The organism is Blastococcus sp. VKM Ac-2987 (genome assembly GCF_026967805.1).
In the GTDB taxonomy this organism is placed as follows: Bacteria; Actinomycetota; Actinomycetes; order Mycobacteriales; family Geodermatophilaceae; genus Blastococcus.
Genome location: NZ_JAPVBG010000001.1, coordinates 1,520,254 through 1,635,596, shown reverse-complemented (window position 1 = coordinate 1,635,596; position 115,343 = coordinate 1,520,254). Strand labels below are relative to the sequence as shown.

Sequence of the window (115,343 nt, the reverse complement as noted above, 5' to 3'; positions counted from 1 at the left end):
GTCCCGCCGCGCGGCGGAGGCGAGCGCCCGCAGGGCGGAGGCACCCAGCCGCCCGCCGCCCTCTCCGGAGCGCATCGAGGTCTCCCACGCCCACCGCGCCGGGCTGTGGACGTAGGCGACCGTGGGCGCCGAGGTCGCGAAGGCCGCCTGCGTGGCGAAGGCGTGGTGGCTGATGACGACGACATCGGCCCCGTCCAACCTCATCCCGCGGAACGCGCTCGGCATGAGCGGGGTCAGCGGTGCGTACGTCCTGCGCCCGAGGAGCCGGTAGAGGTGGTCCAACCAGGTGGTCTCCGGTGGGTTCAGCCCGGCGGGGACACCGGACGGGCGTGCCAGCGCCACGTGGACCGGCGCGGCCGGCCACTGGACGGAGAGCTGCTCGACGACGTGCTCGGAACCGGCGACCTCGGTGAACCGCTCGTGCACCAGGGTGATGTTCGGCGTCACGCCGCTCCTCCCTCCAGCAACGTGGCCGCCTGGTCGAACGCCGCGCGGCTGAGCCCGACCTGGTGCGACGCGCTCTCCAGGAGAGCGGCCCGCTGATCCGGTGCCGCACGCCACCGTCCGGACACTGCCCCGAGGAGCCGTTCCGCCACGCTGTCGTCGTCGGCCGCGAGGCGGACGAGGTCGAGACCGCAGCCGAACATGTCGGCCAGGCCCTCGAACTTGTCGTCGTAGTACTGCGAGCTCGAGAGGGCGACGACCGGGATCCCCTGCGACATCGCGAAGACCGCGGCGTGGTAGGCGCCGGTGACCATCACCCGGCACTCCCCGACCCGCCGGATCAGCTCGCGTGCGGGAGCGAAGCGGCCGGGGGGCGGTAGGACGTCGAGCGCCTCCTCGACCAGGGGCAGCGTCGCCCTCCGGTCCTCGGCGCCGTGCTCGGAGACGATGACGGGAGCGAGCGCGGCCCGGTGCTCGCGCGCGGCCGCCCGCAGCCCCCGACCGACCGCGGCGCGCGTCGCAGACCCGACGGGTGAGTAGTCCGCTATGCGGAGACAGACGCCGATCGCTGCGCCGAGCCGGTCCGGGCGCAGCCCGTACCCCAGCTCCACGGCGTCGTCACCGGTGACCACGATGCGGTCGTCCCGGACCCCGAGCCCGCGGAGCACGGCGGGACCTCGCAGCCCCTCGCGGAGGGCGATCAGCCCGACGGCCGGCAGGACCCGGGCTGCCCGCTCCCGGAGATCGCCGTCCTCCAACGGGCCGATCCCCTGCCCCAGCATCGCGGTGGGGATGCGCCGCGCGGTCGCGTACTCGAGGAGGTCGAGCGTGCGGGCGGTCTGCGAGCGGTCGACGTCCGTGAGGTATCCGCCGCCGATGGCGATGACACCGGACGCCTCGGCCAGCGCGTCGGGCAAGGTGCCACCGTCGCGGTGCAGGACGCGCTCCGCCCGAGGCGGCGGGGGCGACGAACCGCGGTGGATGCGGGCGGTGCGGGCGACGACGGCGTCCCAGCCGTTCAGCACCGGGCCGGTGCGTGACGGGCCCAGCCGGTCCAGCAGGTCGGCCACCCCGGGGAGCCCGACCGGGCCACGGCCGTTCCAGGCGCCGCCGCGCTCGTACCAGATCGGTTCCGCCGCCGGTTCGTAGGCCTGGAGCAGCCGGGGCGCCGACGTGAGGACGCCGATGCGCGCCCCGGGCCAGCGTTCGGTGCACCGCCCGACCGACACGTCCAGCATGGCCTGGTCGCCCTTGTTGTTGAGCCAGTACTCGCCGTTCTCCACGAGAACTCGCATCGGTGGGTCCTCCCCTCCCGCGGGTGGCGGCGGACACGGCACACCGCCCGCGAGTCGTGACCAGCCCGGGGTCACGGCGGCGCGGCCCGATCGAGGCCGAAGAGCCCATCGGCGACCGTGCGTCCCCCCGCGTCGGCTGTCGGAAGGTACCGCGGCACGCACCGGGCCCGGCGGGTATCGCCCCCCGCGAGGCGTCCGCGGGGGCCTGCGTCACCGAGCCCGCACGCCTCGTGGGGGCGCGCTGGGGCGGCTGATCGGCGGGAGGCAGAACTCCCTCCGCTCCTGCCTCGTCCCTAACGTGCGCGGATGTACGGGCGGCGGCTGCCGGCCGAGGGTTCGCCGCACCGCTGGGCGGAAGGGGAGGGCGCCATCATGAAGCTCTGCTGGAGGTCGCACTCTCCCGGCGTGCGGGCCCGAACGGGCCCACAGCGACGAGCTTCCCGTCCCTGGCTCCGGATCACCCCGCCGGCGGCCCGTCCGTCCGCACTCCGGCCCTGATGGTGCTCAGCGACGCCGACAACTGCGCCAGTGGGGGCGCCGTGGCGTCGGACCGTGACATCGCGACGGCGGGGAGCGGCCATGGGACAGCGAGCTGGGGGTCGTCGTGGGCGATGGTGAGGTCTTCGTGGGGATCGTGACGCCGGTCGATCCGGTAAGCCGTGTCCGCAGGTTCGGTGAGGGCCTGGAACCCGTGGGCGCAGCCGGCCGGGATGTAGATCGAGTTCTGCTGCTCCCCGTCGAGGACGACCGAGATCCATTCCAGGTGGGTGGGGGACCCCGGGCGGAGGTCGACGACGACGTCGAAGACCCGTCCCGACGAGCAGCGGACCAGCTTGCTCTCGCCGTCCCCGACGCGGACGTGCAGCCCGCGGATCACGCCCTGCCGGGACCGCGACATGCTGTCCTGGACGAAGCCGTGCGGGTCCACCCCCGCCTCACGAGCGACGTCCGCATCGAACGTCCGGCTGAAGAACCCCCGGTCGTCCACGTGCGGCGAGGGCGTGAACTCGATGACGCCCGGGATGCGTGTGGAGCTCCAGCGCATGGTCCCCGCTCCTCCGCCCGTGCTGCCGTCGACGGCAGCCGAGCATGTCACCCGTTCCGGACGACGTCGAGGTGGCGTACATGAGCGCACCGCACTGCCGACTCTGCTCCGCACCCCTGGTCGACACCTTCGTGGACCTGGGGATGTCCCCACCCTGCGAGAGCTACCTGACGGCCGACCAGCTCGACACCGCCGAGACGTTCTACCCGCTGCACGTGCGCATCTGCGCCCGGTGCCTCCTGGTGCAGCTGCCGGCCTACATCGACGCGGGCGACATCTTCAGCCACTACGCGTACTTCTCCTCCTACAGCGACTCCTGGGTGGCGCACGCCAAGGGTTTCGTCGAGGAGGCCGTCGGAAGGCTGGGTCTCGGACCGGACTCCTTCATCGTCGAGGTGGCGAGCAACGACGGCTACCTCCTCGAGCACGTCGTCCACCGGGGCATCCGGGCGCTCGGCATCGAGCCTGCGGCCAACGTGGCGGAGGCAGCCGTCGCCCGCGGTGTCCCGACCGAGGTCGTCTTCCTCGGGGAGGCGACCGGCGCCGACGTCGCGGCCCGGCACGGGGCGGCCGACCTGGTCGTGGCCAACAACGTGTTCGCCCACGTCCCCGACATCGTCGACTTCGCCAGGGGCCTGCGCCGGCTGGTGGCCGACGGCGGGACGGTCACCATCGAGATCCCGCACCTGCTGCGGCTCATCGAGGGCAACGAGTACGACACCATCTACCACGAGCACTACTCGTACCTGTCGCTCCTGACGACGCAGCGGGTCCTGGCCGAGGCGGGCCTCGTGGTCGTGGACGTCGAGGAGCTGCCGACGCACGGCGGGTCGCTGCGCACCTGGTCGATGCCGGCCGAGTCGGCCACGCCACCGAGCGCCGCCGTGGCCGCCGTGCTCGCTGACGAGCGGGCAGCGGGCCTGAGCACCCTCGAGGGCCACGCCGGGTTCGCCCTGGCCGTCGCCCGGGTGCGCAACGACCTGGTGGAGTTCCTCGTGGAACGCTCCCGCCGGGGCGAGACGGTCGTGGCCTACGGCGCGCCCGGCAAGGGCAACACGCTGCTCAACCACTGCGGTGTCCGGTCGGACCTGGTCGCCTTCTCCGTCGACCGGAACCCGTTCAAGCAGGGCAGGTTCCTGCCGGGGACGCACATCCCGATCCATGCGCCCGAGGCGCTCGCGGAGGCCCGGCCGGACTACGTCCTGATCATGCCCTGGAATCTCAGGGAGGAGATATCCGACCAGCTCAGCTACGTCCGGGACTGGGGCGGCAGGCTCGTCGTGGCGCTGCCCCGGCTCGAGATTCTCTGAAGGCCCGAGGGAGGACATCCATGAAGGTCGTCATATTCTGCGGCGGGTTGGGCATGCGGATCCGGACGGGTCCGGAGTCGCTGCCCAAGCCGATGATGCCCATCGGCAGCCGGCCGGTGCTGTGGCACGTGATGCGGTACTACGCGCACTTCGGCCACAAGGAGTTCATCCTCTGCCTCGGTTACGGGGCCGATGCGGTGAAGAACTACTTTCTCGACTACCGGGAGACGAATTCCAACGACTTCGTGCTCACCAAGGGCGGCCGGCACGTGGAGATGCTCGCCACCGACATCAGCGAGTGGACGATCACCTTCATCGACACGGGAATCTCCACGGCCATCGGCGAGCGGCTGCGCCGGGTGCGTCCCTACCTCGAGGGCGACGAGATCTTCCTGGCCAACTACGGCGACGTGCTGACCGACGCGCCCATGAACGACCTCATCGACGAGTTCGAGTCCAAGGACGCGGTGGCGAGCCTGCTCGCGGTCAAGCCCCAGGACTCGTTCCACGTCGTGGAGACGGCGGGAGGGGATCGGGTCACCGGCCTCACCCCGGTCGCGGACATGTCCATGCGCATCAACGGGGGCTACTTCATCCTGCGGCAGACGATCTACGACTACCTGGAAGAGGGCGACGACCTCGTCATGGACGGGTTCGCGCGGGCCGCGGCGCACGGCAAGCTCTGTGCCACCTCCTACGACGGCTTCTGGGCCCCGATGGACACCCTCAAGGAGCGGAGCGCCCTCGAGGACCAGTACCGGAGCGGGATCAGCCCGTGGGCCGTGTGGCGGGAGAGGCCTGTCGACCCGGGACCCCGGGTCGTCCCGGTCGTCCTGCCGGAGCCCAGTGCGGTCGATGCCGGGTAGCCGGCGAGGATCCTCCGGGACCCGGGGAAGAGACGTGGCGTCGTGATCGGCGTGACGCCGCCCGGCGGCCGGCTCGACATCCTGTGCGTGGGCGCCCACCCCGACGACATCGAGATCGGCTGCGGTGGCACCCTCCTGACCCTGGCCGGCCGCCCGTCCACGACGGTGCACGGGCTGGTCCTGACCGGCACCCCCGAGCGGCAGGAGGAGGCCGCCGCCGCCCTGCCGCAGTTCTTCCCGGGCGCCACCGTGCGGGTCCTGGACCTGCCGGACGGGCGACTGCCGGCGCACTGGGACGCCGTCAAGGAGACCCTCGAGGACTCGGCCCGGGACCTGCGGCCGACCGTCGTCCTGGCGCCCCGGGTCGACGACGCCCACCAGGACCACCGTCTCCTGGGCCGCCTGGTGACGACGGTGTGGCGGGACGCGCTGGTGCTGCACTACGAGATCCCCAAGTGGGACGGGGACCTGCGTCCCCCCAACGCCTACGTCCGCCTGACGGAGACCGAGGCGCACCGGAAGGTCGAGCTGCTGCACCGCTGCTTCCCCTCGCAGGGAGGCCGGGACTGGTGGGACGACGAGGTCTTCCGCGGTCTCATGCGTCTGCGCGGGATGGAGAGCAGGTCCCGCTACGCCGAGGGCTTCGTGTGCCAGAAGCTGCTCGTCGACATCGCTGCGGGGAGGGCCGGATGAGCTCCTGGGCGGAGGACCGGACCTTCGCGACCTCGACCGCCCTGCAGCAGCGCCTGCACGAGCTGGTGCCCGGGGGAGCGCACACCTACGCGCGCGGGTCCGACCAGTACCCCGAGGGCATGGCACCCGTGATCGCCCGCGGGCAGGGTGCCCACGTGCAGGACGTCGACGGCAACTGGTTCGTCGAGTACGGCATGGGCCTGCGGTCGGTGACGCTCGGGCACGCGTACGCACCGGTGGTCGAGGCCGTGGTCGCAGCGGCGCGGTCCGGCGTCAGTTTCAGCAGGCCGTCCGTGTGGGAGCTGCAGGCGGCGGAGCAGTTCCTCGCGCAGGTCCCCGGGGCGGACATGGTGAAGTTCGCGAAGAACGGTTCCGACGCCACGACCGCGGCGGTCAAGCTGGCCCGGGCCGTGACGGGGCGAGACCTGGTGGCCCTGTGCCGGTCCCAGCCGTTCTTCTCCACCGACGACTGGTTCATCGGCACCACGGACATGGACGCCGGGATCCCGGCCCCGCACCGCGACCTCTCGGTGGTCTTCGACTACAACGACCTCGGCTCCGTCGAGGACCTGCTGGAGCGGTACCCCGGACGGATCGCCTGCGTGCTGCTGGAGGCGGGGACGGCGATGGCCGATCCGCAGCCGGGTTTCCTCGCGGGGCTGCGGGCACTGGCCGACCGCGACGGGTTCGTCCTGGTGTTCGACGAGATCATCACGGGGATGCGCTGGGCGACGGGCGGTGCGCAGCAGGTCTACGGCACCACCCCGGACCTCTCGACCTGGGGAAAGGCGCTCGGCAACGGTTTCGCGGTGGCGGCCCTGGCGGGCCGGCGCGAGCTCATGGAGCTCGGGGGCCTGCGCACGGACCTGCCGAGGGCCTTCCTGCTGTCCACGACGAACGGTGCGGAGACCACGGGTCTGGCCGCCTACCTGGCCGTCGCGGAGGCCTACCGGCAACGGGACGTGGTCGCCGCGATGGAGGCGCAGGGGCGCAGGCTGGCCGACGGGGCGAACGCGGCGGCGGCGTCGCTGGGCATCGCGGACCACTTCACCGTGGTGGGCCGGTCCTCCTGCCTGGTCTTCGTGACGCGCGACCACCTCGGGAGGCCCTCCCAGGAGTTCCGCACGCTGTTCCTCCAGGAGATGCTCCGTCGCGGCGTCCTCGGCCAGTCGTTCGTGATCTCGGCCGCGCACACCGACGAGGACGTCGACCGCACCGTCGAAGCGGTGGGCGAGGCCCTGACGGTGTACTCCGCGGCGCTGTCGGCCGGCTCGTGCGACGGGCTGCTCCACGGCCGCCCCGTCGCGCCGGCTCTGCGGAGGTTCGCCTCCCCCTGCCGGCTCCCCAGACCGGCCTGAGCACGGCCGGCCCCCGTCCCGATCGACGACCCTAGGAGTGAGTGCCCGATGCGTGTTCTCGTGGACGGCGACCGCGGCTACATCGGGGCGGTCCTCGTACCGCTGTTGATGGCGGCCGGGCACGAGGTGGAGGGCCTCGACGCCGGGTGGTACGACGGCTGCGACTTCGGGAAGCAGCCGCACGGCTACTCCTCCCGGACGGGCGACATCCGCGACGTCACCGCCGACGACCTGTCCGGGTTCGACGCGGTCGTCCACCTCGCTGCCATCTCCAACGACCCCGTCGGGCACCTCAACCCGGAGGCCACCTACTCGGTCAACGCCGAGGGCGCGGCCCACGTGGCCCGCATGGCCAAGGCCGCCGGGGTGGAGCGGTTCCTGTTCTCCTCCTCGTGCTCGCTCTACGGCGCGGCCGGCGACGCCCCGGTCTCCGAGGCCAGCCCGTTCCACCCGGTCACCCCGTACGGGGAGAGCAAGGTGCGCGCCGAGCGGGACATCAGCCTCCTCGCCGACGAGCGCTTCAGCCCGACGTACCTGCGGAACGCGACCGCCTACGGATCCTCGCCGCGCCTGCGGGCCGACATCGTCGTCAACAACCTGACCGGGACGGCGTTCACCCGGGGCGAGGTCCGGCTGCAGAGCGACGGCACCCCGTGGCGACCGCTCGTGCACGTGAAGGACATCTCGCAGGCATTCCTGGCGGTCCTGGAAGCCCCCCGTGAGCAGGTGCACGACCAGGCGTTCAACGTCGGCCGTGACGAGGACGTGGTGCAGATCCGGCAGATCGCCACCGCGGTCGCCGACGTGTTCGACGCCCCGGTGACCTTCACCGAGGGCGCGGGTGCGGACAAGCGTGACTACCGCGTCGACTTCACCAAGATCAAGCAGGAGCTGCCCTCGTTCCGCCCGGAGTGGACGGTGCTGGACGGCATCCACGAGCTCGCCGCGGACATGGACCGGATCGGGCTGACCGCCGACGAGTTCGACGGCGAGCGCTATGTCCGCCTCCATCGCGTAAACCGGCTCAGGGCCGCGGGTCTGCTGGACGACCTGCTCCGCTCGAGGGCGTGACCGGGTGAGCCTCGCGGGTCACGTGGACCGGCTGCGATCCGGTGACCAGGACCTCGACGGGCTCGGTGAGAGCATGCACGCGGCCATGGCCCGGCTCTACCCGATCTGCCGCAGCATCACGGGCGACGGTGTGCGGGCGACGCTCGACATCCTCGGCGAGTCCCTCGCCATCCAGCGCCACGCCGTTCCCTCGGGCGCGCAGGCATTCGACTGGACGGTCCCGGACGAGTGGAACGTGCGGGACGCCTACATCGCCGACCGCCGGGGCCTCCGGGTCGTCGACTTCCGGCGGCACAACCTGCACCTGGTCGGCTACAGCGTCCCCGTGCGCGCCACGATGACCCTCGACGAGCTCCGTCCCCACCTGCACACGCGGCCCGACCAGCCCGAGTGGATCCCCTACCGGACGACGTACTACCACCGGGACTGGGGCTTCTGCCTGCCCGACAGCCAGCTGCGCTCGATGGACGAGGGGCCCTACGACGTGGTGATCGACACCACCATCGTGCCGGGCGAGCTGACCTATGGCGAGCTGGTCGTGCCAGGCGACAGCACCGACGAGGTCGTGGTCAGCGCCCACCTGTGCCATCCGTCCCTCGCCAACGACAACCTCGCCGGGATCGCCGTCGCGACGGAGCTGGCACGCACCCTGACGTCCCTGGCGAAGCGGCGGCACACGTACCGGTTCCTCTTCGCGCCGGGCACCATCGGGTCCATCACGTGGCTCAGCCGCAACGCCGACGTGCTGCCCCGGATCCGGCACGGGCTGGTCCTCACCGGCCTGGGCGGGCCCGGCGGCCTCGTGTACAAGCGCTCGCGGCGCGGCACCCGGGGCATCGACCGCGCGGCCGCCCACGTCGTCGCCGGTCGGGGTGGCGAGGTGCGCGACTACTCGCCGTACGGCTACGACGAGCGGCAGTTCAACTCCATCGGCTTCGACCTGCCCTTCGGGCGGCTGTCCCGCACGCCGCACGGGGAGTACCCCGAGTACCACACCTCCGCGGACGACCTGTCGTTCGTGAAGCCCTCGCAGCTGGCGGAGTCCTATCTCGCCGTGCTGGAGATCGTCGACGTCCTCGAGAACGACGAGCGGTACGAGAACCTGTCCCCGCACGGGGAGCCGCAGCTGGGCAAGCGGGGTCTCTACCCGACGACAGGAGGGCGGGCGGCCGACGAGGCCGTCATGGCGATGCTCTGGGCGCTGGCGTACTCCGACGGCTCGACGTCGCTGCTGGACATCGCCTCGGTGGCCGGCGTGGACTTCGCGGGCCTGCGGCGTGCCGCCGGGCACCTCGAGGCCGCCGGGTTGATGGCCCCGGCCCGGTAGCCGCCGTCCCGGTCTCAGTAGGCCCCGCAGCTCCGGGTGACGGCGCGGAGGGTGCGCCACAGGATGGTGAGGTCGAGACCCAACGACCAGTTCTCGACGTAGCGGACGTCGAGTTCCACGGCTTGCTCCCAGCTCAGGTCGGACCGGCCGCTGACCTGCCACAAGCCCGTGATCCCCGGCTTCACGAGCAGCCGGCGGTGCATGTCGGGCCCGTAGTGCTCGACCTCCCGGTCGACGTGCGGCCGGGGACCGACGAAGGACATCTCGCCCTTCAGCACGTTGATCAGCTGGGGGAGCTCGTCCAGGGAGGATCGGCGGAGGACGTGCCCCACCCGGGTGACCCGCGGATCCCGGCGCAGCTTGAACTGCACCTCGTTGCCTTCGTTCAACAGCCAGAGTGCGTCGACCTGCTGGTCGGCGCCGACGGCCATGCTGCGGAACTTCAGCAGGTCGAAGTGCCGGCCCCGCTTGCCGACCCGTCGGTGCCGGTAGATCGCGGGACCAGGGCTGGTGGCGCGGATGGCGATCGTGATGCCCAGCATCAGCGGGGTGGCCACGATCAGCAGGACGGCGGCTGCGGTCCGGTCGAGCACTGCTTTCACCAGCCGCCGGCTGCCGCGGAAATCAGGTTCCCGCACCTGGATCAGCGGCAGGCTGGTCATGGGACGTACCTGCAGCCTGTTCGGCGCCACCTCGATGAGGCCGGGACACACCAGCACTTCGATGTTCGTTCCCTCCAGCCGCCAGGACAGCTCGCGCAGGTAGGCGCCGGCGGTCTCACTGGCCGAGGTGACGACGACGGCATCGGCTCGGACGTCGTCCAGCACCTTTGTCACCTCGTCCAGTCGGCCGAGGACGGACAGTCCGTGCTGCCGGAGCTCCTCAGCGGCGTCGGGCTGCGGGACGCAGACCCCCACGACGTCCAGTCCGGCACAGGGATCCCGGCGGATCCGCCTGGCGAGGTCGAGGACGGCGACGTCTCGACCGACGAGGACGACCTGCTTCGTCTTGAGGTTTCCCCGCCGCGCGACGTGCAGGCGCCACCGGGCGACCCCGTGGCCGACGAGGGAGAGAACGCCGGCAACCGGAGCGCCGACCAGGATGAGGCGGTCGGACCCGGACTCCCACGGGAGGGTCCCGATCAGGCCGCACAGCGACATGGCGAGCACCCCCACGAGGACCACTCGCCGGAACTCGTCGGGGCCGCTCCCGAACCGGCGTTCGGTGTACGAGCCGAGGAGCAGGTGCAGGAGCGGCCAGGCGAGCACGAAGGCGAGTGCGGCGGCCCCCTGCGGCGCGGCGCCTGGACCGGGGACCGCGGCGGCGAGCCAGACCGCCACCCCGGTGGCCAGCGTGTCACCGATGACCAGCGTCGCCACGTACGTGACCAACCACTCGGGGGGGCGCCGGCGGCGGGCGGTGAACGGGTCGTACACCGGCCTCGTCCGAGGCGGGGAGGCGGCGGGGGGCCGGGTGACCGGGGGGACGGGGCGCAACTGCTCGAGTCGGCGGACCTCGCAGGGGTCGGCGTCCTCGGACGGACCGTGCGGCGCGTGGACATCCTGCGGCAGGACGTCCACGCTGCGCAGCGGCGTCTTCTCGCGACGAACCGCTCGGGCGTCCTCGGGCCTGCTGCCGCTGCCGTGAGCGGACTTCCCGTCGTCGGCGGTGAACTGTTCAGAGCTGTCGATCATCGTCGTCGACCCGATCTGCTGCGGGGAGGGGTAGAGCTGCGGGGTGGGTGATCCGGGCTGTCGCGGTGCCGGGGCGTCGAGCCCGGGAAGGGACGAGGTGACGCGCTTCCCTGGCCTACGTGTGCACGCGCCGCGGTCGTGGTGACCTGGGCGTACGGGCGGCGCCTGTGGCGCAGGCCCGGCATGCGGCAGCGGTGTTCGGCGATCCGACGACGTCGCGGCACGTCGGACCCCGGTGCCGCGGCGGTCAGTCCGGAGGAGCCCCGGGATCGTCCGCCCTCGTGACGACACCGGAGGCCTGACCCATGGCGCTACGGCCGGAGCCGCAGGCAGGGGCGGCCGCCTGGAGGCCGGGGAGCACGGCGTGCAGCGTCCGGTCGCCGTCGTGGTTCCCGTGTCCGCACGTGGAGGCGCCGGCGGTGGATCCGGGCGCGGTCGGCGCGGTGGGCGCGGACGGGACCGGCAGACCTTGGGGGAGGGTTTGCCGAGGTGGGTCGACGGGGCCCGGGGTGGTTCCGGACCCCGTGCTCGGGGACGCGAGCACGGCACGTGCAGCGTCATCGGGGCGGGTCGTCGACGTCGAAGCTCGGGTCCTCGGCTCCAGGGCACCGGTGGACCTTGGTGCGGTCGTGCACGAGCCGGCCGAGATGCCGTCGAGCAAGGTCAGCAGCTCGGCGTCGAGCAGGCCCGCCGCCGAGGGGGAGCTGCTGACCTCAGCGGATGAGCCCTCCACGATCACACCGGCGTGATCAGCCGGGGTGGCGGCCGTCCCGATGGCCGAGGTCGTCCCTGAGGCTGTCGCGGCGGTCGCAGTTCCCTCCACAGCCGGGACAGCGGTGGCCTGCTCCTGGTCGGGCGACTCGACGGGCATGGACCCGGCTTCGGGGGCCGACGCCGTGTCGAGTGGTGCCGGAGCGGTCGGGGTGACCGCAGGCGGGGTCTGGGTCCGGACGACCGGAAGGGGCTCCGGCCGCGACGCTGGTTGCTGCGGATGCGGGACTGCGGCCGGCAGGGTCGTCGGGCCCGGGGGGAGAGCGGTGGTGGGTGGACCGGCGGGCTGCGCTGCCGGCGCGGAGACGTCGGGAGCAGCCGGCGGGAGGTCGCCTGCCGGTGGGCCGGGACGCAGCGGACGGTGGACGGGGAGCAGCTCAGGTGGGCCCGGGGGCAGGTCCGGAGCGCTGGCGCTGGACCCGGGGACGGGCGGACCGACGGGGGAAGGAAGCGGCGGCAGGGGCGGTGCGGTCGGGAGCGAGGGCTGTGGCGACGGCCCGGCGTCCACGTCGGGGAGATCGGTGCGCGAGTCAGGTGCGGTCGAGGGGCCGGCTGGTTCTGTGGCCGGCGGGCCGGGGCGCTCGTCGGGGGGACCGGGGTGCTCGGCCGGCTCGGCCGGCGGGCCGGCTGGTGGTGCGGCCGGCGGGCCGGCTGGTGGTGCGGCCGGCGGGCCGGCTGGTGGTGCGGCCGGCGGGCCGGCTGGTGGTGCGGCCGGCGGGCCGGCTGGTGGTGTGGCCGGCGGGCCGGCTGGTGGTGTGGCCGGGTCGGCAGGTGGGCCGGCTGGTGGTGCGGCAGGTGGGCCGGCTGGTGGTGCGGCAGGTGGGCCGGCTGGTGGTGCGGCAGGTGGTGTGGCCGGCGGGCCGGGGTGCTCGTCGGGGGGGCCGGGGTGCTCGGCCGGCTCGGCCGGGGGGCCGGCTGGTGGTGCAGCCGGGGGGCCAGGGTTCTCGCGGGGCTCGACCGGAGGACCCGGCTGCTCGATTGGGAGGCCAACAGGTGGTGCGGCCGGGGGACCAGCTGGTGGCTCGGCGCGCGGACCGGCTGGTGGTGCGGTCGGCGGGCCGGGGTGTTCGGCTGGGGGCCCTGCAGGTGGTGCAGCCGGGGGACCAGGCTGCTTGGCCGGGGGGCCGGCTGGTGGCTCGGTGCGCGGGCCAGCTGGTGGTGCGGCCGGTGGGCCGGGGTGTTCGGCTGGGGGCCCTGCAGGTGGTGCAGCCGGGGGACCAGGCTGCTTGGCCGGGGGGCCGGCTGGTGGTGCGGTCGGCGGGCCGGCTGGTGGTGCGGCCGGTGGGCCGGGGTGTTCGGCTGGGGGCCCTGCAGGTGGTGCAGCCGGGGGGCCAGGCTGCTTGGCCGGGGGGCCGGCTGGTGGCTCGGTGCGCGGGCCAGCTGGTGGCTCGGCGCGCGGACCGGCTGGTGGTGCAGCCGGGGGGCCAGGCTGCTTGGCCGGGGGGCCGGCTGGTGGCTCGGTGCGCGGGCCGGCTGGTGGTGCGGTCGGCGGGCCGGGGTGTTCGGCTGGGGGTCCGGCTGGTGGTGCAGCCGGGGGACCAGGCTGCTTGGCCGGGGGGCCGGCTGGTGGTGCGGCCGGTGGGCCGGGGTCCGCTTCGGGAGCGGTGGGTAGGCCGGACTCGACGGGTGCGGTCGCGTCAAGAGCAGCCGGCTTGCCGGCCCCTGCGTCCGGCGAGTTCGCACCAGCACGGCTCGGTGGTGTCCCGGCCTGGGAGCTGCTCGAGGTGGCCTCGGGGGCTGGTTCCCCTGGCGAACCCCTGGTCTTGCCGGATGACGTTCCGGGCGCGTCCGCACTGGCTCGAGGGTCCGCGATGGCAGGAGGAGCCGTCCGCGTCGGGTCCAGCGGGCCCTGCATCGAGGGATCGACCGACCGGTCGCGCTCCTCGCTCCGAGGGCTCGCGGGCGGGGAGGGCGCATCGGCGTTCGATGAGCCGGGGGGGTCCGCGGGAGTTCCGGCCTGGCCCGCCGTCGACGTGTCAGTAGACGTGGGGAGCGCCGCGGGATCCGCGGAGGCGCCAGCGGGAGCCGCCGGCGAACGGTCGGACGCCGACTCGAGGGGAGTGGCCGCGACGGCCGCTGTTCTCGCGCCTCCGTCGAGCCGGTCGCCCGGACCTTCCTCGGACGCCTGGACGACGGTGGTCCGGGGCGCGTCGCCGGCGACGATCGCGGTGTCCTGGGCCGCGTGAGCAGCACCGGCCAGGGCGGTCAGCAGTCCGCAGGCGCCGACGGTCAGGACAGGGCCGACCAGCAGCCGACGGGTCCACCGTCGTGAAGTGGGAGCCGCGTCGGAACGATCAGGTCCGTCGATCGACGCAAGGCAGGGCGACGAATCGCCGCGAGCCTCCGGCCGATCAATCAAGACGCTTTTCCCCCCGAGTCACGACGTGCCGTCAGAACCGGCTGCCCTGCAGCGTGACGGCGATCGCCTCTGCCGGGCGGACCATCCGGCCGTCGCCGCTCCTCGGTCAACCCCTGCTTGCGCCGAGACGACCGGTGTCGGCTGGGCATCACCCTCGGTCACGGCTCTGAACGGGCCAGTACTCGAATTGCGAGCACCGTGGTCGTGCTCCATCACGCTGGGTGAACAGACGGCGAGCATCGCCCGCGCGTCGACCATCGGCGCGTCGGGACAGCGGGGACGTGCGGAGATGTCGGACGCCAAGGGGGTAGCCGTCGCCCCGGGACCCGGCTGAACACGTCGTCGGCACAGGTGTCGTGCCGACCGGCTCCGCGGTCGAACGGCGGCGCACGCGGTAGCCGTAGCCGGCGCGCTCCGGGCCTACGCGCCCGGCGGGTTGGCGAGCTGCTCCGCGCGGCGGGACGTCGGCGGTCGCCACCCGGTGGTGTCGCGGCGCGGCGGAAGCGTCCGATCCGGGCGGTCGGCCGGTGCGGGCGGCCGGCCGACGGTGCCACGGGTCGCTGCCAGGTCGGCGGGGTCGAGCGTGATCGAGTGGAACCGCCCGTGGACCAGCGCCGGCGCGAGGTCGGGGCGGGCCCGGGCCATCTCCTCCTCCGCCATCTCCGCGACGAGCACGCACGGGGTGCTGGCGGGCGATCCCAGGTAGGGCCGGGACGCCGCTCCCGCCATCGGCTGCCAGGGCACGCCCATCGCGCGGAGCAACCGGCGCACCCGGTCGTCGACGATCGTGACCAGGCCCGGGACGTCGCAGTTGCGGGCGTACCGCCACAGCCCGTGGCAGAGGGCCACGCTCACCTCGGCACCCGCCGCGCCGGCGCGGTACCGGGGATCCACGGCCAGGCTCCCCACGTCCCACACATCCCGCGCGGCGAGGCCGACCGTGCCCAGGCTGTCCGCCACGGGCAGGTGCCACGGCTCGCCCGCCGCGTCGACCAGGCTCTTCACCGGGCTCTCGGCCGCGGTGATCAGCCGTGCGGTGCCGAGGGCTTCGCCGCTGCGGTCGTCGATCACCACGACGAACCGTGATCGCGCCTCGTACGGGCCGTACTCCTGCGCCAGGAGCTCCGGCGTGTTGCCGAACGCGTGCAGGAAAACCCGGGCCTCGACCTGTCGTGCGGCGTCCCGCTCGGCGGGGGACTGCGCCACCAGCAGCCGGAGGGTCATGTCAGAAGGACTTCGCGACGACGGTGCGGGCGGCGAAGAAGTCGGCGGTGAACGCCACGGCGACGTCCGGGTCGAACGCCTTGCAGGTGTAGATGTCGACCGAGAAGAACAGCCGCGGCTGCTCCCAGGCGTAGAAGTGCGCCCCGGACGTCTCCCAGTGGATCCAGCCGGCCCAGCCGTACAGATCGGAGCGGTGCGTCACCGGCTCCAGGAGCTGGACCATGTCCACCTCGCGGGACAGCGCCGAGAGGTACGCCCGGATCTGCGCGTGGTCCACGGGCCCGGCCGGGACCCCCTCGATCACCAGGCGCTGGCGGAGGATGTCCGGTGCGAGGTCCCGCCACGCGAGCGGGCGGGGGACCAGGTCAGAGGCAGGGAAGGAGGGCGTCACCTGCTCATAGTCCACATTCGGTCGCGCAGGGTGTTCACCGAGGTCGGCGTGTCGCCCGGTCGTGCGTCACCTCCAGGGCGTCGTCCTGACTCTTCGGAGTCAGCCCTGGCTCGGACCCCGGTGGAGCTGGGGGATCAGGGTCGCGTCGACGAGCCCGGAGTCCGAGGCGTCGAGCCAGCGCAGGAAGTCGTCGACCGGCATGGGGCGGGCGATGGCGTACCCCTGCGCGACGTCACAGCCGAGGTGGGCGAGCGTGGCGCTCATCGCCAGGGTCTCGACTCCCTCGGCCACCAGGCTCAGCCCGAGGGCATGGGCGAGCGCGACGGTGCTCTGCACGATGGCCGCCGCACGGGGATCGCGGTCGGCGTCCGCGGTCAGGCTGCGATCGAGCTTGAGCTCGTCGGCCGGCAGGTGCCGCAGGTAGGCCAGCGAGCTGTACCCGGTGCCGTAGTCGTCGATCGACGTCCGGACGCCGGAGCAGCGCAGTTCGGCCAGCACGCCCCGCCCGCGCTCGGGGTCGGCCATGAGGGTGTCCTCGACGAGCTCCAGCGTGAGTGCCGCCGGGGGCAGGCCGTGCCGGTGCAGCGCGGTGGCGACCTTGGCGGCCAGGTCGAGGTCGGTGACGTTCGCGGCCGACAGGTTGACCGACACCGGGATCGCGCGGTCGGGCCACCAGCGGCCGGCTGCCGCGAGCGCCAGCTCGATCACCCGGTCGGTCAGCGGCCGCATGAGGCCGGCCTGCTCGGCCGCCGGCAGGAAGTCGGCGGGCGAGAGCAGCCCCCGGGTGGGGTGCTCCCACCGGACCAGGGCCTCGGCGCCCACGATGCGGCCGTCGCGCAGGTCCATCTGGGGCTGCAGGAAGACGCGCAGCTCGTCCCCGTCCAGGGCGGTCCGCAGCTCCTCCATGGTGCGCAGCCGCCCGCTGCCGGCGGTGCCGGTGACCGGGTCGGGCACGTAGACGTGCACGCGTTCGCGGGCCCGCTTGGCGCTGTACATGGCGACGTCGGCGCAGTGCAGCAGCTCCTGGACCGTCGTCGCCGGTGCCGGCGTCGTCGCGACGCCGATGCTGACGCCGACGTGCAGCCGGACGTCGGCCACCGTGAACGGCGCGTGCAGCAGGTCGCTCAGCCGCCAGGCGAGCGCGCGCGCCTCGCCGGGCTCCGCGGCCGGCATCAGGACGGCGAACTCGTCACCGCCGAGCCGGGCCAGCACGTCGCCGGACCGCAGGGAGCCGCGCAGCCGCGGGCCGATCTGGCGCAGCAGGTCGTCACCGGCGGAGTGACCGAGGCTGTCGTTGATCTCCTTGAAGCCGTCGAGGTCGAGCAGCAGGAGCGCGGCGGGCCGGTCCCGGCGGGCCGCGGCGACGACCCGCTTGGCCCGCTCGAGCAGCGACCGGCGGTTGGCGAGCCCGGTCAGCTCGTCGGTCCGCGACTCGAGCTTGACCTGGTTGTACCCGCGGACCTCGCGGAAGGTCACGGCGATGCGGACGACACCGGCCAGCACGCAGCCGAGGGCCAGCCAGCCGGCGATGTCGGGCACGGGCTCGGACCACCCCGGGCTCAGCACGGCGAGGCTGGCCACCAGGCAGACGAGCGGCACGGCCAGCAGCCGCCAGCCGATGCGCGAGCCGGGAGCGTCGACGGGAGCCGGCCGCTCGACGGCGCCGTCCGCGGCCGCGGCGGTCAGGACGACGGAGGCCAGCCAGCCCAGCTCGAGCGGGCCGCCGTCGACGTAGGTGCCCTGCACCTTGAGGGCGAACAGGACGATGTCCGAGACGCAGATCAGGGCCAGCCCCGCGCCGAGCAGCACGAAGGTGCGGTCGAGGCGCACGCCGAGGATGCCGCTGATGGCCATGAGCATGGCGATGAGCAGGACCGTCGTGATCGGTGCGGCGAGGTCGACGGCGGCCACCGGCGTCTCGCCGGGAGCGGTGTGGAGGTAGGGCCCCAGGAGGAAGGCCACCCCGGCGGACAGGCTGCCCAGGGCGGCGACGACGCCGTCGAGCCACATGCTGGGGTGGAAGCGCGGTACCCGGGTGCGGATCAGCACGACGAGGGGCAGGTACATGACCAGGTAGGCCGCGAAGGAGACGGCGTGCGACAGCGTGGAGGACGGCTCGTTGCCCTCCAGGCCGGCGGAGAGCACACGCAGCGCGTTGCCGACGGCGCCGAGCGTCAGCGCGACCGCGAGCGCGGCCCAGAGGATCCGCTCGGTGCGCACCCGGTGCGCCGCCAGCACGCACGCCGCCGCGGCGGCGAGGTAGGGCAGGTTGTAGAGGACGACGTCGTACGTCCGGTCCCACGCTGCGCCGGCCGGGCGCGGCCCGATGCCGGTGGCGAACAGCGCGACCAGGCCGGCCGTCAGGAGCAGCGCGGGGCCGGGGCGGCGCCGCGTGGCCGCGTCCTGCTGTCGCTGGTCCATGCCGGGGACATCGGCCGTGGCACGCGCCGGGTTCAGCGCCGCCGGCCCCGGCTCACCCGGAGGGGGGAGCCAGGGCCGACGGTGCCGATCGGGGGCGCACGGTCACGGACGAGCCCGGGACTGCCGATGACGCAGGTATGGAGCGATCGCGTGGTCATGACGGGCTGCCGCCGCGGATCACCGGCCGTCGGGCCGACCCGCCGCAGGTGACCGAGCCGGTGAGCGTCACCGTCGTCCTCCGCGGTCTGGAGGTCGTGGGGTACGGCCGCCACGCTGCGCCCGCGTCGGCCTACGGGCCGGCCGACGTCCACCGCCTGCTGCCCGGGGCGCCGCTCAACTCCCCTGCGGTGCCGACGGACCCCGAGGCCGCGCCGGTGGCGGTGCCCGACCGCGGCGTCCCGGACGCGGTCGTCGCCGCAGCCGACGGCGGTACCGGCGCCCGGTCGTCGGACGAGCTGCTGACGAGGGCCACCGGTTTCCTGGCGCGCCTGCGGCTGCTGCCCAGGGCGGCGTAGCGCCGGTCGGTCGGCGGTCCGCCGGCTGCCGAACCAGTGCGGGCAGGACCGCTCCGCCGGTATGACTTCCGTCACGTCGGTGTGTCGCGACGGCGGGTCGCGCACCGTCTGCGATATCTCGACCCACCCCCGGACAGCGAGCCGGGGGGCGCCGGTCGACGACGCGGGCGGCGGGCCCGCGCACACTGCGGCCCGACCGGCGGCGCGCAACTGAATTGTCGACGCCCGCGCAAGCGGCGCCGTCCCGAATTCGTCCTGCGCCTGCAGCGGCTCGCCGTTCCGCGTGCCGGCGGGGATCGGGTGGTCCTCGGTCCCCGTGGGGGTGGACCGTTGCCGTCGCCGAGGCGCTCACCAGCGCTTTTCCGCCGAGAGGACGGCGTCACGACGCTGCGTCGAGCACCTCGGACCGGCCTCCGCCGGGGCCGGCGAATGTGCGCGCGCAGGAATGGCGACCGAATGACCCGGCCGGGTCGCGCAGATTGGCATTCCCCCTCGGTCCAGGGTCGAAACTGAGAGTCACCTCCGCGGCGTCGTGGACTCTGCGCGCCTGGCAAAAGTGCACGTCACGACGCCGTGACCGAGAGTCAACCAGTACGCAGCGTGATCAGTTGAGCGCTTAAAGATCGTATCGGGAAAGGCTTCACCGGCATCCCGTCCCGACATACGTTATCGGCGCTGCCCGTCGTCACCGCGATGCGCAGGAATGTGCTTGTACGTCAGGACCGTGGAGCCGGAGCACGATCGGTACCCCACGGTATTCGGGGGGAAAATCCGTTGGGGAATGCAGGAATCGAGAGCGCCGGCGCGCGCCCCGCGCACGGACGCGGCCGTTCCGCCGAGCCGGGTGCAACGCTCGCCCCGAAGCTCCCCCGGCAGTACCGCTTCGAGTCCAACGCCGTCGTGCTGGCGCCCTCCGTGCCGGTCCCGGGCACCGCCCCGGCGCCCGGCAGTCAGGTCGAGCGGCAGCAGCCCCGGGTCACGGCCGTCATCCCGGCGCACAACGAGGAAGTCGGCATCGCGCAGACGATCGCGAGCCTCCGCCGGCAGACGCGGCCGCCCCAGCGCATCCTCGTCGCCGCCGACAACTGCACCGACGGCACGGTGGAGATCGCCCGTGCGCTGGGCGTCGACGTGCTGGAGACGCGCGGCAACACCGCCAAGAAGGCGGGCGCGCTGAACCAGGGGCTGGCGCTGGTGCTCGCGGCGCTCGAGCCGGACGACGTCGTCCTGTCGATGGACGCCGACAGCCGGCTGAGCCCCGATTTCATCGAGCGCGGCATGCGCTACTTCGAGGCCTACGGGCAGCGTGGGGGCATCAGCGGCTCCTACCAGGCCGCCGACCACCCGTCCCGGATCGGGCTGCTGCAGAAGATCGAGTACGCCCAGGGCCTGCGGACGGTGCACCGCCGTGCGGGCCGGATCCACGTGCTCTCCGGCGCGGCGACCATGTTCACCGCCGAGGCGCTCCGGGCCGTGGGCGCCGCCCGCGGCTCCGCCGTGCTGCCCGGCGTGCCGGGGCAGGTCTACCACGAGGCGTCGCTCACCGAGGACTACGAGCTGACCGTCGCCCTGCAGCGGCTCGGGTACGACCCCAGGTGCGCGCCGGACTGCCAGGTGGTCACCGACATCATGCCCACCTGGTCGGAGTGGCGGACCCAGCGACTGCGCTGGCAGCGGGGCACGCTCGAGACGCTCATGGCGTACGGGTTCGTCGAGCACACGCGCAAGGCGTGGCTGGTGCAGGCCTGGACGTACTTCCGCAGCCTCGTGCCGCTGCTGATGATCGCGGCCTGGTCCTACGCGCTGGCCCTCGAGGAGCCCTCGCTGCACCTCGTCTGGCTGGTGATCATCCCGGTCTTCGTCCTCGACCAGGTGCTGGCGTCCTGGAAGGCGGGCCGGCGGGGCCGCCTCTACGCGGCATCGCTGCTCCCGATGATCGTCTACGACTTCGCCCAGGCGGTCGTGAACTGGCAGGCCCTGTCCCGCGCGCTGCACGGCGCCGAGCCCGAGTGGATCACCTGATGGACGCCGAGTTCCCCGCCCTGCTCGAGCAGGTCAGCCACGACGGGTTCATGGGCGCCACCGCCGTCCTGACGGCGGTCACGGTCCTGATGCTCACCCTCGCGGTGCGCCGCATCCTGCCGAAGAACGACCGGGACGACACCCTGCCGTCCCGCGAGCAGGGCCGGCGATGACCGCCACCACCGCCGCGCCGACGGGCGCCTACCGGGCGCCGCACTGGCACGACGCACTCCTGCTGAGCCTGCCCGACCGGCTGGTCTCCCCGCGTGCCCGCCGGTGGATCGCCGGGCTCCCGATGACCCTGCTGGCCGTCGTGCTCGCGGGGCTGGCGCTGCGGCTGCGCAACGGGGCCTCGGCCGACGAGGCCCTCGCCGTCAACACCGGCCGGGAGCAGATCGCCCAGTGGGTCACGCAGGCCCCGGCGGGGATCCCCGACGGCGCGCTGCCCGGCGCGCCGTTCCTGTACCCGGTGCTGGCCGCTGCGCTCGACAGCGTCGGTGGGCTCTTCCTCGTCCGCGCGTTCGGGCTGGCCTCCGTGATCACCGCGATGGTGCTGCTGTGCGGCGCGGTGGCGGCGCGCTTTCCGCACCGGACCGGTGTCCTCGCCGCGGCCGCCTTCGCGCTGAGCGCACCCGTGGTGTTCGCCGCGGGGCTCGGCACGGCGGACGCGGTGGCGCTGGCCGGCCTCGCCGCCGCGCTCTGGGCCATCGTGGCGCGCCGGGGTGCCGTGTCCGCGCTGGGAGCGGGCGCCCTGCTCGCGCTGGTGCCGGTCCTCGAGTACTCCACCGCCCTGCTGGCCCCGCTCGTCCTCGCGGCCGGGGCCGCCATGATCGGCGGCGGCACGGCCCGGCGGACCGGTGCGCACCGCCGGGCGGGCGCGCCCGGCGGGACGGGCGCGCTCCGCCGCACGGCCGTCGTCGGTGGCACGGCGGTGCTCCTGGCCGGCGCGCTGCACCTGCTGGGAGCAGGACCGGCCGCCCGGGGCTGGACCGACCTCTTCGGGAACGCGCCGCTGAGCCCGCACCCGTGGTCGGGCCTGGTCGGCTGGCTCGTGCTCGACATCGGCATCCTGGTCGCGCTCGCCGGAGCCGGTGCGGTGGGCCTGGCCCGCGCCGGCCGGCCGAACGCGCTGCTGGCCGCGGTGCTGATCGCCGGGAGCGCCCTGTTCCCGGCCGCGCAGCTGTGGACCGGCTCGGCGGTGGCCTTCGACCGGAACCTGGCCTACTCCGTGCTGTTCCTGGCGCCCCTGGCCGGCCTCGCGCTGACCCGGATGTCGCGGGGGACGTGGCGGCTGGGGCCGGTGCTGCTGCTCCTGCCGGTGCTGGTGCTCTTCGGCGTCTCCCGGTCGGGGGCGGTCTACGCGGCCTGGCCGGACGTCCGGCCGGTCGTCGCCGAGATCCTCGACGACCCGGCGCCGGGGGCGTACCTGGCCAGCGGCACCGCCGCGGAGGCGCTGGAGTTCTACACGAACGACCGGCCCGCCGTGCAGTGGGCGGACACCTACGGGCTCTACGCCCGCGGTGAGGACGCCGTCCGGGTGGCCGTGGAGGACCTGCACTACGAGGCGATCGTCCTGCACTCGGCCAGCACCGGCTCGCCGGCGGAGGACGCGATGGAGGGCGTCGTGCTGCAGGCGCTGCACGACAACTACACCGACTACGAGCTCGTGGCGACGATCCCGGCCTCGGGTGTCGCCGACGCCGACATGTGGCTGGTGTACCGGCCGGCGTCCCGGTGACGCGCCGGTCGTGGCGACGACCGCTGCTGGTCGCGCTGGCGGTCGTGCTCGGGCTGGGTGTCGCCGGCTACCGGGTGGCGTCCGACGTGGCGACGACCTCGGCGGCGTCGACGGGCCCGGCGTCGGCCGGTGCGCCGGACCTCCGTCCGCTCGACAGCGACTGCTCCGGCGGGTACGTCGTCCTCAGCTTCGACGACGGGCCCCGGCAGCACAGCGCGGAGCTGCTCGACCGGCTCGACGCCTTCGGCCTCAGCGCCGTCTTCTTCTGGAGCGGGCACAACATCGAGGGCCGCGGGGAGCTCGTCCGGCGCGCCGTCGCCGAGGGCCATGTCCTGGGCAACCACACCCAGTCGCACGTGGACCTCACCACCGGGGAGCTGCCTTCGGGTGACCAGGTGGTGCCCTGGGGGGCGGCGCAGATCCGCGAGGAGCTGCGGCGGACCAACGAGCTGCTCGTGGCCAACGGCGCCCCGGTGCCGGAGTTGTACCGGCCGCCGTACGGGGCGGTGAACCGGCAGGTGGACGACGTCGCGCAGACGCTGGGGCTGCAGCTGGTCATGTCCTTCGGCCGCGACGCCCGCGACAACCTCGTCGACTCGCACGACACCGAGGGCATCTCCGCCGAGGAGATCGCGGCCAACGTCGTCGGACCGATGCGCGACGGCTCGATCATCACCATGCACGACGGGCTGGGGCAGGCGACGCTCAACTCGATCGAGGCCCTGCAGCGGATCGTCGACGCCATGAACGAGCGCCGGCTCTGCACCACCACCGAGGTGCGGCCCGACGCGACCGGGCGGGTGCTCGACTTCCCCGCGCCGGCTCAGGTGCCGAGCTCGGCGCCGAACGCCTCGGCGAACGGGTAGCCCGCAGCGCTCTCGATCGTCATGTCCCACACGTAGGCGCCCCGCACGCGGGTGCCCGCCTCGGCGAGCGCGCGGTAGGCGGCGAGGTACTCCTCGACGGGCATCTGCCCCGGATCGCCGAGGGCGGACCCGGCGTAGGTGGTCCCGATGGCGAACCGGGACGGCGGGAGGCCGCGGTCGACCATCCGCTGCGCCGTGGCCACGATGTCCGCACGGCGCTCCGCCGCGGTCTGCGCGAAGTCGTAGAACTGCGGCCCGTAGAGGTCGCAGACCCGGCCGCGCCAGGTGCGGCCGTCCACCGTGGCCTCGCCCTCGGCCAGGGCGAAGTCCTCGTACAGGCGCAGGCCGGGCTCGGCGGAGACGGTGACGGCGAAGTCGGCCCCGCGGCCGGCCTTGAGCCGGGCGCTGGCGCTGACGAGGGACCGCAGGTCGGTGCCCGACCCACCCTGCTCCAGGTCCCAGTCGATGCCGTCGCAGCCGTAGGCGTCGCAGATCTCCTCGACATCGGCGACCACCTCGTCCACCTGCTCGTCGGTGCGCATCCGGATCCCGCCGTCGACCGCCCCGCCGATGGAGAGCAGGACGGCGGCGCCGCGGGCCTGGACGGCCGCGATGTCGGCGCGCAGCTGCTCGACGGTGACGCCGCTGCCCTGGTCCGGGTCGAACTCCAGCCGCCCGGTGCTGGGCTGCGCGCTGGTGGCGAAGGCGAGGAAGAAGACGTTCAACCGGTCGCTGGCCGTGGGCAGCGGCGGTGAGCTGTCGGCCCGCCAGTACGCGGCGACGACGGCGCGGGGGAGGGGCTCCACGGGGGTGTCGGTCGAACGCACGGCGATGACGGCGCCTGTCGCGACGACCACCGACACGACGCCGGCGAGGGCCAGCGTCGTCGTCCGGCGGACGCGAGAGGGCACCGGTCCCCTTTCGGCAGTCGTGGTCACCCGGACGCGCCCGGGCCGGGCGCGCCGGGAAGGGCTGACGGCGATCCTAGAGTCGCGTCGTCCGCGCAGGTCGCGGCGCGGGTGGCCGCTCGCCGGCCGGGACGCCTCGGCGCGGGTCGGCCGGCTCGGCGGGTCCGAACGCTTATCGTGGCCGGGCCGCGCCGGCGCGCGGATCGCTGCGCCGCCGGCCACCGGAGGGGGGTGACGACGCATGGGCGGGACCGGACCGCGGAACCCGGCCGACGACGACCCCCGGGACCTCGGCGGCGAGCAGCCGCCGGGTGCACCGGACCCGAGCCCTCCCGCTGCGCCCCCGCCGCCGCTCGGTGCCCCGCCGCCCTGGCCGGCCCCGGCGCCGCCGGTCACGCCGGTGTACAGCGTCGGCCCGCAGGCGTGGCTGGCGGAGGACGCACCGGCCCCCGCGGTTCCGCCGCCCCCGCCCCCACCGCCGACCCGGCAGCAGCTCCCGCGACCCCCGCTCCCGCGGCCGACCCGCGAGCTGCCCGCGCAGGGGCCGCAGCCGGGGGCCGGCCCGCCGCCGGGCGCGCCGCTGGTGGGGCCCCGGCGGCGCGAGTGGCCGGTCGGGCTCCTCGTCGCCACCGCCGTGGCGCTCGTCGTGGTGGTCGCTGGCGGCTTCTTCGTCGCCGGTCTGTTCCCGACCTCGTCCGACGGCTCGGGCGCCGGTGACCCCGTGGCGCAGGACGGGGGTGCCGCCACCGAGGGCGGCACCGACACCGCGGCCGGCACGGAGGCCTCCGCGCCGCTGCAGCCGGTGTCGGTGCGGGCCACGTGCCAGGCGCCGCCGAGCGTCGACGCGAGCGGCAACACGGTCACCTACGAACCCGCGCTGACCCTCGACGGCGTCGGGGCGACGGCGTGGCGGTGCGCGGGCTCGGCCGTGGGCCAGCAGCTGGTCTACGACTTCGGCGCCCCCGTGACCCTGACGTCGGTCGCGCTCGTGCCCGGCTACGCGAAGGTGGACCCGGCCGACGGGACGGACCGCTTCCTGGAGAACCGCACGGTCACCGAGGCCGTGTGGCGGTTCGACGACGGGCAGTTGGTGCGCCAGCCGATCGGCTCGCCCACCGCGACGGCTGCGGGGCTCGAGCTCCCCGGCGGTGTGACCACCCGGCAGGTGGTGCTGGAGATCGGCGGCACCGGCAACGACGCGGCGATCCGGAACTTCACCGCGATCAGCGACGTCCGGTTCGCCGGGTACTGACCGGCGGCCGGCCCGCCAGGAACGGGCGGACGGCGCCCTTCGCGACCCTGAAGGCCGGAGGCCTGACCGCCCTGCGTAGCCCGATGGTGTCGCGTGGACCAGAGGTACTCATCGGTCCCAGTACCGTCGTGCCATGACCTCGGCAGATCAGGCGGCGAGCCGGACCACGCCGCGGCCTCCCGGTCGCCCGCTGCGCTTCCGCGGCGACATCCAGGGACTGCGCGCCGTGGCGGTGGCTCTGGTCGTCGGCGATCACGTGTTCGGCTGGCCCCACGGCGGCTTCATCGGGGTCGACGTCTTCTTCGTCATCTCCGGATACCTGATCACCCTGCTGCTCCTCCGCGAGCTCGGCTCGACGGGGACCGTCTCCTTCCGCGACTTCTACGTCCGGCGCGCCAAGCGGATCCTGCCCGCAGCCATGGTGGTGCTGGTCGCGACCGTGGCCGTCGGGTATGTCCTCTTCTTCCTGCCACGGGCGAACCAGACCGCGCTCGATGCGCTGGCCGCGGCGTTGTTCGTCGAGAACTGGCACCTGGTGGCCGTCGGGACCGACTACCTGCAGGCGCAGGGGCCGGTGTCGCCGGTGCAGCACTACTGGTCGCTGTCGATCGAGGAGCAGTTCTACGCGCTCTGGCCGCTCCTCCTGCTCTTCGGCTTCCAGCTGTTCGACCTCGGCCGCCGTCCGCGGCGGCTGGTGTGGTTCATCAGCGTGGGGATCGCCGTCTCGCTGGCGTGGGCGGCGTACCGGACGAGCACCGCTCCCACGGCGGCCTACTTCGACACACTCGCGCGAGCGTCGGAGCTGCTGGCCGGAGCGCTCGTCGCCGTCGTCGCCGGTCGGGTGGCCATCGCCGACCGGTTCCGCGCTGGGCTGAGCCTCGGCGGGCTGGTGGTCATCCTCGTCTCCGCCGTCGTCATCTCGCCGTCGTCGCCGTTCCCCTTCCCGTGGGTGCTGGCGCCGGTGATCGGAGCGGCCCTGGTGCTGCTGGCCGACCCGCCCCCGTCGACGGCCACCGCCCTGCTCACCAATCCGGTGGCGCAGCGGCTCGGCCAGTGGTCGTACTCGATCTACCTGTGGCACTTCCCGGTGGTGGTGTTCGGGGTGGTCGCCCTCGGGAGCTCGTTGCCCGTGCAGCTGGCCCTCGCGGTGCTCACGGTGCTCCTGTCCGCCGCCACGTACCGGTGGATCGAGCAGCCGGTCCTGGCCATCCGCTCCGTGCCCACCTCACCGTGGGAGCGGCGCCGCCGCGGGGGCATCCTGCTCCCCGTCACCCTGGCCGGGGTGCTGCTCGTGGTGGGCATCGCCCAGTTCTGGGGGCCGGCGTGGCTGCGGGGGGTTGAGACCTCCGGTGCGGACCCGGCGATCTCCGCCACCCAGGAGCGGTTGGCTGCGGACGAGCTCGCGGAGCAGGTGGAGGACGCGCTGGCCGCCGACTCCTGGCCGGCCGACCTCACGCCCTCCTTCGACGAGCTGGGGCCCGAGCAGCAGGCGGTGGCGATGGGCATGGCTGCGCCGGGGTGCCGGAACATCGTGGGCGCCTCGGACGAGCCGCTGGTCTGCCAGGAGGGGCCGGAAGGCGCCACCAAGACGGCGCTACTGGTCGGCGACTCGGTGGCTATGAGCTGGGCACCCACGGTCAACGCGACGTTCGAGGGCGACGACTGGCAGGTGCTCGCGCTCGGCTACGCCAACTGCCCGTTCATCGACGTCGCCGTGGCGCCGGAGATCGAGGCGCCTGGCTTCCCCGAAGAGTGCGCGGCCGCCCGCGAGCGCACCCTGCAGTTCATCCAGGAGACTTCGCCCGAGGTGCTGGTCGTGTCGGCGGGGCAGGGGTATCTGGGCGACCTCGTCAGCGGGAGCGAGGGCGAGGCCGTGCTCGACGAGTGGCAGCGCGGCCTCGAGTCGACCCTCGAGGCGGTGGAGCCGTTCGTCGGCTCGGTGGTGGTGCTGAGCAACCCGCCGCTGGGCGCCGACCCCCGTGCGTGCGGCGGCCGGCTGGGCAGCCCGGAGGACTGCGTCCGGCCGATGACCCGCGGCTACGTGGACAAGTCCGAGGCCGAGCGGGCCGCGGTCGAGGAGCTGCAGGGGGCCGGTGCGGACGTCACCTATGTGGACACCCGGGACCTGTTCTGCGCGGACGACCGCTGCCCCGCGTTCGTCGGCTCGGTGCTGCTGCGCACCGACGAGACCCACCTGACGGCAGTGGCCGCGGACCTGGTGGCGGACGCCGTGCGGGAGAGGATTCCGGCCCGGGTCAGGTCGTGATCGCGATGGTTCAGACGGGTCACTGAGGGCCGGGGGTCATTCCGTCACGAACGCGACGACGGCCTCGGCGAGGGCGTCGGCCACGATCCCGCGGCCTGCCGGGGCGGTGAGCAGTGCGGCGTCTGCGGGGTTGCCGAGGTTGCCGGCCTCGAGCATCACCGCCGGCACGTCGGAGTGGTTGAGCGTGCCGAGGTCGGTGCGCTCGTCGATGCCGTCGCGCCCGAGGTAGGTGGCGGGGGAGAGCCCGGCGGCGACCAGTTCGTCCCGCACCGCGAGCGCGGCGCGGGCGCTGTCGGCCTGGATGTCGTCGGTCCACCCCGGGAGCAGCCCGGGCTGGATCACGTGGAAGCCGTGCGCGCCGGCGGCGGCGCCGTCGGCGTGCAGGGAGAGGAGCAGGTCGGCGCCCACGCCGTTGCCCGCCCGCCCGCGCTCGTCGATGCAGGGACCCCAGCCGGCGTCCGCGTCCCGGGTGAGCGGCACGGTGGCGCCGAGAGCCTCCAGCCGGTCCTGGAGTGCCAGGGCCAGCTTCCAGTTGATGGTGGCCTCCGGCAGGCCGTCCGCGGTGGCCGTGCCCGTGGTGTTGCAGGCCTTCTCGAAGCCGCCGGCGTCGACAGGGCGGCCGATCTCCGCTAGGTGCTGGGCGTTGTCCCGGTTGTGCCCGGGATCGAGGACGACGGTGCGGCCGGCCAGGGGGAGGGGAGGCGGGGAGGGGGCCTGATCGGTCTCCGTGCCCGGGGCCGACGCGCCGATCGCCCGCCCCGATGCCGGGCCGCCGTCCCCGCCCCCCACCGCACGGATGACCAGGGCGGCGCAGACCAGCACGAGGACGAGCCCGAGCGCGAAGAGCAGCAGCGGACGCCGACGGTCCGCGGATAGTTCATGCCGCCGAGGCATCAGAGCGCTGGCCCACGGGAGGGCGCGGGCGGCATGGCGCTCCTCCAGACGGGACGGCGGGATCGACGGGGATCCACAACGTGGCCCCGAGTTCAGTCTGCCTGGTCGGCCCGCGTCGGAGTGCCCAGCGAGGAAGGGCACATGGCGTTTCCGGTGGCGCGCATCGGACTCGTGCGCAGCAGTGGGCCGGAGCGCCGGAGCGCCGGAGCGCCGGAGCGCCGGAGCGCCGGAGCGCCGGTCAGCCGGCACGACCGCTGCAATCTTCACGACCGCCGTGTACACCGCTGTGCCGGCACAAGGTGCACGACTCGTAGGACGCGTGGGCGGGGCCCGGACGGTAGCGGACCAGCATTGGGCGCGGAAAGTGACCCAACTCATAGGCGATCGGGCCAAACCATCCTTTCGGGGGTCCTCCCGGCGGAACAGCACATTCTCCTGGGTTGCGGCACCTACAGTTCCGAAGGCCGTTGTGAGCATTCTTTCCGTCAGCCGGCCCAGCGCAATGGAGGACGTGTGACGAGCTCGCGTACTGAGCGGCGAAGTGGTGAAATGGATTGGTCGACGAAACTCGCGCAGAATCTTGCGAATCGTATCCACTCGCGTGACGGTGCAGCTGTCACCTGGTACAACCACTGGTCGATCGGTCGTTCTATCGACCTCGAGGTCGACGTGGAGCAGTTCACGCACGTGTGCCTCGACGGCATATTGTTGCGCTCCCTGGTTGCGCCCTCTGCGCCTCGCACCAGCGCCGACCTCGTGCTCCCCTTGCTCTTCGAGCGGGCGGGTGCGAACTGTCGTGTCGCGTTGATCGGATCGACTCGAGCAAGCCTGGCGGCCGCGGAACAAGCCATACGGGCCGCGTCACCGAACGTCGAGGTGGTGCTGAGCCGAGATGGCTACGAGGAGCTCAGTCCACCGGAGGCCATGGCCGCCGCCATCCGTGAGGCTGATGCCGACGTCGTCGTCGTGGGGCTGGGCGCCCCCTTGCAGGACGCGTACCTCCTGGCGCTGCGCGCGCACGGGCTCCGTGACCGGGTTCTGCTCACCTGCGGTGGCTGGCTCGACCAGGTGTCGAACATGCGCTACTACCCCCGGTTCGCTTACCGACTGAAGATCAACTGGTTGGTCCGCGTGGTCCGTGAGCCGCGTCGGTTGTGGCGTCGTTACACCGTCGACGCAGTGGCCGCCGTGCGTCGCCGGCAGCAGATGCGCCGGTTCCTGCTGGTTCGTGGGGCCGTCCCGTTGGGCGTGATGCTGCGCGCCTGCTCCCCGGGAGCCGTCGTCGACCGGGCCCCAGAGTCGTCGCAGGTCGAGCTCGTGAAGAAGGAACTGGTGACCGACGCCGGCCCCCGCCCTGTCGTTCCGGCCGCCAGGGACCGCCGTGCTGCGGCCCAGGAGTCCTACGCGGTTGCCCGTGAGGCTGTCGTGACGGCTCTGGGGGTGACCGCAGTTGACTGACCATCGTTCCGATGCGGCGGACGTCGTCGTCGGCATCGTCACGCATCGGAGGCCGGAGCAGCTCGGGCAGTTGCTCGAGCGACTCACCGGTCAATTGGCTACCGAGCCAGAAGGGCGGCGGCTCGCGGTCGTCGTCGTGGACAACTCCCCGGACCGCGAGGCGGAAGTTGTGGTGCGGCGGTACGCCGCGAAGGTCTCGTTCCCGGTGCAGTACGTGCCCCATGGGGCCGGCAACATCGCCAGCGGGCGCAACGCCCTGCTGGACGCCGCCGCTCACCGGGCGCCCGTGATGGCCTGCCTCGACGACGACGAGATCCCCGCCGACGACTGGCTCGCCGCTCTGGTCGGCGCGCTCGGCCGTGCCGGTGCCGACATCGTCGTCGGGCCGGTGCTGGCGCGGTACCCCTCGGACGCCCCGGCGTGGATCTCCAGGCCCGTGTTCCACTCCGTGCCCGACGGGTGGGAAGAGGGCTGGGTGACCGACGCGTGGAGCGGGAACTTCGCCCTGGCGACGGAACTCATCGGTCGGCTCGGCCTGCGGTTCGACGAGCGGCTGGGCATCTCCGGCGGCGAGGACCAGCTGTTCTTCCGCCAGGCCCGAGAGGGAGGGGCGCGGATCTACTACGCGCCGCAGGCGATCGCTCATGAATGGGTGCCCCGGGACAGGTTGTCGCTTCGGTACCTCCTGCGCCGCGAGTACCGGAAAGGCACCACGCTGGGACTGCTGGACCGAGCCTCGGGCCACCAGAGGTGGGGGAAGCCGGCGCGACGATTGCTGAAGGCCGCCTTCTGGTTGGCGAGCGGAGGGCTCGCTGCCGTTCGCAGCGCGGTGTGCGGTCAGAGGTCCGCGCTCGCCCTGGGGCTCATGCGTGCTGCCCGTGGACTCGGCATGGTCGGCGGGCTCCTGGGCAGGACGATCGACCTGTACGTGCACGGGGAGACCGACCCGGCTTCGTCGCCGGCCACCATCGCCGTCGTCGCTGCCGAAGGACCCGAGTACCAGCACGCCGGTCACGCGCGGCACCTGGCGGCGTTCGTCTCGCGCTATCGCTCGCTGGGGTTTCGAGTCGCCGTGGTCGTGACGGGCTCACGCACCGGCTTCCTGGTCCGGAAGTCCCCACCAGGGGAGGTCTACTACTCGCCGGCGCTCCGGACGATCGGCGGGGTGCAATTCGTGTCCAGCCCGGTCGCCATCGCCACCCAGCTGGCCTGGTGGCTGTTCCGGCGGTCCCCGCGCGTTCTCCAGGCGCCGGTCGATCGACTGCGTACCCGCCTGCGGGCTCGCGCGGGCGTGGCCCACGTCCTCGGTGCGTGGCCGACCGCGGCGACGTCGCGGTGGGTGGCGCAGACCCTGGAGGAGCTGCAGCCCCAGGCCGTCTTCTACAACACGATCTTCACTGTGCCGTCACCCCCCGTCCGGCCCGCGTCGGTGACGACGCAGGGGCTCATCGCGCATGACGTGGTCTCGGAGAGGGCGGAGAGTTTTCGCGCTGCCGGTCACGCGATCCGGCCCGCCGACTTCTCGGCGAGCACGGAGGCCACCTGGCTGCAGTCCTTCGACACGATCACCGCCATCCAGTGGGACGATGCCCGGACTCTCCGGAGCATGGCTCCCCGGGCGCACGTCGTCGTCACGCCCGTTGCCCTGCAGGTCGAACCCGCTCCGCGTGACGGAGTCGTCCCCGGACGGTGCCTGTTCGTGGGGAGCGGGTCCCTGCACAACGTGGAGGCCATCAACTGGTTCCTCGAAGAGTGCTGGCCCACGGTGGCCCGTCGCAACCCGGGAAGCGAGCTTCATGTCGTCGGCACGGTGTGTGCACGCCTGGGGAAGGTGCCCGACCAGGTCATCCTCCGCGGTGAGCTTCCGGATCTTGCGCCGGAGTACGCCGCCGCGAGCGTCGCCATCGCACCGCTGCGCTCGGGGAGCGGGCTGAAGGTCAAGGTCGTGGAGTCCATCTGCCACGGTCTGGCAACGGTCACCACGGCGGTGGGCGCCCAGGGGCTCGGCGCGCTGGATCCTCGGCCGTATCTCCTGGCCGACGAGGCGACCGCATTCGCCGACGGGGTCGTGCGCCTGCTGCGCGACCCGGGGGCAAGGCGCGAGCTGGAGCACGCGGCGGCGGACGCCGCCGAGCTGTTCGCTCCCGGCCGTGCGTACGCAGAGCTGGACGAGCGCCTCGCCGATGTCGGGATCATCCCGAAAGCGGGCGGGCTCCCGGGGTCCGCCGATGCGCCTCTTCCGGTGCTGCCCGTGGCTGCGCCGGCATGACCTCCCGCGCGCCCTCCCCGACGGAACGGGCGGCGCGGGCGCGCCTGCCCGCCCCGGTACCCACCACGAGCCGACCGCGGTTGGACTCCCTCACCGGCCTGCGGTTCGTCGCGGCATTCGCCGTCTTCGCGCTCCACTCGCTGAGCTTCGGCCAGCACGGCTGGGCGGCGAGCGTCTTCACCGCCGGCACGACCGGCGTCTCCTTCTTCTTCCTGGTCAGCGGTTTCGTCATGACCTGGACCGCCAGGGGTGACGACACGGCTGCCGAGTTCTACCGCCGCCGGTTCGCGCGCATCTACCCCGCCTACGCCGTCACCTGGCTGCTCTCCGTCGCGTTGATGCTGCTCGATCACCGGCGGCCGTCGCTGGTCGACCTGGTCCCGCTGACGTTGACCCAGTCCTGGGCGCCCGACGAGGCCGTCTACTGGGCGACGAACGCCGTCTTCTGGACCCTGTCCTGCGAGGCATTCTTCTACCTGATGTTCCCGCTGCTACACCGGGCGGTGCGTGCGTGGACGGTCCGATCGGCGATGGCCGGCGTGGCCGCCCTCATCGTGCTGGTGCAGGCCAATGCCGCACTCGCTGTCGCAGCGGGCGGCGGCCCGACCTCGCACTGGCTGGTCACGGTCTTCCCGGTTGCGCGCTTGCTCGAATTCTTGATCGGCATGCTCGTCGGGCGGATCGCCGTCCACGGGGTTCGTCGGTCCCCGCCGCTCTGGGCGGCCGCGACGTTCGCCCTGTCTGCGTTCCTCCTGGCGAACCACGTGCCGGCGGCTTTCCGGGACGTCGCCGTCACCATCCTCCCGTTCGCCGTCCTGGTGTGGGCCGCGGCGCAGGCGGACATCGAAGGGCGGCCATCGTTCCTCCGTCTTCCGGCCCTCGTCAGATTGGGCGTGTGGTCGTACGCCTTCTACCTCGCGCACACGCTGGTCCTGCGCGTCGTGTTCGGGGGGATCGAGCGGCTCGGCGTGGGCCAGGAGCTGGTGGGAGCGCCACTCCTCCTGGCTACGGTGACAGCGCTGGTGGGGTCGGTGGCGGCCGCGTGGCTGCTGCACGTGGCCGTCGAGGTTCCGCTGGAGAGCCGACTGCGTCCTCCCCCACGCCGGGTCGCGCGGCAGCGAGGTCCCACCCGGGACGGCCGGGGGGACGGGTAGCCGGCGACTCGCTCGCAGGGGTGGCACACGAATGCGAGATGTGCCGGTCGAGTGCGCGTCATGCCTACCATCACATTGCTCCGCACGCATTGATCGGTAACGCGAACCCTGACCGACGAGAGGCCTTTCGTGGAATTGCGACTCCTGTACCATGCAATTCGACGGTCTCTGGTCCTGGTCGCTGTGATGACATTCCTAGGAGCCGTTCTCGGCGCTGCCGGCTGGCATCTCGTCCTGCCGTCCGGCTGGCAGGCCTCGGCGGTGCTCGTGATGGACAGCACCGCCATTCTCGTGCCTGGTCAGCAGCCGTTCAGCGGTGACCCCGAGCGGTATGTGACCAGCGAGATGGAACTGCTCACGAGCTACGCGATCGCCGAAGAGGCAGCGGGCAAGCTGTCTTCCTCGGTACAGGCGTCGGACGTCCGTGATGCGCTGGACCTCTCGCACGTCACCGGAACCGACGTCGTGCAGGTCGTGGCCCGCGCCGACTCCGCCGATGAGGCGCGCGACATCGCGAACGCCGTCGCTTCGACGTACGTGGTGAGACGGGAAGAGTCGGCCCAGGCCGCGCTGGCGGAGCGACGACGACAGCTGGACGCGCAGGCTCGGGATCTGGAGGGCCGCCTTGCCGACCCGGGGCTGTCCGGAGCGCTGGCGAGCGCCCTGGGTGTCCAGCTTGCCGCGGTGACATCGGATCTCACGGAGCTCTCGGGAAGCGGCGTGCTGCGCGATGCGACGCGGGTTGTGGACGAGGCGCGGAGCGCATCTCCCGCGCGTCTCCTCTCGCGACTGCAGGCGGTCGCCGGGGGAGCGGTCGCCGGTGGGGTGCTCGGCGTGGTCGTCGGGGTGGTGCGGGGATCCCGGCGGCCGCTCGTGGTGAGCCGCACGCAAGTCGAGTCCATGACCGGCGTCCCGGTCGTGGCCGAGTTCCCCCGCGTCAGTGCGGCTGATCTCCGGACCCCGGAAGCGCTGCTCCGACGGGTCGATGAACCCGTTCGCCGGTTGGCCGCACTCGTCGAGCCGGGGGGTGGCTCCGCCACGCCGGCCGTCATCGCGGTGTGCAGCGCTGCCCCGGAGGCCGGAACCTCGACCGTCTGGTCGGCTCTGGCTTCGTGGCAGGCCGCGACGGGCCGACGGGTCCTGGCCGTGACCCTCGACGAGGCCGCCGGTGCGCGATCGGTCCTGACCGGTGGCCCCGACTCACCGGGGCGCGAGCTCGTCCCGGGACCCGCCGATGCACCTGGGTGGCGCTGGTCCGACGGAGCCACCGCGGGGCTCGTGGTGAGCCGGCACGGCGATCCGCGCGCGCTGCCGGCGGGCGACGTGCTGGGCAGCCAGCCCGACGATGTGACTGCGTTCGACGTAGTGGTCGTGGACGTCTCGTCGATCGTCGTGTCACCGACGGCGCGTTCAGTCCTTCGCGCCGCCGACCATGTCGTTCTCGCGGTGCCGCTGCCGGAGCAATCCGAGACGGACCTGCGACTCGGCCTCGGGATCCTGGAGAGGGAGACCAAGGCCGACGTCCACGTGGTCGCCACCCGTCCGTGACCGCGGGGCCGTTCCTCCGGGTCGGACCAGGGAGAAGGGTTGCCGAAACGGGGGCTGCGCCCCTCCTGACGGTGTCGTTCCTCGTCTCCCAGTGGTCCGACGTCGCCGCGATGCGGTGGACGCTCCGGCTGCTCCCGCTCGCAGCCCTGGTGACGATCCTGTGCCTGCCGGCGGAGCGGCGTGGCCGCCTGCGGTTGCCCCTGCCGATGCTCCTGTTCGGCGGCTGGTGTCTGCTGTCGGTGCTGTGGACGTCGGACCAGGCGAACTCCGTGCGCCGGTGCGTGGACGTCTTCGCGCTGCTGACGGTCGGGTGGGTGGTCGGCCAGGTTCTCGGCTTGCCGGCCGCGCGACACGTGCTCGCGCTGGCTGTCCGGGGCGTCCTCCTGGCATCCGTGGTGGTGCTGGTCGTGCTCCCGGACTGGTCGACCACGCCCGGCGCTGACGGAGCCCCCGGCTGGCACGGTCTCTTCCCGCACAAGAACGGTCTCGGGTTCTTCTGCGCGGTCGCCTTCGTGACCCTCTACTGCGACACGTCGGCCGGATGGCGGAGAAGGCTGTGGCTTGCCCTGTGCGCGATCGTCGTCGTCGGCAGTCAGTCGGCCAGTGCGCTGGGCGCCACGGCCGCGGCCGGCTGCGTTATCGGGTGGCATGCCTTGCGAGGGGAGCGTCCGGACGACCGTCGACGGCTGAGAACGGATGTCATGGCGGCGGCCGCGCTGCTCATCGCCGTCCTCTGCATCGTCGCCCGCCCGGGGCTCGGGCTCGAACTGCTCGGGCGGGACAGCTCTCTGACCGGCCGCCGGGAGATATGGACCGCGGTGATCCGGCAGATCGGCGAGCGCCCCATCGAGGGCTACGGCTTCGGCGGTGTGTGGGACCGGGCTTCCCCGGTGACCCTGGAGATCTGGCGGGAGTCCCGGTTCGAAGCCTTCTATGCGCACAACGGCTACCTCGACCTGCCGCTGCAGGTCGGGTTCGTCGGGCTCGGACTGTTCCTCGTGCTCGTCGTCTCCCTGGTCCTCCGAGCGCTCGGCCACCGCCCGTATGCGGAGGCGGCCTGGCCGCTGGGCCTGCTCGCCGTGCTGCTGATCACCGCCTTCACCGAGAGTTCCCCTTTCACCGGCGAGGGCCTGCTGCTGCTCGCGCTGCTCGGCGGATTCCTGACGCCTCCGGCTGTTCCTGACGGGCGATCGCCGCTCCGTACGGCTCGCAGGTCGCCGGCTGTCGCCGGTGCATCGTCGGCGGGGCCGGTCGCAGTCGGCTCCGGTGCCGGTCGGGCGGAGCAGCGGTGAACCCCGGGTACGGCGGCTCGCTCCGCGCGTTGTGGCGCCGCAGCGCGAAACGGTTGGCCGGGGACACCGGCTGGGCGGCTGTGGTCGAGCTCGTGACCATGGTGTCGGGACTGGTCGTCATGTTCGTCATCAGCACTCGGCTGGGGCCGGGTGCATATGGTTACTTCGTCGGTGCACAAGCGCTGATCGCCGCGCTCGGCATGGTCTCCTACGGGGCGGTGGCCCAGCTGCTGATGCAGGGGATCGTGCGTGATCGCCGCCCGCCCGGTGAGGTGTTCGGCCGCGCCCTGGGATTGGCACTTGCCACGACCTGCGCCGCCCTGCTGACGGGCTTGCTGCTCAGCGGGATCCTCTTCCCAGGCCTCGACGCGGCCGTCTTCGGTCTCCTGGCGGTGGCCGAACTGTTGGGCATGGGAGCGGTCGTCCTGTCGGCCGCATACCGCCAGGCGCTGGACGCTTACCGCGAGTCCGTGATCCCCCGGGTGCTCCTGCTCCTAGGACGGACGGGAGCCGTCGTCGGTCTGGCGGCGCTCGGCAGCATGTCGCTCGGTCAGGTCGCGGCTGCCTTCTGCGTGCTCGGTCTGCTCGTGGCCGCCGTCGTGCTCGGGCAGCTCCGCGTGCGGGATGGCGTTCCCCTGCGCCCGCGCAAGCCCACGACGCAGGAGGTGTGCGACGGGATGTCCGCTGCGACCTCGCTCCTCGCGTTCTCCGTCCATGAGGACGCTGACAAGGTGTTGATGGTCCGATTGGCCGATCCCGTCACGGCCGGGCTGTACGCGGCCGCCTACCGGGCGGTTCAGGTCGTCGCCGCACCCATCAAGGCGCTGGTGACGGCGTCCCACCGCCGCTTCCTCGTCCACGATCCCGACGCCACGGGGGAGCACACCCGGCGGTCGCGGGCGTACACCGTGCTGGGTGCTAGCTACGGAATCCTCGCCTCGGCCGTGGCCATCGCCGCCGCTCCCCTGCTCCCGGCGGTGCTCGGGGAGGACTACCGGGGCTCGGTGCCCATGGTGCAGGTGCTCGCGGTCCTGGTCCTCCTGCGCGGCCTCGGAGCATTCAGCTTCAACGGTCTCCTGGGACTCGGGGCGCACGGGTACCGGATGTACGCCATCTCCGTCGCGGCGGTGGCCGCGGCGGTGCTCAACCTGACCCTCATCCCACGCTTCTCGTGGTGGGGTGGCGCCGTGGCCACGCTGGCGGCGGAGTTCCTCTTCGTCGCCCTCGCGTGGTGGGCTCTTCTCCGCGCCCAACGCCGGCACGATCGCGCGGTGGGCGCATCGGTGGTCGCCACTGCGTGACCGGCGTCCAGCGAGGCATTCGTGGCGAGCGGTCCGCGGCCCGGTGGGTCTCGTTCAGCAGGCCGGCGGCGCCGCACAGTTCCCGGCGCGGGGCGCTGCTCCTCCGGCGGCCACGCATCCCGGGACGGGCCTCGAGGCTGCCGTCGAAGCCGGTCGATTCAGCAGGCGGTCAGCGGGGGACGGCGGGGAGGGCCTCGTCGGCGAACTCGTCGGCGTTCTGGCCCAGCGAGTCGCTGCGCAGGTAGCCCCACATGCGGTCGGCAGCCACGTCGTCGAGGTAGACCACGCTGGCCGCCCCCTCCATCCCGGTGCCGAGCACGGGTGCGGTGAAGAACTCGACGTCGGCGGGGGTCACCCCGCGCATCGAGTAGGCCATGCTCACCAGCTCGGCGTTGCCGAGGGCGTCGTCGACGCCGACCGCGCTGGTGATGGCCAGCATCGCGGCGTCCAGCTTCGGCGGGCTGGTGAAGGTGTCGGAGCTGAACAGCTTGTCGAACATCGCCCGCAGGTACTGCTGCTGCCGCTTCACCCGGTCGAAGTCACCGCCGGCGAGGCCGTAGCGCTGCCCCAGGTACCAGCGGGCCTCATCGCCGTCGAGGTGGTTGAGGCCGGCCTCGAACGTGTACGGGCCGTTCCGGGTCGTCTCCGCCACCACCACGTCGACGCCGCCGAGGTCGTCGGTCACCTGGATGAGGCCCTCGAAGTCGATGGCCACGTAGTGGTCGATGCGCACCTGGGTCAGCTGCTCCACCGTCTGGATCAGCAGCGACGGGCCGCCGAAGGCGTAGCTGGCATTGATCTTGTTCATCCCGTAGCCGGGGATGTCGACCCACGAATCGCGCGGGATGGAGATCAGCTGCGCGTGCTGACGATCGGCCGAGAGCCGGGCCAGCATGATCGCGTCCGAGCGGCCGCCGGGATCGACGCCCTGCTCGCCTTCGCTACGGGTGTCTGAGCCGACCAGCAGGAAGGTGATCGGCTCTTCGCCGGCGTCCTGCTGCGGCGTGGCCGGCGCGGGGCGCCCTTCCTCCTGCAGATCTGCGAAGACGTCGGAGACGCGGTCGATGTTGCCGGCCCACCGGTCGGCGAGGAACCAGAAGCCGCCACCGACCAGCACGACCAGGACGAGAGCCAGCACGCCGAGGCTGATCAGCACCCGCCGCCCGCGGCGGCGGGGGCGTGCGTCACCCGTCGTCCCGGAGAGGTGCGCTTGACCTCTGTCGCGTCCGTCCTGCCCGGACGAGCCGATCCCGTCGCCGCGCATGCCTTTGCCCCCGTCAGCCGTCGAGCCCGGCCGAGGGTACGGCCGGGCGACGGAGGGCGGCGGTAGACCTGCCCCTCGGGAGTGAGGTCAGGCCGCCCCGGGCTGCCGCTCGCTGGGGATGCGTTCGACGGGCGTGACGCAGCCGTGCACGGTCGTCCGGCGGAGCCGCTGCGGCGGGACGGGGACGGCCTGGGCCGCAGCCGACCGGTGGTCGGGCCAGGGCCGATCGTCCCCGGCACCCGCGGGGCGGGGGACCGTCGACTGCGTGGCTGCTGCTCCGGCGGCCCGCTCCCCGAGTCGAGCCACGGCTTCTGCGGCTCGGCGGTCGGCCAGGCGGATGGATCCCCCGATGAGGAGTGCGGCACCGAGGGCGACGACCACCCACACCGCGATGACGATCAGCACCCAGCTCATGGGCTGTTCCTTGGTGTCGCCGGCTCGACGCCGGATCCGACAGGACGGGACTGCCATTCCCCCGTGACCGGGATCACTTCCCCGAAAGGTACCCGCGCATGCCCGATCGCGGGTCACAGCTGTGCAAAGTCGATGCCCCCCAAACCTGGTGGGTGGTCCGGTCCTAGCTCCGACCGGATTCCCGGCGGCGGCGACGCGCTACCGCTTCTGGGCGTGGCCGGCGCCGCCGGTGCTGACCGGCAGCGTGCCACCGCGCAGCCGTCGCTCCAGCGGCTTCTCGACCACGGAGAAGAGCACGTACGCGCTGGCGACCGACACGACCAGGGCCAGCACCGTCGCACCGATGGCCACGAGGACCGTGGTGGGCTCGAGCACGTAGTCCACGGCCCGGATGACCAGCTGGTGGGTGAGGTAGAAGGCGAACGACCACTCGCCGAGTTTCACCAGCACCGGGTGCCGGAACACCGACGGGCGGCCGTCGAGGTCGGCCTGCGCCGCCGTCGCGATGGTCAGCGCGAACGGGATGAACGGGATGGCCACCCAGATCAGGTACGCGGGAGCGACCACCGCGATGGCGTAGGCGATGGCGACCAGGCCCAGGGCCCCCCAGATGCCGATACGGCGGATCCGGCGACCCTCCTTGATCCACAGCGCGATCAGGATGCCGAGGCCGAACTCCCACAGGCGCTGCACCGGGAAGATGAAGATCGCCCAGTCGGCCACCGTCTCACCGTGGGTCAGCGGCGCCAGCACGAGCGGCGGCACGATGACCAGCAGGCACAGCACCCCGGCGGCCCACCAGCGCGCCCGGTCGGAGAGCCGCAGCGCCCAGACGATGAGCAGCGGGAACATGGCGTAGAAGAACATCTCGCAGGAGATCGACCACGTGACGCCGTTCCCGGCCCAGTAGTACTCGTTGTCCGGGATCCACGCGTGCAAGCCGATGAACGACGGCGCCATGTGCCACAGCAGGTCCCCGGTCTCCTCCGGGCGGGCCAGCGCGTTCAACGGGATGAACGCGATCACCGCGACCCAGTACGCCGGCGCGATGCGGGCGAAGCGCCGTCGGTAGAACGGGCCGACCCGGTCGCCGGGGCGGTGGGTCCAGGTGAGCACGAACCCGCTCAGGATGAAGAAGAAGCTCACCCCGGCCGCGCCCGGCTCGAGGTACGGGTCGATCGCCTCGGCGACGGGGGTGAACTCGAACGACGCGATCGAGTGCGAGGCGAAGACCAGCAGCGCCGCCACGAAGCGCAGCCCGGTCAGCGAGTCCAGCCGCGCCGTGCGCGGCCGGGCCGGGGTCGCTCCGGAGGAGGGGCCGCCGGAGGAGGGCGAAGGCGCGCCGGCGGGGCTCTCGCCGCGCCGGGGCGGGAGGGACGACGGCCGATGGGCCCCTCGCTGGCCGGTCGGCCGTGTCCACGACGTCGCGCTCGAGCGTGGCGTCGACACCACTACTTCCTCCAGGGCGCGCGGAATACGCCGAGCGGCTCGGCGACAGCTCGCCCGGTGAAGATCATCTCCACCACGATAAGCGCTGCTGGTCGGCACCGCTCGCCTTCGGGCACACGGACGTGTGAACACTCGGTTGCGCACCGCGTGGCGGTGACGCTCCACGTACAGGCTGTAGATCGGTACATTCGATTGCGTCCGCCCCTTCCGGGCGGCCGGTGACGCCTGCCGCCATGCGGGGTCCGGACGCCGTTCGGGGCGCCGCATCGCCCACCGTCCGAGAACGTGCGCGAAGAGGAGTGTCGTGACCCGAGGACGCCGCCGGCTGCCGCTCGTCCTGGTGGTGACGGCCTCCCTCGTCCTGACGGCGTGCGGCTCCGACGACCCCGCCTCCGACGAGGCGGCCCCCTCCTCCGCGCCCGCCCCCGAGCCCGCGCAGCCCACGTCGACGCCGCTGGAGACCGAGGAGATCCCGGTGTCCGAGCTCGATCCCGTCCCGACGACGGGGCCGCTTTTCGCCACGTCGGGGTTCCCCTCGCGGTCGTCCGCCGAGGGGGCGCCCGAGCACGTGTGGAGCTACGGCGACGGCGACCTCTCCGACTGGAGCGAGCTGCACGTCGCCCGCCCCGAGCAGGTGCGGATCGTCGACGAGCCGGTGCGCCCCGGGTACGAGTACTCGGCGGAGTTCTCCGCCCGTCCCGGCGACTTCACCTTCGGCGTCGACACCACCATCCGCGGCGAGGTGCGCTCCACGATCGAGGAGGCCGGCGTGCCCCGCGAGGGCGACGTCCAGTGGTACTCGTGGTCGACGTACTTCCCCGAGGACTTCCTGTGGGACGGCCGGGACCAGTTCCTCATCTACACGCAGTGGCACCAGACGGCGAACGAGGGATCGCCCAACGTCGACCTCTGGGTCACCGACGGGCCCGAGCCGGAGCTGCGCCTGTCGATGCGCGGCGGGTTGCTGGGCCAGGAGGCCCCGCAGTACACCGCCGTCTACGACCTCGGCCCGCTCGAGAAGGGGGAGTGGCTCGACCACACCGTCCGGATCGAGTGGTCCACCGACCCCGACGAGGGCAGCGTCCAGGTCTGGATCGACGGCGAGCAGCGGGTGGACGCCGTCGGGGCCAACCTGTTCGAGGGGCAGAGCGTCTACCTCAAGCAGGGCATCTACGCGGCCAACAACACCAGGCGCGAGCACACCCTGTACTTCACCGACGTCCTGCGCGGCGACACCAGGGAGAGCGTGGCCCTCGAGCCGGCCGCCGACTGACCGCTACTGCACGGTGGAGGCCGGCGAGCCGAGCGGGTTCTTGCCGGTCGGGGCGTTCTCCGGCACGACGGCCGTCCCGTCGTCGTCGGCAGCGGCGGCGTCGTCGTCGTCCGGTGCCGGCGTCTGCGGCACCACCCGGACGGCGACCAGCCAGCTCACCAGGGACATGGTGGCCGCGGCGATGATCAGCCCGGCCATCAGGCCGGTGCGGCCCCAGACCGCGGTCGCGGCGAGCGGCAGGAACACCGCCACCGGCGCCACGGACAGCCGCACCCGCAGCGCCGCCTTGGTGTTGCGTGAGCCGCGCAGTGCCAGCAGCGCCCCGTGGGTGACCCCGAACAGCACCATCTGCAGGCTCACCGCGGCCACCAGCCAGCCCGAACCCCAGGACTCGCCGAACAGCGCCTGGCCCACGCCCTGCGGCAGCAGCACCAGCACCGCGCCGTAGACGACGGCGACGCCGGCCAGCACCAGCGAGGCGTACCGGCCGATCCGCAGGGCCCGGCCGCGGTCGGTCCCCGCCTCCACCGCGCCGGCCACCAGCGGCAGGCAGATGACGCTCGCCGCGGCCACCGTGATGTTGAGCGGGCCGTTGGCCACCTGGGCAGCCTTCAGTGAACCGAGCAGCGCGGTGCTGGCCACCACCGGCAGCAGGAACACCGTCAGCTGGCCGGAGCCCGAGGAGAGTGCGAAGTCGCCGAGCAGCGGGCCGGACACCGGCCACATCGTCCGCAGCCGTGCCCGCAGGTCCAGCGGCTCGCGGCGCAGCCGGAAGGCGATCAGGCCGATCACGTCGGCCAGCAGCGCGCCGAGGATCCACAGGGCCAGGACGACGGCGGTGCCCGAGATGACGTCGGTCAGGGCCAGGACGGTGGCGACGATCATCACCACCAGCCAGACGCCGTCCAGCAGCACCGCCCGGCCCGGCCGCTGCTCGAAGAAGCCGACGTAGCGCAGCGCGTCCTGCAGCAGGAGCACCGGCAGCCCGAGGAAGAACACGACCCACGCGGTGTCCAGCGGCGTGGCGAGCAGCAGCAGGCCGATCGGGATCCCGACGGCGCCCACCGCCGTCGCCGACACCGCGGCGACGAGGTGCACCGGCGCGCCCTTGAGCACGTTGCGCTGGGTGATCAACAGCGGATCCAGGACGGCGGCGCGGGTCCCGCCCAGCAGCAGCCAGTAGATGCTGTAGATGATCGCGAACTCACCGAAGACGCTGGCGCTCACGCCGGAGGCGATCGCCACCGACAGCAGCATGTTGCTGGCGCTGGAGATCGCCTGGTCGGCGACGGTCAGCCCCCGGCTGACCAGCTTGCCCCCGCGCAGCGCCCGGCCCAGGCGTCGGGTCACCATCGCGCGGCGCGGAGGGTCAGCGGCATCGGATCGGAGCTCGGGGGTGCGTCGGCGGTCAGCCGGCGCGGCGGCCGAGGGCGCGGTAGGCCCAGCCCGCGGCGGTCCAGTCGGTCATGTTCAGGGCGTTGCGCCCGTCGAGGACCCGCTTCTGGCGCACCACGCGCCCGAAGGCGACCGGGTCGAGCTCCCGGTACTGCTTCCACTCGGTCAGCACCAGGACGGCGTCCGCCCCCTTCGCCGCCTCTTCCGGGGTGTCGGCGTACTCCAGTTGCGGCCAGAGCTTCCGGCTGTTCTCCACGGCGGCCGGGTCGGTCACCCGGACGACGGCGCCCTGCAGCTGCAGCTGGGCGGCGACGTTTAGCGCCGGCGAGTCGCGGATGTCGTCGCTGTCGGGCTTGAAGGCCGCCCCGAGGACGGCGACCCGCTTGCCCAGCAGCGAGCCGTCGAGGACCTCGCGGGCCAGCTCCACCATGCGGATGCGGCGGCGCATGTTGATGTTGTCGACCTCGCGCAGGAACGTCAGCGCCTGGTCGGCGCCCAGCTCCCCGGCGCGGGCCATGAAGGCGCGGATGTCCTTGGGCAGGCAGCCGCCGCCGAAGCCGAGGCCGGCGTTGAGGAACTTGCGGCCGATCCGGTCGTCGTAGCCGATGGCGTCGGCCAGCAGCTTCACGTCGGCGCCGGTGGCCTCGCACAGCTCGGCCATGGCGTTGATGAAGGAGATCTTCGTGGCGAGGAAGGAGTTCGCCGCGGTCTTCACCATCTCGGCGGTGGCGTAGTCGCTCTCCACCTTCGGCGTGCCGCGCTCGACGATCGTGGCGTACACCTCGTCCAGCAGCTTCCGCGCGGTGTCGCCGTCCGGCCCGGCGGGCAGGCCGTAGACCAGCCGGTCGGGGTGCAGGGTGTCCTGCACGGCGAAGCCCTCGCGGAGGAACTCCGGGTTCCAGGCCAGCAGCGCGCCGGGCACCTTGGCCTCGATCAGCTCGGCCAGCCCGGCCGCCGTCCCGACCGGCACGGTGGACTTGCCGACGACGAGCTCCCCGGGGGCCAGGACCTCGAGCAGCGACTCGACCGCGCCCTGCACGTAGCGCATGTCGGCGGCGTACTCGCCGCGCTTCTGCGGGGTGCCGACGCAGACGAAGTGCACCGCAGCGCCCGCGGCGTCGGCGAAGTCGGTGGTGAAGCGCAGCCGGCCGGTGGCCAGGGTGCGCTCCAGCAGCTCCTCGAAGCCGGGCTCGAAGAACGGTGCCCGGGCCTGCGAGAGCGACTCGATCTTCGGGCGGTCGACGTCGATGCCGACGACGTCGTGGCCGAGCTCGGCCATCGAGGCGGCATGCACCGCCCCCAGGTATCCGCAGCCGATGACCGAGATCTTCACGCAGTGCTCCAGTGCTCGAACGAGTTGTGCAGGCAGGTCGTGGGCCCCGGCGTCCCCCTCGGTCCGCCGCAGGCCTCCGCCATGGTCGTGCACGCACCGGCCGCATGGCTAGCCGAGCCGTCGCCGGAACCGGGAGAAGTAGCCCGTGCAGGCGGCCGACCACCCGTCCGGGTGTGTCGGGGGTCATGCTCGGCCGCGAACCGGCCGGATGGTTGCGGATGCATGGCATTGTCGGAGGTCGGGCCGCATGCGACGCTGCCCGGACCAGGAGGAGCCGTATCGCCGTGCTGGGCGGCTGCGGGGCGTGGAAGGGGTCGTGGTGGGCGATGCGCTGACCAGGACCGTGCCGCGCACCCTGGTCCTGTGCGTGCTGGCCGTCGTCGGCCTGACCGCCGCCGCGGCCTACCAGCCGGTGCCGGTGCTGCTGCTGGTCATCGGTGTGCCGCTGCTGGTGTGGGGCTGCCAGCACCCGAAGCGTTTCCTGGCGGCCGCCGTCGTGGCGTGCCTGCTGGCCAAGACGGCCGCCCAGGTCTCCGGCATCAAGGTCGTCGACTACCTCGACGAGGGGGCGATCGCCGCGGCTCTGGCGGTCAGCCTCGGGCCCCGGCTCCTCCGCGGGCAGCCGATCCGCAGCTTCCCGGGCCTCGGCTGGTTCCTCCTGTTCGGCGTGCTCGGCGTCGTCAGCGGGCTGGTCGCCGACGTGCCGCTCGTGGTCCTCGGCACCGGTGCGGCGCTGGCCTCGAAGGGGATCCTGCTCTCCCTGGCGGTGGCCCAGGTGCAGTGGTCGCCCGCCGACGTGCGCCGGCTGGCCAAGGGCGGCGTGGCCTTCCTGTTCTTCATCATCGCCTGCTCGCTGGTCAACCTCGCCATCCCGCAGACCTGGCAGGCCACGGTGGGCAACATCCCGCAGGTCAGCTACCGCGCGGCGATCCCGTCGCTGATCGGCCCGTTCGTCGAGCCCGGCACGCTGGGCATCATGGCCGCCCTCGGCTTCCTGGCCGTCGTCGCCTGGAACACCACCATGGGCGGCACCCGGTTCACCTGGCTGCTCTCGGCCGGCATGGCGCTGGTCGCCGTCTTCTCGTTCCGGCGCAAGACCTGGCTCGGGATGATCGGCAGCTTCCTGTGGCTCAGCTCGCGGGCCGGCCGGTCCGGTGTCTTCCCGACGGCGCTGGCCACCGTGGCCGGCATCGTCATCCTGTTCTGGTCCACGCTGCTGACCGCGCTGCAGGGCATCGTGGCCACCTACTTCGACCAGTCCGAGGGCACGGCGGCGCGCACGCTGATGACCCGCGACTCCTTCTTCGTCGCCGTCGACCACTTCCCGCTGGGCGCAGGCTTCGGCCGGTTCGGCTCCGACACCGCCGCGACCTTCTACAGCCCCCTGTACCTGGAGCGCGGCTACCAGAACGTGTGGGGGCTGTCGGAGCGGACCGGCAACGCCCTCTTCCTCACCGACACCATGTGGCCGGCCATCCTGGGCGAGGCCGGCATCCTCGGGCTGCTGGCGTTCGTCTTCGCACTCGTCGCCGTCTTCCAGCGGCTGCGCCGGCTGTCGGTCGACCAGGAGCCGATCGCGCGGTGGCTGGGGCTCACCGGGATCGCCTGGATCTTCCAGTACCTGCTCGAGTCGACCGGCAACCCGGTGTTCGTCTCGCCGCCGTCCTACGTCCCCCTGTTCCTCCTCGTGGGGCTGCTGGGATCGTTCGGTGCGGGGTCGGCCGGGAACGACGAGAAGGACGCCGGCGAGGTCCCGGCCGGCACGGCCGGGCGCCCCGACGTGGCCCGCGTCACGGAAACCGCCGCCGCGCGCTGAGACGGAGCACTCCAACCGGCGAAAACTGGCGCGCGAGGACGGGTGCGCACCCGATGCCCATTACCCTTCATGGGTGTCGTCAGAAGGTGATCGAACCGAATCGGCAGGTGGGGCGGCGGAACTCGCCGCCGCACTGCGGGGCAAGCGCGCGCTCCTCGTCGCCTCGACGGGTGGCCACCTCGCCCAGATCGTCCGGTGGTCGGAGCGGTTCGGCCTCCGACCGGACTCGGTCTTCGCCACGTTCGACTCGGAGCAGAGCCGCTCGCTGCTGCGCGGGCGGGACGTCGTCACCCTCGACTACGTGCCGCCGCGCGGCCTGAAGCCGGCGTTCCGGGCGGCCGTCCGGCTGCACCGGGAGACCCGCCGCGAGCGCTTCGACGTCGTCCTCAGCACCGGGGCGGCGGTCGGCATCTCCGCCTACGCCATCGGGCAGCTGCGACGCCTCCCCGTCGTCTACATCGAGAGCGTGTCGCGCTTCGACGGGCCGTCGGCCACCGGCCGCATCCTCGAGAAGCTGCCGCGCATCCAGCGCTACAGCCAGCACGCCGGCTGGGCCGACCGGCCGGGCTGGCGGCTTGGCCCCTCGCTGCTCGACGACTACACCGCCGTGCCCGCGCCCGACCGCGCTCCCCGGGGCGAGGACGGCCGCCGCGTCTTCGTCAGCCTGGGCACCATCAAGCCGTTCCGCTTCGACGCGCTCGTCGACGCCGTGCGGAAGCAGCTCCGCCCCGGCGACACCGTCACCTGGCAGCTCGGCGTCACGACCCGCGACGACCTGCCCGGGAACGTCAACCAGGAGCTGCGCGCCGAGGAGTTCGACCGCCTGCTGACTGACAGCGACGTCTTCGTCACGCACTCCGGCGTGGGCACGCTGCTCCGGGCGCTGGAGCTCGGTGTCCGGCCCGTCGTCGTCCCGCGGTTGGCCGCCCGCGGCGAGCACGTCGACGACCACCAGCTCCAGGTGGCCCGTGAGCTCGCCGGGCGCGGGCTGGTCGCGCTGCGCAGCCCCGACGAGCTGGCGTCGGAGGACCTCGACCCCGCCGACGTCGTGATCCGCCGGTCCGGGGACACGTCGGCGTGACCGGCCCGTCGCGACCTGCGCTGCGCGTCACGCAGATCGGCAACGCCTCGCAGGGGCGCGGCGGGGTGTCCTCCGTGGTGCGCACGATGAACACCTGGGCCGGCGACGACCTCGAGATGCGGGAGTGGCCCTCCTACTGGCACGGGGACCGCCGGCGCACCCTCGCCGCGTTCGCCCGGACGACGCTGAAGGTGCTGTTCAGCCCGGTGCAGCCCACCGACGTCTGGCACTTCCACCTGACCCAGCAGGGGTCCTTCCTCCGCGAGGGGCTGCTGGTCGGGATCGCCCGCCTGCGCGGGGTCTGCTGCACCGTCCTGGTGCACGGCTCCACGTTCGTCTCCTTCGCCAGGGGCAATCGCCGGCTGGCCGGCCGGGTGCTGCGCTGGCCGGCCGTGGTGTTCGTGCTGACCGAACCCGCCGCCGAGGTGCTGCGCTCCCTGGGCGTGACCCCGGTCCGGGCGGCCAACTCCGTCCCGATCGCGGAGGAGCCGGTCGGCGACGGTCGCTCCGGGTTCGTCTTCGCCGGTGAGGTCGGGCAGCGGAAGGGGGCCGACGTGCTCCTCGACGCGTGGGAGGCGGCGAAGGTCGACGGCCACCGGCTCGTCCTCTTCGGTGACCTCGCGCCCCGTTTCCAGCTACCCGAGCCGCTCCCCGACGGGGTGGTGTTCGAGGGGCCGGTCACGCCCGACGAGGTGCTCGCCCGGCTGCGGACGGCGGTCGCGCTCGTCCTGCCCAGCCGGGCGGAGGCGATGCCGATGATCATCCTGGAGTCGATGAGCCTGGGCACTCCGGTCATCGCCACCGATGTCGGCCAGATCGCCGAGGTGGTCGCCGACACGGGGCTGATCGTCCCGCCGGCCGACGCCGAGGCGCTCGGGTCGGCGCTGCGCCGGATGGCAGATTCGCCGGAGCTGGCGCTGCGGCTGGGGCGCGAGGCCTGGGACCGGGTGAAGGACCGCCACTCCAACGAGGTGGTCCGGCGCACGTTCGTCGAGCACTGGCAGATGTGCGTGGATACCGCCCATCCGGGTGACAGCTCAGTGCCTGATCCGCCCGGTAGTACCTAGCCTGGCGGTCTCAGCAACTGATTGAGTCGGGCACGAACAGCAGGTGCGTAGCTCCATGCGCACGGCCGCGACGCCAGGCAGGTCCGAACCTGCGGGGCGTCGACCATCGGAGACGAGGAAGTAGTGGATTTCAGAGACACCGTCGCGGCATTCAGGGCCGGATGGTTCCTGCCCGTCATCGGGCTGCTCCTGGGCGGGGCGGCCGGGGCCGGTATGGCCATGACGATGACGCCGACCTACACGTCGTCGACGCAGCTGTTCGTGACCTCGACGGATGCGACGACCACCACCGCCGCCTTCCAGGGCAGCCAGTTCTCCCAGAACCGGGTCGCCTCCTACGTCCAGGTGCTCACCAGCGAGCGGCTGGCCGTCGAGGTCGTCGACACCCTCGACCTCGACCTGACGCCGGACGAGGTGCAGAGCCGGATCGAGGCCTCGGTGGTGCCCGACACGACCGTCCTGGACATCGTGATCACCGACACCTCGCCCGAGCGTGCGCGGGACCTGGCCGAGGCCGTCGCCACCCAGTTCGCCGAACTGGTCGACGTGGTCGAGGCGACCACCACGACGCCGACCGAGCCCGAGGTCGAGCCGGTGACGACCGTCCCGGTCAAGGTGACCGTGCTCGACAGCCCGGAGATCCCGGAGGAGCCCGCCTCCCCGAACCTCTACTCGAACATCGCCGTCGGTCTGCTGATCGGCCTGCTGGTCGGCCTGGCGCTCGCCTACGCGCGGGTGCGGCTGGACCGGTCGGTGCGGGACGGCAAGGTCGCCGCCGCCGCGGCCGGTGCCCCGTTGATCGGGACCATCACGCGCGACCGCCGGCTGGAGCACGAGCACGTGCTCGACCGGCGCAGCCGGTCGGGGAACGCCGAGAGCTTCCGCCAGCTGCGCACCAACCTGCAGTTCCTCGACGTCGACGCGCCCCCGCGCGTGATCATGGTGTCCAGCGCCGTGGGCGGGGAGGGCAAGAGCACGCTCGCCGCGAACCTCGCCGTCACCCTCGCCGAGGGCGGGCACCGGGTGACCCTGGTCGAGGCCGATCTGCGCCACCCGCGGATCACCCGGTACCTCGGTCTCGTCGACGGCGCCGGTCTGACCAGCGTGCTGTCCGGTGCCGCCGACCTCGACGACGTCCTCCAGACCTACGGGAAGGGCAGCCGGAAGCTCTCGGTCCTCTCGGCCGGGGCCATCCCGCCCAACCCCAGCGAGCTGCTCGCGTCCAGCCAGCTCGGCGCGCTGGTCGACCGGCTGCGCGCCGCCAACGACTACGTCGTCGTGGACACGCCCCCGCTGCTGCCGGTCTCCGACGGCAGCGCCGTCGCCGTGGTGATGGACGGCGTGCTGCTGTCGGTCCGCCAGGGGAAGACCAGCCGGGAGGAGCTCCAGCAGGCCCGGGCGCTGCTCGACCGCGTCGGGGCCCGGACGCTCGGGGTGGTGCTCAACATCGCGCCGGCGTCGGCCGATCCGGCCCACGCGTACGGCTACCAGGGCGAGGCCCCGACCGGGGACTCGGACGTCGACGACGACCCCGACCCGGCGCCCGCCGGCCGGGCCGCGGGCACGGCGCCTGCCGCCGTCGCGGCGGAGCCCGCCGGTGCCACCCGGCTCGAGCAGCCGGCCGCGGAGCAGCCGGTCGCCGGGGAGCCGAGCGCCGGTGAGCCGGTCGCGGAGCGCCCGGTCAACGAGCCCACGGTCGACCTGAAGCCGGGCATGACCAGGCCCATCCCCGCCGTCCGGCCCTCGGACGCCGCCGAGCTCGCCCGGGGCCGGTCGAACGGGCCGGGGAACGGGCAGCACCGCGCGGCAGGAGAGCCGGCCGCCGGCCCCGGCGGCGCCGGGCGGCACCCGGGGGACCTGGACGGTCGCTGACCGGACGGGCCGGGATCGGTCCGGTGCCTGCGTGACCTGGATCGCTCACGCAGCGTGATGGATTAAGGCCCCTCAGTACGGTTGCATCGTGAACCTGCTTTTTCGGCTATAAGCGGCTACCGTCGGTTCCGGCGGCTCGAGTGACCGGTGCGTCCACTTCGTGTGTTCACAGGCGATCACCCTGCGTGTTCACGGTGTGGTCGGCGTGCCTGACGGGTCGTCACCACGACGACCAGACGCACCCAGGGGTTCGGCATCACTCTCCAGATCACCCACGGCGACACCACCCGTGAGGCACTCACCGACGGCGACACCGCCCCCGGGGCGCTCGCCGACGGCGACCGCGCCCGCGAGCTGCTCCCGACCCCGCGGAAGACGCGGACCCGGTTCTCCCGGATCCGTCGCCTGCGCGGCGAGGGCACCGAGGTCCGGCGGGCCTGGCGGGCGGCGTACGTCCGCAGCATCGTCCTCGGGGACGCGCTGTGCGCGGTGCTCGCGGCGACCATCGGCTACTTCGTCCGCTTCGGGACCGAGGTCGACGGCGCGGCCAAGTACTCGCTGTACGCCGCGATGCTCATGCCCGTGCTCTGGCTGGCCGCGATGCACATCGGGCGCACCTACGAGGAGCGCTTCCTCTGGGTCGGCGCCGACGAGTTCCGGCGCGTGCTGGACGCCGCCGCGCTCCTGCTGGCCGTCGTGGCCGCCGTGTCCTGGGGCCTGGACCTGGACGTCGCCCGGGGCTTCGTCGTGGTCGCCCTGCCGCTGGCGACCGTCCTGACGCTGCTGCAGCGCTACGTGCGCCGGCAGCGGCTGCACCGGGCCCGCACCGGTGGCGCCTTCCAGCAGACCACGGTCATCGTGGGCCACCGCGGCGCCGTGGCCTCGCTGCACGCGCAGCTCGACCGCGCGGCGTACCACGGCTACCGGGTGATCGGGTGCTGCCTGCCCGACGGGAAGCTGGCCGACGGGCCGACCGACTTCGAGGGGCTGCCGGTCCTCGGCGGCCTCGACGAGGTGCTCGAGGTGGTGCACCGCTACGAGGTCGACACCGTCGCCGTCATGCCGTGCCCGGAGCTGGACGGGCCGCTGCTGCGCCGGCTCGGCTGGGAGCTGGAGAAGACCGAGGCCGAGCTGCTGCTCGCCCCGGCCGTCACCGAGGTCGTCGGCCCGCGGGTCGCCATCCGCCCGGTCTGCGGGCTCCCGCTGCTGCACGTCGAGCGGCCGGAGCTCCGCGGGGTCCGCCGGCTCGGCAAGACGGCGGTCGACGCCGGCCTGGCCGCCCTGGCGCTGGTGATGACGCTGCCGCTGTTCCTCGGCATCGCCCTGGCCCTCAAGACCACCAGCCGCGGCCCGGTGTTCTACCGGCAGACCCGGGTCGGCCGCGACGGGCAGACGTTCTCCATGCTCAAGTTCCGCAGCATGGTCACCGGCGCGGACCGGATGGTCGACGTGCTCGAGAACGACAACGACGGCAACGGCGTCCTCTACAAGCGCAAGGCCGACCCCCGCGTCACCCGCGTCGGGAAGGTGCTGCGCCGGTACTCCCTCGACGAGCTGCCCCAGCTGCTCAACGTGCTGCGCGGCGACATGAGCCTGGTCGGCCCGCGCCCGCCGCTGCCGAGCGAGACCGAGCGGTACGGCTTCGACATGCGCCGCCGCTTCCTGGTCAAGCCCGGCATCACCGGGCTGTGGCAGATCAGCGGCCGCTCGGACCTCTCCTGGGACGACTCGGTGCGGATCGACGTCCGTTACGTGGAGAACTGGTCGCTGAGCTTCGACATGATGATCCTCTGGAAGACCCTCGGCGCGGTCATCCGCGGCCGCGGGGCCTACTGACCGGCGGTCCGGCCGCTCCGGCGGCCGGCCCCGCGATCCCGGCTCAGCCGGCCGTCGCCTGCCACAGCGCGCGGATGTCGGCGTACATGGTCCGGGCGTCGAACCCGGTCACCCACGTCTCGTAGGCCGCCCGGGCCATCGAGTCGCGCAGCTCCTCGCTGCCCAGCAGGCGGAGCAGGTGCTCGGCCAGGCCGTCGACGTCCCTCGGCTGCACGAGGAACCCGTTGCTGCCGTGCGTGACCAGCTCCTCCATGGCGCCGACCGGCGTCGTCACGGCGGGAACGCCCCGGGACATCGCCTCGATCACCACCATCGGCAGCCCCTCGGCGTGGCTCGGCAGGGCCAGCAGGTACGCCTCGTGCAGGAGCTCCTGCGCGCGGGTGCGGGGGAGCAGGCCCGCGTGGGTGATCCGGCCCGGCCGGGCCCGCACGGCCTCCTCCACCAGCGCGACGACGCCGGGATCGGCCGGCGCGCCGGCGAGCACCAGCTCAACGTCGGGGACGGCGTCGAGCCGCTCGAAGGCGCGCAGCAGCTCGGGCACGCCCTTGCCCTCGTCCAGCCGACCGAGCAGGACCACCCGCTTCCGGCGGCCGGCCGGCCACGGGGTCACCGGCGGGGCGCCGTCGGCCACCCCGTTGTGCACGACGTGGACCTTCGCCGCGGGCACGTGCAGCTCGTCGGCGACCAGCCGGGCCCAGGGGCGCCCGAGCACGACCACGTAGGCGGCCCGGCCGAAGAACCGCTCGACCCGGCGCTTCGCGGTCGGGGAGAGCGCCTCGAGGAAGTCGCGGTACCCGGCGCCGTGCAGGTGGATGCCGTAGGGCAGCCCGCGGCGGGCGCACACCTCCGCGATCGCCATCTTGCGCCAGGTGCTGCCGCGGGAGGCGACGTGCAGGTGGGCGACGTCGGCACGGGCCGCGGCGGTCGCGGCGAGGGCGCGGGCGAAGTTGACGGCCCGCCGCGGGGCGGGGCCGATGCCGCCGGAGTCCAGCACCCGCAGCGGCACGGGGGTGGCGCTGAGCCGGTTCTGCGCCTCCAGCTCGGCCACGACGGAGGCCATCCCGCCGGGCTGGCTGCCGGTCGGGCCGATGCTCAGGACCCGCAACGGTGCCTCCTGGGCGGAGCGCTGGTGAGGGCCGGCGGTCGCGTCCGACATGTCGCGGCGCTCACCGGCCCCGGGCGTCGTCGAGTGAGGGCAGCGTCCACTGCTCCCCGAGCCAGGCGTCGAACGCCCGCGGCTCGAACGGCAGCACACCGCCGCCGGGGTAGGGCGTGTACTCGCTGAACCAAATGGTCCCGCCGACGTTGTAGAGGTCGACCCGCATGAAGTCGAAGGGGCGGCCGAGCACCTCCGCCGCGTGGTTCAGGGCGTCCAGGTTCTCCGGAGGCGGGCCCGGCTCGCCGCTGCCCAGGGCGGTCGCCACGTGCAGCGGCTTCCAGTCGGCGGTGTAGAAGGTGCGCGAGTGCTGCTTGGTGAACCGGCCGGTGTCGACCGACACCGCGGCGATCCTGCCGTCGAAGACCAGGTACTTGTAGTCGTCGGGCGGCGTCACGCCGTCGCCGATGGCCTCCTCGATGACGTAGAGCGGGCGGGCCTCGCTGTACGCCCACTCCCCGAGCAGGACGCTCTGGTCGTCGCGCAGCCAGGTCTTCGTCGCCGCGATGGTCTGCTCGTCGATCGTGTCCGTGGCGGCGCCGAACCGCACCAGGCCGCTGCGGTGGTTGGGCTTGAGCACCCAGGGGCGGTCGAAGGTCCGGCCGGTCACCTCGCGGAGGTCGGTCCCGGACCAGAAGGTCTCCGGCACCGACAGGCCGGCCTCCTCCTGGACCTGGGCGGCGTGGTCCTTCATCGCCAGCTTGTCGCACGTCCAGGCCAGCACGGGCCGGCGGTCGTGCATGATGCGCCAGTTGATCTTCTCGCCGAAGGTCTGCGGATCGCGCAGCCGCGGCAGCCGCCCGTGCCCGGCCAGGTACAGGTACCGGCGGCGGGTGGCGAGGGGCAGGACCCCGGCGATGCGGCGGTGCGCCGGCTGGAAAACGTGTCGGAGGCTCTCGTTCAAGCCGCTCCGGGGCATCGTGGACCCCTTCTTGGTGTGAGACGCGGGCACGCCGGCTGGTGTCTGTCCCGGGGCGTGGAACGTCGCCCGGTGTCCCGGCGAGCGTAGTACCCGGCGCTCAGCGCGGCGTTTCCTCGTCACGCAACCACCCCATCGGAGGTTTCTCACGACGAACCGCGCCGACGACACTGGTTCCGTGCCGGACGAGGAGACCACCCCGACGCCCGTCACCGTCCTGCTGGTGTGCACCGGCAACATCTGCCGGTCGGCCCTCGGGGAGGGGCTGGGCCGGGCCTACCTGGGCCAGGTGCTCGGGCCGGCGGCGGCCGACCTCGATCTGGTCAGCGCGGGCACCCGCGCGGTCGTCGGCTCGGGGATGCACCCGGACAGCGCCCTGGTGCTGTCCGGCTTCGGCGGCGATCCCGCCGGCTTCGCCGCCCGGCAGCTGGAGCCGCGGATGATCGCCGGGGCGGACCTCGTCCTCACCCTCACCCGCGACCACCGCCGTGACGTGCTGGGGCTCGTCCCCCGGGCGCTGGCCCGCACGTTCACCCTGCGGGAGGCCGCGGACCTGCTGGAGGCCCTCGACGACCGGGTGCCGCCGGGGGAAGGGTTCGCCGGCCGTGCGCGCGAACTGGTCGCCGCCCTGGCCGCGGCGCGCCCCGGGCGCACCGGGGGTGCCTGCGACGACATCCCCGACCCCATCGGCCGGCCCCTGGCGGAGCACGAGGAGGTCGGGCAGGCCGTGGCCGAGGCGCTGCTGCCGGTGCTGGCCGCCCTGGTGTCGCTGCATCCCGCGACGGACGGTGCCGAGGTGCCCGACCCGGTCGGGCGCGCCTCGCACGTCGACCGGAGCGGGGGATCCCTGCCCGCCGCCGACCGGTCCCGGGAGGGCACGTCGGTGCGGGCCGGCTCCGGGGACGGCCGGTCCACGGCGCCGCCACGGGCGTCCAGGAGCCCGTTCGGCGCCTTCACCCGCCGGAGGCGGGGCGGGTCCTAGCGTCGGCGCCCGGCGAGACCACCGGGCGATGTGCGCCGGTGGCGCCTGCTGGGCTCGGCGTGCGCCATCGGCGCACATCGCTGCCGCTCGGGCGTCAGTGCGCCGACCGCTGAGGACGACCCCGTCAGCAGGGGGCGGCCGGGGAGGCCGACCACTCCGCCGGCACGAAGTCGGGGACGGCGATCGAGGCCTCCGCCCGTCGCCGGTCGGCCACCCGGACGGCGCGGCCGATGCCGAGCGCCAGGAGCACGGCCAGCATCGTCCACGTGGTCGCGAGGACCAGCACCCAGCTCATGGAGTAGTTCCTAGGCGGGCCCCGGACCGATGCCCGGGTGCGACGCGGGCAGAACGTGCCAGAAATTTTCCCCCGGGCCTGTGGTGCGTTCTCGCAGGTCATCCCCCGAATGGGTGAACCGTGGGCCCGGCGCCTCGGCCGGACCCCCAGTTTTTGAAACCTGAATCCCCTTCCTGTTATTCATTCGTGACGCTACGTTCGTCCTGTGTCACGAACCAGTCACCGACAGTTGCGAACCATCCGGGCCCGTCGTATGCGCTTCCCCCGCCGCCGGCTGACCCAGGTGCTGCTCGCGCTCATCGGGCTGCTCCCGATCACCTATCCGCTCGCCCAGGGCCAGGGGGAGGACGTCGTCGCCACCCAGAGCCCGGCCTCCTCCGCCACCGGTGCCCCGGTTCCCGCCGCGAAGCCGCCCGTCGCCTCGCCGTCCGCCGAGGCGCCGCCGGTGCAGGAGGAGCAGGCCGCCGGCAGCGCGCAGGCGCAGACCGAGGCCCGGGCGGAGCAGCCGGCTCCGGTGGCCGGGGCCACCACCGGCACCCGCCCGACGCCCACCACCCCGACGACCACCGCTCCCGCTCCCGCCCCCGCCGCTCCGAAGCCCGCGACCGCTCCGACCTCCCCGACCGCGGCGCCCGCCCCGGTCGCGCCCGCCGCCACCAACGCCAGCGGCCCCCTCAGCTGGGCCCCGCCGTCCGGCTGGGAGAACTACCCGGTCCACCGCATCACCTCGACGACCTCCGTCACCACGGTCGGCGCCCGGGGCGGAGACGTCCGCATCGAGCTGGACCCGTCCCGTCCGGTCGCGCCGATCACCATCGCCAACTGCCGGAACGCCGTCATCATGGGCGGCCAGATCAACGTCCTCCCGACCGCGCGGATCGGGACCGACGACCAGCGCGCCATCTACGTGCACAAGTGCACCGGCACCGTGCACATCGAGGGCGTGCTCATCAACGGCAACGTCAACGGATCGCAGGCCGACGGCATCGCGGTGAACGCCCCCGAGGCGACCGTGCAGATCCAGAACGTGCGCATGGAGGCCCTGCGCGGCACGTACTCGGTCAACCACGCCGACGTCTTCCAGCCGTGGGGCGGGGTCAAGGAGTACCGGATCGACCGGCTCTCCGGCACGACCAACTACCAGGGCATCCAGGTCCGCCAGGACCTCGGCGCCATCGGCAAGGGCACCATCCGCAACGCCAACGTCGGCAGCTCCGGGGTGACCCCGATCGAGCGGGGCGGGCAGTTCATCCGCATCGACTGCAACACCTACCCGCTGGCGCTCGAGAACGTGTACATCGACCCGCGCTCCGGCCGGGACATGGGGTACAGCGTGTGGCCGCAGACCGATGACCGCGGCTGCCCCGCGAAGATCAGCAACGGCGTCGTCTCGTGGCCGTCGATCGGGAACCTGAGCGGCACCCTCCGCCAGGGCAAGCCGGCGTCGGGCGACTTCGTCCCGGCCGGGACGGTCGGCCGGGGGTACGTGTCCCCGGGCTACCGCTGACCTACCGCTCCTGACCTCGAGGGGACGGGCGCCGCGCCACCGCGCGGTGTCCGTCCCCTCGCGCGTCCGGCCTCCCGGTCAGTACGCGCCCTTGCCCTTGACGACGGCGCCCACCGTCCGCCAGAGGATCATCACGTCCAGCATCAGCGACCAGTGCTCCACGTAGTGCACGTCGAGCCGCACGGAGTCGGCCCAGGAGAGGTCCGACCGGCCGCTGACCTGCCAGAGCCCGGTCAGGCCCGGCTTGACGACCAGCCGGCGGCTCATCTCCACCCCGAACTGCTCGACCTCCGAGGGCAGCGGCGGGCGGGGGCCGACCAGCGACATGTCCCCCCGGAGGATGTTCACCAGCTGGGGCAGCTCGTCGAGCGAGTACCGCCGCAGGACCCGGCCCACCCGCGTCACGCGCGGGTCCCGGCGCAGCTTGAACAGCACCCCGTTGCCCTCGTTGACCGCGGCCAGCCGGGCCACCAGCCGCTCGGCGTCGGTCTGCATGCTGCGGAACTTGAACATCGGGAACGTGCGCCCGTCCCGGCCGACCCGCTCCTGGCGGAACAGCACCGGGCCGCGGCTGTCGACCTTCACGGCGATCCCGATCACCACGAGCACCGGCGCCAGCAGCAGCAGGAGCAGGGCGGCGGACGTCCGGTCGAAGGACTCCTTGGCCAGCCGGTGGATGCCGCGCAGCTCGGGGCGCTCCATCTGCAGCAGCGACAGCCCGCAGACCGGGCGCACCCGGATGCGCGGGCCGGCGATCTCGGAGACCGACGGCGCCAGCAGCAGGTCGGCTCGGGTCTTCTCCAGCTCCCAGCCCAGCCGGCGCAGCGCCGCGCCGTCCAGCTCGGGGGACGGCAGCACGGCGACCGTGTCCACCTCGTACCGCTCGACGACGTCGACCACCTCGTCCAGCCCGCCGAGCACCGGCAGGCCGCCGGGGCCGCCGGAGGCGCCGGAGCGGAAGGGGACGCAGCAGCCGACCACGCGGTAGCCCTGGTCGGGCTCCCGGTGCAGCTGCTCCCGCAGCGCCGCCACGCCGCTGCGGTGGCCGACGAGCAGCGTCGTCTGCTGGTAGCGGCCCTGCGCCCGCTGGCGGCGCAGCCACGACCGGTGCGCCTGGCGCTGGACGAGGGTGAGCGCGGTGGCCAGCGGGAGGGCGACGACGACGAAGCCGCGGGCGACCTCCAGCTTCAGGCCCCACGAGACCGTGCCCACCAGGGCGAGCAGGAGCGCGGCGGCGAAGAAGACGCGGCGGAACTCCTCCGGGCCTTCCCAGAGGTAGCGGTCCTCGTAGCTGCGGGCGAGCACCATCGCGAACACCCAGACGGCCGGCAGGGCGAGTGCGATGACCAGCGACGCGGTGGTGACACCCACCTCCGCCGGGTGGAAGCGGGCGAGCAGACCGCTCCCCGCTGCTGCGCTGGCGCAGACGGCGTCCCACAGGACGAGGCGGCGCACGTAGGGGCCGCGCCACGCCCGGCGGGCGACCGTGCCGGCGCCGCGCAGCCGGTCGGCCTGCGGCAAGCGGTCGGGCGGTGTGGCGAGGTGGTGGGTGCTGCTGTGCTCGGACGGTATGGCTTCGGAGCTCATGAGGCGTTTTCCCTGCGGTCGCGAACGAGACCCGGCGCCCGGCGGAGAACTCACGACGGGGCGGAACGCTCGTGCGGTGTCACGGACGGTTCGGCGTGCCGATCCGGGGACCGGCGTGGCTGCACATGAGGGCGGGCCCCGCCTCAGTCGGGTCGGGCACCCGGGTGGTCGGCGCGGGCCACGACGACGGCGTCGTCACCCCGGGAGATCCGGATCGATCCGGCGAGCGATGCGGGGAAACCTGCGTCCAGCACCGCGAGCGCGGCGTCTCCGTGGTCGGGGTGGCCGCTGGCGCAGTGGCCACCCCCCGACACCGAGGCCGACGCAGGAGCCCCCGGGGCGGTCACCGGCATCGGAGCCGGTGCCGGCGGGGGCCCGACCGGCTTGGCCGGGCGCGGCTGTGGTGCGGCCGGCGGCACCTCGGGGCCGCCGGCCCGGGGGGTGTCGGTGACGGCCGGGGCCCGGGCGCGGATCGGGGCGGTACCCGAGGCGGTGGCCGCCATGAAGGTGCCCGCCGTCGCGGTCTCGGGGCTGCACGCCGGCGCGGGCGGGACGGGCGCGGCGGGAGACGCCGGGAGCGCGGGCACCGTCGTCGCGAGGTCCGGGGCCGCTGAAACCGAGGCGGCGGCTTCCGTGACGGCCGTGGTCGTGGCGTCGGTGGTCGCGACCACGGTGGTCGTGGCGTCGGTGGTCGTGGCGTCGGTGGTCGTGGCGTCGGTGGTCGTGGCGTCTGTGGTCGTGGCGTCTGTGGTCGTGGCACCTGCCGCCACGGGGGTGGTCACCGATGCCGGCTCGACCGTCGGCGGGAGCTCCGCCTCGGTGTCCGGGTCGACCAGCGTGGGGTCGACCGGCGTGCCGTCGGAGTCGGTCGGCGACGCGGCGGGATCGGCGTCCGCGTGGGTGGGGTCGGCGGGCGTGGCGCCCGGCTCCGCCGGCGGGGTGCCCGGCTCGCCGGTCCAGGACCCGGACCCGGACCCGGTGCCGACGCCGGAGTCGTTCCCGGTGCCGCTGTCGTCGCCGGAGTCGTTCCCGAACCCGGTGCCCGGACCGGACGGCGTCGAGCCGGGCGCAGGCGGTGTCTCGGGCGCGGGCGGTGTCTCCGGAGCGGGCGGTGTCTCCGGAGCGGGCGGTGTCTCCGGAGCGGGCGGCGTCTCCGGAGCGGGCGGCGTCTCCGGAGCGGGCGGCGTCTCCGGAGCGGGCGGCGTCTCCGGAGCGGACGGCGTCTCCGGAGCGGGCGGCGTCGGGCTGTCGGGTTCCCCGGCCGGGGGCGCCGGCGGAACGGGCGGCCGGCTCACCGGGGGCGGGTCCGTGACGGGCTGCCCGGCCGGGGGCTGCTCCTCGCGGGGCTCGGCGCCCTGCCCCGGCGCCGCAGGTCCGGGGTCGGCCGGTGAGGCCTCGGGGGTGGCGGACCACTGCCCGGCGTCGGCTCGCGCCGCCCCGCCCGAGACGGCGAGCAGCGCCCAGGCGCCGAGCACGAGGAGGCCGGTCAGCAGCAGCCGTCGCGACCACCGCGCCCCGCGGCCGCCGTGCCCCGGCACGGCGCCGGGCGACGTGCTGAGGGCATGCGGCCCCCACGACGTCACCACGCTCCGGCCGATGGACACGCAGGCCTCCCTGTCCTTCTTCCTGTGCAGACCTTCGACCGGAGTCTCGGCGAGGGCAACGGCCACCGGGTGGCGTGGCGGTTAACTCGGGCGGCGCGCGGTCGCGCTTCACTCGCTGTGACCGAACCAGGCCGTACCGATACGGGATGACCGCGTCCAGCACGCACCGTGCCCGGGGCTGTCCTCTCCGGCGCGCTCCCCCCGAAGGGTCACGGTGCGGACGCACCGGGGGTCCGGCCGACTACCGTCAGGCGCTGCAGACGACCCGCCACGCAAGCGGGGCCCGGGCGGAGTCGCCGCCCGGTGGCGGATCCACGGCGGAGGTTCAGCAGGCGATGCGCATGCTCGTCACCGGGGGCGCGGGGTTCATCGGCGCGAACTTCGTGCACCTGACCCTGCGGGACCACCCGGAGTTCGAGGTCGTCGTCCTGGACGCGCTCACGTACGCGGGCAACGAGGCGTCCCTGGCCGCCGTCCGCGACGACATCGAGTTCGTGCACGGCTCGGTGGCCGACGCCGACGTGGTCGACCGGCTGGTGAGCCGCTGCGACGTCGTCGTCCACTTCGCCGCCGAGAGCCACAACGACAACTCGCTGCGCGACCCGTCGCCGTTCCTGCAGACGAACGTCGTCGGCACCTTCACCCTGCTGGAGGCCGTGCGGAAGCACGGCGTCCGGTACCACCACATCTCCACCGACGAGGTCTACGGCGACCTCGAGCTCGACGACCCGGGGAAGTTCACCCCCGAGACGCCGTACAACCCGAGCAGCCCGTACTCCGCGACCAAGGCGGGCTCGGACCTGCTGGTGCGCGCGTGGGTGCGCTCCTTCGGCATCCACGCCACCCTCTCCAACTGCTCGAACAACTACGGGCCCTACCAGCACGTGGAGAAGTTCATCCCCCGGCAGATCACCAACGTGCTGGGCGGCCTGCGCCCCAAGCTGTACGGCGCCGGGCAGAACGTGCGCGACTGGATCCACGTCGAGGACCACAACTCCGCGGTGCACGCGATCCTGGACCGCGGCCGCTCCGGCGAGACCTACCTGATCGGCGCCGACGGCGAGAAGGACAACCGCGAGGTGCTCGGGCTGATCCTGGAGCTGACCGGGCAGCCCGCCGACGCCTTCGACTCGGTGCCCGATCGCGCCGGGCACGACCTGCGCTACGCGATCGACGCCACCAAGCTGCGCACCGAGCTGGGCTGGACGCCGCGGTTCACCGACTTCCGCGACGGCCTGGCCGCCACCGTCGACTGGTACCGCGCGAACGAGGGCTGGTGGCGCCCGCTGAAGGACGCCGTCGAGGCCGGCTACGCCGCCCGCGGCCAGTGAGGACCGTCATCGTCGGTGCCGCCGGGCAGCTCGGCCGCGCCCTGCGGCAGGAGTTCCCCGACGCCGTCGCCCTCGACCGGACGGCGCTGGACGTCACCGACGCCGCCGCCGTGCGGGCGTTCGACTGGGCGGGGGTGGACGTCGTCCTCAACGCCGCCGCCTGGACCGCCGTCGACGCCGCCGAGGACCCGGCCAACTCCGCCGCCGTGCGGGCGGTCAACGTGGACGCCGTGGCGCACCTGGCCGAGGCCGCCGAGCAGCACGGCGCGGCGCTGGTGCACCTGTCCAGCGAGTACGTCTTCGACGGCCGCTCCGCGGGCCCGATCCCCGAGGACGCACCGCCGTCGCCGCTGAGCGTCTACGGGCGCAGCAAGGCCGACGGCGACGCCTGCGCCAGCGCGATCGACCGGCACTGGCTGGTGCGCACCACCTGGGTGGTGGGGCAGGGGCGCAACTTCGTGCGCACGATGGCCGGCCTCGCCGACCGCGGGATCTCCCCCTCGGTGGTCGACGACCAGATCGGCCGGCTCACCGCCACGACCGACCTGGCCGCCGGCATCCGACACCTGGTCGGGACCGGCGCCCCCTACGGCACCTACAACCTCACCGGCGACGGCGAGCCCGCCTCCTGGGCCGACGTCGCGGAGCTCGTCTTCACCGCCCGCGGCCGCTCCGCCGGCGACGTGACCCGGGTGAGCACCGCCGAGTACTTCGCCGGGCAGACCGGCGTCGCACCCCGCCCGCCCAACAGCGTCCTGGACCTCGGCCGCATCCGGGCCACCGGCTTCCGCCCGCGCGACTGGCGCCAGACGCTGGACGGGTACCTCAGCGGCCTCAGCTGACCCGGGCGGCACGTCAGTCGCAGCGGTCGGGACGGAACGGTCAAGTCCCGGCGCCGGGCTGCCGATGAGAACTCCGTGTCGTGGCAGTGGATCGTCGGTGGGCTGGTCGTCTGGATGGTCCTCGCGACCCTGCTCGCGTTCGTGATCGGCCGGGGGATCCGGATCGCCGACCGCACCTCACCCGGTACCGGCGCCCCGCTGACGACCGCCGACCTGCCGTCGTCGCTCGTCGCCCGTGCCCGCGCCCGCCGGCGGGCCGTTCCGCTGCCCCCGGTCGGCGTGGGCCTGGCCGCCGCCGCGGTCGTCCTCATGGGCACGGGATTCGTCCTGCGCCTCACCGGTGCCACCGGCCCGGCCGCGCAGCTGCTGTCGATGGACGCCCCGTTCTCCCTGCCCCGCATGTTCGTGGCCGGGCTGTTCGCCGTCGCCGCTCTCGCCGCGGTCGCCGGGGCCGCGCGCAACCCCGGGCGCCGCACCTGGTGGCTCGCCGTCGGGCTGGTCGCGGCCGCGATCGCGTCGGTCAAGGCCGGTGGCACGGTGCACGCCGACGTGATGGGTGCCGCGATCGCGACCGTCGGCGAGCCCGCGGCCATCGCGCTCAGCGCGGTCGTGGCGGTCGCCGTCGTCGGCGCGCTGTTCGTCCTGAGCCGTACCGAGCGCCGTGACCGGCGCCGGGTGCTCGGCAGCCTCGCCGGCTACGGCGTGGCCTCGGTCGGCCTGTCGGCGCTGTCCGTCCTGGCCCCCGGCTCGCTGCGGGTGACCGCCACCTTCGTCGAGGAGGCCGGCGAGGCGCTGGCCGGTGTGGCCTTCCTCGTCGCGGTGCTCATCGGTGTCGCCCCGCGCCTGGTGCTGCCCGAAGGCTGGGCGCTCCGCCGGTCCGCGGACGCGCACTCCCTCGAGCTCGCCCAGCCGCTGGAGAAGCCGGCCCGCTGAGCCCGCGGCTCAGATCGCGGCGCGGACCTGCCCGCACCGGCAGGCGTACAGCGACGAGCCGCTGAAGGCGTCGTCGCCGATGCGGCGGAACCAGTGCACGTGCGCCGCGGAGCGGCGCCCCCCGGCGCCGGTGGCGAGACGCAGGCCGTCGACGTCCCGGGCGGGTGCGGAACGAGCCACCTCGACTCCTCCGATGCGCTCTGCCGCCCGTCGACCGGGCGATCTGCACGACTGTCTACCCCACGATGCCGGGCAGCGGGCATCCGGAGGGTGAACGGTCCGCGACATGATCCGCCATCGCCCGGCGGCGCCGGTCAGCCGGTGGTCCAGGCGAGCAGCTCGTCGGCCGGGCGGGTGTTGATGACCCGCTCGACCGGGACGCCGCACTCGATCGCCCGCTCGCAACCGTTGTACTGCCAGTCGAGCTGACCGGGCGCGTGCGCGTCGGTGTCGATGGCGAACTCGCAGCCCAGCTCGACGGCGAGGGTGAGCAGCCGCCGGGGCGGGTCCAGCCGCTCGGGACGCGAGTTGATCTCCACCGCGGTGCCGTGCTCGACGCAGGCGGAGAAGACCGCCTCGGCGTCGAAGTCGCTCTCCGGGCGCGGGCGCTGCGTCCCGTTCCGCTGCTTGCGGCCGATGACCAGCCGGCCGGTGCAGTGCCCGAGGACGTCGGTGTGCGGATGGGCGACGGCGGCGAGCATCCGGTCGGTCATCGCCCGCCGGTCGGCCCGCAGGTCGGAGTGCACGCTGGCGACGACGACGTCGAGCCGGCCGAGCAGCTCGTCGGTCTGGTCCAGCGACCCGTCGACGTTGATGTCGCACTCGATGCCGGTGAGGATCCGGAACGGGGCGAGCTCGGTGTTCAGCTCGGCGACGACGTCGAGCTGCCGCTCCAGGCGCTCGGGGGTGAGCCCGTTGGCGACCGTCAGCCGGGGGGAGTGGTCGGTCAGCGCCAGGTACTCGTGGCCCAGGGCCATCGCCGCCTCGGCCATCTCCCGGATCGGGCTGCCGCCGTCGGACCAGTCGGAGTGCGCGTGCAGGTCACCGCGCAGTGCGGCCCGGAAGGCGGCGACGTCGTCGGCGGCGGGCAGCTCGGCGGCGTACGCCTCTTCCAGCGTCGCCAGGTACTCGGGCACCTGGCCCCCGTGCGCCTGCACGATCGCGGTCGCCGTCTTGGGGCCGATGCCCTTGAGGTCGGTCAGGGTCTTCGTGCGGATGCGGCGGTCGAGCTCGGCCTCGCCGAGACCGTCGACCACCGCCGCGGCGCTGCGGTAGGCCGCGACGCGGTAGGTGGCCTCGCGGGCGCGCTCCAGGAGGAAGGCGATCCTCCGGAGCGCGGCCGCGGGCGGGAGCGGAGCGCTCAGCGGGACTTCTTCTTCAGGCGCCTCTCGGTGCGCCGCTGGGCCTTCGCCGCGCGCTTCTGCGCCTGCGCGAAGTTCTTCTCGGTGGCGTTCGCGGCCCGGCTGGCCGCGCGACGCGTCCGGTAGCCCACGGACGGCTTGCCCTCGGTGTCGACGGCGGCGAGCAGCAGGCCGCCGAGCAGACCCGTGTTCTTGAGGAAGTTCGAGATCTGGCCGAACTGCTCCGTCGGGTCGTCGTGCTCCCAGAACCGGTGGCCGGCCAGGGTGGTGGGCACGATCGACGCCGACAGCACCAGCGCGGTCAGCCGCGGGAACCGGTTCAGCGCGAACAGCGAGCCGGCGGCGACCTTGATGGCGGCGTCGACCTTCACCCACTGCTCGACGTCGCGGGGCAGCTGGACCGGGAGCTGCTTGTCGGCGGTGTCGGCGATCTTCTCCACCACGGGGCGGGCTCCCGGCACGCGGTCCTGCGGCTTGCGCAGGGTGCTGACCCCTCCGTAGACGAAGGGAGCGGCGAGCAGGGGCCGGGCGATCCGGCGAACGAGCATGGTGACCTCTTTCCTCGATGCCACTGGGCAGTCGCGTCGTGCACTGCCCCGAAGATCGATTCCGCAATCACCGCGGTCGCGCGCGCGGTGTCCACCCCGGCGCGCGGTGCCGGCCGCGCGCAGGTCCGCTCCTCGCTCGGCTTCAATCCGGTCGTGCCCTACCGATGATCTCCTCAGCGGGAGGGCGCGGGAGCTCCTCCGTGCCGAGCCGGGAGGACCCACGTTGCGACGACACAGGAGATCCGACGCCGCCGGTCAGGTGGTGGCCGTCCCCCGTGACGTCGAGGCGGTCGAGGCGGTCGTCAACGCGCTCGACGTGGGCGTGACCGACGCCGCCGAGGCGCACCGGATCATCGCCGTCACCCTCGTCCGCGAGCTGGACCTCGACTACGGCGCCGCCTGGCTGCCGGACGGCGCCGGCGGCTTCACCCTGGCCGCCGAGTCGGGCCGCTACGCCGAGGCGATGCGCGCCTCCCGCGTCGACCGGCTGCTCCCCACTCAGGGCCTGGCCGGCGCGGCCATCCGCAGCCAGGACCCGGTGCTGGCCGACGAGACCACCGACCCGGCCGGCTGCCTCCGGTGGCGCGCCGCGCAGACCGCCGGCGCCACCAGCGGCTGCGTGCTGCCGGTCGTGGACGACCGCGAGGTGATCGGCCTCTACGAGTTCTACAACTCCTACGAGCTGCCCTTCTTCGGTGGACGTGCGTCGAAGTGGAAGTCGCTGCGCCGGCTCCTGACCCACGCCCGCAAGGCCGCGCTCGCCACCGCTTCGCTCAAGGAGACGCTCGACGACCGGCAGGCGGTGACCACCGTCGTCACCGAGATCGGCGCGGCCCCCTCGCAGGCCGAGGCGCTGCGGGTCGCGCTGGACTCGGTGCGGACCGCCTTCGGCTGGGCGTACGGCTCGTACTGGGCGCTCGACGAGGCCGCCGGCGTGCTCAGGTTCCAGCAGGAGTCCGGCTCGGCGGGCGAGGAGTTCCGCCGGGTCACCCTGGCGGCCAGCTTCGCCGAGGGCGTGGGCCTCTCCGGCCGCGCCTGGCGTGCCCGCGACCTCTACTTCGTGTCCGACATCGGCGAGATGACCGACTGCGTCCGGGCCCCCGCCGCGCAGCGGGCCGGGGTGCGGTCCGGGGTGTGCTTCCCGCTGGTCGTCAACGGCCGGGTGATCGGGACCATGGACTTCTTCGTCAGCGAGACGATCACCCTGTCGGACTCCCGCGCCTCCGCCCTGCGGAACGTCCAGCAACTGGTCTCCCAGCGCCTGGACGTGCTGCGGCGCACCGAGGAGTCGGCCGACAACGCCCGGGAGCTGCTGGCCACCGTCGCCCGGCTCCGCGCGGCGGCCGGCGACGCCGGCGGGGTCGCCGAGAGCGCGGTCAGCCAGGCATCGACGATGACCAGCGAGGTGCGGGCGCTGGACGAGGCCTCGGTCGCCGTCGGGGAGGTCATCCGGATCATCTCCGGCATCGCCGACCAGACCAACCTGCTGGCGCTCAACGCCACCATCGAGGCCGCCCGAGCCGGCGAGCTGGGCAAGGGCTTCGCGGTCGTCGCCGGCGAGGTCAAGGACCTGGCACGGGAGACGGCCAAGGCCACCCAGAAGGTGTCCGACCAGATCGCCGGCATCCAGGCCAGCAGCAAGGCGGTCGCGGCCGGCATCCACACCACCGGCGAGATCATCGGCCGCCTCGACGCCGTCCAGGCGCGGATCAGCGAGGTGCTGGAGGAGCAGGCGCGGATGGCGCAGCTCATCGACACCGGCAGCTGAGCCGCCGGCGCCGTCCGCGGGTCACTGCAGGTCGACGAACCGCTCGACGTCGCGGGGGCGCCCGGCGATCACGATCTCGGAGCCGTAGGTCAGCACCGTGTCCGTACCCGCGTGCGTGTAGGCGTCGCCGCCCTCGGGCTTCACCGACACCACGGTGACCCGGTGCCGCTTGCGCAGCCCGGTCTGCCCCAGCGGGGGGCCGACGATCTCCCGCGGCGGCTTGGTCTTGGCGAACACCCACTGCGGGTCGAGCTCCACCCAGTCCAGCAGCCGGCCGGAGACGAGGTGGGCGACGCGCTCGCCCATCTCGTGCTCGGGGAAGACCACGTGATGGGCGCCGATGCGCTCGAGGATCTTCCCGTGCTGGCTGCTCAGCGCCTTGGCCCAGATGTCGGCCACCCCGAGCTCCACCAGCAGCGAGGTGGTGAGGATGCTGGCCTCCAGGTCGGTGCCGATCGCGACGACGACACGGCTGAAGTCCCCGACGCCGATCTCCCGCAGCGCGTCCAGGTCGGTCCCGTCGGCGACGACGACCTGGCCGAGCTGCCCGGACAGCCGCTGCACGATCTCGGGGCGGTGGTCGAGGGCGAGCACCTCCGTGCCGCCGCCGGCCAGCTCGAGTGCCAGCGCGGTGCCGAACCGGCCCAGGCCGATGACGGCGACCGGGTCCCTGTGACTAGCCAACGATGGTCCTCTCCTCGGGCAGCTGGTAGAGCCGGGCGCGTTCGCGCAGCGCCAGCCCGGAGGCGAGCGTGAGCGGTCCGATCCGGCCGATGAACATGAGCGCGACGACGAGCAGCTGCGCGCCCGGCGGCAGGTCCGCGGTGATGCCGGTGGACAGGCCGACGGTCGAGAACGCCGAGACGGTCTCGAACAGCACCTGCTCGAAGCCGAAGTCGGTGAGCGCCTCCATCGCGAAGGTGGCGACCGCGACCACCCCGATGCTGAGCAGGGCGACCGCCAGGGCCTGCCGCTGGTTGGTCGCCGGCACGCGGCGGCGCCCCACCTCGACGTCCGGGTCGCCCCGCAGCTCCGCCCACAGCACGTAGGCCAGCAGCCCGAACGTCGTCACCTTGATGCCGCCGGCGGTGCCGGCGCTGCCGCCGCCGATGAACATCAGCGCGTCGGTGAGGAACAGCGTCTCCGGCAGGACCGCGGACATGTCCAGGTTGTTGAAGCCGGCGGTGCGCGGCATGACCCCGGCGACGAAGCCGGCGAGGATGGTGTCGCCGGCGCCCAGCGGGCCGAGCGTCCGCGGGTTCCGCCACTCGGCGAGCAGGTAGCCGAGGGTGCCCACGACCAGCAGCGCGAGCGTGACGACCACGGTGATCCGGGTGAGCACCGACCACGTGCGCGGCCGCCGCCAGGAGCGGGCCAGCTCGAAGACGACGGGGAAGCCCAGCCCCCCGACGATCACCGCGGCGGCGATGGGCAGGCTCACCCACGGGTCGGTGACGTAGCCGATCAGGCTGTCGGCGTTGAGCGAGAACCCGGCGTTGTTGAACGCCGAGACCGCGTGGAACACCCCGCTGTAGACGGCGTAGGGCAGCGGCTCGTCGTAGCCGACGGCGAACCGGGTGGCCAGCACGACCGCGACGACCGTCTCGCTGACCAGGCTGAAGACGACGACCCGGCCGAGCACCCGGCGGACGTCGGCCGCGGACAGCGACTTGGTCTCGGCCTGGGCGACCAGGCGGGCCCGCAGCCCGAGCCGCCGGGAGAGCAGCAGCGCGAACAGGCTGGCCAGCGTCATGATCCCGAGCCCGCCGGCCTGGATGAGCAGCAGGATGACGGCCTGCCCGAACCCCGACCAGTAGGTGCCGGTGTCCACGGTGGCCAGCCCGGTGACGCAGACGGCGGAGGTGGCGTGGAAGAGGGCGGTGAGCAGGTCGGCGCGGCCGGGGCCGGGGGTGGCCATCGGCAGCGAGAGCAGCGCGGTGCCGACCGCCACGGCGACCAGGAAGGCCCCGGCGATGATCCGCCCCGGGTGCCGGAAGCCGCGCGCGGCGGTCGGCTGCGCCGGGACGCGGAGCGACTGCGTCACCGGCATCCACCCCGCGGCTGCAGGGTGGACGGGCGCGCCGGCCACCGGCGCCGGCCGGCCGCCGCCACGGCGCCGCCGACCGCGAACCCGGCCAGCACGTCTCCGGGGTAGTGCACGCCCACGTGCACCCGCGAGTAGCCGACGCCCAGGGCGAGCGGCGCCAGCACGGCGCCGGCAGCGGGGCTCTCCAGGGCGAGGCCGGTGACGAAGGCCGCGGCCGAGCTCGCGTGCCCGCTCGGGAAGGAGAGGCTGCCGGGCTCGCGCCGCAGCCGGCGCTCGGTGCGCAGGTTCGCCAGGTCCGGCCGCACCCGGCCGAACGCCCGCTTCAGGACGGCGTTGACCACGGCGCTGGACACCAGCATCGAGCCCGCCCCGCGGATCGCTCCTCGCCGCGACGGCCCGTCCCGCAGGCACAGGACGAGCGCGACCCCGACCCAGAGCCTGCCGTGGTCGGCGGCGGTGGACAGCCGGCGCAACCAGCGGTCGGCCGGCGTGGTGGGCAACGACCCGACGAGGGAGTGCAGGCGCACATCGAGGTCGCGGGCGGAGCGCACGGACGGACGCTAGACCTGCTGCCCGGGCTAGGCGGACACGGCGCCCCGAACGGGTCAGGCGCGGCCCCCGTCTTGATCAGGTCACCTGATCGTTCCGGGTCCTGGCTCAGCACCGGTGGTGAGCCAGGACCCCTAGTGATCAGGTGACCTGATCATCCCGGCGGGGTCAGGTCTTCTGGCGGGCGCGGTAGGCGGCGACCGTCGAGCGGCTCGCGCAGGTGTTGGAGCAGTAGCGGCGGCTGGCGTTGCGCGAGGTGTCCACGTAGACGTCGTCGCACCCCTCGGCCGAGCAGACGCCCAGGCGCTGCCACCCGTGCTGCACCACCACCTGGGACAGGCCCATCGCCACCGTCGTCGTCAGCTGCTCGAGGACCGGGGCGTCGGGGCGGGCGTAGTGCAGGTGCAGCTCGCCGTCGTGGTCGGTGGCGTACGGGCGTGGCCGGGCCAGCGCCAGCAGCTCGTTGAGCCGGGTGAGGACGTCGGCCTGCGACTCGGCCAGCGCGACGGCGCGGACCAGCCGGGAGGTGACGGCGGCCTTCTCCGCCTCGGACGGCGTGAGGTCCAGCGACGTCCCGGGCGTGAACCACTCGTCGTGCGACGTCAGGAACAGCGCCACACCGTCGTCGGGCTCCAGGTCGGCGTTGGCCAGGGCGATGGCCAGCTCGACCGCGGTTGACCCGTAGGTGTCGTAGTCCAATTGACTCCCTACCGTCGAGTCCCTAGTCTCGGGACTGCGTAGGCGGTCAACGGTCTTTGACCGCCTACTGTTCCTTCCCCTGCAGTGTGAAACGAGTTCAAGCGTGCGTGCCTATCTCACCGTCTGGCGGCTTCCCTCCGCCCCGGTGCTCCTCCTCGCCGGCTTCGCCGGGCGGCTGCCGTCGGCCATGGTGCCGCTCGCGCTGCTGCTCATGGTGCAGCAGCAGACCGGCTCCTACGCGATCGCCGGCCTCGCCGCGGCCACCCTGGGCGTCGCGTCGGCCGCGATGGCGCCGATCCTCGGCCGCCTCGCCGACCGGAAGGGCCCGCGCCGCATCCTGCTGGCCCAGGCCGGGCTCTACCCGTTGCTGCTCGGGCTGCTCGTGGTCGTCGTCCTCCGCGATGCGCCGACCGCCGCGGTCATCGCGGCCTCGGCCCTGGCCGGTGCGAGCACCCCGCTGGTCTCGGGCACCGTCCGGGCGCTGTGGTCCCGCACCGATCTGCGCTCCCGGCCCGCCGCCTACGCGCTGGACGCCACCGCCACCGAGCTGGTCTTCGTCGTCGGCCCCACGTTGGTCGCCACGCTGGCCGTGCTCGCCGCCCCGGCGTGGGCGGTCGGGGTCGCCGGCGCGCTGGCCGTCGTCGGCGCGCTGGGCATCGCCCGTGCCGCCCGCTCGTGGATCCCGGCCCCGGCATCGCGGGTCAGCCTGTTCTCCACCGTGCTCACGCCCGGCATGCCCCGCGTCCTGCTCAGCGGGTCGGCCGTGATGCTCGGCTTCGGCGCGCTCGAGGTGGCCATCCCGGCCTTCGCCGACTCCGCGGGCAGCCCCGGCATGTCCGGTCTGCTGCTGGCCGTCTGGTCACTGGGCTCGGTCGCCGGTGGCCTCTGGTTCGGCGCCCGCGTGATGAGCGCGTCGCTGCCCCGGCAGTACCGCTGGCTGCTGTTCGGCGTCACCGTCGGCCTCGCGCCGCTGGCCTGGGTCTCCAGCCCCTGGGCGCTGGGCGTGCTGCTCTTCCTGGGCGGGACGGCGATCGCTCCGACCCTCACCGTGCAGAGCTCGCTGGTCGGCTCGCTGGCCCCCGTGCACGCGACCACGGAGGCGTTCACCTGGCTGTCGACCATCACCGTCGGCGCCTCCGCCGTCGGTGCAGCCCTCGGTGGCGCGCTGATCGAGGGGTCATGGGGCGTGCCCGGCGCGCTGGTGCTCGCCTGCGCCGGAGCCGCGGCGGCCGTCGTCGTCACCCTGGTGCCCGGCCGCCGTCCGGCGCCCCGGACGGCGGCTCCGCGGGAGCCCGTCGCCGCCTGACCGGTCCTCCTCCCGCAGCACCGCGCTGGGCTCTGCATCCATAAGTCTCGACTTATAGATGCTGCCGGCCGGACGGTGCGCCCGTGCACGCCTTCGACGTCCTGGGCGACCCGGTCCGGCGGCGACTCCTCGAGCTGCTGGCCGACGGGGAGCGTTCCGCCGGCGACCTCGCGGCCGCCGTCGGTGCCGAGTTCGGGATCTGCCAGCCTGCGGTCTCGCAGCACCTGCGGCTGCTGCGCGAGAACGGGTTCGCGCGGGTGCGCGCCGAAGGCACCCGGCGGCTGTACGCCGTCGATGCGGCACCGCTGCGCGACGTCGACGTCTGGCTCGACCGGTTCCGCCGGTACTGGGACCAGCACCTCGACGCGCTGGCCACCGAGCTCGCCCGTGGTCGCCGTGCCCGGCGCACCCCGGGCGGGCCGGCACCGACGTCCGCGGGCGAAGGTCCCGTGGTCGGCTCTGAGGAGGAGTCGTGAGACATCTGTTCGACGAGCTGGACGCCACCCGGCGCGACGTGCTGCGCCGCGCGGACGGTGACGCGGAGGACGTCGTCGTCGTCCTCCGCCGCCGGTACGACGCCGAGATCGACGACGTCTGGGACGCCATGACCGACCCCGCTCGATCGGCCCGCTGGCTGGGTCCGGTCGCCGGCGACCTCCGCGTCGGGGGCGCCTTCAGTTCGAGGGCAACGTCGGCGGCGAGATCCGGGAGTGCGTGCCCCCGCAGGCGCTGACGGTGACGTGGGGGGCGCCAGAGAGCCTGGTCCGGGTCCGGCTGTCGCCGGACAGCGAGGCCACCACCCTGGAGCTCGAGCACAGCGTGCCGTTCGCCTTCGCGGGCAGCGGCGCCGGTGGGCTCTACGTGGGCCCCGGCTGGGACGTCTCGGTGCTCTCCCTCGCCCTCCACCTCCGCGGCGAGGCGGTGGCGGACCCGGCGACCTGGGAGAACACCCTCGAGGTGCAGCGGTACTCCGAGCGGACCATCGTCGCCTGGGCCGAGGTCATCGCCGCCGGCGGCACCGCCACCGACGAGGAGGTCGCCGGGGGAGTCGAGGCGGCCCGGGTGCAGTTCACCCCGGACCTGGCGGACGCCCCGGCTGCGGGCGCCCGCGAGTGACGCGGGCCCTGGCGATCACCGGGCTGCCCCGAGGTGCCTCGGTGGTCGCCAGGTGCCGGACCCCGGGCTGGGAGGCCCTGGGGAGCGCTGGTAGTCTCACTCCTCGGTGGTTACGAGGTGACTCGGACCCCGGGAGGCTTCGCCTAGTCCGGTCTATGGCGCCGCACTGCTAATGCGGTTTGGGTTAATCCCCATCCCGGGTTCAAATCCCGGAGCCTCCGCGCACGACAACTGAACACCGGCACCCGTAGCTCAACGGATAGAGCATCTGACTACGGATCAGAAGGTTAGGGGTTCGAATCCCTTCGGGTGCACGTCTGGTTGAGACACCGAGCGGCCCCGCACTTCGACGGAAGTGCGGGGCCGCTTCGTCGTCCGCCCCGCTCCGAGCCCGCGCCCCGCTTTGCGGGTGCTCCTCGCGCTCCGGCAGTGCTGTAGGGCCCCCGGTGCGCGAGAACGACTCCCGGAGCAGGGCACGGACCGTCCCGCAACCACCTTCAGCGGGCTCCTCACGGGTTCCTCTGACGTTCGACTCCCCTCGTCCGCTGGTGTTCTCCGCCGACTGAACCGGGGTCCGGAGAACTTTGCGATCTCGTGACAGACCGGCATCCGACAGGCGCGGCGCCTCCGACGGGGGGTAACGAGGAGCGGGGTCCGCTCGCGTGGGCGCCACCGCTGCCGCCTGCACCGAGGAGTTACGTGCCGCCCCGTCCCGCCATCGATGGCCTGCCGCTGCCCGGCGTCGAGGAAGCGCCCCCTTCCCGGCCTCGCCGCAGCGGCGTGGTGCTGAACCTGGCACTGGCCGTGGTGCTCGCCGGGGCGCTGCTCGCCGGCCTCGCACTGCCGGTCGTGGGTGGGGCCTCGGTCGCCACCCGCGCCGGCGCCGGGCTGCTGCAGCCGGTCACCGACGAGCTGCTCGACCGGACCCCGACCAGCAACACGCGGGTGCTGGCCGCCGACGGCTCGCTGATCGCGGAGTTCTACCGGCGCAACCGCACCGTGGTGCCCAGCGAGGCGATCGCCCCGGTGATGAAGGACGCGCTGGTCGCGATCGAGGACAGCCGCTTCTTCTCGCACAGCGGCGTCGACGGCAAGGGCCTGGCCCGGGCGCTGCTGCGCAACCTCTCGGCCGGTCAGGTCGTCGAGGGCGGCTCCACGCTCACCCAGCAGCTGGTCAAGCAGATCCGGCTGCAGTCGGCCACCGACCCCGACGCCCGCGAGGCGGCCACCGACGAGAGCGTCGGCCGCAAGCTCCGCGAGGCGCAGCTGGCCCTCGCCATGGAGGAGCAGTACAGCAAGGACGAGATCCTCACCCGGTACCTGAACCGGGTCTACTTCGGGGCCGGCGCCTACGGCGTGGCCGCCGCGGCCGAGACCTACTTCGACGTGACGCCGGACGCGCTCACCCTCGCCCAGGCCGCCACCCTGGCCGGGCTTGTGCAGAGTCCCGCCCAGTACGACCCGTTCGTGGCCCCCGAGCGGGCCACCGAGCGGCGCGACGTCGTCCTCGCCCGGATGGCGGAGCTCGGCCTGGCCGAGCCGGCCGCCGTCGAGGAGGCCCGCAGCGCTCCCGTCGTCCTGGCTCCCGGGGGAGGCGAGCCGCGCGGCTGCCGCGAGGTGCGGCTGGGCGCCTTCTTCTGCGACTACGCCCTGAGCTATCTGACCGACACGCTCGGCATCTCCCGCGAGCAGATCGACACCGGGGGCCTCACCGTCGAGACGACGATGGACCCGGCGATCCAGCGGGCAGGGGACGACGCCGTGCTGCGAACCCTGGCCCGCGAGGACTCGCGCGCCGGCATCTACACCGCGGTGGAGCCCGGCACCGGCCGGGTGCTCGGCATGGCGGTCAACCGCCTCTACGGCGCCGTCGAGGGCGACCCGACGAGGACGACGGTCAACCTCAACGTCGTGGCCGGTCAGGGCACCGGGTCGACCTACAAGGTGTTCACCGCGGCCGCCGCGCTCGAGCAGGGCTACGGCATCGACCACGAGATCACCACGCCCGACCCGTACGTGTCGACGGTGTACCGCGACGGCGACGGGCCCTACGACGTCGCGAACGCCGGCCGCTACCGGCAGCGGCTGGACATGGAGCAGGCGCTCTACATGTCCTCGAACACCTACTTCCTGGCGCTGGAGGACCAGCTCGGCAGCGTCGAGGCGCCGGTACGCATGGCGCAGCGGCTGGGGCTGGCCTCCCTCGACCCCGTCGCCGACCAGGTCGTCGCCGAGAACCGCGGCTCGTTCACCTTCGGCGCCGAGGCCACCAGCCCGCTGCACCTGGCCAACGCCTACGCCACGCTCGCCGCCGGCGGCACCCGCTGCACGCCGACGCCGATCTCCCGTGTCCTCGACCGCGACGGCCAGCCGCTGCTGGGCGAGGACGGGCAGCCGCTCGGCGGCCCGCGGTGCGAGGGGGAGGTGGTGGCTCCCGGGCTGGCGCACACGATCAACCAGGCGCTGCGCAAGGACGTCGAGCCGGGGAACCCCGGGCAGACCGGTCGCCGCGCGTACGTCCCGGGGCACGAGATCGCCGGGAAGACCGGCACCACGCAGGACAACTTCTCCGTCACCTTCGTCGGCTACACGCCCCAGGTGGCGGCCAGCGTGATGGTCTACAACCCGGTGGAGAACCAGGACGTCGGCGGCTTCGGTGGCGGCATGCCCGCCCAGATCTGGCACGACGCCATGCAGCCGATCCTGAGCGCGCGGGAGCCGGTGCCCTTCGCGCCGGCCGACCCGGTCTACGTGCAGGGCACCCGGGAGACCGTTCCCGGCGGCTGCGTCGGCCGGTCCGCCGACCGCTGCCGCGGCCTGCTGGGCTCCCGTGACCTGGGGACGAATCAGGTGCGCGTCGACAGCTCCCGGCCACCGGGCGTCGTGGTCGGCATCGACCCCGGCCCGGGGGCGGTCGTCGATCGGAACAGTGCCGTGACGGTGCTGGTCAGCAACGGTGCCCGGTGGACGCCGCCGCCTCCGCCTCCGCCGAGCCCGGAGCCGCCTCCGCCGCCGCCGCGCCCGGAGCCGCCTCCGCCTCCGCCGCGCCCGGAGCCGCCTCCGCCTCCGCCGAGTCCGGAGCCGCCTCCGCCTCCGCCGAGTCCGGAGCCGCCTCCGCCTCCGCCGCGCCCGGAGCCGCCTCCGCCTCCGCCTCCGCCGCGCCCGGAGCCGCCTCCGCCTCCGGCGGAGCCGACGCCGGAACCGCCCCCGGAGACGGCATAGCCGACGCCGAGGGCGGTGGGGGAGGAGTGGGGGCGGGGGGCCGGCTCTGACGGTCTGGCCGCGTTGGTCGGTCTACCCAGCAGTGGGTAGCCACTCGTTCCCGGCTACCCCCGCCCACTTCCTACTGTGAGCCAGGTCACAAGAGGAGTCAAGTCAGCACCGGGATGTCGCGGTGCGCGGCAGGACCGACCCGGCCGGCCTCACGGTCAGCCGACCCGGCGGAGGATCTCCGGGTTCAGCTGGTCCACCGCCGTGTGCCCGGTGAGACCGAGAGTCAGGTCGAACTCGCCCAGCACGTCGGAGACGACCTGCCGGACACCCTCCTCGCCGGCGAGCGCCAGCCCCCAGGCGAACGGCCGGCCCAGCAGCACCGCGCGGGCACCGAGCGAGACCGCGGTGAACACGTCGGCACCGGTCCGGACGCCGCTGTCCAGCAGCACCGGTGCCCGGTCGCCGATCGCCGCCACGACGTCGGGCAGTGCGTCCAGCGCCGGGACGGAGCGGTCGACCTGCCGCCCGCCGTGGGTGCTGACGACGACGCCGTCCATGCCCTCGTCGAGCGCGCGCCGGGCGTCGTCGGGGTGCAGCACGCCCTTGAGCAGGATCGGCAGCTTCGTGCGGGAGCGCAGCCAGGCCAGGTCGGTCCAGTTGATGGACGGGCGCGAGTAGATGGACAGGAACGTGTCGACCGCGGCGCGGGGGAGCGGCGAGCGGAGGTTGTCGCGGAACGAGCCCGGCCACGCCCTCGCCATGCTCACCAGCGCCTTCACCGCGGCCGGCGTCGGGCGCGGCTGGGGCTCCTTCGGCCCGCCGGCTGCCGCGCGCTCCTCGACCAGCCGGCGGAAGACCGGGTCGGAGGTGTACTGCGCGATGCCCTTGCCGAGCGCGAAGGGCAGGTGCCCTAGATCGAGGTCGCGCGGCCGCCAGCCGAGCATCGTGGTGTCGAGGGTGATCACGAGGGCCTCGCAGCCGGAGGCCTCGGCCCGCCCGATCAGGCTCTCCACCAGCTCGTCGGAGGTGGACCAGTACAGCTGGAACCAGCGCGGGGCATCGCCCATCGCCGCCGCGCACACCTCCATGGGCACCGAGCCCTGGTTCGAGAAGACCATCGGCACGCCGGTGGCGGCGGCCGCCCGCGCCACGGCGAGATCGGCCTCGTCGTGCACCAGCTCGAGAGCGCCGACCGGGCCCAGCAGCAGGGGAGCAGGCAGGCGGCGCCCGAACAGCTCCACCGAGGTGTCCCGGACGCTGGCGTCGCGCAGCACCCGGGGCACGACCGCCCACCGGTCAAAGGCCGCACGGTTGGCGCGCTGGGTCACCTCGTTCCCGGCACCGCCGGCGACGTAGGCGTAGGCGCGCGCGTCGAGCACCCGCTTCGCGCGCTCCTGCAGGCGTCGGATGCCGACGGGCACGCGCGGGGAGTGGCCGAACACCCCGGCCCGGTAGACCTCGTTCTGCCGCCGCCGCCCCACGCCCGCTGTGTCCACGCGGCCACCGTAGTGACCCGCCTCTCACCGGTTGCGGGGCCCTCGGGTGGCCATCCGGTGATTGCCCGGTGGCCTCCCGGGGAAGCAATGTCCGACACGCCGCACGACACGCGCGACACGCATGTAACGGGCTGGCGACGAAGCGTCACTTCAGGCATCATCTGGAACTCAAGTGCATCGGAACAGGAGGACGGCCTGACCAGCAGGTTCGAGCGAGCTGCCGAGCCGGCGTCCACGACGTCGTCCCGGGTGGCCCGCGGCGCGTTCTCCGCCGGTGTCGTGACCGGTCTGCTCGTCCTCCTGCTCGGCGCCGCCGTCTCCGGGGCCGCCCCGGCGCTCGCGATCGACGACCCCACCCGTCCCGACGTCCGCGTCACCCACGGCCCCAGCTGCCGACCGGGCGGGATCGTGGTCGAGGTGGTCGCGGGCACCGCCCCCTACGACGTCCGGCTGACCACCACCCGCCGGCCCGCCGGCGAGGACGAGGCCACCCTGGCCGCCCAGGGCAGCGTGGTGCTGCGCACCGGCGACGTCGCCCCCGGCGAGACCATCGACCCGCGGGTGGAGTTCACCGCCCGGGACGGCTCGGGCTTCGCCTACGCCGACGAGCTCGCCGACTACACGCTCACCCGGCCCACCGTGGCGGACTGCGAGGCGGCGCTCTCCCCGCCGCCGCCCCCGCCGGCGCCGCCCACCGCCGCGGTGGAGCCGACGAGCCCGAGCCCCTCGGCGTCCGCCGGCGGGACGACCGCCGGCTCCCTCCCGACCGCACCCCGGACCCCCCGCGGGACCACGACGCCGGACACCGCGCCGCCCACCACGACGAGCAGCGGCGCGACGACGACCCCGAGCGCGGGCGGCGCGACGCCGGTGGCCAGCACGCCGTCCCGCTCCGCCGACACGGCGGCCGCTCCGGCGCCCGGTCGCCCCGGCCCGAGCGGTACCGCGCAGGTGCAGCCCGGCGGCACGGTGACCCTGCACGGGGCGGGCTTCATCCCCGGTGAGCAGGTGCGCATCCTGCTGCACGGCAGCGACACCCTCCTGGCCACGGCGACCGCGGACCGCGACGGTGAGGTGCGCGTCGACGTGCGGATCCCCGCCGGGGCGCCGGCCGGCCTCGCGACGCTCGACCTCGTCGGCGCCGACTCGGCCGTGAGCACCGGCGTCGACCTCCGGGTCGCCTCGGCCACCGAGCCGGTCGCCCCCGCCCGCGGCGCGCTCTCGCTGGCCTCGCTCGTCGCCGCCGCGGTGGCCCTCGTGGCCACGGCCGCCGGGCTGGTGTCGGTCGTGGGCCTGCAGCACGCCGATCGCCGAGGTCACGGCCCGGTCCCGACCAGCTGAGGTCGGTTTCGCCGGTTCGGGATCAGGGGACGGAGAACGCGTGCCACGGTCCGAGGACGCGCTCGCGCGCGATGTCCCCCGGGACACCGCCGCTCTTCCCGGAGCAGCTCCCCGGCCCGCCGAGACGTGGTTGCGCATCGTGCAGGTGCACGACCGCATCACCCGGCGGGTCGACTCGGCGCTCCACCGCCACCACGACCTCTCCCTCACCGGCTTCGAAGCGCTCCGCCGACTCGCCGAGTCGCCGGGGGAGCGGGCCTCGATGGGGGAGGTCGCCGACGCCGTCGGCCTGTCCCGGCCCGGCGTCACCAGCACGATCAACCGCCTGGTGGCCCAGGGGCTGGTGATCCGGGAACGGGCCTCGGGGGACAGGCGGCTGCTGCACGCCCGGCTCACCCCGGCCGGGCGGGAGCGGGTCGAGGCCGCGCGGGTCACCCACGACGACCTGGTGGCGCACCTGCTGGGCCTGCTCGGTGGCGACGCCGCCGTCGTCACCGACGCCCTGGCCCGCGTCTCGGCGGCCACCAAGACCCGCTGCTGAGGTCGGCGCCCGCGCGCTGGTGGGTGCCTCGCGCCGGCCCGGACCCCGCCGCGTACGGTGCGCTCCATGGGCGCGCAGGGTGAGCCGGGCCACGTCCGATCCGGTCGGGCGGGGGTGGCGGCGTGAACGGGGCGCAGGCCCTCATCCGGACGCTGATCGACGGCGGCGTCGACGTGTGCTTCAGCAACCCGGGCACCTCGGAGATGCACTTCGTCGCCGCGCTCGACGCCGTGCCCGAGATGCGGGGGGTGCTCTGCCTCTTCGAGGGTGTGGCGACCGGTGCCGCGGACGGCTACGGCCGGATGACCGACCGGCCGGCCGGCGTCCTGCTGCACCTCGGCCCCGGGCTGGCCAACGGGCTGGCCAACCTGCACAACGCGCGCCGCGCCGCGACGCCGATGGTCACCGTCGTCGGTGACCATGCCGGCTACCACAAGGAGTACGACTCCCCGCTGGAGTCCGACATCGACGCGCTCGCCGGCACGGTGTCCCGCTGGGTGCGCCGCTCCGGGCAGGCCGCCGACGTCGCGGCCGACGCGGCGGCGGCGATCGCCGCGGCCTGCTCGCCGCCCACGGGGATCGCGACGCTGATCCTGCCCGCCGACGTCTCCTGGTCCGAGGGCGCCGAGCCCGCGGCCCCCGTGCCGGCCGGCCGGCCGAGGACGGTGCCGGACGACGTCGTCGCCGAGGTCGCCGCGCTCCTGACCTCCGGCGAGCCCTGCGCGATCCTCGTGGGCGGGGCCGCGACGCGGGAGCCGGGCCTGCGGGCGGCGAGCCGGGTCGCGCGGGCGGCCGGCGCGAAGCTGTACTGCGAGACCTTCCCGGCGAGGCTGGAGCGCGGAGCGGGCCTGCCCCCGGTCGAGCGACTGCCCCGGGCCGGGCAGCAGGTCGCGCAGCGGCTGGCCGGCGTCCGCCACCTCGTCCTGGTCAGCGCGCGGCCGCCGGTCGAGTTCTTCGCCTACCCCGACCGGCCCAGCAGCCTGGTCCCCGACGGGTGCCAGGTGCACGTGCTCGCCGACGGCGGGGACGACGTCGTCGCCGCGCTGGGCGCCCTCGCCGAGCTCGTCGGTCCGGACGCCGAGGCCGACCGGCAGCCGCTGCTGCGCCCCGAGCTGCCCACCGGCGTGCTCACCCCGGACACCGTCGGCGCCGCGCTGGGCGCGCTGCTGCCGGAGGGCGCGATCGTGGTCGACGAGGGCGTGACGTCGTCCCGGCAGATGCCGTTCCCGACCGCCGGCGCGCCGCGCCACGACTGGCTGACGCTCACCGGCGGGGCGATCGGCCAGGGGCTCCCGGTCGCCACGGGGGCGGCGGTCGCCCGCCCCGGGCAGCGCGTCGTCTGCCTCGAGGGCGACGGCAGCGCGATGTACACCATCTCGGCGCTGTGGACCCAGGCGCGGGAGTCGCTCGACGTGACCACCGTCGTCTTCAGCAACCGGTCCTACCGCATCCTCGAGGGTGAGCTGCGCAACGTCGGGGCGGAGGCGTCCGGGCCGCGCTCGCGGGACCTGCTGGAGCTGTCCCGGCCCGATCTCGACTTCGTCGCGCTGGCCGCCGGGATGGGCGTCCCCGGCAGCCGGGCGACGACGGCGGAGGAGTTCGCCGAGCAGTTCCGCCGGGCGAACGCCGAGCCCGGACCGCACGTGATCGACGTCGTGCTCTCGGTTCCCTGACCGAGTCCGGATCGTTGTCTTTTCGGGCGGCTGCAGGGTTCCCCCTGTGATTGAGTCCCTGGTGATCCACACCACCGGCCGGGCGCTCCCGGCAGAGGTGACCGGTCAATGGTGATCGTTGGGAGAGGAAGCATGCGCATCTCATCAGGCATCGCAGGCGTGGCACTGGTCGGGCTGCTCGCCGCGTGCGGTGGGGACGACGGCGGCGACACCACCACCGCCACCGGCGGTGGTGGCGACGACGCGGCCGCGTACCCGACCGAGTCGATCCGGATGCTGGTGCCCTACGGCGCCGGCGGCCCCACCGACCTCACCACCCGGACCGTGGGGGCCTGCCTCGAGGAGGAGCTGGGCCAGACGGTGGTGGTCGAGAACCTGCCGGGCGGTTCCGGCGCGCTGGCCACCACCGAGCTGGTCGGTGCCGAGGCCGACGGGTACACCCTGTCGCTGGTCACCGCGGGGACGATGGTGCTGACCCCGCTGGCCAACGAGGTCGGGTACACCAAGGACGACATCACGCCGGTCGGCGTCATGACCGAGGTGCCGTCGGTGCTCGCGGTCGGGGACAACTCGCCGTACGCCTCCGCGGAGGACTTCTTCGCCGCGGTCGAGGCCGAGCCCGGCACCGTCAACGTGGGCACGCCCGGTGCCTCGACCCCGCAGGCCATCGAGCTGCAGCGGCTCGCCGAGGAGCACGGGGTCGAGGTCACCGCCGTCCCGTTCAACGGCAACGCCGAGATGACCACCGCCCTCCTCGGCGGCAACGTGGACGCCGTGCTGATCAACGCCTCGAGCGACGTGGTGCAGAACATCGAGTCGGGTGCCTTCGTCCCGCTGGTCGCCTCGCCCGAGGAGCGGCTGTCCTGGCTGCCCGACACCCCGACCTTCACCGAGCTGGGCTACGACGGCCTGACCCTCTCCGGTTCGACCTTCGGCCTCGCCGGCCCCGCGGGGCTGCCCGACGACGTCGTCTCGACGCTCGAGGACACCCTGCAGACCTGCCTGGAGAAGCCGGAGGTGCAGGAGCAGCTCGGCGAGGAGTACGTCCTCGAGGAGTTCGCCGGCGCCGAGGAGCTCGCCGAGGTCCTCGACCGCACCCAGGAGGTCTACGAACCGATCCTCGGCTGACCCTCCTCATCGCACACACCTACCGCCCCCGACCATCGGAGGAACCATGCGCCGTACCCGCTCCACCTGGCCCGCGCTGATCGCTGCGTCCGTGCTCACCCTCACCGCCTGCGGCGGCAGCGAGGACGCCGGCACCGAGGACTCCGGCGGCGAGGCCGCCGCCGAGTACCCCACCGAGACCATCAACCTGATCGTCCCCTACGCCGCGGGAGGCCCGACCGACCTGGCCGCGCGCACCATCGGCAGCTGCATCGAGGAGGAGCTGGGCCAGACGGTCGTCGTCGAGAACCGCGAGGGCGCCTCCGGCTCGGTCGGCATGCAGGCCATGATCGCCGGGGGCAACGACGGGTACTCGCTGTCGCTGATCGCGGTGCCGGCATCGGCCACCAACCCCCTGCAGGACGACGTCGGCTACACCAACGAGGACTACGTGCCGATCGCCGCGGTCACCCAGATCCCGTCGGCGCTCATCGTCGGCGCGGACTCGCGGTTCGCCGACGCCGAGGCGTTCTTCAGCTACGCGGAGGAGAACCCCGGCGAGCTCAACGTCGGTGTCCCCGGGTCGACGACGTCGCAGGCCATGGAGCTGCGGCGGCTGGCCGAGGAGTACGGCGTGGAGGTCACGGCGGTGCCGTTCACCGGCAACGCCGAGATGACCACGGCCATCCTCGGCGGCAACGTCGACGCCATCTTCATCAACTCCTCGCAGGACGTCCTGGAGAACATCGACGCCGGCAGCTTCGTCCCGCTGGCGGTCAGCCCGCCCGAGCCGGTGGACTACATCGAGGCGCCGACCCTGGCCGAGTCCGGGTTCGAGGAGCTCACCAACAGCGTCTCGGTCTTCGGCCTGGCCGCGCCGACGGGTGTCCCCGACAACGTCGTCTCGACCCTCGAGGAGACGGTGGACACGTGCCTGCAGAAGGACGAGGTGCGCGAGCAGCTGGGCGAGCAGTACGTTCCTGACGAGTTCATCGGGAGCGACGAATTCTCCACCCGGATCGACGAGATCGTCGAGGCCTACGGGCCGATCCTGCAGGAGTGAGTCCTCCCGCCGCGGGGGCCGGTGCCGCACCGGCCCCCGCGACGCCCGACCCGGCCCCGCCCGCACCTTCCCCGGAGACCAGGATGTCCAAGCAGTTGCACCGGATAGCCCCGCTGGTCCTGCTGCTCCTCGGGGCGGCCGCCCTGTGGGGGTCCTGGAGCCTGGGCGTCGGGGAGCTGAGCGCCCCGGGGCCGGGCCTGTGGCCCTTCATCGTGTCGCTGGTGCTCACCGCGACCGCCCTGCTGCTGCTGTTCATCGACGAACCCGACGACTACGAGGCGTGGAACCGGAACGCCCTGCGCATCGCGGGTGGTCTGCTGAGCCTCGCGGTGTTCATCGTGCTGTTCGAGGCCATCGGCTTCGTCATCCCGGCCGTGCTCATGCTGCTGTTCTGGCTCAGGCTGTTCGCCAAGGAGCCGTGGCGCCTGGCCGTCCCGCTGGCGATCGGCGGGGCGCTGCTGTTCTACCTGCTGTTCGAGGTGGCACTGGCCGTGCCCTTCCCCGACGGCATCCTCTTCGCGGGAACGGGGCGCTGACATGGGCATCCTCGAAGGAATCGGTACGGGGTTCTCGGTCGCCCTCGACCCGACCAACCTGCTCTACGTCTTCCTCGGCGTGCTCATCGGCACGGTCATCGGCGTGCTGCCGGGCCTCGGGCCGACGGCGACCATCGCGCTGCTGCTGCCGCTGACCTACGAGATCGAGCCCGTCACCGCGGTCATCCTGCTGGCCGGCATCTACTACGGGTCGATGTACGGCGGCACGATCACCTCGGTGCTGCTGCAGCTGCCCGGCGAGGCCGCGTCGGTCGTCACCACCTTCGACGGCTACCAGATGGCCAAGCAGGGCCGGGCCGGCCCGGCCCTGGGCATCGCCGCGATCGGGTCCTGGATCGGCGGCACGGTCTCGGTGATCGGGCTGACCCTGCTGGCCCCGCCGCTGGCCGACCTCGCCGTCGAGTTCGGCGCGCCCGAGTACGTCGCGCTCACCGCCCTCGGCATCCTGCTGGTCACCTACCTGGGCACCCGCCACCCGGTGAAGAGCCTCTGCATGGCCGCGCTCGGCCTGCTGCTGGCCACCATGGGTCAGGACCTCATCACCGGGACCACCCGCTTCACCTTCGGCCAGATCTCGCTGTTCGACGGGCTGGACTTCGTCGCGGTGGCCATGGGCCTGTTCGGCGTCGGCGAGATCCTCTACAACGTCGAGCAGACCGAGAAGGCGCAGGCGGTCAAGAGCAAGATCAAGAACATCTGGCCGACCAAGGCGGACTTCCGCGCCTCGGGGTGGCCCATCGCGCGCGGCTCGGTGATGGGCTTCTTCATCGGCGTCCTGCCCGGTGGTGGCGGGGTCATCTCCTCGCTGGCCTCCTACGCCACGGAGAAGCGGGTCGCCAAGGACCCGACCCGGTTCGGCAAGGGCGCCATCGAGGGCGTCGCCGGGCCGGAGACGGCGAACAACGCCTCCTCCACGTCGGCGTTCATCCCGCTGCTGACCCTCGGCATCCCGGCGAACGTGGTCCTCGCGCTGATCTTCGGCGCGCTGCTGGTCCAGGGCATCACGCCGGGCCCGCAGCTGATCTCCCAGGAGCCCGAGATCTTCTGGGGCGTCATCGCCTCGATGTACATCGGCAACCTCATGCTGCTGGCGCTGAACATCCCGCTCGTCGGGTTCTTCGTGCAGCTGCTGCGGGTGCGGGCGGGCATCCTCGCCGCCTTCGCGCTGCTGGTCACGATGGCCGGCGTCTTCTCGGTCAACAACGACCCGTTCGACATGTGGGTCGTGCTGATCTTCGGCATCGTCGGCTGGCTGATGAAGAAGACCGGGTTCGAGCCGGGCCCGCTGGTGCTCGCCTTCGTGCTCGGTTCGATCCTCGAGACCAACTTCCGCCGCGCGATGCTGACCTCCGGCGGGGAGTTCTCGATCTTCTTCACCCGTCCCATGTCGGGGACCCTCTTCGCCCTGATGGCGCTGGTCATCATCATCAGCACGGTGGCGGGGATCCGCCGCAGGCGGCAGCGCAGCCGCCCGGCCACGCCGGGCGAGGAGGACCTCGCGGCGACCGGGACCACCGCCGAGCCCGAGGGCACGCCCGGTGCGGAGAACACCGACGGCACCGCGACCGACGAGGCTTCGGCCCAGTCGGACAGCGGCGTGGGGAGGGATCGATCCTGACCGGCGGATCCCGTTCCCGGCGAGGGCTCCCGGACGCGCGGGCGAGGGTGCGGCGGACCCCGGGGCGGCAGCGGTGATCGACAAGCGGGTGGCGTCGCTGGCCGACGCGGTCGAGGGGGTCGCGGACGGCGCCATCGTCCTCGTCGGCGGCTTCGGCGCCGCCGGTGTGCCGGTGGAGCTGGTGCACGCGCTGCTGGAGCAGGGCGCCCGGGACCTGACGATCGTGACCAACAACGCCGGCGCGGGGGAGACCGACGTCGCCGCGCTGATCCGGGAGGGGCGGGTGCGGAAGATCATCTGCTCGTACCCGCGCTCGGCCGGCTCGATCTGGTTCGAGGAGTTCTACCGGGCGGGGAACATCGAGCTGGAGCTGGTGCCGCAGGGCACGCTCAGCGAACGGATGCGGGCGGCCGGAGCCGGCCTGGGCGGGTTCTTCACCCCGGCCGGCGCCGACTCGCTGCTCTCCCGAGGCAAGGAGATCCGGGTGATCGCCGGACGGCGGCACGTCTTCGAGGAACCCCTCCAGGGGGACGTCGCGCTGGTGAAGGCCGAGCGCGCGGACCGCTGGGGGAACCTCGTCTACAACAAGGCGGCGCGGAACTTCGGCCCCACCATGGCCACCGCTGCCACGCTCAGCGTCGTCCAGGTGCGGGAGTTCGTGGAGCTGGGCGACCTGGACCCCGAGGCCGTCGTGACCCCGGGCATCTTCGTCGACCGGGTCGTGGAGGTGGCGGGATGACCGTCGCCCCGCTGTCGCACGCCGACATGGCCGCCCGGGTGGCCCAGGACATCCCCGACGGTTCCTACGTGAACCTGGGGATCGGCATGCCCACCCTCGTCGGCGACGTCGTCTCCGACGGCAAGGAGATCGTCTTCCACAGCGAGAACGGCATCCTCGGGTTCGGTCCCGCGCCGGCGCCCGGCGAGGAGGACTGGGAGCTGATCAACGCCGGCAAGCAACCGGTCACCCTGGCCACCGGCGGCTGCTACTTCCACCACACCGACTCGTTCATGATGATGCGCGGCGGCCACATCGACGTCACGGTCCTGGGCGCCTTCCAGGTGTCCGAGCGGGGCGACCTCGCCAACTGGGCCACCGACGACGCCCACCTGCCCCCGGCCGTCGGCGGCGCCATGGACCTCGCCGTCGGCGCCAAGCGGGTGCTGGTGCTGATGATGCACACCACGCCCGACGGCCGGCCCAAGCTCCTCCAGGAGTGCAGCTACCCGCTGACCGCCGCCGCCGTCGTGCACCGCGTCTACACCGAGCTCGCCGTCATCGACGTGGGCCCCGCGGGCTTCGTCGTGCGCGAGATGGTCGCCGGGCTGTCCCGCGAGGAGCTGCAGCAGCGCACCGCCGCCCCGCTCGGGTTCGCCGACGAGGTCGGCGTCCTGGTCCCCTCCGGCCGCTGAGCCGCCGCGCTACCAACCGGTCCCGCCGGGAAGCGGGGGCGGTCCCCGGCGGACTCCGGCGGTCGGTCCAGGTAGCTCCGGCGGTCGCCCGTCGGGCTGAGTCCAGGGACACTTCAAGCCCGTAGTGTTTCGCCGGTAGGAGAACGGGCAAGACGCGATCATGCTCGCGCAGTGCACCGTCGTCGTGCCGACGATCGGGCGTCCCTCGCTCGACGTCCTGCTCGACGCGCTCGCCGCTGCGCCCGGCCCGCGGCCCGCGGAGCTGGTCGTCGTCGACGACCGGCCCACCGGCGAGCCGCTGCACCCCGACCGCCCCGGTCTGCCGCCGGTCCGCGTCGTGCGCACCGGGGGCGGCGGGCCCGCCCGCGCCCGCAACCTGGGCTGGCGCACCGCCCGCACCGAGTGGATCGCCTTCCTCGACGACGACGTCGTGACCGACCCGGACTGGTACGAGCGGCTGGACGCCGACCTCGCCGGGCTGCCCGCCGACGTCGCCGGCAGCCAGGGCCGGGTGCGCGTCCCGCTCCCCGGGCACCGGCGGCCCACCGACTGGGAGCGCGGCACCGCCGGGCTGGCCACCTCCAGCTGGATCACCGCCGACCTGGCCTACCGCCGCAGCGCCCTGGCCGCGGTCGGCGGCTTCGACGAGCGCTTCCCCCGCGCCTTCCGCGAGGACTCCGACCTCGCGCTGCGGATCATGGACACCGGCGCCCGGCTGGTGCGCGGCGAGCGGTGGATCACCCACCCGGTCCGGCCCACCGACCGCTGGGTCAGCGCCCGGGTGCAGGCCGGCAACGCCGACGACGTCCTGATGCGCCGGCTGCACGGGCCCGGCTGGCGCGAGCGCGCCGACGCCGCTCTCGGCCGGCGTCCGCAGCACCTCGCCGTCACCGCCGCCGGCCTGGCCGCGGTCGGTCTCGCCGTGGCGGGCCGTCCGCGATCGGCGGCGGCGACCGCGGCCGCCTGGGCGGCCGGCACCGCCGAGTTCGCGTGGCGGCGCATCGCCCCCGGGCCGCGCGACCGCGCGGAGGTCGGCACGATGCTCGCGACCAGTGCGCTCATCCCGCCGCTGGCCACCTGGCACTGGCTGCGCGGGGTGGTGCAGCACGTGGGTGTCCGCCGCTGGAAGGGCCTGCCGGACCTGGTCCTCTTCGACCGCGACGGCACCCTGGTGCACGACTACCCCTACAACGGCGACCCGGCGTGGGTCCGCCCGGTCGACGGCGCGAAGGAGGCCCTCGACCGGCTGCGCGCCCGCGGCGTGCGGGTGGGCGTGGTCAGCAACCAGTCCGGGGTGGCCCGGGGGCTGATCACCCGCGAGCAGGTCGACGCCTGCATGGCGCGGCTGGCCGAGCTCCTGGGGCCGTTCGAGACGGTGCAGGTGTGCCCGCACGGCCCCGACGACGGCTGCAGCTGCCGCAAGCCCGCGCCCGGCATGGTCAAGACCGCCTGCGCCGAGCTGGACGTCGACCCGGCCCGCGTCGTCGTCATCGGGGACATCGGCGCCGACGTCGAGGCCGCGGCCGCCGCCGGGGCGACCGGGATCATGGTGCCGACGCCGGTGACCCGCCGCGAGGAGGTCGCCGCCGCCCCGCACGTCGTGACCACCCTCACCGGCGCGGTGGACGACGTGCTGGGTGGGACGTGGTGACGCGCACCGTCCTGGTCGCGCGCCTCGACAACGCCGGCGACGTCCTCCTGCAGGGCCCGCTCGTGCGCGCCGTCGCCGCGACCGCCGACCGGGTCGTGTTCCTGGCCGGCCCGGCGGGCGCCGCGGCCGCCGAGCTGCTGCCCGGCGTCGACGAGGTCTGGACCTGGTCCTGCCCCTGGATCCTCGGCGACCCACCGGCGGTCGACGCCGCCGACCTCGCCGCGCTCACCGACCGCGTCCGGGCGCTGGCGCCCGACGAGGCGGTGCTCTCCACGTCGTTCCACCAGTCGCCCCTGCCCCTGGCCCTGGTGCTGCGCACGGCGGGCGTGCCCCGCATCTCGGCGATCAGCGTGGACTACCCCGGCACGCTGCTCGACGTCCGGCACCGCGTCGACGACGACCTCCCCGAGCCCGAGCGGGCCCTCTCGCTGGCCCGGGCCGCGGGGTTCGAGCTGCCGGCCGGCGACGACGGCCGGCTCGTGGTGCGGCGACCCCTGCCCCCGGTCGCGCACCCGGCCGCCGCGGAGCCCGGCTACGTCGTCCTGCACCCCGGGGCCTCGGTCCCGGCCCGCGCCTGGCCGGCGCAGCGGTGCGCCGAGGCGGTCGAGGCGCTGGCCGACGCCGGCCACCGGGTGCTGGTCACCGGCGGGCCGGGCGAGCGCGAGCTCACCGCCCTCGTCGCGGGTACGCGGGGCGTCGACCTGGGCGGGGCGACCTCCCTGGCCGAGATGGCCGCGCTGCTCGACGGTGCGGCCGCCGTCGTCGTCGGCAACACCGGGCCCGCGCACCTGGCCGCCGCCGTCGGCACCCCGGTGGTCTCGCTGTTCGCGCCGGTCGTGCCCGCCGGGCGCTGGGCGCCCTACGGCGTGCCCACGGTGCTCCTGGGCGACCAGACCGCGGCCTGCCGGGGCACCCGGGCCCGCGAGTGCCCCGTGCCCGGCCACCCCTGCCTGACCTCGGTGACCGCGCAGGACGTGGTCGCCGCCGTGGGGCAGCTCCGCACGGTCGAGGCCACGGCCGTCGTCCGTCCCGACGCCGCAGCCGGGAAGGCGGCGGAGATCCAGGTGAGTGCGTGAACATCCTGCTCTGGCACGTGCACGGCTCGTGGACGACGGCGTTCGTCCAGGGCCGGCACCAGTACCTGCTGCCGGTCGTGGCCGATCGGGGACCTGACGGCCTCGGCCGCGCCCGCACCTGGGAATGGCCGGCGTCGGCCCGCGAGGTGACGCCCGCCCAGCTGCGCGACGAGCACGTCGACGTCGTCGTGCTGCAGCGCCGCCGCGACCTGGAGCTGGTGCACGAGTGGCTCGGTCGCGAGCCCGGGCGGGACCTGCCCGCCGTCTTCCTGGAGCACAACGCCCCCGGCCTGGAGCCGGGTGACGGACCGGTCCCGCACACCCGGCACCCGATGGCCGACCAGGCGGACATCCCGATCGCGCACGTCACCTTCTTCAACAGGCTGTTCTACGACAACGGCCGGGCGCCGACGACGGTGATCGAGCACGGGATCGTCGACCCGGGGGAGCGGTACACCGGTGAGCTGGCCCGGGCCGCCGTCGTCACCAACGAGCCGGTGCGCCGGGGCCGCACCGTCGGCGCGGACCTGCTGCCCGGCCTCGCCGCCGCGGCCCCGGTCGACGTCTTCGGCATGGGCCTGGCCGGCCTGCACGAGAAGTACGGCCTGGACCCGGCCCGGGTCGCTCTGCACGACGACCCGCCGCAGGCCGCCATGCACACCGAGCTGGCCCGCCGCCGCGTCTACGTGCACCCGGTGCGCTGGACGTCGCTGGGCCTGGCGCTGCTGGAGGCCATGCACCTGGGGCTGCCCGTCGTCGGCCTGGCCACCACCGAGGCCGTGGAGGCGGTGCCCGCCGAGGCCGGGGTGCTCTCCACCCGGCCCGAGCGCCTGTGGGCCGCCGTCCGGGAGTTCGTGCACGACGAGGACGCCGCCCGGCTGGCCGGCAAGGCCGCCCGCGCGGCGGCCCTGGAGCGCTACGGGCTGGACCGCTTCCTGGGCGACTGGGACCGCTTGCTCGAGGAGGTGACCCGGTGAGGACCGACCAGCTGGGCACGTACCGGCTCAGGATCGACCTGGTCAGCGAGCACGCCAGCCCGCTCGCCGCGATCGGCGGTGTCGACGCCGGCGGGCAGAACGTGCACGTCGCCGCCCTGGCCGCGGGGCTCGCCGCCCGCGGGCACGAGGTCACCGTGCACACCCGCCGCGACGACGCCGCCCTGCCCGAGCGGGTGACCACCGAGGACGGCTACGACGTCGCCCACGTCACCGCCGGCCCGGCCGAGCCGCTGCCCAAGGACGAGCTGCTGGAGCACATGCCGGCCTTCGCCCGGGTGCTCCGGCACGGCTGGGCCGCGCAGGCGCCCGACGTCGTGCACGCGCACTTCTGGATGAGCGGCCTGGCGTCGGTCGAGGCGTCGGCCAGCCTGCTCGCACCCGTCCCGGTGCTGCAGACCTTCCACGCCCTCGGCTCGGTCAAGCGCCGCCACCAGGGCGACGCCGATCCCTCCCCGGCCGAACGGGTCGACCTCGAGCGCGGCCTGTGCCGGGACGTCAGTCACGTGGTGGCCACCTGCTCCGACGAGGTGTTCGAGCTGCGCCGGCTGGGCCTGCCCAGCGACCGTGTCTCGGTCGTGCCGTGCGGCGTGGACACCTCGGTGTTCACCCCGCGCGGCCCGGTCGCCCCGCGGGGGGACCGCAAGCGGCTGCTGGTCCTCGGCCGGCTGGTCGAGCGCAAGGGCCAGGACGACGCCGTCCGGGCGCTGCGCGCCGTGCCCGGCGCCGAGCTGGTGGTCGTCGGCGGCCCGGCCCCGGACGCGATCGACGCCGACCCCGAGGTGCGCCGGCTGCGCGGCATCGCCGCCGAGGCGGGCGTGGCCGACCGGCTGGTCTTCGCCGGGTCGGTGGCCCGCGCCGACGTGCCCGCCTGGGTGCGCTCGGCCGACGTGGTCCTCGCCGTCCCCTGGTACGAGCCGTTCGGCATCACCCCGCTCGAGGCCATGGCCTGCGGGCGGCCCGTGGTCGCCACAGCCGTCGGCGGGCTCCAGGACACCGTCGCCGACGGCGTCACCGGGGACCTCGTGCCGCCGCGTGATCCCGAGCGGCTCGGCGAGGTGCTCGCCGCGCTGCTCTCCGACGACGCCCGGCGCGCCGCCTACGGCGCCGCCGGCGTGCAGCGGGCCCGCGCCCGCTACCGCTGGGCGCGCGTCGTCGCCGACACCGAAACCGTCTACCGGCAGGTCCTCGCCCGCCGTCGTCCCGTGGAGGTCGCCCGATGACCGGCATGCCGATGAGTGCGGCCCCGAACACCGCCGCCGAGGTGGTGTCCCCCGACACCTGCACCCACCTGACCGGCGCCGACCACGTCTCCTCGCTGACCGCCGCGCTGCGGTCGGTGGAGTCCCAGGTGCCCGTGCTCGACCGCTGGGGCCGGCTGCTCGCCGACGTGCTCTGCGGGGAGTCCCGCGGACGGCTGCTGGCCGCGGGCAACGGCGGCAGCGCGGCGCAGGCCCAGCACCTCACCGCCGAGCTGGTGGGCCGCTACCGCGCCGATCGGCCGCCGTTCTCCGCCATCTGCCTCACCGCGGAGACCTCGTCGCTGACCGCCATCGCCAACGACTACCCGGCCGACGAGCTGTTCGCCCGCCAGGTGGAGGCGCACGGCCGCGCCGGCGACGTGCTGATCCTGCTGTCGACGTCGGGCCGCTCGCCCAACGCCGTCGCCGCGGCCCGTCGCGCCCGGGAGTGCGGGATCACCGTGCTGGCGATCACCGGGCCGGCGCCCAACCCGCTGGCCGCCTCCGCCGACGAGGCGGTCTGCATCGACTCGCCCTGGACGGCGACCGTGCAGGAGTGCCACCTGGTCGCCCTGCACCTGGTCTGCGCGGCGTTCGACGCCGCGGTGCTCGCCGAGCCCGCGCGGGTGCCCTCCGGCCCGACGCTGGGGGCCGCGCAGTGACGCGCCGGACCCCGCCGGCGGCGCGGCCGCTGGTCGTCGTGGGCGACGCGCTGCTCGACGTCGACCTCGTCGGCACCGCCTCGCGGCTGACCCCCGACGCACCCGTGCCGGTGGTCGAGGACATCGAGCGGCGGGAGCGCCCGGGCGGCGCGGCGCTCGCCGCCGTCATCGCGGCCGCCGCCTCCGCCCGGGAGGTGGTGCTGGTCGCGCCGCTGGACTCCGACGAGGGGGCCGACCGGCTGCGGGCGCTGCTCGACGGCCGCGTCCGGCTGATCGCCATCCCGGCCGGCGGCGGCACCGCCGTGAAGCAGCGGGTGCGCGTGGGCGACCACTCGGTGGCCCGGCTGGACAGCGGCGCGCCGGTGGCGGTGCTCGGCGAGCTGCCGGCCGAGGCGGCCGCCGCCATCCGGGACGCCGCCGCCGTGCTGGTGGCCGACTACGGGCGGGGGACGACGGCCGACCCGGCGGTCCGCGACGCGCTGGCCGCCGCCCGCGGCCCCGTGGTCTGGGACCCGCACCCGCGCGGCGCCGACCCCGTGCCGAACGCCCGGCTGGTCACCCCCAACGGCGCGGAGGCCGCCCGCGTGGCGGCCGGTGCCGGCGTGGCCGGCGACGGCGCGGGCCTGGCCGCCGTCGGCGCCCGCGCCGAGGCCCTCATCCGGCACTGGGGCGTGGGCGCGGTCGCGGTGACCCTCGGTGCCCGCGGCGCGCTGCTCTCCTACGGCTCCGGTGCGCCCATGGTGGTGCCCGCGGCGGCGGTCACCGGGGGCGACCCGTGCGGGGCCGGTGACTCCTTCGCGGCCGCGGCGGCCCTGGCGCTCGCCGACGGCGCGGTCACCGGCGAGGCGGTGGCCGCCGCGGTCGCCTTCGCCTCCGCGTTCGTCGCGCGCGGCGGGGCCTCGGCCTGGGACGCCGCGGACGGGGCCGAGCCGAACGTGGTGGCGGAGCCCGGTGCCGAGTCGGTGATCGCGCGGGTCCGTGCGGCCGGGGGGACCGTCGTCGCCACCGGCGGGTGCTTCGACCTGCTGCACCCGGGGCACGTCGCGACGCTGCGGGCCGCCCGTGGCCTCGGCGACTGCCTGGTGGTGTGCATCAACTCCGACGACTCGGTGCGCCGTCTCAAGGGGCCCTCGCGGCCGCTGGTGACCGCGGCGGACCGGGCGCGGGTGCTGGAGGCGCTGGAGTTCGTGGACGCCGTCGTCGTCTTCGGGGAGGACACCCCGGCGCAGGTGCTCGACCGGCTGCGGCCGGACGTGTGGGCCAAGGGCGGCGACTACGCCGGGGCGGACCTGCCCGAGGCCGAGGTGCTGCGCGGCTGGGGTGGTCAGGCCGTCGTCCTGCCCTACCTCGACGGCCACTCGACCACGGCCCTGGTCGAGCGCTCGCGGGTGTGATGGAGCGGCCGACCGCGGTCGTCCTGCGCCCGCTCGGCCTGGGGGACCTGCTGACCGGCGTGCCCGCCATCCGCGCGGTGCGGGCCGCCGTCCCCGGTCACCGGCTGGTCCTGGCGACGACGACCCCGCTGGAGCCGCTCGCCCGGCTGGTCGACGCCGTCGACGAGGTGCTGCCCGCCCGCGAGCTGGAGCCGCTGGACTGGGCCGGCCCGCCGCCGGAGCTCGCCGTCGACCTGCACGGCAAGGGCCCGGCCTCGCACGTGGTCGTGGCGGACCTGCGGCCGGGCCGGCTGCTCACCTTCGGCAGCCCCGGCTACCCCGGCCCCACCTGGTACCCCGACGAGCACGAGGTCCGGCGCTGGTGCCGGCTGGTCGCCGAGGGGCTGGGGGTGGTCGCCGACCCCGACGCCCTCGACCTCGCCGTCCCGGCCGTGCCGCCGCCGGTGCGCGGCGCCGCCGTCGTCCACCCGGGCGCGGCCTTCCCCGGACGGCGGTGGCCGCCGGACCGGTTCGCCGCCATCGCCCGCCACCTCGCCGACGCCGGTCACGACGTGCGGATCACCGGCGGCCCGGCCGAGGTGGGGCTGGCCCGCGCGGTGGCCGCGGCCGCCGGGCTGGGGGAGTCCGCGGTGCTGGCCGGCCGGACGACGTCCACGGAGCTCGCGGCGGTGGTCGCCGCGGCCCGCCTGGTCGTCTGCGGCGACACGGGCGTCGCGCACCTGGCCACCGCCTACCGGCGGCCCTCGGTGGTGCTGTTCGGCCCGGTGTCGCCGGCGCTGTGGGGGCCGCCGCTCCGGCCCGGGGAGCACGGACCGCTGCACCGCGTCCTCTGGCACGGCGACGGCACCGGCGACCCCTGGGGCACCGAGCTGGACCCCGCGCTGGCCGAGATCACCGTCGACGAGGTGCTGGACGCCCTGGACGGACTCGTCGACGGAGCCTGCCCATCCCAGGCATAGGAAGCTATGCCTGCGGTTCGGGCCGCCGGAACACAGGCATAGCTTCCTATGCCTGGCGAGGCGTCGATGCCGCGCCCGGCTACCCCCGCTGGCGGAGGGCGTCGAACAGGACGGTCTGCAGGTCGGTCTCGTCGACGGCGGAGTACGCCGCCCCGCCGGTCACGTCGGCGATCTCCTCGAGGACGCTCACGTCGGCGTCCGGGCCGAGGGCGACGCCGATGACCTTGACCGGCCGGTCCGGGTCCGCCTCGGCGGAGAGGGTGCCCAGCAGCTCCTCCAGGCCGAGGCCCGCGTCGTCGTCCTCGTTGGCGCCGTCGGTGACGATCAGGACGCTGTTGACGGCGGTCGGGTCGTAGTCCTCCCGAGCCGCACGGACCGCGGCCAGCGTGGTGTCGTACAGCCCGGTCCCGCCCGGCGTGAGCCGGTCGGGGAGCGTGTCGAGCTGCTCATCGAGGATCTCGCGCTGCACGCGCCCGTCCACCACGTCGTCCAGCTCGCGGGTGGGCACCATCTGCTCCCAGTCCCGGTCGCCCTCGAGCTGGTAGGCGAACACCCACGAGCCGAGCGCGTAGTTGTCCGGGACCAGCGAGAGCGCCGCCTTGGCGGCGTCGCGGGCCAGCGTGGCGCGGGTGCCGTCGCCGACCGGCGCCTCCATCGACGTCGAGACGTCGAAGACCGACAGGATCCGGGACGGCGCGGCGAGGCTGCTCAGCCGGGTCAGCAGCGCCTGCACCTGCTCGGCCTCCAGCGGCACCACCTCGGGGCTCGCCGCCACGATCCCGGTCTCCGGGCCGGCACCGGTCGGAGCGGCGCCCTCGGGCCCGCGGAAGCCGGCGTCGCGGACGGCGGTCTGCGCCTCGTCGGAGAGCAGCCTGCCGACCACGACGTCCACGGCCTGCTGCTGCGCCCCCGTGGCGGCGCCGACCCGCAGCACCGGGTAGTCGAGCACCGGCGACCCCTCGGCGGGGTAGACGGCGACGAGCTCGGCGTCCTGTGCGTCCTGGTTGAGCGCGTAGACCTCCTGCTCGCTGACCGGCACCAGCGGGGCCTCCGCGCTGCCCGCGCGGCCGGCGTCCAGGGCCTCGCCGGGCGAGAGGGCCGTGCTGCGCGCCGCGGCCAGCACCGCCTGCACGATGGCGTTGTCCGCGTCGGCGTCGCCGCCCAGCGCGGTCCGCACGGCGGCGAGCACGGAGAGGGCCTCGGCGCTGGAGGCGAGGTCGGGCACCGCGAGCGGCCGGTCGGTGCCCATGGCCTCGCTCCAGCCGGGCGGGGTGTCGCTCCAGCCGAGGTCGTCGACCACCGCGCGACTGGTGCCCAGGACCACGGGGGACACCGCCATCGAGCCTTCCTGCTCGAGCTCGGCGGAGGCGACGCGGGCGGCCCACAGGCGGGAGTCGGGGACCCAGACGTCGGGAAGCGCGTCCTCGGCCAGCGCGCCGAGGGCGCCGGCGCTCTGCAGCGGCTCCTGGGCGGTCACCTGGGCGTCGACGCACACCTCGCCGTCGGGCGACTCCAGGTCGGTCAGCAGCTCCTCGGTCAGCGGGCCGAGTTCCGGGGCGACGGTGACGTCGACGGTCGCGCGCTCGCAACCACCGCTCGCCGTCAGCCACCAGCCCAGGCCGCCGAGGACCAGCACCACCGCGAGACCTGCGGCGAGGAGGACGGGAGGCACCGTACGGCGCTGGGTCGTGCGTTCGGCGTGGCGGCCCATGCTCGCTCTCTGCGGTCAACTAGGGGGGTCGCGGCTCCCACCGAGCGCGCCGCTCCAGAGTAGATGTGAAGTGGGTCGCCCTGGGGTGACTCTCGTCGCACGAGTGGCAACGCAGCGTCAGACTGCCCCGGCTGCAGTGGTGATGTGCTGCGCGGCGAACCAGTCGACCGTTCGGCGCAGCCCCTGCTCGGACGGCACCCGGGGCTGCCAGCCGAGCAGCTGCTCGGCGAGCGTGGTGTCGGGGCGGCGCACCTTGGGGTCGTCGACCGGCAGGTCGATGTGGGCGATCGGGGAGTCCGAGCCGGTGAGCTCGACGATCCACCGGGCCAGCCGCAGCATCGACAGCTCGTCGGGGTTGCCGATGTTCACCGGGCCGGTGTGGCCGGAGAAGGCCATCGCCAGGATCCCGGCGACGGTGTCGTCGACGTAGCAGATCGAGCGGGTCTGCGACCCGTCACCGGCGACCGTGAGCGGCCGGCCCTCCAGCGCCTGGTTGACGAAGGCGGGGATCGCGCGGCCGTCGTCGGCGCGCATCCGCGGCCCGTAGGTGTTGAAGATCCGCACGATGCCGGTGTCGGTGCCCTTCGACGTCCGGTACGCGGTGGTCAGCGCCTCGCTGAACCGCTTGGCCTCGTCGTACACGCCGCGCGGGCCCACCGGGTTGACGTTGCCCCAGTACCCCTCGGTCTGCGGGTGCTGCAGCGGGTCGCCGTAGACCTCGGAGGTCGAGGCCAGCACGTAGCGGGCGCCCTTGTCGTGGGCGAGACCGAGGGTGTGCAGCGTGCCGAGGCTGCCGACCTTCAGGGTCTCGATCGGCATCTTGAGGTAGTCGATGGGGCTGGCGGGGGAGGCGAAGTGCAGCACCAGGTCCACCGGGCCGGGGACGTGCACGTAGTCGGTGACGTCGCAGCGCACCAGCCGGAAACCGGGGTGCTCCATCAGGTGCGCGACGTTCCCGGGGGTGCCGGTGAGGAAGTTGTCGAGGCAGACGACCTCGACCTCCCGCTCCAGCAGCTGCTCGCACAGGTGCGAGCCCAGGAACCCGGCGCCCCCGGTGACGACCGCCCGGCGGATCGTCCGCGCCTCGCGCCCCGGACCCTCGACCATCGCTGCCCCCCTCGACCCGCGCGCGGGTGGCGCGCATCCTCCGCCCCGTACCCGGAGATCAACTTCGCACACACTTCGGCCTCGAAGTGTTCGCGCCGATGCCGGGCCCGCAACGACGGACGAGCCGCCGGCCTCCCGAGAGAGACCGGCGGCCCGCCGGATGTGCTGCCCTCCGCGACCCCGAGGGGGCGGGGGAGGGGTGCCCCGTCAGGAGCCCGGGCGATCAGTCGACGACCGACTCCTCGTCCGGGATGGCGTTGGCCGGCGGGGTCGCCGCCTCGCCGTCGTACTCCTCGATCGGGGCGTCACCGATGTCGGTGATGCGCACCGGCTGCACCTCCTCGGAGCCGTTGCCCACGATGCGCTCGATGGTCATGCCGCCGGTACCCATGTGGCTGTCCTCGGAGTAGCGGAACGGCGCGAACACCGGACCCTCCCACTCGCCGCCGGCGGTCTCGACGGCCTCGACCAGGCCCTCGCGGGTCGGGTTCTGGCCGGCCGCCTGCAGCGCCTGCGTCATGGTGTAGGCCTGCGCCATGCCGTAGACGCGGTAGTTGGTGAGGTCGCCCTCGCCACCGCACTCGTCCCAGATGCGCTGGAACTCGGTGATCCACGGGTTGTCGGTCATGTCGACCGTCGGCAGGTAGCCGGTGGTCAGCGCGCCGTCCAGCAGGGCGGCGTCACTGACCTGGCCCTCGCTGAAGCGGTTCAGCAGACCGCCGACCAGCGTCGGGTCCGAACCCACGTTGGAGTAGAACCACTGCGGGTCGTAGCCGAGCTGCAGCGCGGTCAGCTGCGACAGCGCGGTGTAGCTGGGCACGTTGAAGCCGACGACGAAGTCGGCGCCGGCCGCCTGCAGCGCCGCGATCTGCGGGCCGACGTTGGTGTTGCCCGGCGTGTACCGCTCGGCCGCGACGATCTGGTCGTCGATGTACTGGCGGATGCCGGCCTCGCCGTCCTCGCCGAAGTCGTCGTCCTGGAGGAAGAGCCCGACCTGCGCGTCGGGGAAGTTCTCGGCGATGTACTCGCCGATGATCTTGCCCTCGCTCTCGTAGTCGGTCTGCCACCCGAACGACATCGGGTACTGCTCCGGGTCCTCGCCCCAGAGCAGCGAGCCCGAGGAGACGAACAGGTCGGGGACGCCCTCGTCGTTGAGGAAGTCGACCACCGCGCTGTGGGTCGGCGTACCGAGGCCGCTCATCATCGCGAAGATCTCGTCCTCGAGGACGAGCTCGTTGGTGACCTGGCTGGTCTGGGTGGGGTTGTAGGCGTCGTCCCGGAAGATGAACTCGATGTCGCGCCCGTAGACCCCGCCCTCCTGGTTCAGGCAGTCGAAGTAGGCCTGCACGCCGGTGGGGATCTCGCTGTAGCCGGGCGCGGCCACACCGGTCAGGGGGTAGTGCGCGCCGAGCGTGATGGTGTCCTCGGTGACGCCGATGTCGGAGGCCTCGTTCTCGCCTCCACCACCGCCGCTGCTGGTGCCGCCACCGCTGTCATCGCTGCCGCCGCAGGCGGCGACGGTGGAGGCGACGGTGGCCGCGGCGATGGCGGTCATGAGTCGACGGGAGGATCTGGACAACGGTTCTCCTCTGGTGCGGCCCGGGCATCGGTGCCCGGGAGTATGGGTGGGGTGGAGCGGCCGGAAGCGGCGGGTCGAAGGGGTCGCCCTCACCCCCTGCTGCTCGCGCCGTCGGCGCCGGCCTGAGCCATCGCCCGCTTGGCCTTGCGGGTCATCCAGCGGAGGCGGATGGTCCCCACGAAGCCGGCCGGGACGAAGATCATCACCACGATGAGCACGACGCCGTAGACGAACGGCGCCAGCTGGGCGGCCTCGGTCTGGCTGAGCCCGAAGTCGCCGCCGAGGTTGGTGACGAACGGCGGGAGGAAGACCAGCAGCGCCGAACCGAGCAGGGCGCCGGTCAGGCTGCCCAGCCCGCCGATGACGATCGCGGTGAGCAGTGCCAGCGACAGCACGATGGTGAAGCCGCTGGGCGCGGCGAGGCGGACCACGATGGCCAGCACGCCACCGGCCAGCCCGGCCGCAGCGGCGCTGACGACGAACGCAAGCACCCGCCAGGCCCCGAGGTTGATGCCGGCCAGCTCGGCGGCGACCTCCTGGTCGCGCACCGCCCGCCAGGTCCGCCCGATCCGGCTGCGGACCAGGTTGGCCAGGAAGAAGTAGGTGATCAGCAGGCAGATCGCACCGACGTAGGCCAGCCACTTGGTGCTCGAGGCGTTGTTGCCCGACACCGCGGAGATGAAGCCGTCGAACCACTCCGGAGCCTGCGGGGCGCGCACCCGCATGCCCTGCTCGCCGCCGAAGATGTCGTGGAAGTAGATCGCCAGACCGGGCAGACCCACGGCCAGGGCCAGCGTCGCACCGGCCAGGTAGGGGCCGTGCAGGCGGGCGGCGGCCACCCCGACGAGGGCACCGATCGCCGTGGCCACCACGATGGCGGCCAGCAGGATGACCGGCAGCGGGAGCGGCTCCTCGGCATCGAGGAGCAGCGCCGTGGTGTAGGCGCCGGCCGCCATGAGCGCCCCGTGGCCGAGCGAGATCTGGCCGTTCATGCCGGTGAGCACGGTCAGGCCGCCGGCGGCGATGGCGTAGTAGGTGAGGGTCGCCAGCTGCGAGTTCTGGAACGGACTGGTCAGCTCGAGGATCGCCACGGCGAGCACGGCGCACACGACCAGCACCAGCAGGTGGCGCAGCAGCGTGGACTGCGGGAGGAAGGAGCGGCCGGTCGTCGCCGGAGCCGAGGGCGCGTCGCCCCCGGCGGTGGCCTTGACCGGGGCATCGTCGCTGGCCTTGCCGGCGGTGCCGGTGGACGCGGGGCTCTGCAGGTCGCTCATGGTCATGCCCTCCGAGCCGTGGTGCTGCTGAACAGGCCGCCGGGCCGCACCAGCAGCACGACGATGAGGATCACCAGGGCCGAGATGTTGACCAGCGCGCTGCCGCGCGGCGCGTAGCCGCTCACGTAGCTCAGCGCCAGGCCCAGGATCAGCCCACCGACGATCGCGCCGACCGGCGAGTCGAGCCCGCCGATGATCGCGGCGACGAAGCCGAACACGATCAGCGCGTCCATGTAGGCCGGCCAGACGAACGTGCCACCGGCGATGAGCAGGCCCGCCAGCGAACCGACGACGGCGGCCAGCCCCCAGCCGAGGGTGAGCATGCTGCCCACCTTGACGCCGAGCAGCCGGGCGACCTCCTGGCTGAACGCCGAGGCGCGCATGGCCAGGCCGATCCGGGTGAACCGGAACAGGGCGACCAGGAGCGCCATCGTCAGCAGCACCGAGCCGATGATGTAGAGGCTGGTGGGGGTCAGCGGGATCGTCGTGTCGCCGACCTCGAAGCCCCGGACGCCGAACGGGGTCGGGAACGACTGGAACGACGAGCCGAAGATGATGGCGATGGCCGCCTGGATCGCGACGAAGAGGCCGAGGGTCACGATCACGGCGTTGAGCTCGGGGCCGCCCTCGACCGGGCGGATGATCACCCGCTCGACGATCGCGCCCAGGAGGAAGCCGGAGAGCAGGGCGACGATCAGCGCCACCCAGTAGGACTGGCCGGCCTGGATCAGCGCGAGGGCGATGAACGTGGTGGCCGCGGCCATCGAGCCCTGGGCGAAGTTGACGATGCGGGTCGATCGCCAGATGAGCACCAGGGCCAGGGCGAAGGCCGAGTAGATCATGCCCTGGGTCAACCCGGTGAGGGTCACGTTGACGAAGTAGTCCACGGAGGAGGAAGCCTTCCTGGCAGTGCGGGGAGGGTCAGAAACCGAGGTAGGCGTGCCGGAGGTCCTCGTCGGCCATCAGGGTGCGGGCGGAGTCGGTGACCACCACCCGGCCGAGGTTGAGGACGACGCCGACATCGGCGACCGACAGGGCGCTGCGGGCGTTCTGCTCGACCAGCAGCACCGAGAGGTTCTCCGAGTCGACCAGCTTGCGGAGCAGCCCGAAGATCTGCGCGACGATGCGCGGGGCCAGGCCCAGGGACGGCTCGTCGAGCAGCAGGACGCGCGGCTTGGCCAGCAGCGCCCGGCCGATGACGAGCATCTGCCGTTCACCGCCGGACAGCGTGTGCGCGGCGTTGTTCTTGCGCTCGGCGATGCGCGGGAAGAGGTCGTAGACCCGGTCGTACTCCTCGTTGCCGACCTTGCCGCGGAACAGCGCGCCGACCCGCAGGTTCTCCTCGACGGTCAGCTCGGAGATCACGCCGCGCCCCTCGGGGACGTGCGCCATGCCCTTGCCGACCATGGCCTCGACCGGCGCCTTGGTGATGTCCTCGCCGTCGAGGACCACGCGGCCGGAGACCGGGCGCACCAGGCCGCTGACGGTGCGCAGCAGCGTCGTCTTGCCGGCGCCGTTCGCACCGAGGACGGCGGTGATCCGCCCGGCCTCGGCCGAGAGGGAGACGCCGTCGAGGGCGCGGACCGGCCCGTAGGTGGAGGTGAGGTTCTCCACCTCCAGCAGGCGGGTGGTGGTGGCGGTGCCGCCGGCCGCGGTGCCGCCGGTGGCGGACACCGCCGTGCTGCCGTGGGTCTCAGGCATGGTTGCGTCCTCCGTCGGCGTGGGTCAGCTCGTCGGCGTCTCCCGGCTCGACGGCGTCGCCGAGGTAGGCCTCGGTGACGGCCGGGTCGGCCTGGACCTCCGCCGGGGTGCCGGCGGCGATCTGCTTGCCGGAGTCGAGCACGGTGATCCGGTCGCAGACCCGCATGACCAGGTCCATGTGGTGCTCGACGAGCAGCACGCTCATCCGGCCGACGACCGAGCGGATCAGCTCGCCCAGCTCGTTCATCTCGTCCTCGGACAGACCGCTGGCGGGCTCGTCGAGCAGCAGCAGCTCCGGCTCGGACACCAGCGCCCGCGCCAGCGCGACCCGCTTCTGCACCGGGTAGGGCAGCGAGCCGGGGTAGCGCCCGGCGTACCGCTCGGCGTTCAGCTCGGTCAGCGCCCGCATCGCCCGCTCGCGCAGCAGCCGCTCGTCCTTGTCGGACGTGGGCAGTGCCACCAGCGCCGAGAAGAAGCCGGCCCGGGCGTGCCGGTGCGCGCCCACCATGACGTTCTCCAGCACGGTCATGCCGGGGAACAGGCCCACTCCCTGCAGGGTGCGGGCGATGCCCAGGGAGGTGAGCTTGCTGGGCTGCAGCCGGCGCATCTCCTCCCCGCGCCAGACGATCCGGCCGGACGTCGGGCGGACCAGGCCGCAGGCGACGTTGAACAGGGTCGTCTTGCCGGCCCCGTTGGGGCCGATCAGTCCGTGCACCTGGCCAGGCTCGACGGTCACCGACACGTCGGTGAGGGCCAGCACGCCGCCGAAGGCGACGTTGATCCCGGTCATCTCGAGCCGGGCCGTGGGCGGTGATTCTTGCGTTCGCTGGCTGCCGGTCGGCTGCGCCAAGGGGCCCACTGCTCCTCTGCATCGGCGAGGTCACCACCCCGGAGGGGGACGGTGACGGTCGGTCGCGAGTACGTCCCGCTGAGAGTGCACGGCCGTGTCGGCGGTCACAATGGGCGCACCGCACAGCGATCGCGAGATCGGGTTGTGCTGTGTGTCCCGCGTCTCGCGCGGCGGGAAGGAGGGTGTACGCGACCTCCGGGACCCGGGTGGGGACGGGTGGGACGGAGGCCGGTGAGGGCTCGCCGACGGCCGCCGGGTCACGGGGGCCGGCGTCGATTGGGTCACGACCGTGCTGGGCCGACCCTCCTCTCCTGTGTTCGCACTCACAATGGGCTGACCGCACAGTCATCCACGTCCCGTGTTGTGCTGTCAGCGGCGGCGTCAGGAGGAGGTGATCGCGTGCAGCCCTTCCGTCCGGAGGTGGCGACCAGGCTCGGGCAGCTGGCGCCGCGGCTGATGGACCAGCTCGACGCGATGACCGACCGCATGGTCGACGTCCTGGCCCGCACGGAGCCGGCCTACCGGGAGCTGGTCGAGCAGTCCGAGCAGGACGTGCGCACGTCGACGCGGTCGAACCTGGAGGGCGGGCTGCGGTCGCTGATGAGCGCGGCCGCCGGCACGGGCACCCTGCACCTGGCATCGGCCCGGGCGGTGGGCCGCCGGCGGGCGGCCCAGGGCGTCCCGCTGGAGTCGGTGCTGCGCGCCTACCGCCTCGGCGGCCAGGTCACCTGGGAGGCGCTGCTCGCGGTGTCCCGCGACGGCACCGGGCAGCACGACACCCTGCTGCTGGAGGTCGCCGGCTCGGTGTGGCGCAGCAACGACGCGGAGTGCGCCGCGGTCGCCGAGGGCTACCGGGAGGAGCAGCGGCGGCTCGACGGCGTCGACGAGCAGGCCCGGCAGCAGGCGCTCGACGGCCTGCTGGAGGGCCGGGGGAGCGACCCCTCCTTCGTGCGCACCGCCTCGGAGGTCCTGGCCATGCCGCTCGACGGGCGGCTCATGGCGGTCGTGGCGCTGCCCGGTCCCGACGGGGAGCCGGCGCTCGGCGCCCCCGGCGAGGCGCTGCTGAAGCGCGGCGTGCGGTCGGTGTGGGGCGTGCGCGGCGACGCGCAGGTGGGCGTGGTGGTGCTCGCGGCCATCCGCCCCGGTGATCTGCTGACCCTGCTGCGCGGGGCCGCGAAGGGTCCGGTCGGGGTCTCCGACGTCGTGGTGGGTGCCGCGGCGGCCGGTGCGGCCTACCGGCTGGCCGAGACGGCGGTGCGCACCCTGCCGGCCGGGGCGAGCCGCGTGGTCAGCATCGACGACCGGCTGCCCGAGGCGCTGCTGAGCAACTCGCCCGAGATCAGCTCCCGCCTGGTGGGCCAGTCCCTCGGCGGGCTGCTCGAGCTGCCGGAGGACGAGCGCGACGTGCTGCTGGACACGCTGGCCGCGTTCCTGGCCACCGACGGGTCACCGACCCGCGCCGCCGACGCCCTGTACTGCCACCGGAACACGGTCATGCACCGGCTGCGGCGGATCGAGTCGGTGACCGGCCGGAAGGTGACCGACCCCCGCTCCCGGCTGCTCTGGCAGCTGGCCCTGCTGGGCACCGAGCACGGGGAGCCGGCCCGGCGCTCGGCCTAGTGACCGTTCGTGGGCGGGCCCGTCCAGCGGCTCGCCGTGAGCGTGCGAGCGGTGAGGAGGACCGGGTCCTCCGACTACTGGAGGTAGTTCTCCACCTGCTGCTCCGGACGCACCTCGGCCTCGTCCGGGTCCTCGGCGTACTGGCGCTTCGCCCGGCGCTGCCGCAGCAGGTCCCAGCACTGGTCGAGGTCGGCCTCGAGCCTGCTCATGCGGGCCCGCGTCTCGTCGGTGTGCTCGCTGCTGTCGCGCAGCGCGTGCTCCTCGTCCACCAGGGCGTGGATGCGCTGCAGAAGGTCGTTCTCGTCCATGCCCAGGTCCGTGCCCGGGGACGCGGGCGCGAAACCGGGACGGGAGTCAACCCTGGCCCGGCACCCAGCCCTCGACGAAGGCGGCCAGCCGGCGGTGCACCGCCCCGCCGGCGCGGCCGAGGGCGAGCAGGGCAGCGCGCTCCAGCGGCACCCGGACGGTGCGCCGGCCGGGCGTGCGGGTGGCGACGGCGTGGCCTGCGGTGACGAGCTCCGGCCAGGGGCGGGACAGCTGGGCGAGGACCCGGTCCAGCGCGGCGGCGGCCGGTTCCGCGTTGCCCTCGACCATCGCGGTCACGAAGCCGGGGTCGCTGCCGATCACCCGGGTGCCGTCCCGGAAGCTCCCGGCTGCCAGCGCGAGGGCCAGCGGACCGGCGTCGGCGGCCGCGGCGGCGAGCGCGGCGGCCAGCAGGTGCGGGACGTGGCTGATCGCGGCGACGGCGTCGTCGTGCTCGGCGGCGGTCACCGGCACCACCTCCGCGCCCACCGCGAGCGCTACCTCGGCGACGCGCAGCCACCGCGGCAGCTCCGTGTCCGGCTCCAGGCACAGCGCCCAGCGGGCGCCGGTGAACAGCGCGGGGTCGGTGGCCCCGTGGCCGGACCGCTCGGTGCCGCACATGGGGTGCCCGCCGACGAAGCGCCGTCCCAGGGTGCGGCCGACGGCGTCGAGCACCGGCACCTTCACCGAGCCCAGGTCGGTCACCGTCGCGTCGGGGTCGACGGCCAGCCCGTCGAGGGCGGTCGCCATCGCCGGCAGGGGCACGGCGAGGACGACGACGCCGGAGAGCTCCCGGGTGATGCGGACCCCCCGTGCGGCCGCCGCCTCGCGGGCGGCCGGGTCGACGTCCCAGCCGGACACCGGGCGACCGGCGGCCGCCAGCGCGGCGGCCAGCGAGCCGCCCAGCTGGCCCAGCCCCACCACGCCGACCGGGGGAGCGGGCATGGTCGGGACCGGGAAGGACGGGCCCCCGCCGGTGGGTGTGCCCCCAGGACGTGCGGCGTCGGCCATGATCAGAGGCTATGACGCCGACCCGCCCGCCTCTGCCGCCCCACGCGCCATGACGCCCCGTTCCTTCCTGCTCACCCCGGAGCTCGCGGAGTACGTCCGTGCCTCCTCGGACCCGGTCGACCCGGTGATGGCCGACCTGATCCGGGAGACGGCGGAGATGGCCGCGCGGGGCGAGGTCCCGGGCACGATGCAGATCGCCCCCGAGCAGGGTGTGCTGATGCGGCTGCTCACCACGGCGGTGGGTGCCCGCACGGCGATCGAGATCGGCACCTTCACCGGGTTCTCCGCCCTCTGCATCGCGCAGGGTCTGCCGGAGGACGGCTCGCTGCTGTGCCTGGACCGCAGCGAGGAGTGGACGGCGGTCGCCCGGCGGCACTGGGAGCGGGCGGGGGTGGCCGGGCGGATCGAGCTGCGCATCGGCGACGCGCTGCCCTCCCTCCGGGCGCTGCCGGCGGAGGAAGCCTTCGACCTGGCGTTCGTGGACGCGGACAAGACCGGTTACGCCGCCTACGTCGCGGAGCTGCACCCCCGGGTCCGGCGCGGCGGGGTGGTGCTCCTGGACAACACGCTGCGGTCGGGGCGCGTGCTCGATCCGCAGGACGAGTCCGACCGGGCGCTGGCCGAGCTCAACGCCGCCCTGGCCGCCGATCCGCGGTGGGAGACGGCGCTGCTGCCGCTCGCCGACGGCCTGACCCTGCTGCGCAAGCGATGAGCGAGGTCGCTGCGGCGGGACCGGCGAGCTACGCGGTGCGGGTGGCCCGCGTCGACTCAGGCTGGAAGGTCGAGCTGCTCGCGGCCGACGCCGGTGACGAGCTCCCGGTGCTCGAGCGGGCCCTGGGCGAGCCCGGCGCCGGGGGATGGCCGCCGCCGATCGTGCTCGTCGTCGACTCACGGCTGTACTTCGTGGCGCTGCGGCACGGCCCCGGGGGCATGGTGCGGGCGCTGATCTCGGACGCGACCATGCTCGAGTGGGTGCTCGCCGCCGAGGTGGTGGAACGCTACGGGATCGGCGTCGACACCGAGGGCGCCTTCGACGACGACGAGACCGGCTGGCCCGGCGGCGACCTGGACCTGTTCGCCGACGACGGGTTGCCGGCAGAGGAGCTGAGACCGATCGTGACCGCTGACGACCTGTGGGCCGACGAGATGGTGGCCCGGATCGCCACCCGGCTGGGCTTCGCCGACGAGCTGGCCGCGGCGGTGGCCCCGTGACGGTCACGGCGGTCATCTTCGACCTGGGCGGCGTGCTCACCGAGAGCCCGATGCACGCCTTCGCCGCCTACGAGCGGGAGGCCGGGCTGCCCGAGGGGCTGATCAGGCAGCTGAACTCGACCGATCCGGACACCAACGCCTGGGCGCGGTACGAGCGCAACGAGCTGGACGTCGCCGGGTTCTCCGCCGCGTTCGAGGCCGAGGCCGCCGCGCTGGGGCACCGGATCGACGCCTCCCGCGTGCTGGCCGCCCTGCAGGGGGAGCTGCGCCCGGCGATGGTCTACGCGGTGCGCCGGCTGCGCGCGGCGGGGTTCCCCGTGGGGCTGCTGTCGAACAACGTGGCGCCGATGGAGCGGACCGGCCGGCTGGGCGACCTGCTCGGCCTGTTCGACGCGATCGTCGAGTCCTCGACCGAGGGCGTGCGGAAGCCGGAGCCGGAGATCTACCGGCGGGCGCTGGACCGGCTGTCCGAGGCGGTCGGCCACCGTGTCGAGGCGGCCGACTCCGCCTACCTCGACGACCTCGGCATCAACCTCAAGCCGGCCCGGGCGCTGGGGTTCTCGACCATCAAGGTGGTGGAGCCCGGGGCGGCGCTGGCGGAGCTGTCCGAGCTGGTCGGCTTCCCGCTGGACGGGACGGCTTGAGCCGGCCCAGGGGACGGTTCCCGGGACAGTCCGTCTCTGCCCACCTGCGCTGGGCAGAGACGGACCGTCGACAGGAGACCCCGTGAGCCCGGATCTCCACGCGGTGATGGGGCGCGCGCTGGAGCTGGCGGCTGTCGCGGAGGAGTGGGGCGACACCCCGATCGGCGCTGTCGTCCTGGGGCCCGACGGCGCGGTGCTGGCCGAGGCCGCCAACGAGCGGGAGAAGCGCGGCGACCCCACTGCGCACGCCGAGGTGCTCGCCCTGCGCGCCGCGGCGGCGGTGCACGGGGACGGCTGGCGGCTGGGCGGCTGCACGCTGGTGGTCACGCTGGAGCCGTGCACGATGTGCGCCGGCGCGAGCGTGCTGGCGCGGGTCGACCGGGTGGTCTACGGCGCCGACGACCCGAAGGCGGGGGCGGCGGGCTCGCTGTGGGACGTGGTCCGCGACCGGCGCCTCAACCACCGTCCCGAGGTCACCGGCGGTGTCCGGGCCGAGGAGTGCGGCGCGCTGCTACGCGCCTTCTTCCGCGGTCAGCGGGGCCTGTAGTCTCTTCGGCGGTGGCGTGTCCGAGCGGCCGAAGGAGCACGCCTCGAAAGCGTGTGAGGTGCAAGCCTCCGTGGGTTCAAATCCCACCGCCACCGCCAGCAGTCCGACGGCGGCGTCCGCGCGGGTCCCCCGACCCGGTGGGCGCCGCCGTCGTCGTTGCGGCGGGTCCCTCAGGCGGGGAAGTCGCTGTCCAGGATCAGCTGCCCGTCCCGGACCAGGAACGTGAACACGTGCGGCCCGGTCTCCCGGCGGCCGTCGGCATAGCGCAGCTCCATCGTGGCGGTCGCCGTGGTCTGCCCGTCGGTCGCGCGGACGTCGTCGAGGCGCACGTCCTCGAACTGGCCCCAGTACCGGATGTAGCCGTCACGGCTGATGTTGGCGCGCAGCGTCGGGCCGGTGAGCTCCCACGAGCGGGCCGGGTCCTGGATCACCAGCTGGTGGTAGTCCCGCACGAAGTCGCGGATGTTCTGCTCGGACAGCGGGTCGCCGCGGTCCTCGTCGCCGTCGGCGTCCCCGTCGCCGTTGCCTTCCCCGTCGCCGTTGCCTTCCCCGTCGCCGTTGCCTCCTCCGTCGCCTTCGCCCTCCCCGTCCTCGTCGTCCCCGCCGTCCTCGTCCGGCGGGGGGGCGACGGGCGCCGGGGGCTCCTCCTGCACCGGCTCCGTGGGCGCCGGCTCCTCGCTGGAGGCGGGGGCCTCGGAGGTAGCCGACGTGGGTGACGCCGCCGTGTCGTCGGGATCCTGGCCGCTGGAGGTGCCCAGCCACACCCCCAGCACACCGAGGAGCGCGACGGCGGCGACGCCCACGGCCGCCCACGCCCCCCGGCGCCGTCCGCGGCGGCCGCCGGGTGCCGGTGCGGGAGCAGGTGCGGGTGCGGCGGTTGCCCGGGCCGGGGGCCCCGGGGGTGCCGGGGTGCGCGTGGCGGGGGGAGCGGGCGTGCGCGCGTCCGGGGGGGCGGGGGCAGGCTCTCCGGCGGCGTCCGGAGGGGTCGCGGCCGGCCCGGTGGCGAACACCGCCGTGCCGGCGGGGCCGGCGGAGGGACGCAGGTCGGTGCGAGCCAGCAGCACCGTCGTCGTGTCGCCGTCCCGGCCGGCGGCCAGCCGGGCCAGCTCGTCGCGCACCCGGGTCATGGGTGGCCGCGCGGCGGGGTCTCCGGCGAGCATCCGCAGCAGCGGCTCGGTCAGCTCCCCGGCGCGGTGCGGGGGAGTGATCTGCCCGGCCGCGACCCGGTGCAGCATGCCGAGCGCGTTGTCCTCCATGCCGAACGGCGGCACGCCCTCCAGGCAGGTGTAGAGCGTGGCCCCGAGCGAGAAGACGTCGCTGGCCTCGGTCATCTCGTGGCCCTGGGCCACCTCCGGAGCCAGGAACGCCGGGGTGCCGGTGATCTGGCCGGTCTGGGTGAGGGTGACGTCGCCGCGGGCGTGCGAGATGCCGAAGTCGGTGATCTTGACCAGGCCGGCGACGCGGCCGCCCTGCCCGATCAGGACGTTGGCCGGCTTCACGTCCCGGTGGACGATCCCGGCCGCGTGCGTGGCGGCGAGCGCGTCGGCGACCTGCGCGCCGATCTGCGCCACCTGGTCGACACGCAGCACGCCGTCGGCGCTGAGGACCTCCGCGAGGCTGCGGGAGGGGAGGTACTCCATCACCAGCCAGGGCGCCCCGCCCTCGAGGGCCACGTCGTAGACGGAGATCGCGTGCGGGTGGCTGAGCCGGGCGGCGATCCTGCCCTCGCGCAGCGCACGCTGGCGCTGCTCGTCGATCTGCTGCTCGTCGGCTCCCAGCGGCGAGAGCACCTGCTTGACCGCGACCGGCCTGCCCAGCAGCTCGTCCCGCGCCAGCCAGACGGTGCCCATCCCGCCGACGCCGATCTGGGACTCCAGCCGGTAGCGGCCGGCGATGAGCCGGCCGGGCCCGGTGGCGGGAGGGGTCATCGACGGGCGCAGCGGGTCAGACGGTGGAGGGCGCGCCGTACCGGCGCGCGTACTCCTCACGAGCGCCCTCGGGGAGGACGTCGTAGAGCTCCCCGAGCTCCGTGTGCGCCTCGGGGGCGAGGTCGTCGAAGAGCTGCCGCCACGTGGGCGGGTCGTCGTAGCTGCGGGTCAGCAGCAGTTCCCATGCCTGCGCCTGGCGGTCCCGCTTGCTGCGCTCGGCGACGAACTCGGACAGGTAGCGGTCCTTCGCCGCGGTCTTCTCCGCAGCGGTGGCCCCGGCCGGCAACTCCCCGGCATCGGCCCCCTTGAGCACGCCGACGATCGCCTCCACGACGTCCGGCCGCACCTCGCCGTGCTCTGCCATGTCCTGCGCCTCCTCGTCTCCGGCCCGCAGTTCCAGGCCCTTCCCCGCATGCGGCCCGGTGAACCCTGCTCGGGTGCAGGATGCCGCACCACGCGCCGGACGGCCCGTCCGGTGGTGTCCCGGCGAGCGTCGCACGGGCGCCCGGTACGATCGCTCCCGTACCTGGAGGATTCGCCTAGTGGCCTATGGCGCTCGCTTGGAAAGCGGGTTGGGGGCAACCCCTCGGGAGTTCGAATCTCCCATCCTCCGCAGTACGACGGGCCCCGGTGCGTGCACCGGGGCCCGTCGCCGTCCGTGGCGCGGGCGCAGGACCGACCGGGGCGGCGAGGGGGGCGGCGCGCTCCGGCCGGCGTGCCCTACAGTGGTGTCCGACCCCTCGTGTGGCGTCACCCTGTGAACCTCCCCAGGGCCGGAAGGCAGCAAGGATAAGCGGGCTCTGGCGGGTGCGCGGGGGGTCCTTATCTTTTCCGGGGGCCGATCCCGCGGCCCGCCGTCCACCGGCACCTCCGTCCGGTCGGTCCGGCCACGTAACCTCCACGGCGTGGCTCTGGCGCTCTACCGCAAGTACCGCCCGGCGACCTTCGCCGAGGTGGTCGGGCAGGAGCACGTCACCACCCCGCTGATGAACGCGGTCGACGGCGGCCGGATCAACCACGCCTACCTCTTCAGCGGCCCGCGCGGCTGCGGGAAGACGTCGTCGGCGCGCATCCTGGCCCGCTCGTTGAACTGCGAGCAGGGGCCGACGTCCACGCCGTGCGGGGTCTGCGAGTCCTGCGTCGCGCTGGCGCCCGACGGCCCCGGCTCGCTGGACGTCATGGAGATCGACGCGGCCAGCCACGGCGGTGTCGACGACGCCCGCGATCTGCGCGAGCGCGCGTTCTTCGCCCCGGTGAGCAGCCGTTACAAGGTCTACATCGTCGACGAGGCGCACATGGTCACCACGCAGGGCTTCAACGCCCTGCTCAAGGTGGTCGAGGAGCCGCCGGACTTCCTGGTCTTCGTCTTCGCCACGACCGAGCCGGAGAAGGTCCTCCCGACCATCCGCTCGCGCACCCACCACTACCCGTTCCGCCTGGTCCCGCCGACGACGCTGCGCTCGCTGCTGGAGAAGACCTGCGCGGCCGAGGGCGTGCAGGTCGAGCCGACGGTCTTCCCGCTGGTGGTGCGGGCCGGTGGTGGCTCGGTGCGCGACTCGCTGTCCATCCTGGACCAGCTGCTGGCCGGGGCCGGACCCGAGGGCGTCACCTACCGGAGCGCCGTCGGCCTGCTCGGGGTCACCGACGACGCGCTGCTCGACGAGACCATCGACGCCCTCGCCGCCTCCGACGCGCCCGGGGTCTTCCGCGCCGTCGACCGCGTGGTCGAGGCCGGCCACGACCCGCGCCGCTTCGCCACCGACCTGCTCGACCGGATGCGCGACCTGATCGTCCTCGACGCCGTGCCCGACGCCGGTGGCAACGGCCTGCTCGACTGCCCGCCCGACCGGCTGGACCTGATGAACCAGCAGGCCCAGGCGCTCGGCTCGGCCACCTTGTCGCGCATGGCCGACACCGTGCACGAGGGCCTCGCCGAGATGCGCGGCACGACGGCGCCCCGGCTGCTGCTCGAGCTGGTGTGCGCCCGCATGCTGCTGCCGGCCACCGACGGCTCGGCGGCCGCGACCCTCCAGCGCCTGGAGCGGCTCGAGCGGCGGATGTCGATCGCCGGCGAGCACGCCGGCCGGCCGGCCGCGGAGGTCGGGCACCAGGAGGCGGTCCCCGCCGAGACGCCCCGCGCGCCGGCGCCCGCCGAGACGCCCCGCGCGCCGGCTCCCACCGAGGAGGCAGGCGCGGCGCGGCGCGAGTTCGTCCGCAGGTCGCAGGCCCAGCAGCAGGCGGCGGGCCGGACGGCCGGCCCACCGCAGGCGCAGCCGGCCCCGGCCGCCCCGGCGCGGCAGGCCCCGGCCGCTTCGCCGCAGCAGCAGGCCGCGGCGCAGCAGCAGCCCCCGCCGCGGCAGGCCCCGGCCGCCGCGGCTGCTGCCGCGTCGGCGCAACCGGCCGCACCCGCGCCCGCACCTGCCCCGTCGGGCGACGACTGGCCGGAGACCGCCACGCCGGGGAGCCGCCCGCGGTCCGCCGCGGCCGCACCCGCCGCCCCGGCCGACGACTGGCCCGAGACGGCGCAGCCGGGCAACCGGGCGCGCACCGCTCCGCCGGCCGCGCCCGCCGCGCCGACCACTCCGGCTGCCCCGGCGGCCGAGCCTGCCCGGCGCACCCGGGTCACGGCCGACGAGCCGGACATCCCGCTGCCGCCGGAGCCGACCGACGACGAGGACTGGCCGCACCCGGCGCAGCCGGCCGCGGTGCAGGCCGCGGCCGCGCGGCTCGAGCAGCCACGCCCGCCCGCGTCGCCGCCGCGCGCCGCCGCGGAGTCCGCGCCCGCACCGCGGGGCGGGGAGCCGACGCCGGTCGTCTCGGCCAACCCGCCGGAGGCCGCCTCCGACGGCGAGCTGACCACCACCGACGTCCGCCGGGTGTGGCCGGAGCTGCTCGCGGTGGTGAAGAAGCACAAGCGGACCACCGAGGCGCTGCTGAAGAACGCCCAGGTGCACCAGCTGGCCAACGGCGTGCTCACGCTCTCGACGTCGTCGCCGGCGCTGGCCCGGCGGCTCGGTGACGACCTCAACAAGGACGTCCTCCGCGAGGCGCTCAACGAGCTGCTGGGTGTCCGCTGGCGCGTCGACGCCGTCGTCGAGGGGGCCGGCCCGGCGGCCGGTGCGCGGAACGCGGCACCGGAGGAGGCGCGCGAGGCGGCACGGGCGGCGGAGGCCGCCGAGGCCCGGGAGCTGATGGCCGAGCGGGCGGCGGAGACCTCCTCCGACGGCGACCGCGAGCCCGCACCGGCCGTGGACCAGGAGCAGGCAGCCCTGCAGCTGCTGCGCGCCCAGCTGGGCGCCCGGCCGGTCGACGGCTGACGGGCGGGGCGGCGCGCCCTCACCTGTCGCATCCGCGGCCTACTCTCGTGGCATGTTCCCCGGAGGCCAACAGCCCGACCTGTCGCAGCTCATGAAGCAGGCGCAGCAGATGCAGCAGCAGCTCGCCGCCGCCCAGCAGGAGCTGGCGGCCACCGAGGTCACCGGCACCGCCGGTGGCGGCCTGGTCTCGGCGACGATGACCGGCGACGGCGACCTGACCGCGCTCACCATCGCGCCCGACGCCGTCGACCCCGACGACCTCGAGACGCTGCAGGACCTCGTCGTCGCCGCCGTCCGGGACGCCAAGCGGGCCGCCGACGAGATGACCGCGAACCGCATGGGCCCCCTGGCCGGTGGTCTCGGCGGCGGCCTGGGGCTGCCCGGCCTCTGATCGGGCCCGCCCGCCCGATCCACTTCGCAACCCGAGGAGCCCCGTGTACGAGGGTGCCGTCCAGGACCTGATCGACGAGCTCGGTCGCCTGCCCGGCGTGGGGCCGAAGAGCGCCCAGCGCATCGCCTTCCACCTGCTGTCGTCCGAGTCCGCCGACGTCAGCCGGCTGGTGGCCGCCCTGACCCGGGTCCAGGAGTCGGTCCGCTTCTGCGTGACCTGCTACAACGTCGCCGAGGCGGAGCAGTGCCGCATCTGCCGCGACCCGCGCCGCGCCGACGACGTGCTCTGCGTCGTCGAGGAGCCCAAGGACGTCGTCGCGATCGAGCGCACCCGTGAGTTCCGCGGCCGCTACCACGTGCTCGGCGGCGCGATCAGCCCCATCGACGGCGTCGGCCCCGACGACCTGCGGGTCAAGGAGCTGATGACCCGGTTGATGGACGGCGCCGTCACCGAGCTGATCATCGCCACCGACCCGAACCTCGAGGGTGAGGCGACGGCGGCGTACCTCGCCCGCCTGGTCGGCCCGATGGGGCTCGCGGTCTCCCGGCTGGCCAGCGGGCTCCCCGTCGGCGGCGACCTCGAGTACGCCGACGAGGTCACGCTGGGTCGAGCCTTCGAGGGCCGCCGCCGCATCGACGCCTGAGTACCGGCGCCGCCGACCGGTGCGCCCCACCGGCCCGGGGGCGGCAGCTGCCCTGGCCGCGGTCCGTCTCTGCCCACCCCGGCTGGGCAGAGACCGACCGCGCGCGGGAGAGCTGCTGCCGCGCCCCGCCGTGCGATGGCCTCGCGTCCCGCAGGCGCCCGCGCACCGTCGGTCACCGGGGGCGGTGGCCCGCCGTGCGCCACCTCCTCGCCCCCGCAGTCACGACGCGGTAACGGCGCTCCGGGCACCTCTCACCGCTGAGGAACGCTGTGTTAGACCTTGAGATCTTCTGGTCCCAAGGGCGACTGCGTGGAGATCGTCCGCCGTCGCTGTCGAAGAGAACGAGGTAACGGATGACTTCCGGTTCGATCGGCCGTCGGCGCGGAGTCGCCACGGCGGGCAT

The 115,343-nt window shown here is 73.9% G+C and carries 99 protein-coding genes, 4 tRNA genes and 1 other RNA gene (2 of these 104 only partly in view); 66 read left to right on the top strand and 38 right to left on the bottom strand.

Features of this window, described 5'->3' with window-relative positions:
* The 3 genes from O2W17_RS08075 to O2W17_RS08065 form a co-directional block, all read right to left on the bottom strand.
* Window positions 1-447, bottom strand: partial view of a glycosyltransferase gene (locus tag O2W17_RS08075; protein WP_269191883.1) — the beginning only. The gene continues 660 nt to the left of window position 1, outside the view; 447 of the gene's 1,107 nt are visible here — the first part of the coding sequence; it begins with the start codon at window positions 445-447; its stop codon lies off the left edge, out of view.
* Complete coding sequence (locus O2W17_RS08070; protein WP_269191882.1) at window positions 444-1,739, bottom strand: polysaccharide pyruvyl transferase family protein; 1,296 nt, start codon at window positions 1,737-1,739, stop codon at window positions 444-446. The genes O2W17_RS08075 and O2W17_RS08070 overlap by 4 nt, the downstream gene beginning before the upstream one ends.
* 457 nt (window positions 1,740-2,196) lie before the next feature.
* Window positions 2,197-2,784: a dTDP-4-dehydrorhamnose 3,5-epimerase family protein gene (locus O2W17_RS08065; protein ID WP_269191881.1), complete on the bottom strand. Its 588-nt coding sequence runs from the start codon at window positions 2,782-2,784 to the stop codon at window positions 2,197-2,199.
* Between the two features lie 80 nt (window positions 2,785-2,864).
* On the opposite strand from O2W17_RS08065, the gene O2W17_RS08060 reads away from it, so the two are divergent.
* Genes O2W17_RS08060 through O2W17_RS08035 form a run of 6 tightly spaced genes read left to right on the top strand, consistent with a single transcriptional unit; the run spans window position 2,865 to window position 9,409 of the window.
* Window positions 2,865-4,094 carry a class I SAM-dependent methyltransferase gene (locus O2W17_RS08060; RefSeq protein ID WP_269191880.1) on the top strand — a complete coding sequence of 410 codons (1,230 nt, stop codon included), beginning with the start codon at window positions 2,865-2,867 and terminating at the stop codon, window positions 4,092-4,094.
* Window positions 4,095-4,114: 20 nt separating this feature from the next.
* On the top strand, window positions 4,115-4,960 hold the full coding sequence (locus O2W17_RS08055) for a sugar phosphate nucleotidyltransferase (RefSeq protein ID WP_269191879.1): 846 nt from the start codon (window positions 4,115-4,117) through the stop codon (window positions 4,958-4,960).
* Between the two features lie 42 nt (window positions 4,961-5,002).
* A complete protein-coding gene (locus O2W17_RS08050) occupies window positions 5,003-5,653 on the top strand; it encodes a PIG-L deacetylase family protein (protein WP_269191878.1) in 651 nt (216 codons plus the stop codon).
* Window positions 5,650-7,011, top strand: a complete 1,362-nt coding sequence (locus O2W17_RS08045; protein ID WP_269191877.1) for a glutamate-1-semialdehyde 2,1-aminomutase — start codon at window positions 5,650-5,652, stop codon at window positions 7,009-7,011. The genes O2W17_RS08050 and O2W17_RS08045 overlap by 4 nt, the downstream gene beginning before the upstream one ends.
* Window positions 7,012-7,059: 48 nt before the next feature.
* Window positions 7,060-8,082: an NAD-dependent epimerase/dehydratase family protein gene (locus O2W17_RS08040; protein ID WP_269191876.1), complete on the top strand. Its 1,023-nt coding sequence runs from the start codon at window positions 7,060-7,062 to the stop codon at window positions 8,080-8,082.
* A gap of 22 nt (window positions 8,083-8,104) precedes the next feature.
* Window positions 8,105-9,409 (top strand): DUF4910 domain-containing protein, encoded by a 1,305-nt coding sequence (locus O2W17_RS08035; protein WP_269191875.1) that lies wholly within the window; start codon window positions 8,105-8,107, stop codon window positions 9,407-9,409.
* A gap of 14 nt (window positions 9,410-9,423) precedes the next feature.
* On the opposite strand, the gene O2W17_RS08030 is transcribed toward O2W17_RS08035, so the two are convergent.
* The 4 genes from O2W17_RS08030 to O2W17_RS08015 form a co-directional block, all read right to left on the bottom strand.
* Entirely contained in the window at window positions 9,424-11,103 is a 1,680-nt protein-coding gene (locus O2W17_RS08030; protein ID WP_269191874.1) for a sugar transferase, read from the bottom strand.
* Window positions 11,104-14,653: 3,550 nt separating this feature from the next.
* A complete protein-coding gene (locus O2W17_RS08025; protein WP_269191873.1) occupies window positions 14,654-15,457 on the bottom strand; it encodes a hypothetical protein in 804 nt (267 codons plus the stop codon).
* Window position 15,458: 1 nt separating this feature from the next.
* A complete protein-coding gene (locus O2W17_RS08020) occupies window positions 15,459-15,863 on the bottom strand; it encodes an S-adenosylmethionine decarboxylase (protein WP_269191872.1) in 405 nt (134 codons plus the stop codon).
* Between the two features lie 84 nt (window positions 15,864-15,947).
* On the bottom strand, window positions 15,948-18,269 hold the full coding sequence (locus O2W17_RS08015; protein ID WP_269191871.1) for a putative bifunctional diguanylate cyclase/phosphodiesterase: 2,322 nt from the start codon (window positions 18,267-18,269) through the stop codon (window positions 15,948-15,950).
* A 137-nt stretch (window positions 18,270-18,406) separates the two neighbouring features.
* On the opposite strand from O2W17_RS08015, the gene O2W17_RS08010 reads away from it, so the two are divergent.
* The 5 genes from O2W17_RS08010 (at window position 18,407) to O2W17_RS07990 (ending at window position 23,410) form a co-directional block, all read left to right on the top strand.
* The gene (locus O2W17_RS08010; protein WP_269191870.1) at window positions 18,407-18,784 is read left to right on the top strand and encodes a hypothetical protein; all 378 of its coding nucleotides are present in this window, start codon (window positions 18,407-18,409) and stop codon (window positions 18,782-18,784) included.
* Window positions 18,785-19,558: 774 nt separating this feature from the next.
* Window positions 19,559-20,806, top strand: a complete 1,248-nt coding sequence (locus O2W17_RS08005) for a glycosyltransferase (RefSeq protein WP_269191869.1) — start codon at window positions 19,559-19,561, stop codon at window positions 20,804-20,806.
* Window positions 20,806-20,979 carry a hypothetical protein gene (locus O2W17_RS08000; RefSeq protein WP_269191868.1) on the top strand — a complete coding sequence of 58 codons (174 nt, stop codon included), beginning with the start codon at window positions 20,806-20,808 and terminating at the stop codon, window positions 20,977-20,979. Before O2W17_RS08005 ends, O2W17_RS08000 begins: the two co-directional genes overlap by 1 nt.
* Window positions 20,976-22,544 (top strand): hypothetical protein, encoded by a 1,569-nt coding sequence (locus tag O2W17_RS07995; protein WP_269191867.1) that lies wholly within the window; start codon window positions 20,976-20,978, stop codon window positions 22,542-22,544. The genes O2W17_RS08000 and O2W17_RS07995 overlap by 4 nt, the downstream gene beginning before the upstream one ends.
* On the top strand, window positions 22,541-23,410 hold the full coding sequence (locus tag O2W17_RS07990) for a polysaccharide deacetylase family protein (protein ID WP_269191866.1): 870 nt from the start codon (window positions 22,541-22,543) through the stop codon (window positions 23,408-23,410). Before O2W17_RS07995 ends, O2W17_RS07990 begins: the two co-directional genes overlap by 4 nt.
* On the opposite strand, the gene O2W17_RS07985 is transcribed toward O2W17_RS07990, so the two are convergent.
* A complete protein-coding gene (locus O2W17_RS07985; RefSeq protein ID WP_269191865.1) occupies window positions 23,368-24,321 on the bottom strand; it encodes a glycosyl hydrolase family 18 protein in 954 nt (317 codons plus the stop codon). The genes O2W17_RS07990 and O2W17_RS07985 overlap by 43 nt on opposite strands.
* A 238-nt stretch (window positions 24,322-24,559) precedes the next feature.
* On the opposite strand from O2W17_RS07985, the gene O2W17_RS07980 reads away from it, so the two are divergent.
* Both O2W17_RS07980 and O2W17_RS07975 read left to right on the top strand, forming a co-directional pair.
* Complete coding sequence (locus O2W17_RS07980) at window positions 24,560-25,570, top strand: discoidin domain-containing protein (protein WP_269191864.1); 1,011 nt, start codon at window positions 24,560-24,562, stop codon at window positions 25,568-25,570.
* A gap of 133 nt (window positions 25,571-25,703) precedes the next feature.
* Window positions 25,704-27,836 carry an acyltransferase family protein gene (locus O2W17_RS07975; protein ID WP_269191863.1) on the top strand — a complete coding sequence of 711 codons (2,133 nt, stop codon included), beginning with the start codon at window positions 25,704-25,706 and terminating at the stop codon, window positions 27,834-27,836.
* 36 nt (window positions 27,837-27,872) lie between these two features.
* Here O2W17_RS07975 and O2W17_RS07970 read toward each other — a convergent pair whose 3' ends face one another.
* Complete coding sequence (locus O2W17_RS07970; RefSeq protein ID WP_269191862.1) at window positions 27,873-28,730, bottom strand: N-acetylmuramoyl-L-alanine amidase; 858 nt, start codon at window positions 28,728-28,730, stop codon at window positions 27,873-27,875.
* Between the two features lie 513 nt (window positions 28,731-29,243).
* Here O2W17_RS07970 and O2W17_RS07965 point away from each other — a divergent pair.
* The 6 genes from O2W17_RS07965 (at window position 29,244) to O2W17_RS07940 (ending at window position 37,752) form a co-directional block, all read left to right on the top strand.
* The gene (locus O2W17_RS07965; RefSeq protein ID WP_269191861.1) at window positions 29,244-30,188 is read left to right on the top strand and encodes a WecB/TagA/CpsF family glycosyltransferase; all 945 of its coding nucleotides are present in this window, start codon (window positions 29,244-29,246) and stop codon (window positions 30,186-30,188) included.
* A complete protein-coding gene (locus O2W17_RS07960) occupies window positions 30,181-32,457 on the top strand; it encodes a glycosyltransferase (RefSeq protein WP_269191860.1) in 2,277 nt (758 codons plus the stop codon). Before O2W17_RS07965 ends, O2W17_RS07960 begins: the two co-directional genes overlap by 8 nt.
* 80 nt (window positions 32,458-32,537) lie before the next feature.
* On the top strand, window positions 32,538-33,611 hold the full coding sequence (locus O2W17_RS07955; RefSeq protein WP_269191859.1) for an acyltransferase family protein: 1,074 nt from the start codon (window positions 32,538-32,540) through the stop codon (window positions 33,609-33,611).
* 129 nt (window positions 33,612-33,740) lie between these two features.
* Window positions 33,741-35,159, top strand: a complete 1,419-nt coding sequence (locus O2W17_RS07950; protein ID WP_269191858.1) for a hypothetical protein — start codon at window positions 33,741-33,743, stop codon at window positions 35,157-35,159.
* A gap of 71 nt (window positions 35,160-35,230) precedes the next feature.
* Window positions 35,231-36,451 carry an O-antigen ligase family protein gene (locus tag O2W17_RS07945; protein ID WP_269191857.1) on the top strand — a complete coding sequence of 407 codons (1,221 nt, stop codon included), beginning with the start codon at window positions 35,231-35,233 and terminating at the stop codon, window positions 36,449-36,451.
* A complete protein-coding gene (locus O2W17_RS07940) occupies window positions 36,448-37,752 on the top strand; it encodes a lipopolysaccharide biosynthesis protein (RefSeq protein WP_269191856.1) in 1,305 nt (434 codons plus the stop codon). The genes O2W17_RS07945 and O2W17_RS07940 overlap by 4 nt, the downstream gene beginning before the upstream one ends.
* A 169-nt stretch (window positions 37,753-37,921) precedes the next feature.
* Here O2W17_RS07940 and O2W17_RS07935 read toward each other — a convergent pair whose 3' ends face one another.
* The 3 genes from O2W17_RS07935 to O2W17_RS07925 form a co-directional block, all read right to left on the bottom strand.
* Window positions 37,922-38,890, bottom strand: a complete 969-nt coding sequence (locus O2W17_RS07935; protein WP_269191855.1) for an LCP family protein — start codon at window positions 38,888-38,890, stop codon at window positions 37,922-37,924.
* A gap of 213 nt (window positions 38,891-39,103) precedes the next feature.
* The gene (locus O2W17_RS07930) at window positions 39,104-39,430 is read right to left on the bottom strand and encodes a hypothetical protein (protein WP_269191854.1); all 327 of its coding nucleotides are present in this window, start codon (window positions 39,428-39,430) and stop codon (window positions 39,104-39,106) included.
* A 198-nt stretch (window positions 39,431-39,628) separates the two neighbouring features.
* Window positions 39,629-41,146, bottom strand: a complete 1,518-nt coding sequence (locus O2W17_RS07925) for an acyltransferase family protein (protein ID WP_269191853.1) — start codon at window positions 41,144-41,146, stop codon at window positions 39,629-39,631.
* A 37-nt stretch (window positions 41,147-41,183) separates the two neighbouring features.
* Between O2W17_RS07925 and O2W17_RS07920 the strand changes: the two genes are divergently transcribed.
* Complete coding sequence (locus O2W17_RS07920; RefSeq protein ID WP_269191852.1) at window positions 41,184-42,152, top strand: polysaccharide lyase; 969 nt, start codon at window positions 41,184-41,186, stop codon at window positions 42,150-42,152.
* Window positions 42,153-42,155: 3 nt separating this feature from the next.
* On the opposite strand, the gene O2W17_RS07915 is transcribed toward O2W17_RS07920, so the two are convergent.
* Window positions 42,156-43,505, bottom strand: a complete 1,350-nt coding sequence (locus tag O2W17_RS07915) for a hypothetical protein (RefSeq protein ID WP_269191851.1) — start codon at window positions 43,503-43,505, stop codon at window positions 42,156-42,158.
* 55 nt (window positions 43,506-43,560) lie between these two features.
* The gene (locus tag O2W17_RS07910; RefSeq protein WP_269191850.1) at window positions 43,561-44,880 is read right to left on the bottom strand and encodes a UDP-glucose dehydrogenase family protein; all 1,320 of its coding nucleotides are present in this window, start codon (window positions 44,878-44,880) and stop codon (window positions 43,561-43,563) included.
* A gap of 247 nt (window positions 44,881-45,127) precedes the next feature.
* Between O2W17_RS07910 and O2W17_RS07905 the strand changes: the two genes are divergently transcribed.
* The 5 genes from O2W17_RS07905 (at window position 45,128) to O2W17_RS07885 (ending at window position 52,552) form a co-directional block, all read left to right on the top strand.
* Entirely contained in the window at window positions 45,128-46,696 is a 1,569-nt protein-coding gene (locus tag O2W17_RS07905; RefSeq protein ID WP_269191849.1) for an O-antigen ligase family protein, read from the top strand.
* Window positions 46,697-46,769: 73 nt separating this feature from the next.
* Complete coding sequence (locus O2W17_RS07900) at window positions 46,770-47,777, top strand: glycosyltransferase (RefSeq protein ID WP_269191848.1); 1,008 nt, start codon at window positions 46,770-46,772, stop codon at window positions 47,775-47,777.
* On the top strand, window positions 47,774-48,844 hold the full coding sequence (locus tag O2W17_RS07895; RefSeq protein WP_269191847.1) for a glycosyltransferase family 4 protein: 1,071 nt from the start codon (window positions 47,774-47,776) through the stop codon (window positions 48,842-48,844). The genes O2W17_RS07900 and O2W17_RS07895 overlap by 4 nt, the downstream gene beginning before the upstream one ends.
* Before the next feature lie 123 nt (window positions 48,845-48,967).
* Window positions 48,968-50,716 carry a polysaccharide biosynthesis tyrosine autokinase gene (locus O2W17_RS07890; RefSeq protein ID WP_269191846.1) on the top strand — a complete coding sequence of 583 codons (1,749 nt, stop codon included), beginning with the start codon at window positions 48,968-48,970 and terminating at the stop codon, window positions 50,714-50,716.
* A gap of 489 nt (window positions 50,717-51,205) precedes the next feature.
* Entirely contained in the window at window positions 51,206-52,552 is a 1,347-nt protein-coding gene (locus tag O2W17_RS07885) for a sugar transferase (RefSeq protein ID WP_442864527.1), read from the top strand.
* A gap of 43 nt (window positions 52,553-52,595) precedes the next feature.
* On the opposite strand, the gene O2W17_RS07880 is transcribed toward O2W17_RS07885, so the two are convergent.
* A complete protein-coding gene (locus O2W17_RS07880) occupies window positions 52,596-53,657 on the bottom strand; it encodes a glycosyltransferase family 4 protein (RefSeq protein WP_269191845.1) in 1,062 nt (353 codons plus the stop codon).
* Between the two features lie 61 nt (window positions 53,658-53,718).
* Window positions 53,719-54,612 carry an ATP-grasp fold amidoligase family protein gene (locus tag O2W17_RS07875; RefSeq protein WP_269191844.1) on the bottom strand — a complete coding sequence of 298 codons (894 nt, stop codon included), beginning with the start codon at window positions 54,610-54,612 and terminating at the stop codon, window positions 53,719-53,721.
* A 193-nt stretch (window positions 54,613-54,805) separates the two neighbouring features.
* Here O2W17_RS07875 and O2W17_RS07870 point away from each other — a divergent pair, with 193 nt between their 5' ends.
* Entirely contained in the window at window positions 54,806-55,609 is an 804-nt protein-coding gene (locus O2W17_RS07870) for an arsenate reductase/protein-tyrosine-phosphatase family protein (protein ID WP_269191843.1), read from the top strand.
* A gap of 124 nt (window positions 55,610-55,733) precedes the next feature.
* On the opposite strand, the gene O2W17_RS07865 is transcribed toward O2W17_RS07870, so the two are convergent.
* Entirely contained in the window at window positions 55,734-55,904 is a 171-nt protein-coding gene (locus O2W17_RS07865; protein ID WP_269191842.1) for a hypothetical protein, read from the bottom strand.
* A 253-nt stretch (window positions 55,905-56,157) separates the two neighbouring features.
* On the opposite strand from O2W17_RS07865, the gene O2W17_RS07860 reads away from it, so the two are divergent.
* Window positions 56,158-57,411 carry a hypothetical protein gene (locus tag O2W17_RS07860; RefSeq protein ID WP_269191841.1) on the top strand — a complete coding sequence of 418 codons (1,254 nt, stop codon included), beginning with the start codon at window positions 56,158-56,160 and terminating at the stop codon, window positions 57,409-57,411.
* A gap of 78 nt (window positions 57,412-57,489) precedes the next feature.
* Here the strand turns inward: O2W17_RS07860 and O2W17_RS07855 are convergent, their stop codons facing one another.
* Window positions 57,490-58,998 carry a sugar transferase gene (locus tag O2W17_RS07855; RefSeq protein WP_269191840.1) on the bottom strand — a complete coding sequence of 503 codons (1,509 nt, stop codon included), beginning with the start codon at window positions 58,996-58,998 and terminating at the stop codon, window positions 57,490-57,492.
* Window positions 58,999-59,141: 143 nt separating this feature from the next.
* Entirely contained in the window at window positions 59,142-60,602 is a 1,461-nt protein-coding gene (locus O2W17_RS07850; RefSeq protein WP_269191839.1) for a hypothetical protein, read from the bottom strand.
* Between the two features lie 335 nt (window positions 60,603-60,937).
* Here O2W17_RS07850 and rfbB point away from each other — a divergent pair, with 335 nt between their 5' ends.
* The 3 genes from rfbB (at window position 60,938) to O2W17_RS07835 (ending at window position 63,708) form a co-directional block, all read left to right on the top strand.
* Complete coding sequence (gene rfbB / locus O2W17_RS07845) at window positions 60,938-61,933, top strand: dTDP-glucose 4,6-dehydratase (RefSeq protein ID WP_269191838.1); 996 nt, start codon at window positions 60,938-60,940, stop codon at window positions 61,931-61,933.
* A complete protein-coding gene (locus tag O2W17_RS07840; protein ID WP_269191837.1) occupies window positions 61,930-62,775 on the top strand; it encodes an SDR family oxidoreductase in 846 nt (281 codons plus the stop codon). The genes rfbB and O2W17_RS07840 overlap by 4 nt, the downstream gene beginning before the upstream one ends.
* Before the next feature lie 75 nt (window positions 62,776-62,850).
* On the top strand, window positions 62,851-63,708 hold the full coding sequence (locus O2W17_RS07835) for a hypothetical protein (RefSeq protein ID WP_269191836.1): 858 nt from the start codon (window positions 62,851-62,853) through the stop codon (window positions 63,706-63,708).
* Between the two features lie 9 nt (window positions 63,709-63,717).
* Here O2W17_RS07835 and O2W17_RS07830 read toward each other — a convergent pair whose 3' ends face one another.
* From O2W17_RS07830 to O2W17_RS07820, 3 genes are all read right to left on the bottom strand, one after another.
* The gene (locus O2W17_RS07830) at window positions 63,718-63,888 is read right to left on the bottom strand and encodes a hypothetical protein (protein WP_269191835.1); all 171 of its coding nucleotides are present in this window, start codon (window positions 63,886-63,888) and stop codon (window positions 63,718-63,720) included.
* A 134-nt stretch (window positions 63,889-64,022) separates the two neighbouring features.
* Window positions 64,023-65,072 (bottom strand): PHP domain-containing protein, encoded by a 1,050-nt coding sequence (locus O2W17_RS07825; protein ID WP_269192051.1) that lies wholly within the window; start codon window positions 65,070-65,072, stop codon window positions 64,023-64,025.
* Window positions 65,069-65,617, bottom strand: coding sequence for a DoxX family protein (locus O2W17_RS07820; RefSeq protein WP_269191834.1), 549 nt, complete (start codon window positions 65,615-65,617; stop codon window positions 65,069-65,071). The genes O2W17_RS07825 and O2W17_RS07820 overlap by 4 nt, the downstream gene beginning before the upstream one ends.
* 262 nt (window positions 65,618-65,879) lie before the next feature.
* Here O2W17_RS07820 and O2W17_RS07815 point away from each other — a divergent pair, with 262 nt between their 5' ends.
* Entirely contained in the window at window positions 65,880-67,385 is a 1,506-nt protein-coding gene (locus O2W17_RS07815; protein WP_269191833.1) for a methyl-accepting chemotaxis protein, read from the top strand.
* Window positions 67,386-67,406: 21 nt separating this feature from the next.
* On the opposite strand, the gene O2W17_RS07810 is transcribed toward O2W17_RS07815, so the two are convergent.
* From O2W17_RS07810 to O2W17_RS07795, 4 genes are all read right to left on the bottom strand, one after another.
* Complete coding sequence (locus tag O2W17_RS07810; RefSeq protein WP_269191832.1) at window positions 67,407-68,069, bottom strand: potassium channel family protein; 663 nt, start codon at window positions 68,067-68,069, stop codon at window positions 67,407-67,409.
* A complete protein-coding gene (locus O2W17_RS07805; protein WP_269191831.1) occupies window positions 68,062-69,429 on the bottom strand; it encodes a TrkH family potassium uptake protein in 1,368 nt (455 codons plus the stop codon). The genes O2W17_RS07810 and O2W17_RS07805 overlap by 8 nt, the downstream gene beginning before the upstream one ends.
* Complete coding sequence (locus O2W17_RS07800) at window positions 69,426-69,983, bottom strand: phosphatase PAP2 family protein (RefSeq protein WP_269191830.1); 558 nt, start codon at window positions 69,981-69,983, stop codon at window positions 69,426-69,428. Before O2W17_RS07800 ends, O2W17_RS07805 begins: the two co-directional genes overlap by 4 nt.
* 166 nt (window positions 69,984-70,149) lie before the next feature.
* Window positions 70,150-70,680, bottom strand: a complete 531-nt coding sequence (locus O2W17_RS07795) for a CGNR zinc finger domain-containing protein (RefSeq protein ID WP_269191829.1) — start codon at window positions 70,678-70,680, stop codon at window positions 70,150-70,152.
* Window positions 70,681-70,783: 103 nt separating this feature from the next.
* Here O2W17_RS07795 and O2W17_RS07790 point away from each other — a divergent pair, with 103 nt between their 5' ends.
* The 7 genes from O2W17_RS07790 (at window position 70,784) to O2W17_RS07760 (ending at window position 76,324) form a co-directional block, all read left to right on the top strand.
* Window positions 70,784-71,986: an MFS transporter gene (locus O2W17_RS07790; RefSeq protein WP_269191828.1), complete on the top strand. Its 1,203-nt coding sequence runs from the start codon at window positions 70,784-70,786 to the stop codon at window positions 71,984-71,986.
* Between the two features lie 83 nt (window positions 71,987-72,069).
* Complete coding sequence (locus tag O2W17_RS07785; RefSeq protein WP_269191827.1) at window positions 72,070-72,462, top strand: ArsR/SmtB family transcription factor; 393 nt, start codon at window positions 72,070-72,072, stop codon at window positions 72,460-72,462.
* Complete coding sequence (locus O2W17_RS07780; protein WP_269191826.1) at window positions 72,459-72,719, top strand: SRPBCC domain-containing protein; 261 nt, start codon at window positions 72,459-72,461, stop codon at window positions 72,717-72,719. Before O2W17_RS07785 ends, O2W17_RS07780 begins: the two co-directional genes overlap by 4 nt.
* Window positions 72,701-73,102: a hypothetical protein gene (locus tag O2W17_RS07775; RefSeq protein WP_269191825.1), complete on the top strand. Its 402-nt coding sequence runs from the start codon at window positions 72,701-72,703 to the stop codon at window positions 73,100-73,102. Before O2W17_RS07780 ends, O2W17_RS07775 begins: the two co-directional genes overlap by 19 nt.
* Window positions 73,103-73,234: 132 nt before the next feature.
* Window positions 73,235-73,323, top strand: a tRNA-Ser gene (locus O2W17_RS07770).
* 20 nt (window positions 73,324-73,343) lie between these two features.
* Window positions 73,344-73,416 (top strand) — tRNA-Arg (locus O2W17_RS07765).
* A 385-nt stretch (window positions 73,417-73,801) separates the two neighbouring features.
* Window positions 73,802-76,324 carry a penicillin-binding protein gene (locus O2W17_RS07760; protein ID WP_269191824.1) on the top strand — a complete coding sequence of 841 codons (2,523 nt, stop codon included), beginning with the start codon at window positions 73,802-73,804 and terminating at the stop codon, window positions 76,322-76,324.
* Window positions 76,325-76,530: 206 nt separating this feature from the next.
* Here the strand turns inward: O2W17_RS07760 and O2W17_RS07755 are convergent, their stop codons facing one another.
* Window positions 76,531-77,811, bottom strand: a complete 1,281-nt coding sequence (locus O2W17_RS07755) for an alpha-hydroxy-acid oxidizing protein (protein ID WP_269191823.1) — start codon at window positions 77,809-77,811, stop codon at window positions 76,531-76,533.
* 279 nt (window positions 77,812-78,090) lie between these two features.
* Between O2W17_RS07755 and O2W17_RS07750 the strand changes: the two genes are divergently transcribed.
* The 16 genes from O2W17_RS07750 to O2W17_RS07675 all read left to right on the top strand — a co-directional run bounded on the left by O2W17_RS07750 (window position 78,091) and on the right by O2W17_RS07675 (window position 95,102).
* Window positions 78,091-79,152: a hypothetical protein gene (locus O2W17_RS07750; protein WP_269191822.1), complete on the top strand. Its 1,062-nt coding sequence runs from the start codon at window positions 78,091-78,093 to the stop codon at window positions 79,150-79,152.
* Between the two features lie 40 nt (window positions 79,153-79,192).
* Complete coding sequence (locus O2W17_RS07745; protein ID WP_269191821.1) at window positions 79,193-79,693, top strand: MarR family winged helix-turn-helix transcriptional regulator; 501 nt, start codon at window positions 79,193-79,195, stop codon at window positions 79,691-79,693.
* Between the two features lie 122 nt (window positions 79,694-79,815).
* Complete coding sequence (locus O2W17_RS07740) at window positions 79,816-81,366, top strand: acetolactate synthase large subunit (RefSeq protein WP_269191820.1); 1,551 nt, start codon at window positions 79,816-79,818, stop codon at window positions 81,364-81,366.
* A gap of 132 nt (window positions 81,367-81,498) precedes the next feature.
* Window positions 81,499-82,494, top strand: a complete 996-nt coding sequence (locus O2W17_RS07735; protein ID WP_269191819.1) for a tripartite tricarboxylate transporter substrate binding protein — start codon at window positions 81,499-81,501, stop codon at window positions 82,492-82,494.
* Window positions 82,495-82,540: 46 nt separating this feature from the next.
* Window positions 82,541-83,536 carry a Bug family tripartite tricarboxylate transporter substrate binding protein gene (locus tag O2W17_RS07730; protein WP_269191818.1) on the top strand — a complete coding sequence of 332 codons (996 nt, stop codon included), beginning with the start codon at window positions 82,541-82,543 and terminating at the stop codon, window positions 83,534-83,536.
* Window positions 83,537-83,619: 83 nt separating this feature from the next.
* The gene (locus O2W17_RS07725; protein WP_269191817.1) at window positions 83,620-84,072 is read left to right on the top strand and encodes a tripartite tricarboxylate transporter TctB family protein; all 453 of its coding nucleotides are present in this window, start codon (window positions 83,620-83,622) and stop codon (window positions 84,070-84,072) included.
* A gap of 1 nt (window position 84,073) precedes the next feature.
* Window positions 84,074-85,711, top strand: coding sequence for a tripartite tricarboxylate transporter permease (locus O2W17_RS07720; RefSeq protein ID WP_269191816.1), 1,638 nt, complete (start codon window positions 84,074-84,076; stop codon window positions 85,709-85,711).
* 73 nt (window positions 85,712-85,784) lie between these two features.
* Window positions 85,785-86,450: a 3-oxoacid CoA-transferase subunit A gene (locus tag O2W17_RS07715; protein WP_269191815.1), complete on the top strand. Its 666-nt coding sequence runs from the start codon at window positions 85,785-85,787 to the stop codon at window positions 86,448-86,450.
* Window positions 86,447-87,124, top strand: a complete 678-nt coding sequence (locus O2W17_RS07710) for a 3-oxoacid CoA-transferase subunit B (protein WP_269191814.1) — start codon at window positions 86,447-86,449, stop codon at window positions 87,122-87,124. Before O2W17_RS07715 ends, O2W17_RS07710 begins: the two co-directional genes overlap by 4 nt.
* 160 nt (window positions 87,125-87,284) lie before the next feature.
* Window positions 87,285-88,775, top strand: coding sequence for an HAD-IIIA family hydrolase (locus tag O2W17_RS07705; RefSeq protein ID WP_269191813.1), 1,491 nt, complete (start codon window positions 87,285-87,287; stop codon window positions 88,773-88,775).
* On the top strand, window positions 88,772-89,851 hold the full coding sequence (locus O2W17_RS07700) for a glycosyltransferase family 9 protein (RefSeq protein ID WP_269191812.1): 1,080 nt from the start codon (window positions 88,772-88,774) through the stop codon (window positions 89,849-89,851). Before O2W17_RS07705 ends, O2W17_RS07700 begins: the two co-directional genes overlap by 4 nt.
* Window positions 89,848-90,828 (top strand): glycosyltransferase, encoded by a 981-nt coding sequence (locus O2W17_RS07695; protein ID WP_269191811.1) that lies wholly within the window; start codon window positions 89,848-89,850, stop codon window positions 90,826-90,828. Before O2W17_RS07700 ends, O2W17_RS07695 begins: the two co-directional genes overlap by 4 nt.
* Window positions 90,825-92,069, top strand: coding sequence for a glycosyltransferase (locus O2W17_RS07690; RefSeq protein WP_269191810.1), 1,245 nt, complete (start codon window positions 90,825-90,827; stop codon window positions 92,067-92,069). Before O2W17_RS07695 ends, O2W17_RS07690 begins: the two co-directional genes overlap by 4 nt.
* The gene (locus tag O2W17_RS07685; RefSeq protein ID WP_269191809.1) at window positions 92,066-92,749 is read left to right on the top strand and encodes a D-sedoheptulose-7-phosphate isomerase; all 684 of its coding nucleotides are present in this window, start codon (window positions 92,066-92,068) and stop codon (window positions 92,747-92,749) included. The genes O2W17_RS07690 and O2W17_RS07685 overlap by 4 nt, the downstream gene beginning before the upstream one ends.
* Window positions 92,746-94,143 (top strand): D-glycero-beta-D-manno-heptose 1-phosphate adenylyltransferase, encoded by a 1,398-nt coding sequence (gene rfaE2, locus O2W17_RS07680; RefSeq protein WP_269191808.1) that lies wholly within the window; start codon window positions 92,746-92,748, stop codon window positions 94,141-94,143. The genes O2W17_RS07685 and rfaE2 overlap by 4 nt, the downstream gene beginning before the upstream one ends.
* Complete coding sequence (locus O2W17_RS07675; protein ID WP_269191807.1) at window positions 94,143-95,102, top strand: glycosyltransferase family 9 protein; 960 nt, start codon at window positions 94,143-94,145, stop codon at window positions 95,100-95,102. The genes rfaE2 and O2W17_RS07675 overlap by 1 nt, the downstream gene beginning before the upstream one ends.
* A gap of 79 nt (window positions 95,103-95,181) precedes the next feature.
* On the opposite strand, the gene O2W17_RS07670 is transcribed toward O2W17_RS07675, so the two are convergent.
* The 7 genes from O2W17_RS07670 to O2W17_RS07640 form a co-directional block, all read right to left on the bottom strand.
* On the bottom strand, window positions 95,182-96,774 hold the full coding sequence (locus tag O2W17_RS07670; RefSeq protein ID WP_269191806.1) for a substrate-binding domain-containing protein: 1,593 nt from the start codon (window positions 96,772-96,774) through the stop codon (window positions 95,182-95,184).
* Window positions 96,775-96,930: 156 nt separating this feature from the next.
* The gene (locus tag O2W17_RS07665; RefSeq protein WP_269191805.1) at window positions 96,931-97,920 is read right to left on the bottom strand and encodes a UDP-glucuronic acid decarboxylase family protein; all 990 of its coding nucleotides are present in this window, start codon (window positions 97,918-97,920) and stop codon (window positions 96,931-96,933) included.
* A 223-nt stretch (window positions 97,921-98,143) separates the two neighbouring features.
* Entirely contained in the window at window positions 98,144-99,475 is a 1,332-nt protein-coding gene (locus tag O2W17_RS07660; RefSeq protein ID WP_269191804.1) for an ABC transporter substrate-binding protein, read from the bottom strand.
* 113 nt (window positions 99,476-99,588) lie between these two features.
* Window positions 99,589-100,773, bottom strand: a complete 1,185-nt coding sequence (locus O2W17_RS07655; protein ID WP_269191803.1) for a branched-chain amino acid ABC transporter permease — start codon at window positions 100,771-100,773, stop codon at window positions 99,589-99,591.
* A gap of 2 nt (window positions 100,774-100,775) precedes the next feature.
* Complete coding sequence (locus O2W17_RS07650) at window positions 100,776-101,660, bottom strand: branched-chain amino acid ABC transporter permease (RefSeq protein WP_269191802.1); 885 nt, start codon at window positions 101,658-101,660, stop codon at window positions 100,776-100,778.
* A 34-nt stretch (window positions 101,661-101,694) separates the two neighbouring features.
* Window positions 101,695-102,474 (bottom strand): ABC transporter ATP-binding protein, encoded by a 780-nt coding sequence (locus tag O2W17_RS07645; RefSeq protein ID WP_269191801.1) that lies wholly within the window; start codon window positions 102,472-102,474, stop codon window positions 101,695-101,697.
* Window positions 102,467-103,264: an ABC transporter ATP-binding protein gene (locus O2W17_RS07640; RefSeq protein ID WP_269191800.1), complete on the bottom strand. Its 798-nt coding sequence runs from the start codon at window positions 103,262-103,264 to the stop codon at window positions 102,467-102,469. Before O2W17_RS07640 ends, O2W17_RS07645 begins: the two co-directional genes overlap by 8 nt.
* 459 nt (window positions 103,265-103,723) lie before the next feature.
* Between O2W17_RS07640 and O2W17_RS07635 the strand changes: the two genes are divergently transcribed.
* Entirely contained in the window at window positions 103,724-104,944 is a 1,221-nt protein-coding gene (locus O2W17_RS07635; protein ID WP_269191799.1) for a PucR family transcriptional regulator, read from the top strand.
* A gap of 74 nt (window positions 104,945-105,018) precedes the next feature.
* Here the strand turns inward: O2W17_RS07635 and O2W17_RS07630 are convergent, their stop codons facing one another.
* Both O2W17_RS07630 and O2W17_RS07625 read right to left on the bottom strand, forming a co-directional pair.
* Entirely contained in the window at window positions 105,019-105,252 is a 234-nt protein-coding gene (locus O2W17_RS07630) for a DUF2630 family protein (protein ID WP_269191798.1), read from the bottom strand.
* Window positions 105,253-105,298: 46 nt separating this feature from the next.
* The gene (locus tag O2W17_RS07625) at window positions 105,299-106,192 is read right to left on the bottom strand and encodes a prephenate dehydrogenase (protein WP_269191797.1); all 894 of its coding nucleotides are present in this window, start codon (window positions 106,190-106,192) and stop codon (window positions 105,299-105,301) included.
* Window positions 106,193-106,307: 115 nt separating this feature from the next.
* On the opposite strand from O2W17_RS07625, the gene O2W17_RS07620 reads away from it, so the two are divergent.
* The 5 genes from O2W17_RS07620 (at window position 106,308) to O2W17_RS07600 (ending at window position 108,759) form a co-directional block, all read left to right on the top strand.
* Complete coding sequence (locus O2W17_RS07620) at window positions 106,308-106,970, top strand: O-methyltransferase (RefSeq protein WP_269191796.1); 663 nt, start codon at window positions 106,308-106,310, stop codon at window positions 106,968-106,970.
* Entirely contained in the window at window positions 106,967-107,470 is a 504-nt protein-coding gene (locus tag O2W17_RS07615) for a tRNA adenosine deaminase-associated protein (RefSeq protein ID WP_269191795.1), read from the top strand. The genes O2W17_RS07620 and O2W17_RS07615 overlap by 4 nt, the downstream gene beginning before the upstream one ends.
* Window positions 107,467-108,114, top strand: coding sequence for an HAD family hydrolase (locus O2W17_RS07610; RefSeq protein WP_269191794.1), 648 nt, complete (start codon window positions 107,467-107,469; stop codon window positions 108,112-108,114). The genes O2W17_RS07615 and O2W17_RS07610 overlap by 4 nt, the downstream gene beginning before the upstream one ends.
* An 82-nt stretch (window positions 108,115-108,196) precedes the next feature.
* Window positions 108,197-108,661 carry a nucleoside deaminase gene (locus tag O2W17_RS07605; RefSeq protein ID WP_269191793.1) on the top strand — a complete coding sequence of 155 codons (465 nt, stop codon included), beginning with the start codon at window positions 108,197-108,199 and terminating at the stop codon, window positions 108,659-108,661.
* Between the two features lie 10 nt (window positions 108,662-108,671).
* Window positions 108,672-108,759 (top strand) — tRNA-Ser (locus tag O2W17_RS07600).
* Between the two features lie 72 nt (window positions 108,760-108,831).
* On the opposite strand, the gene O2W17_RS07595 is transcribed toward O2W17_RS07600, so the two are convergent.
* Together O2W17_RS07595 and O2W17_RS07590 are read right to left on the bottom strand one after the other, a co-directional pair.
* Window positions 108,832-110,589, bottom strand: a complete 1,758-nt coding sequence (locus O2W17_RS07595) for a serine/threonine-protein kinase (protein ID WP_269191792.1) — start codon at window positions 110,587-110,589, stop codon at window positions 108,832-108,834.
* A 16-nt stretch (window positions 110,590-110,605) separates the two neighbouring features.
* A complete protein-coding gene (locus O2W17_RS07590) occupies window positions 110,606-110,953 on the bottom strand; it encodes a hypothetical protein (protein WP_269191791.1) in 348 nt (115 codons plus the stop codon).
* Window positions 110,954-111,117: 164 nt separating this feature from the next.
* Between O2W17_RS07590 and O2W17_RS07585 the strand changes: the two genes are divergently transcribed.
* The 6 genes from O2W17_RS07585 to O2W17_RS07560 all read left to right on the top strand — a co-directional run.
* A tRNA-Ser gene (locus tag O2W17_RS07585) sits at window positions 111,118-111,202 on the top strand.
* A gap of 118 nt (window positions 111,203-111,320) precedes the next feature.
* An RNA gene (ffs, locus tag O2W17_RS07580) (signal recognition particle sRNA small type) lies at window positions 111,321-111,416 on the top strand.
* Window positions 111,417-111,494: 78 nt separating this feature from the next.
* Window positions 111,495-113,906 (top strand): DNA polymerase III subunit gamma and tau, encoded by a 2,412-nt coding sequence (locus tag O2W17_RS07575; protein ID WP_269191790.1) that lies wholly within the window; start codon window positions 111,495-111,497, stop codon window positions 113,904-113,906.
* 52 nt (window positions 113,907-113,958) lie between these two features.
* Window positions 113,959-114,297 carry a YbaB/EbfC family nucleoid-associated protein gene (locus O2W17_RS07570; protein ID WP_269191789.1) on the top strand — a complete coding sequence of 113 codons (339 nt, stop codon included), beginning with the start codon at window positions 113,959-113,961 and terminating at the stop codon, window positions 114,295-114,297.
* Between the two features lie 43 nt (window positions 114,298-114,340).
* A complete protein-coding gene (recR, locus tag O2W17_RS07565; protein ID WP_269191788.1) occupies window positions 114,341-114,940 on the top strand; it encodes a recombination mediator RecR in 600 nt (199 codons plus the stop codon).
* A gap of 353 nt (window positions 114,941-115,293) precedes the next feature.
* On the top strand, window positions 115,294-115,343 hold the 5' end (the start) of the coding sequence (locus tag O2W17_RS07560) for an ABC transporter substrate-binding protein (RefSeq protein WP_269191787.1). Its footprint extends 1,597 nt past the window's final position; only the first 50 of its 1,647 coding nucleotides appear in the window; it begins with the start codon at window positions 115,294-115,296; its stop codon lies beyond the right edge, outside the window.

What these genes read in the sequence shown, in the direction of transcription:
- O2W17_RS07570 (WP_269191789.1), top strand. Translation starts at nt 113,959, where the DNA reads ATGTTCCCCGGAGGCCAACAGCCCGACCTGTCGCAGCTCATGAAGCAG.
- O2W17_RS07865 (WP_269191842.1), bottom strand. Translation starts at nt 55,904, where the DNA reads ATGAGCTGGGTGCTGGTCCTCGCGACCACGTGGACGATGCTGGCCGTG.
- O2W17_RS08060 (WP_269191880.1), top strand. Translation starts at nt 2,865, where the DNA reads ATGAGCGCACCGCACTGCCGACTCTGCTCCGCACCCCTGGTCGACACC.
- O2W17_RS07980 (WP_269191864.1), top strand. Translation starts at nt 24,560, where the DNA reads ATGGGCGGGACCGGACCGCGGAACCCGGCCGACGACGACCCCCGGGAC.
- O2W17_RS07860 (WP_269191841.1), top strand. Translation starts at nt 56,158, where the DNA reads ATGCGCTTCCCCCGCCGCCGGCTGACCCAGGTGCTGCTCGCGCTCATC.
- O2W17_RS08010 (WP_269191870.1), top strand. Translation starts at nt 18,407, where the DNA reads ATGGAGCGATCGCGTGGTCATGACGGGCTGCCGCCGCGGATCACCGGC.
- O2W17_RS07855 (WP_269191840.1), bottom strand. Translation starts at nt 58,998, where the DNA reads ATGAGCTCCGAAGCCATACCGTCCGAGCACAGCAGCACCCACCACCTC.
- O2W17_RS07820 (WP_269191834.1), bottom strand. Translation starts at nt 65,617, where the DNA reads ATGCTCGTTCGCCGGATCGCCCGGCCCCTGCTCGCCGCTCCCTTCGTC.
- O2W17_RS08045 (WP_269191877.1), top strand. Translation starts at nt 5,650, where the DNA reads ATGAGCTCCTGGGCGGAGGACCGGACCTTCGCGACCTCGACCGCCCTG.
- O2W17_RS07915 (WP_269191851.1), bottom strand. Translation starts at nt 43,505, where the DNA reads ATGGTGACCCGACGCCTGGGCCGGGCGCTGCGCGGGGGCAAGCTGGTC.
- O2W17_RS07970 (WP_269191862.1), bottom strand. Translation starts at nt 28,730, where the DNA reads ATGCCTCGGCGGCATGAACTATCCGCGGACCGTCGGCGTCCGCTGCTG.
- O2W17_RS07720 (WP_269191816.1), top strand. Translation starts at nt 84,074, where the DNA reads ATGGGCATCCTCGAAGGAATCGGTACGGGGTTCTCGGTCGCCCTCGAC.
- O2W17_RS07685 (WP_269191809.1), top strand. Translation starts at nt 92,066, where the DNA reads ATGACCGGCATGCCGATGAGTGCGGCCCCGAACACCGCCGCCGAGGTG.
- O2W17_RS07615 (WP_269191795.1), top strand. Translation starts at nt 106,967, where the DNA reads ATGAGCGAGGTCGCTGCGGCGGGACCGGCGAGCTACGCGGTGCGGGTG.
- O2W17_RS08055 (WP_269191879.1), top strand. Translation starts at nt 4,115, where the DNA reads ATGAAGGTCGTCATATTCTGCGGCGGGTTGGGCATGCGGATCCGGACG.
- O2W17_RS07640 (WP_269191800.1), bottom strand. Translation starts at nt 103,264, where the DNA reads ATGACCGGGATCAACGTCGCCTTCGGCGGCGTGCTGGCCCTCACCGAC.
- O2W17_RS07665 (WP_269191805.1), bottom strand. Translation starts at nt 97,920, where the DNA reads ATGGTCGAGGGTCCGGGGCGCGAGGCGCGGACGATCCGCCGGGCGGTC.
- O2W17_RS07730 (WP_269191818.1), top strand. Translation starts at nt 82,541, where the DNA reads ATGCGCCGTACCCGCTCCACCTGGCCCGCGCTGATCGCTGCGTCCGTG.
- O2W17_RS07930 (WP_269191854.1), bottom strand. Translation starts at nt 39,430, where the DNA reads ATGAGCTGGGTGCTGATCGTCATCGCGGTGTGGGTGGTCGTCGCCCTC.
- O2W17_RS07975 (WP_269191863.1), top strand. Translation starts at nt 25,704, where the DNA reads ATGACCTCGGCAGATCAGGCGGCGAGCCGGACCACGCCGCGGCCTCCC.
- O2W17_RS08000 (WP_269191868.1), top strand. Translation starts at nt 20,806, where the DNA reads ATGGACGCCGAGTTCCCCGCCCTGCTCGAGCAGGTCAGCCACGACGGG.
- rfbB (WP_269191838.1), top strand. Translation starts at nt 60,938, where the DNA reads ATGCGCATGCTCGTCACCGGGGGCGCGGGGTTCATCGGCGCGAACTTC.
- O2W17_RS08025 (WP_269191873.1), bottom strand. Translation starts at nt 15,457, where the DNA reads ATGACCCTCCGGCTGCTGGTGGCGCAGTCCCCCGCCGAGCGGGACGCC.
- O2W17_RS07620 (WP_269191796.1), top strand. Translation starts at nt 106,308, where the DNA reads ATGACGCCCCGTTCCTTCCTGCTCACCCCGGAGCTCGCGGAGTACGTC.
- O2W17_RS07925 (WP_269191853.1), bottom strand. Translation starts at nt 41,146, where the DNA reads ATGCGGCGCCCCGAACGGCGTCCGGACCCCGCATGGCGGCAGGCGTCA.
- O2W17_RS07705 (WP_269191813.1), top strand. Translation starts at nt 87,285, where the DNA reads ATGCTCGCGCAGTGCACCGTCGTCGTGCCGACGATCGGGCGTCCCTCG.
- O2W17_RS07710 (WP_269191814.1), top strand. Translation starts at nt 86,447, where the DNA reads ATGACCGTCGCCCCGCTGTCGCACGCCGACATGGCCGCCCGGGTGGCC.
- O2W17_RS07590 (WP_269191791.1), bottom strand. Translation starts at nt 110,953, where the DNA reads ATGGCAGAGCACGGCGAGGTGCGGCCGGACGTCGTGGAGGCGATCGTC.
- O2W17_RS07725 (WP_269191817.1), top strand. Translation starts at nt 83,620, where the DNA reads ATGTCCAAGCAGTTGCACCGGATAGCCCCGCTGGTCCTGCTGCTCCTC.
- O2W17_RS07625 (WP_269191797.1), bottom strand. Translation starts at nt 106,192, where the DNA reads ATGCCCGCTCCCCCGGTCGGCGTGGTGGGGCTGGGCCAGCTGGGCGGC.
- O2W17_RS08015 (WP_269191871.1), bottom strand. Translation starts at nt 18,269, where the DNA reads ATGGACCAGCGACAGCAGGACGCGGCCACGCGGCGCCGCCCCGGCCCC.
- O2W17_RS08040 (WP_269191876.1), top strand. Translation starts at nt 7,060, where the DNA reads ATGCGTGTTCTCGTGGACGGCGACCGCGGCTACATCGGGGCGGTCCTC.
- O2W17_RS07595 (WP_269191792.1), bottom strand. Translation starts at nt 110,589, where the DNA reads ATGACCCCTCCCGCCACCGGGCCCGGCCGGCTCATCGCCGGCCGCTAC.
- O2W17_RS07995 (WP_269191867.1), top strand. Translation starts at nt 20,976, where the DNA reads ATGACCGCCACCACCGCCGCGCCGACGGGCGCCTACCGGGCGCCGCAC.
- O2W17_RS07655 (WP_269191803.1), bottom strand. Translation starts at nt 100,773, where the DNA reads ATGAGCGACCTGCAGAGCCCCGCGTCCACCGGCACCGCCGGCAAGGCC.
- O2W17_RS07675 (WP_269191807.1), top strand. Translation starts at nt 94,143, where the DNA reads ATGGAGCGGCCGACCGCGGTCGTCCTGCGCCCGCTCGGCCTGGGGGAC.
- O2W17_RS07905 (WP_269191849.1), top strand. Translation starts at nt 45,128, where the DNA reads ATGCGACGCTGCCCGGACCAGGAGGAGCCGTATCGCCGTGCTGGGCGG.
- O2W17_RS07645 (WP_269191801.1), bottom strand. Translation starts at nt 102,474, where the DNA reads ATGCCTGAGACCCACGGCAGCACGGCGGTGTCCGCCACCGGCGGCACC.
- O2W17_RS07630 (WP_269191798.1), bottom strand. Translation starts at nt 105,252, where the DNA reads ATGGACGAGAACGACCTTCTGCAGCGCATCCACGCCCTGGTGGACGAG.
- O2W17_RS08065 (WP_269191881.1), bottom strand. Translation starts at nt 2,784, where the DNA reads ATGCGCTGGAGCTCCACACGCATCCCGGGCGTCATCGAGTTCACGCCC.
- O2W17_RS08030 (WP_269191874.1), bottom strand. Translation starts at nt 11,103, where the DNA reads ATGATCGACAGCTCTGAACAGTTCACCGCCGACGACGGGAAGTCCGCT.
- O2W17_RS07660 (WP_269191804.1), bottom strand. Translation starts at nt 99,475, where the DNA reads ATGACCGCCATCGCCGCGGCCACCGTCGCCTCCACCGTCGCCGCCTGC.
- O2W17_RS07735 (WP_269191819.1), top strand. Translation starts at nt 81,499, where the DNA reads ATGCGCATCTCATCAGGCATCGCAGGCGTGGCACTGGTCGGGCTGCTC.
- O2W17_RS08070 (WP_269191882.1), bottom strand. Translation starts at nt 1,739, where the DNA reads ATGCGAGTTCTCGTGGAGAACGGCGAGTACTGGCTCAACAACAAGGGC.